This is a genomic window from Streptomyces sp. NPDC054757 (genome assembly GCF_053612185.1).
The window spans coordinates 169,969-274,975 of the sequence record NZ_JBSHBW010000007.1; the positions used below are offsets into that span (position 1 = coordinate 169,969).

A 105,007-nucleotide genomic window follows, 5' to 3' on the forward strand; every position below is an offset into this window, starting at 1 on the left:
GCGACTGCTTGGTCTCAAGCAGCTCGGTCAGCGTCTCGGTGATCGGGGTCCGCCGGTACTCGTACGAGAGCGGGACCGGGCGGGTCGCCGAGCGGACCACCGAGGTGGGCAGGCCGGTGCGCCGGGTCAGGTCCGCCTCGAACCGCGAGACGTCACCGAGGGTCGCGGACATCAGGACGAACTGCGCCTGCGGCAGTTCCAGGAGGGGGATCTGCCAGGCCCAGCCCCGGTCCGGTTCCGCGTAGAAGTGGAACTCGTCCATCACGACCTGGCCGATGTCGGCGTACTTGCCGTCGCGCAGCGCGATCGATGCCAGCACCTCGGCGGTGCAGCAGATCACCGGGGCGTCCGCGTTCACCGACGCGTCGCCGGTGAGCATCCCGACGTTCTCGGTGCCGAAGAGCTTGCACAGGTCGAAGAACTTCTCCGAGACCAGGGCCTTGATCGGCGCGGTGTAGAAAGTGACCTTGTCATGGGCCAGCGCGGCGAAGTGCGCACCCGCCGCGACCAGGCTCTTTCCCGACCCGGTGGGGGTCGAGAGGATCACGTTGGCCCCGGAGACCACCTCGATCAGCGCCTCCTCCTGAGCCGGATAGAGCGTGATGCCCTGACCCTCCGCCCACGACGAGAAAGCCTCGAAGAGAGCGTCGGGGTCGGCGGTCGCGGGGAGCTGATCGATAAGGGTCACGCCTCCATCTTGCCTGCCTTCTCGCCGCGAGGGGGAACCGGCTGTCCTCGCGAAGATCATGAGCGATACGCTTCCTTCTCGGACAGCGCTCAACTGGGCTTCAGCACAACGGAAAACGGGGCGGGACGAACCATGATGGGACCGGCGCACTCGCTGTCAGGGGCGGCTGCCTGGCTGGGGGTGGGGGCGGCGGCGACGGCGTACGGCCATCCGATGCCGTGGCCGGTCCTCGTGGTCGGAGCGCTGATCAGCGCCGGGGCGGCGCTGGCTCCCGACCTCGATCACAAGGCCGCGACGATATCCAACGCGTTCGGGCCGCTGTCCCTCGGGCTGTGCGCGCTGGTGGACGTGGTGGCGGGTGTCGTCTACAAGGTCACGAGGGGCAAGGGTGACCCCCGCAAGGGCGGCGGTCACCGCACCCTTACGCACACCGGGGTGTGGGCGGTCCTGCTCGGTGCCGGAGCCTCCGCCCTGGCGGTCTACGGCGGCCGCTGGGCGGTCCTCGGCATTCTCTTCGTCCATATGGTGCTCGCCATCGAGGGCCTGCTGTGGCGTGCCGCGCGCCCGGCCAGCAGCACGGTCCTGGTCTGGCTGCTGGCCGCTGCCAGCGCCTGGATCCTCGCCGGGATCCTGGACGAGCCGGGCAACGGTTCCGACTGGTTCTTCACCGATCCCGGCCAGCACTTCCTGTGGCTGGGCGAGCCCCAGCAGTACATGTGGCTGGGTCTGCCGATCGTCCTGGGCGCCCTGATCCACGACATCGGCGACGCCATCACGGTCTCGGGCTGCCCGATCTTCTGGCCGATACCGCTCGGCCGCAAGCACTGGCGCCATGTGGGACCGCCCAAGTTCATGCGGTTCCGGGCGGGCAGCTGGGTGGAGCTCAAGGTGCTGATGCCGGTCTTCATGCTGGCGGGCGGGGTGAGCTGCGCGTTCGCGCTCGGCGTCATCTGAGGCGGTACGCGGGCCGGGCCGTCCGCGGAGGTGCGGCGGCGGGCGGGTCCGGCAGCCCGGGGCCGAAGACCTGCGGGCCGGAGCCGCCCCCGGAGGCCCCGGCCCGCCGCGCTCATCCGTGCCAGGAGCGCCACAGCGCCGCGTACGCGCCGTCCGCCGCGACCAGCTCGTCGTGGCTGCCCAGCTCGCTGATGCGGCCCTCCTCGACCACCGCGATCACATCCGCGTCGTGCGCGGTGTGCAGCCGGTGCGCGATCGCCACCACCGTCCGCCCGTCCAGCACCCGGGCCAGCGAACGCTCCAGATGACGGGCCGCCCGAGGGTCGAGCAGTGAGGTCGCCTCGTCCAGGACCAGCGTGTGCGGATCGGCGAGCACCAGCCGGGCCAGCGCGATCTGCTGGGCCTGCGCCGGGGTGAGGGCCAGACCGCCCGAGCCGACCCCGGTGTCCAGCCCCGCCTCAAGCCCCGCGGCCCAGTCGTCCGCGTCGACCGCGCCGAGTGCCGCCCACAGCTCCGCGTCGTCGGCGCCCGCCCTGGCCAGCAGCAGATTGTCGCGCAGCGAGCCCACGAAGACATGGTGCTCCTGGTTGACCAGCGCGACGTGTTCCCGTACCCGCTCGGCGGGCATCCGGGACAGCTCGGCGCCGCCCAGCGTGACCTCACCGGTGCGCGGCGCGTAGATCCCCGCCAGCAGCCGGCCCAGCGTCGACTTCCCCGCGCCGGACGGCCCGACCAGCGCCATCCGGGTGCCGGGTGCCACATCGAGCGTCACCCGGTGCAGTACGTCGACGCCCTCCCGGTAGCCGAAGCGCACCGCGTCGGCGCGTACCGTACGCCCGTCCGGCCCGATCTCCTCGTCGCCGGCATCGGGCTCGATCTCGCGCACTCCGACGAGCCGGGCCAACGACACCTGGGCGACCTGGAGTTCGTCGTACCAGCGCAGGATCAGCCCGACCGGATCGACCATCATCTGGGCCAGCAGCGCCCCCGTGGTGAGCTGTCCGACGCTGAGCCAGCCCTGGAGCACGAAGAACCCGCCGAGCAGCAGCACCGCGCCGAGGATGGTCACATAGGTGACGTTGATGACCGGGAAGAGGACCGACCGCAGCCACAGTGTGTAGCGTTCCCAGGCGGTCCACTCCTTGATGCGCCGGTCCGAGAGCGACACCCGGCGGCCCCCCAGGCGGTGCGCCTCGATGGTCCGCCCGGCGTCGACGGTCTCCGCGAGCATCGCCGCGACCGCCGCGTATCCGGCGGCCTCCGAACGGTAGGCCGAAGGCGCCCGCTTGAAGTACCAGCGGCATCCGGTGACCAGCACGGGCAGTGCGACCAGGACCGAGAGCGCGAGCGGTGGCGCGGTCACGGTCAGCGCGCCGATCAGCAGCCCCGCCCACACCACGCCGATCGCCAGTTGCGGCACCGCCTCGCGCATGGCGTTCGCCAGCCGGTCGATGTCGGTGGTGATACGCGAGAGCAGATCGCCGGTACCGGCCCGCTCCAGAACGCCCGGCGGCAGCGCCACCGACCGCACCAGGTAGTCCTCGCGCAGATCGGCGAGCATCTCCTCGCCGAGCATCGCACCGCGTAGCTCCATCAGCCGTACGAAGTACGTCTGGACGGCCAGCGCGACCGCGAACACCACGGCCACACGCACCAGATGGAGGTCACGGCCGCCGCCCGAGAGGTCCTCGACGAGCCCGCCCAGGAGGTAGGGGCCGACCAGTGAGGCGATCACCGCGACGGCGTTGGCCGCGATGAGCAGGGTGAAAGCCCGCCTGTGACGGCCCATCAGTTCGCGGACGTATGTCCGTACCGTCGTGGGCGTACCCACCGGAAGTGTGGTCGCCGTCTCCGGCGCCGCCGGGTCGTACGCCGGGGGCGCGACGCCGATCATGCCGACTCCTCTCATGCCGACTCCTCGATGTCTGCGAAAGCCTGTGGGGCACCGGAGGTGTCCGGTGCCTTGTCCGCCGTTCCGGCGCGGGACGGCCGGTCAGCACCGTCCGCCTCGTCGCCGGGGCCGCGGGTGACGACCGCGCGGTACCGCGGGTCGCCGTGGAGCAGCTCACGGTGCGGGCCGGTGGCGGCGACCGCGCCCCCGTGTACGAAGACCACCCGGTCCGCGTGGTCGAGCAGCAGCGGGGACGAGGCGAACACCACCGTCGTACGCCCCGCGCGCAGCTCCTTCACCCCCTGGGCGACCCGCGCCTCGGTGTGCGAGTCGACGGCCGACGTCGGCTCGTCGAGCACCAGCACCTCCGGATCGGTCACCAGCGACCGCGCCAGCGCCAGCCGCTGCCGCTGTCCGCCGGAGAGCGACCGCCCGCGTTCGGTGATCCTCGTCCGCAGCGGATCGCCGCCCGGCTCGACAGCGGCCTGGGCCAGCGCCTGAAGCACATCCGCGCACTGCGCGGCCGTCAGCGCGTCCGCCGCCGCCACCCGGCCGGACGATGGCACGTCGAGCAGCTCGCTCAGGGTGCCGGACAGCAGCACCGGATCCTTGTCCTGGACCACGACGGCCGTACGTGAGGCGTCCAGCGGCAGATCGTCGAGCGCGACCCCGCCGAGCAGGACCGAGGGGAGCTTCCCCGCGTCCTCGCTGGTGGCGTGCCCGCCGAGCCGCTCGGCCAGGGCGCCCGCGGCGTCCGGGTCGCCGCACACCACAGCCGTCAACTGTCCGGCCGAGGCGAGGAGTCCGGTCACCGGATCGTAGAGATCACCGCCTGGCGCGGGTGCGCACCGCGCCGCGCCGTCGGCGGGGCGGTCGTCCGTCACACCGGACACGGTGCGCTCAAGCGCCAGTACGCGCGCCGCGCGTTTCGCCGACGGCCGGGAGAACGAGTAGGCCATGGCGATCTCCTGGAAGTTCCGCAGCGGGAAGAGCAGCAGGGTCACGGCGCTGTACACGGTGACGAGCTGACCGACCTCGATGCGTCCGTCGGCGGCCAGCCGGGCGCCGTAACAGACCACACCGATCAGCAGCAGTCCCGGCAGCAGCACCTGGATCCCGGAGATCAGCGACCACATGCGGGCGCTGCGTACGGCGGCCCTGCGCACCTCCTGCGAGGCGGCCCGGTAGCGGGTGAGGAAGAGCTCCTCGCCCCCGATGCCGCGCAGCACCCGCAGCCCGGCGACCGTGTCGGCCGCCAGCTCGGTCGCCCGGCCCGCCTTCTCCCGCTGCACATCGGCGCGCGCGGTGGCTCTGGACAGCAACGGCAGGACGGCCAGCGCCAGTACCGGCATGGCGAGTGCCACCACGATTCCCAGCGACGGCAGATAGACCACCAGAGCGGCACAGATGACGACCAGTACCGTCGCGGCGGCGAGGAAGCGCGAGAGCGCCTCGACGAACCAGCCGATCTTCTCCACGTCCCCGGTGGACACCGCGACGACCTCACCCGCCGCGACCCGCCGGGTCAGCGCCGAGCCCAGCTCGGAGGTCTTCCTCGCGAGCAGCTGCTGGACCCGGGCGGCCGCGGTGATCCAGTTGGTGACCGCGGTCCGGTGCTGCATCGTGTCGCCCACCGCGATCACCGCGCCGAGCAGCAGGATCAGCCCGCCGGAGAGGGCCAGCCGGCTGCCGGAACGGTCCACCACCGCCTGGACGGCGAAGCCGACCGCCAGCGGCAGTCCGGCGATCCCGCACTGGTGCAGCAGCCCCCAGGCGAGGGAGCGGCACTGGCCGCCGAGCTGGTTGCGCCCGAGCCAGTAGAGGAAACGGGGGCCTGACCGTACGTCGGGATCGCCTGGGTCCGGATAGGGAAGGTCGTGAATCTGCATGGGGTCCCAGAAGTCGAAGAGGGGCTCAAACCGTGCAAGGTTCGCGCTCCACCACGCTTCGGGGCAATCGATTTTCCGGCCCGGGGCCCCGGACGCGACGCGATCGTACCGGCCGCGCAGGGCCGCCCCGCCGGATCAGCCGCGCCGGGCGGTGCCGGGCTCCGGGCGCGTCGCCCGCTCCAGTTCGAGCAGCACGGAGTGGTAACTCCGCCCCGTCGCCCGGTCCATGCCGACCTCGCACATCCGGTTCGCCGAGAGGTACGCGTCGAACTCCCTGGCATTGACCTCGGCCGCCTCCGGCGCCGTCGCGGCCGCCGTGAGCTCCTTGTGCAGCATCCCGCGGTCCCCGGCGAAGGCGCAGCAGCCGAGGCTGTCCGGAACGACGACCTCATCGGCGCACGCCTCGGCGACCGCCCGCAACTGTGCCTCGTCGCCGAGGTGCTGCATCGAGCAGGTGGGGTGGAGCACCGCGGAACCCGCCCTGCGGAGCACGGTGAGACGGGGGAGCAGCTCGTCCGCCGCCCAGACGACGGAGTCGGTGATCGTCAGCGCGCTGTGCAGCTCACGGTTGTCGTCGGTGAGGTAGGGGACCACCTCGTGGGCGATGCCCAGGGTGCACGACGAAGCGTCCACGATCAGCGGGTACTTGCCGCCACCGGTCCAGCCCCAGGCGGCCTCCACGATGCGGTTGGCCATCACCGCGTTGCCCTCGTCGTACCCCTTGGAGTGCCAGATCGTCGCGCAGCAGGTCCCGGCGACGTCGTCCGGGATCCACACCGGCTGCCCGGCCCGCTCGGCGAGCGCCACCACGGCCTCGGGGAGCGACGGCCCCCGGAACCCGGCCGGTTCACCGAAGATCCGGTTGACGCAGGCCGGGTAGTAGACCGCGGCCGAGCCCCTGCGGGAGGTGCGCGGCAGCCTTCGGGCGGCCGCCCCGGGGATCTCCGGCAGCCACTCCGGGACCAGATCGGGACGTACCGCCTTGCGGGCGAGGCCGGTGACGGATTCGAGGAGCCGGTCGGAGATCCGGTCGGCCGCGCCGACCGCGAGCCGCGCCGCCGCCTCGACCGTCCGGAAGTTCTGTGCCGTCAGTGCGGCCACCCGCTCCTCGCGCGGGGTGTGCCGCCGGTGCCGGAAGTCCTTCATCATCGCCCCGGTGTCGATCCCCACCGGGCAGGCGAGCTTGCAGGTGGAGTCGCCCGCGCAGGTGTCCACCGCGTCATATCCGTACGCGTCGAGCAGGCTGTCCTCGACCGGGGCGCCGGGGGACTGGCGCATCATCTCGCGGCGCAGCACGATCCGCTGGCGCGGTGTCGTCGTCAGATCGTGGCTGGGGCAGGTGGGCTCGCAGAAGCCGCATTCGATACAGGGATCGGCGATCAGCTCCACCCTGGGGATGGTCTTGAGCCCGCGCAGATGGGCCTCCGGGTCACGGTCCAGTACGACGCGCGGGGCGAGCACCCCGTCGGGGTCGATGATCTGCTTGATCCGCCACATCAACTCCGTTGCCCGCGGGCCCCATTCGAGCTCCAGGAAGGGCGCGATGTTCCGCCCGGTGGCGTGCTCGGCCTTGAGCGAACCGTCGAAGCGCTCGACCGTCAGCCGGCAGAACTCGTCCATGAAGGCCGCGTAACGGGCGACGTCCCCGGGCAGCCCCGCGTCGAAGGCGAGCAGGAAGTGCAGATTGCCGTGGGCCGCGTGACCGGCCACGGCGGCGTCGAAACCGTGCCGGGTCTGGAGTGCGAGCAGCTCCGTGCAGGCGTCGGCGAGCTTCGACGGCGGTACGGCGAAGTCCTCGGTGATCAGTGTCGTACCGGACGGGCGGGCACCGCCGACCGCGGTGACGAACGCCTTGCGCGCCTTCCAGTACCCGGCGATGACCTCCGGGTCGCGGGTGAACGCGTTGGTCACGGACGCGACGGGCACCACCAGATCCAGCCCGGCGACGGCCTCGGCCGCCACCCGCTCGTACGCCTCCCTGCCCGCGTCGTCCGGCGCCCGGAACTCGACCAGCAGCGCCGTCGTCTCCTTGGGCAGCTCCGCCCAGTCGCCCGGGACCCCCGCCACACTGACCGAGGCGCGCAGCGTATTGCCGTCCATCAGCTCCACGGCCCGCGCCCCGGCCTCGTTGAAGACCGGCACCGCCGCGGCCGCCGCGCGCAGGCTCGGGAAGAAGAGCAGGGCCGTGGAGAGCTTCCGGTCCAGCGGCAGGGTGTCGAAGACGACCTCGGAGATGAAGCCGAAGGTGCCCTCGGAACCGACCATCAGCCCGCGCAGGATCTCGACGGGAGTGGCGCCGTCCAGGAAGGCGTCCAGACGGTAGCCGTTGGTGTTCTTGATCTCGTACTTGGCCCGGATCCGGGCGGTCAGCTCCGGGTCCGCCTCGATCTCGGCCTTCACCGCGAGGAGCCCCGCGCACAGCTCGGGCTCGGCGGCGGCGAGGGCGTCGTCGGCGGCCGGACCGGCCGTGTCGACCACGGTGCCGCCCGGCAGTACGAAGGTCAGTGAGGCGAGCGTGCGGTAGGAGTTGCGGGTGGTGCCCGCCGTCATCCCGGACGCGTTGTTGGCGACGACACCGCCGAGGGTGCAGGCGATGGCGCTGGCCGGGTCGGGGCCCAGGACGCGGCCGTGCCGGGCGAGCGTCGCGTTGGCGCGCACGATGGTGGTGCCCGGACCGATGCGGGCGCGTGCGCCGTCGTCCAGGACCTCGATGCCGGACCAGTGGCGGCGGACGTCGACCAGGATGTCCTCGCCCTGGGCCTGCCCGTTCAGCGAGGTGCCCGCCGCCCGGAAGACGACCTGACGGCCGTGGTCCCTCGCGTACGCGAGCACGGCGGACACATCACCGATGTCCTCGGCGACCACCACGACCTGGGGGACGAAGCGGTAGGGGCTGGCGTCGGACGCGTACCGCACGAGGTCGGAGACCTTCGACAGCACCTTCTCCTCGCCCAGCAGCGCGGTCAGCTCCCCGCGCAGCGGCTCGGGGGTCCCGGACGACCGGGCGTCCGGGACACGGTCGGGCGCCGGCGCCCGCTCCGTACGCGGACGGAGTGCACCGGGCTTCGGGTCGAGCAGCGGCATGGGGGGAGCCTCCTGGGCTGGGGCGCTGTACGGGTGGGGTGTACGGGGTTCGGGGGGTTGTACGGAGGGCGGTCGTTCGGAAGACCGGGTGTACGGGGATCGGGTGCACGGCGACGGCGGTGAACGGAGACGCGGTCCCCGGCGTGGCCCGGCGAGTGCGGGCTGCCGTCAGGGGCGGTTCCCGCCCGCCCCGTCCATCAGGGTGGCAAGCAGATCGCCGAGGGCCTCGCGCTCATCGGCGGCGAGGGGCGCGAGGATCTCCTCCGCGGCCCGGCGGCGGGCGTCGCGCAGCGCACGCAGGGTGGCCCGGCCGCTCTCGGTCAGCTCGATCCGTACCACCCGGCGGTTGCTCGGATCAGGCACCCTGCGGACGTCACCGCTCTCCTCCAGGGCGTCGACGAGGCTGGTCACGGCACGCGGCACCACTTCGAGCCGCTGGGCCAGGTCGGCCATGCGCGGCGGCTCGGCGCAGTGCGCGACCGTACGCAGCAGACGGGACTGCGCGGGGGTGACGCCGACCGGCCCCAGATGCTGCTTGTGGATCCGGTGGAGCCTGCGCGTCAGCCGCAGGAGCTGCTCGGCCAGCAGGCCGTCGGCGTCGGGGGCGCCCGGGGGTGAGGACATGGGCGAACAGTAACAGGACCATGTGCATTGTGAGTATAGGTAACAGTGCATTATGCTCGACGGGCCGCCCCGGTGCGTCCGGGGCTGTTCCGTTCTCACGCCATGCCATCCCCTCCCACGCCATCTCACGCCATGTGCGGTGACCGCGGCGGATCCGGCACCGCGGCGGCGCCGTCCCGCGCCGCCTGCCGGACCCCAGCCGGATTCTCTGCTGGAATCACCGCCGCACCACCCGGGCCCGCACCACCCCGGACCACTGCCGAGCCACCCGCCGAAGGAGCCCATGAAACCCGAACGCCCCGATGGGACGCCCCCGCCCCCAGCGGCCGGGCAGCCGCCCGCCGAAGTGCGGCGCATCGTCCGGCTCTTCCGCCCCTACCGCGTGCGCCTTGCGCTCGTGGGGCTGCTGGTCTGCGCCTCGTCGCTGGTCTCGGTCGCCTCGCCGTTCATGCTGCGCGCGATCCTCGACACCGCGATCCCGCAGGGCCGTACCGGCCTGCTGAGCCTGCTCGCCCTGGGCATGATCGCCACCGCGGTCGTGAACAGCGTCTTCGGAGTGCTCCAGACCCTGATCTCGACCACGGTCGGACAGCGCGTCATGCACGATCTGCGCACCGCCGTCTACGCCCAGCTCCAGCGGATGCCGCTCGCCTTCTTCACCCGGACACGCACCGGTGAGGTCCAGTCCCGCATCGCCAACGACATCGGCGGTATGCAGGCGACGGTCACCTCCACCGCGACCTCCCTGGTCTCCAACCTCACGGCCGTCATCGCCACCGTCGTCGCCATGGTCGCGCTCGACTGGCGGCTGACGGTCGTGTCGCTCCTGCTGCTCCCTGTCTTCGTCTGGATCAGCCGCCGGGTCGGCCGTGAGCGCAAGAGGATCACCACCGAGCGGCAGAAGCAGATGGCGGTGATGGCCGCCACCGTCACCGAGTCGCTCTCCGTCAGCGGCATCCTGCTCGGGCGCACCATGGGACGCTCCGACTCGCTCACCCGCGGATTCGCCACGGAGTCCGAACGGCTCGTCGACCTCGAAGTGCGCTCCAGCATGGCCGGGCGGTGGCGGATGTCGACCATCGGCATCGTGATGGCCGCCATGCCGGCCGTCATCTACTGGGCCGCGGGTCTCGCCCTCCACGAAGGCGGGCCGCAGGTCTCCATCGGTACGCTCGTCGCCTTCGTCTCGCTCCAGCAGGGCCTGTTCCGCCCTGCGGTCAGCCTGCTGTCGACCGGGGTGGACATGCAGACATCGATCGCCCTCTTCCAGCGGATCTTCGAGTATCTGGACCTGCCGGTGGACATCACGGAACCCGAGAGCCCGGTACGGCTGGACGCGGTCCGGGGCGAAGTCCGCTTCCGCCAGGTCGACTTCGGTTACGACGAGAAGAGCGGCCCCACCCTGGAGGCGATCGACATCGCGGTGCCCGCGGGCGGCAGCCTCGCCGTCGTCGGCCCCACCGGCTCGGGCAAGTCCACCCTCAGCTATCTGGTGCCCCGGCTCTACGACGTGACCGGCGGCCAGGTCACGCTCGACGGGGTCGACGTACGCGAACTTGACTTCGCCACGCTGGCGCGGGCGGTGGGCGTCGTCTCCCAGGAGACCTACCTCTTCCATGCGTCGGTCGCCGACAACCTGCGCTTCGCCAGACCCGACGCCACCGACGCCCAGCTGGAGGAGGCGGCCAGGGCCGCCCAGATCCATGAGCACATCGTCTCGCTGCCCGACGGATACGGGACGCTGGTCGGTGAACGCGGATACCGCTTCTCGGGAGGCGAGAAGCAGCGCCTGGCCCTGGCCCGTACGATCCTGCGGGACCCGCCGGTCCTGATCCTGGACGAGGCCACCAGCGCTCTGGACACCCGTACCGAACATGCCGTGCAGCAGGCCATCGACGGCCTGTCGGCGGGCCGTACCACCATCACCATCGCGCACCGGCTCTCCACGGTCAGGGACGCCGACCAGATCGTGGTGCTGGACAGGGGCCGGGTCGCCGAACGCGGTACGCACGACGAACTGCTCGCCCTGGACGGCCGGTACGCGGCGCTGGTCCGCAGGGACGGCGAACTGGCCCCGACCGTCTGACACCCCGCGGCGGGCACGTGGTGACACGACAGCGCCGCCGCTCCCGTGGGACGGGAAGCGACGGCGCCGGTCGGAACGGGGTGTCAGACGAGCCAACCCACGAAGTGGACGATGCCGACAAGCAGGTCGGTGAGGAAGTTCATGGTGGTGCGTTCTCCTTGTGCGTGTTCATCTTGTGCGTGGTTCATGGGACTGCGCAGTCGCGGTCTGCAGCCCGTCGCTTGCGCACAGTAAGCATGTCGCTCCGCACGGTGGCCGGGCAAGCCAATCCCGTACGATCACACGTTCCAGCGAACATCCGCGCCCCTGTTCGCGTGTTCGTCAACTTCGTGTGCCGTCAACCTGGCGCCGCGCTCCGTCAGGCGGCAGGCGCGCCGATGACGGGCAGGGGGGCTCCGGAGCCGTCGAGGAGCCGCCGGATGTCACGGACCGCCGAGCGCCCGGCGCGGTTGGCGCCGATGGTGGAGGCCGAAGGGCCGTAGCCGGTCAGATGGATCCGCTCGTCGCGGACCGCACGGGTGGAGTCGAGCCGTATGCCGCCGCCCGGCTCACGGAGCCTCAGCGGCGCCAGATGGTCGATGGCCGCACGGAACCCGGTGGCCCAGAGGATGCTGTCCGCGGCCACGGTGCGGCCGTCGTCCCAGGCGACCCCTTCCGGGGTGATCCGGTCGAACATGGGCAGCCGGTTCAGAACACCCCGGTCCCTTGCGGCCCGGACCGCGTCGTTCACCGGGAGGCCCGTCACCGATACGACACTCTGTGGAGGCAGTCCCCGCCGTACGCGCTCCTCGACCAGGGCGACGGCCCGCCGGCCCTGCTCCTCGTCGAACGGACCCTCCCTGAACACCGGCGGGCGCCGCGTCACCCAGGTCGTACCGGAGGCGACACCGGCGATCTCCATCAGATGCTGGGTGCCGGAGGCCCCGCCGCCGACGACCACCACGTGCTGCCCGGCGAACTCCTGGGGGCCGCGGTACCCCGAGGTGTGCAACTGCCTTCCGCGGAAGGTCTCCTGGCCCGGGTAGCGCGGCCAGAACGGCCGGTCCCAGGTGCCGGTGGCGCTGATCACCGCACGCGCGGTCCAGACACCCTCCGAAGTCTCGACGCGCAGCCGCCCGCCGTCGCCCTCGCGCACCGCGGTGACGTCGACGGGCCGGCGCACCCGGAGCCCGAAGGCCTCCTCGTACGCCGTGAAGTACTCGCCCACCACCTCGGACGACGGCCGGTCCCCGTCGGCGCCGGTCAGCTCCATACCGGGCAGCGCGTGCATCCCGTGGACCTTGCCGTAGGTGAGCGTGGGCCAGCGGAACTGCCAGGCACCACCCGCGTGCGGCGCATGGTCCAGTACGACGAAATCCCGGCCGGGAACCAGCCCGGCACGCCGCAGATGGTAGGCGCCGGACAGGCCCGCCTGCCCGGCGCCGATGACCACCACGTCCACCGCGCGCACATCAAAGTCGTTCACGTTTCATCCAACAGTGCGGGCCTACGGGATCTTCCCGCGCGGCCGGAGCGCCTTCCGGGCCGCGCACGGGGCCCGGAAGGCACTCCGGCCGCGCACGCGGGAGGATGGGAGCCATGTCAGACACCTTCACCACACGCACCGTCCACATCGGGACAGGCGGCCGTGAGACCGTCACCGACCTGACGGGGGAGTGCGAGGACTTCCTCCGCGAGGCGGCGGCGGGCCGCGACGGCCTGCTCAACGTCTTCGTGCCGCATGCGACGGCCGGTATCGCGATCATGGAGACCGGCGCGGGCAGCGACGACGACCTCATCTCGTCCCTGCACGAACTGCTGCCCGCCGACGACCGCTGGCAGCACCGGCACGGCAGCCCCGGCCACGGCAGGGACCACGTGGTACCGGCCCTGGTGCCACCGCACGCGACCCTTCCGGTGATCGGGGGGCGGCTGGAGCTGGGGACCTGGCAGTCGGTGTGCCTGGTGGACACCAACAGGGACAATCCCGACCGCCATGTGCGGCTGTCGTTCCTCGGGTAGCTCCGGGGGAGTCACGACCGTCGTGCTGTGCGAATTGCTCGCCTGCGCGACCTGTGATCCCTGACAGGGCAAGTCAGCTCGTGGTTGGGGCAGGGAGAGGTCAGTTGTGGACGGCAGCCGTCACGGCTGACGCAATGGCCGCGCGCGTGATTCCAGTGTTCGTGAGATTGGCGCTGCCCGAGCCTTGCGCGTGGGTGCTGGCCAGCAGGAAGCGCGTTTTCGGATAGCGCTTGGCATCGCGGGTGGCTGCCCCGTCGGGCGCGGTGCCCACGGTCACGACGACGGTGCACTGTCGGGAGACCAGGGAAGCGAGGTACGGGGCGGCATTGGCGGTGTTCTGAGGCCCCGTCACGGCGAGGTAGGACACTTTGGCCCTGGTTCGTGCGGATGCGTCCTGCATCCCTTTCCATACTGGGGTCACCGCGGAGTCGGCCAGGCCGTTGGCCGGGGTCAGTAGACATGCCTGCTGCTGGCTGTAGGCGCGGGCGCGGGTCGGCGGGTTCTTGTGTGCGCCGCCTCCACCCGTCAGCAGTGTCACCGCTGCGGCAGTAGCCGCGATCACCGCTGCACCGCTGGACAACAGCACGCGCTGCCGTGTCCCGAACATCGCCTCTGTCACGTTCACAAGCGCACTGTACGTGCCGTATCTCCCGTCCTCGCGGCCGGCCTTGGGTGTCCGGCACGAAGCGCATACCGGGCTTGTCCCCTCTGACCAGCGAATATCGTCGCGTGGCGCGGGTGTCACCGTGCCCGGCTCGTCCGGCATCAAGTAACTCACTGGAAAAAATCCGGACAAGTCTGAAAAGGATCATTGCGGCAAAGTGCTCAACTGCGGTCATGTATTGGTCATGTAAGGATCAAGAACCTCTATGGCGTCTGTTCTTTAGGTCTTCCATACACACAAGATCAGCACGCTTCCTTTTCCTTCTGTCCGCTGGAGTCTCCGCCGTGCGTGCCTGCCCCTACCGTCGTACCCGCCGCATGAGACGGCGGGTGGCGTTGCTCGTACTGACGGCGCTGGCCCTGATGCTGACAACCCAGCAGGCGGAAGCCGAGGACCTGGCGTTGGGGGCGTTCGCGCTGCCGAGCCTCACGTCGTTGTCGTCCTGGTTCAAGGACCCGAAGTGGGGCAAAATCCCGCACCAGCAGGGCGGTTCGGCCGCCCATCGCAGCCACCGTGCCTCCGCGGCCTCAACCCGGGCGGGCAAGGGTGCGGGGCATGCGCCGGGAAAGGGGCACGGTGAGCTCGACGCCTATCACCCCTATGCCAAGGCGGGCGGCAGCGGAAAGCGCGGCAGGTACAACAAGAGCCGCAGGACGCGGGGTTTCGACGCTCACACCAGCAAGCGCGACGCACGCAAGTCCTCCCGAACGGCCACCGCCTTCGACAACGCTGACGGCACCGTCAGCCGGAAGGTGTACCAGTCGCCGGTGAACTACCGTGACGACAAGGGCCAGTGGCAGCCCATCGACACCGGCGTTCAAGCAGGATCCGACCATCGGTGGCACGAGAAGAAGAACGCCCTGGCAGTCGACTTCGCGCCCAAGGCCGCCGACTCCGCACTCGCCTCCGTCGCAACAGACAACAGCCACTCCCTCAGCTACGGGCTGACGGGTGCTGCACCCGTCGCAGGAAAGGCCGATGGTTCCCGCGTCACCTACAAGGACGTTCTGCCCCACACCGATCTGGAAGTCGCCCCGATCGCCACCGGGCTCAAGGAGTCGGTCGTCCTGCACTCCGCGCAGGCCGGGAACCACTGGACGTTCCCCCTCAAGCTCAAGGGCCTGACCCCGAAGCAGGCCGACGACGGCTCTATCGACTTGCGGAACTCAGCAGGCAAGACGGTCGAGCGGATCCCTTCGGCGTATGCCTTCGACTCCGCGATCGATCCGCGCTCCGGTGACCCGGGCACCACTCACGCCGTCACCTACGAACTCGTCCGGGAGCAGGGCGATTACGCGCTCAAGGTGTCTCTCGACGATCACTGGCTCCACGACACACGCCGTGTCTTCCCCGTCACTGTCGATCCGACCGTGACCGACGGCTGGACCACCACCTACGCCGAGTCCGGCAACGCCGGCGACCACTCGTCCGAGCAGACCATCAAGGTCGGCTCCTACGACTCCGGCACGCACTCGGCCGTCAGCTACGTGAACCACTGGGACACCGCGTGGGACGCCAGCGGGGCCACCGTCACTTCCGCGACCCTGCATCTCTTCGACACCTGGGCTGCCACCTGCACGGCCGAGCGCTTCGACGTCGCCCTGGTGACGAGCGCCTGGACTCCGAGCGGTGTCACGGGTTACCCCGGTCCGACGCATGGCTCCTCCATCGGCAATGCCACCCCGAGTGTCCCCCACGCGTGCGCCAACTCCGCCGCGGACCGGTCCGTCGGTGACTGGGTGAGCGTGCCGCTGACGGCCTCCGCCATCCAGGGCTGGTTCAACGGCACCACCGCGGACCACGGGCTCGCTGTGTACGCGTCCACCGCGGACGCCCTGCACTGGAAGCAGTTCGGCTCCTTCAACGACCCGTCCCTCGGTCCGTACATCGTCGTCAACTACACGTCCAACACTCCGCCGCAGTTGTACGAGCAGTTCCCGAACAACAACGCCGTCGTGAACACCACCACCCCGGAGCTGACCGCGTGGGCCGGCGGTGCCAACTCCACCGACGGCAGCACGAACAAGTACGAGTTCCAGGTCTATGACAGCGCCAACAAGAAGGTCGCCGACTCCGGCCTGATCGCCACCGGCGACTGGACCGTACCGGCTGGCAAGCTCAAGTGGGGCCAGACCTCCTACTGGACCGTCCAGGCGTACGACGCCGGCCTGTACTCGACCGCGACCTACACCGCGATCTCCGTTCAGGTCCCGCAGCCTGTCATCACTTCCGGGCTTTCGCAGAACAGCAGTGACCACGGCTTCGACGCCTCCAGCAGCAACTACACGACCTCCGACACGGACGCGTCCATCTCCACCGTCGGCCCTTCGCTGGACGTCGAGCGCGACTACAACTCGCGTGACCCGCGCTGGACCGGAGGATTCGGAGCCGGCTGGTCGAGCATCTTCGACTCACGGGCCACCGAGCAGTACACCGGGTCGGGCGCCGTATCCAGCGTCTTCGTCACCTACCCGGACGGCTCGCAGGTCGGATACGGCAAGAACCCCGACGGTACGTTCTCCGCGGGCTCCGGACGCTTCGCCACCTTCAAGTCGGTCACCGGTGGCTATTCGCTGACCGACAAGGACGACACGACCTACGCCTTTACCCAGTCCCTGGGATCCGGAGGATACGGCCTCACCTCGGTGACCGATGCTGACGGCAGGACTGTCAGCCTCACCTGGGCGGGCGGGCACGTCACGCAGATGTCGTCCACGGTCTCCCACCGAGCGCTGCACCTGACGTGGTTCACCCCGACCGGTGCGAGCGCCGCGCACATCCAGACGGTGGTCACCGACCCGGTCACCGCCACCGACCCGGCAACCGCACAGACCTGGACCTACGGCTACACCGGAGACCAGCTGTCCACCGTCTGCTCACCGATATCCACGACTGCCTGCACCAAGTACGGATATCAATCGGGTTCGCAGTACCAGAACGCCTCCCTCGATCTCGACCCGCACGCCATGTGGCCGCTGTCGGAGGCTTCCGGCAGCACAGCCAAGGACGCGGTCCTGGCCAACGAAGGCACTGCCAACGCCACTTACCAGAACGTCACCCTGGGGCAGCCCGGTCCACTGACCGGAGGTACGGCCAAGGCCGCCGGGTTCAACGGCACATCGTCGGACGTCGTGCTTCCGAACGACCTCGGGAACGACACCGACTCCGGCGCCATATCCCTGTGGTTCAAGACGTCGGCCGGCCCCGGTGTTCTGTATTCGTACGCCTCCCAGCCCATCAGCTCCGGCGACGCGGCCGGGTTCTACACCCCGTCCATCTACGTGGGTAAAGACGGCAAGCTGAACGCCGAGTTCTGGTACAGCGGCGGCATCAACCCCATCGTCACCAGTGCGTCGGTCGCCGACGGGAAGTGGCACCATGTGGTGCTCTCGGCTGCGGGCAACTCCCAGAGTCTGTACCTGGACAGTGCGAAGGTCGGCTCACGCAGCGGCACCGTATCCATCCAGAGCGCGGTCGCCTTCGGCAAGAACCAGCCCTTCAACTACCTGGGCACCGGCTTTCTCGGCGGAAACTGGCCGGACGAGCCACATCAGAGCTCCACGTCCAAGGACGGGTACGCGACCTACTTCAACGGCTCCATCGCGGACGCCACCTGGTACGACCGGCCGCTGGTCGCCGCCGACGTCAGCTCGCTCTACAAGTACGGAACACACACGGCGAGCCTCCTGACCTCCGTCACCCGGCCCTCCGGCAAGACCTACCAGACGATGGCCTACGACCCGGTCACCACTGCGCTGACCCAGGAGACCGACGAGAACGGTGGCGTCTGGAAGCTCGGTGCTCCGACCGTCACCGGCTCCAGCCAGACCTACCGGGGCGCGATACTCGGCAGCGCACCCGCCACCTACTTCCGGCTCGGTGAAACGGCCGGCGCCACGACGGCACTCGACGAGACGCGCGGCGGCAACGGCACCTACAGCGGCGTGACACTGGGCGCCACCGGACCGTTCACCGACCAGAAGACAGCCTCCTTCAACGGCACCTCGTCCCGCGTGCAGATACCCGACACCGTCACCGGGGACAAGGAAGCGACCGCGGAGGTGTGGTTCTCCACGACCCACGGCGGCGGCATCCTGCTCAACGCCCAGTCCAGCCCGGTGGGCGGCACCGTCGCCTCCACCGCCCCGATCCTGTGGATCGGCTCGGACAACAAGCTGCACGGCGGCTTCTACACCACCGGCGGCTCCGTCCAGCTCTCGTCGGCCGGTACGGTCACCGATGGCAAATGGCACCACGCCCTGATCAGCGCCACCGGAACCGCCCAGACCCTCTACCTGGACGGAAACCAGTCCGCGACCAAGGCATCAACCGCCGCCCTGACGAACAGCGCGCGCAGCACGATCTATCTCGGCACGGGCACCACCGGAAGTGGCTGGACCGGTCTGACCGGCGGCACCACCGCCTACTTCAACGGTTCGCTCGCCGACGCGGCGCTCTACCGCACCGCACTCACCGCGCAGGACGCCGCCGCCCACGTCGAGGCGGCCAAGAACTCCACCGGGCTGCTGCCCGTGGAGACCGTGAAGGTGACGTCCCCGACTCCGGCCACCCTCACGTACACCTACGACGTCACCAACGGCAACCGGGCTCTGACCGAGACCGATGGTCTCGGCAACAGGACCAGTTTCGGGTACGACACCGGTGGATTCGAGCACACCGTCACCGACCCCAACGGGGCGATGACCATCACCGGGCACGACGTACGCGGCAACGTGGTCTCCTCGACCACCTGTCAGGACCAGGTGGCCCATCACTGCTCGACCGACTACTACAGCTATTACCCCGACGACACCACCGCGCAGCTCACCACCGCCGATCCGCGCAACGACCTGCTGCTGACGGAGCGGGACGGACGCTCCTCGTCCGGTACCGACGACACCTATCTGACCTCGTACACCTATGACACCGCAGGTGACCAGACCAAGATCACCGGCCCCGCGGTGGCCGGATTCCCCGACGGCCGCTCCACCAGCACGGTGTACTCCGACGGCACCAGCGCCTACCCCGCCGCTGACAGCGGAGCAGTGCCGAAGGGCCTTCCGGTGAAGACGGTCAGCCCCGGCGGCGCCGTCAACTCGGTGTCGTACTTCAAGAACGGCGACGTCGCCTCGACCACCGACGCCGTCGGCCTCGTGTCCACCTTCAGCTACGACGGACTCGGCCAGGTCCTTACCAAGAAAGTCGTCTCCGACACCTACCCGGCCGGACTCACCACCACCTTCACGTACGACGCGGCAGGTCAGGTCGTCGAGGAGGACGACCCGCAACTCACCGACCGCATCACCGGCGCCACTCACGCCGCCGTCTCCACCACGGTGTTCGACGCAGACGGCAACGTGACCTCGCAGACGGTCGCCGACGCGAAGGGCGGAGACAAGCCCCGTACCGAGACGCAGACATACGACGCCTACGACCACGTACAGACCGAGTCCGACGCGAACAATTCCGCAGGCGCGGCCAACGGCAACACGACGACGTACACCTACGACCTCTCCGGGAACAAGACCACGGAGGTCACCTCCTCGGGCACCGAGACCCGGTACACGTACAACGACAACGGTGACCTGCTCACCCAGGGCGTCATGTACACCGGCAGCCCGTTGAACCCGCAGACCCCCTCGCTGCTCATCGAGTCGTCGCGGGCCTACGACCCAGCCGGCCGCCTCGCGTCAGTGACCGACGCCATGGGCAACACCACGGCGTACACCTACACGGACGACGGACTCACCGCGACGGTGAAGCGCACCAGCGCAGACGGCAGCAGCAGCTCCGTCCTGGAGGCGGACACCTACGACGCCGCGGGCAACGTACTCACCAGCACCACCGACAACGGTGAGAACGTCACCAAATACACGGTCGACGCGGCGTCCCGCAACACCTCCACCACCACCGACCCGACCGGTGTGGACCGCGTCTCCACCGTCTCGTACACCCCCGACGACGAGGTCGCCAGCGAGAGCGATCACGACGCCTCCGGCTATGACGCCACCACGACCAGTACCTATGACGCCATGGGCAACACGCTCAGCGAGACGCTGTACGGCGACGCCTCGGGGCACCCCAGCGGCTGGTGGAAACTGAACCAGCCCTCGGGCACCAACGTCACCGACTCCTCCGGGACCGGGAACACAGCTGCAGCCTCCGGCGTGACGTGGTCGGATTCCGCCGCGCACTTCTCCGGCACCACAGGACAGCAGATCTCCACCAACGCGCCGGTGCTCGACACCACGGCCTCGTACACGGTCTCCGCCTGGGTGAACCTGGACTCGCTTCCCACGCACAACGCCGCGGTGGTCGCCCAGACGGGCAGCGCCAACAGCTCCTTCATGCTCATGTACAACACCTCCCACAACGGCACACCGCTCTGGGATATGGAGCAGACCACCAAGGACGCGACCGGCACCGCTTTCCCCGGGGCCTATGCGACGGCCGCACCGAAGGCCGGATCCTGGACCCATCTTGTCGGGGTCTTCGACGCCACGACCGGCGCCGAACAGATATACGTCGACGGGGCGTTGTCGGGAACCGGGACCAACGCCACACCGTGGAAAGCCACCGGCCCGCTGACCATCGGTCAGGACGAGTACGCGGGAGCCTCTGCCGACCCGCTGCCGGGCGGTGTATCGAACGTGCAGGTCTACCAGCGAGCTCTGTCCTCCTCCGATGTCTCCTCCCTGTACGGCAAGGGCCGCACGGGCGGCACCGTCGGCTCTTCCAACGAGCAGACCACGTCGTACACCTACGACAAGCGCGGACTCCGGTCCTCGATGACCGACCCCGAGCACAACACGACGAACTACTCGTACGACGAGGCCGGAAACCTCGCGGTCACCACCGCGCCGGCTGTCCAGGCCGAGGCCGATGGAACCAACCCGGTCACCATGCACCCGGTCACCTCCAGCGGCTTCAACACCTTCGGTGAGTCCGTCGAGGAGCAGGACCCCGACGGCAATGTGACAACGACGGCGTACGACGCCAATGGCAACAAGGTCTCCGAGACCCTGCCCCCGTACACACCGCCGGGCGCGAGCGAACCGGTGGCCGATACCTCGGCGTGGACCTACGACAGCGACGGCAACCAGCTCACGCAGAGCACGCCGGGCGGCAGGACCACGCGCTCCCTCTACGACCAGCTGGGCAACGTCGTCCAGGTCACCGACGCGGACGGAAAGAACACCCAGGCTTCGTACGACACCGCGGGCGACCAGCTGACGTCGACGGACCCGACAGGAGCGTCCACCCAGGCAACGTACGACTACCTGGGCCGGCCGCTCACCTCCACCACCCTGGAGCGTTACCCCTCCACACGGACGCTCACGACGACCAACTCCTACGCGGTGAGTACCGGCAACCCGTACGGGGCGCACCTCGCGTCGACCACGTCCCCAGGCGGCGTCACGACGTCATACGGCTACAACCGGGCCGGTGACGCCACCTCGATGACGGACGGCGCGGGCAACACGACCAAGTACACCTACGACTTCGACGACAACCCGCAGAAGGCGATCCTGGCCGACGGCACCTGGAGCGAGACCGACTACAACGCGTCCGGCCAGCCGACGTACGACAAGCAGTACGACGCGAACGACAAACTGCTCAGCCAGTCCTCGCAGGAGTACGACGGCGCCGGCAACGTCATCGCATCCACCGACCCCAACGGGCACACCAGCCGTTTCACCTACGACGGGGCCGGCACGGTCACCCAGGAGATCCAGCCGGTCGACGCCTCGACGTCGATCACGACCAGCTTCGGTTACGACGCGGCCGGCAACCGGACGCGCTTCACCGACGGACGCGGCAACTCCTGGCGGTACACCTACAACGGCCGCGGCCAGCAGGCGTCGATCGTCGAGCCCACCACGGCGCAGTACACCTCGGCGGCCGACTCGACCACGGCCTTCGCCTACGACGCCGACGGCCAGATGACCAAGGCCGTGCTGCCGGGCGGCACGTCGACGTCGATGACGTACGACGCCAACGGCGACCTCAAGACGATGTCCGGACAAGGCGCGGACGCCGCCACCGCGACCCGCAACTTCACCTACGACGGTATCGGCCGGGTGAAGAGCGCCGACACCGACGCCGCGGGTATCGCGGGCCAGGCCGACCACCAAGACGCCACCCACGAGGCATTCGGCTACGACGACCGCAGTGACCTGCTGTCGGCCTCGGGTTCCGCAGGTACATCGAGCTTCACCTACAACGACGACTCGTCCCCACTGACCAGGACGGACGCGGCGGGGACCACGAGGTACGGCTACGACACAGCCGGCCGGCTCAAAACCCTCGACGACCCGGCCACCGGCACCCAGCTCTCGTACACCTACGGGCAGCTCAACGAGGTCAGGCAGATCCAGTACGGCGCTACCGGCCAGGTCAGGACGCTGGGGTACAACTCCGCTCACGAGCTGACCGGTGACACACTGCGTCAGGGTGCCACGAACCTGTCGAACATCACCTATGGATACGACGACAACGGCAATCTGAAGTCGAAGAAGACGGAGGGTGTGACGGGCGCGTCCTCGAACACCTACACCTTCGACTGGGCGAACCGCCTGACCTCCTGGAACGACGGAACGAAGAACACCGCCTACAGCTACGACGCTTCAGGCAACCGGATCCGGGCCGGCGCGGACGTCTACACCTATGACGCCCGCGACCAACTGACCTCTGACGGCACCCACACCTACAGCTATTCGGCGCGCGGCACCATGACCTCGCAGTCATCGGTGGCCGACGGCACACAGAAGTTCACGACGGACGCCTTCGGCGGGCAGATCACCGCCGGTACACAGTCCTTCGGCCTCGATGCGATGGGCCGGGACATCACGGACCGGGAATCCGTGTCCGGCGACACCCGTACCTTCCGGTACTCCGGGGCGGACAACACGATCGCCTCGGACGACGACTCCACCTATACCTACGACCCCTCCGGCGGCCTGGTCGGAATCGGCTCGCAGACCGGCGGGTCGGGTGTGCTCGCGCTGACGGATCAGCACGAGGACGTAGTCGGGACGTTCACCTCGGGTGCGAGCGCCCTTGCGGGCTCGGCGAGTTACGACCCGCTGGGGAACACCCTCGGACTGTCCACCGTGGCAGGCCACCTGGGCTTCCAGTCAGGGTGGACACAGCCGGGCTCGACCCCTGATACGGATTCGGGTGATGTCGGAACAGCATCACGCTGGTACAACCCGGAAACCGGAACATTCCGCAACAAGGACACCATCGCACTGGATCCGGTTCCGAACTCAGTGTCCGCGAACCCCTTCGCCTACGTCGACGACAACCCCATGGCGGGCACGGACGAGTCGGGCAACTGCTCCTGGTACGACGTGGTCTGCGGCGCCAAGAAGGTAGTACACAAGGCCAAGCATGTTGTGAAAAAGGTGGCGCACAAGGTCTACCACGCGGTCAAGAAGGCCGTGAAGAAGGTCGTGCACGCTGCCAAACACGTGGCCCGCAAGATCGTGCACAAGGTCCGCGACGTCTACCACGCCACCGTGCGGGTCGTCCGTCGTGTCTACCACTACGCATCACGCAAGGTCAGACGGGTCTACCACGCAGCGGTGCATGTAGTGCATACCGCCTACCACAAGGCATCGAAGGTCGTGCACCGGGTGGTGCACGCGGCGAAGAAGGCCGTGCACACGGTCAAGAAGGCCGTCAAGAAGGCCGCACACGCCGTGAAGCAGGCGGCACGCACCGCCTACCACGCCACGGTCACGGCAGCGAAGACAGCGGCCACCTTCGTCAAGCACCACGCGGCTGCGATCACGTCATTCGTCGTGTCGACAGCGGTGTTCGCGGGCTGCGAGGCCGTGACAGCGGGCGTCGGTACGATCGGCTGCGCGGCAGCCGCAGGCGCGGCGGGAGCATTGGTCACGCAGGGCTTCGCCTGTGCCCAGAAGGGCGGCGACGCGTGCAGCGTCGGAGCCTTCGCCGGCTCGGCGGCCGAGGGCGGCATCGAGGGCGCACTGGGCGGCGCGCTGGGCAAGATCGGCGGCTCGCTGCTGGCGAAGGCTGCGCCGAAGGCGATGAAGGTCGTCGGCGGGTTGTTCGGGAAGGGCGCATCGGAGGCCGAGGAGACCGCGGCCGCGGACGCGACATCAGAGGCCACGGCACGAGGGGAGCAGGAAGCGGCAGGATCGCGGACCGAGGGGTGCGGAACGGTCCACAGCTTCACAGGCGGGACGCACGTCCTGATGGCCAACGGGACATCGAAGGCCATCGCCCAGGTCAAGGTCGGTGACACGATCGCCAACTCGGTGCCGGGTACGTCGGGCACCGAGGCGCACAAGGTCACAGCGGTGATCGTGACCCACACAGACCACGACTTCGTGGACGTGACGGTCAAGGCGGCCGGAGCTGCCGCGGCGAAGGACACGCCGGCATCCGCATCGACACCGGCATCGGGCAAGGACTCGGTGGCTAAGAGCGTCGCGAGGAAGGCGGTTCGTAAGGCCGCCTTCGGCCTGGCGGCGTCAGCCGCGGTACTGGGCGCCCTGTCGGCGCACCACGCGACAGAGCCCGCCTCGACTACGGCCACGGTCGCGGCTGTCGGTCAGGTGCAGTCGGCTCAGACATCCGCGTCGACCGCGGTCGACGAAGCGGTGGCGGACGGCGAACACCTCACCACCACCTTCCACCACCCCTTCTACGACAAGACCCGTGCCGCGTTCGTTGACGCCGAGGACCTCAACCAGGGGGACGTCCTTCAGTCCCCGACCGGCACGGCAAAGGTCACCGGCGTCCGCCTTTACCACGCCAACACCACTACCTACGACCTCACTATCGGCAGCCTGCATACGTACTATGTGCTGGCGGGGGCTACACCGGTCCTCGTCCACAATTGCGGCGGGAGTAAGCTCAAAGACGGTGAGCAACATGTCTACCGCGCCGTGAAGGATGACGAGTTGAAGCAACTCATGGACACTCGACGTTTCCAGAATCCGCGCGGAATCGAGTCGAAGTACTTCTCTTCAACGCCAGAGGGTGCAGCTCTCTACGCTAAATCCGCCCATGCGACGTTCCCTGATGAGGGCGCTTACACGTTGGTGCGTGGCGTAATCAGAACTGAACATATTCCTGCGGAGAGCAGGATTGAGCATCTTGCGGACGGGGGTGGCGGAATCGACGCCTTCGCGCTCTGGGAGGATTCAATGAGTACGATCGGTCGAGTCCGGATCCTTCCTTCCATGCCGATCCCGTAGGTGAGTAGATGAAGATCTACGTGACATCCCTCCAGCAGCCGACCCTGGACCTCTGGTCGAGGTTGCTGCCTGCAACGACGGCGATCGAGTTCGCCAACCAAAGTAGCCGCTCACTTCGGGCTGACGTGCTTGTGATGTCTGGAGTTTGGGCATTCGATCGCTATGGCGGTAGGCCGAACAGGGAGGCGGCACAGGCTTTGCCCAATTCGAAAGGCGACGGCTTGCCGGAGTGGATTGTCGTGCCGCCGTTTCGTCCGATCGTTGAACGAGATGGGGAATTCTCCATCAGGGAAGACTTCGAGCAAATAAGTCCCGCCTACTACGCCGTGCTTCAGTCCCTCAGGGCAGTTAGGGATGAATTTGGAGACTCGGCAAGCGTGGTGCTGGATCTACCAATGCTCGGGATGGATGATCCGCACGACGAGTCGACCCCGGCGTCGGTGGCTAGGGCCATCGAGGTATTTTTGAATGAATGAGCAGAAGTCCCACCGGAGGGTCATTTCGGTGGGACTTCTCGCGTGTTGACGGCAACGCTGACGGCAACGTCATCGGACGACGGCTCCTGCAAGTGGGTCGTCGGGGTCGTCGTCGGTCGGGCCAAGGGCGTTGCCCAGTGTGTCGATGGCTTGGCGTTGGAGGCGGAGCCTTACGTGGGCGTAGACGGTGGCGGTGACGCCTATGTGGGCGTGCCCGAGGAGTTCCTTGATGGCGACGAGTTCGACGCCCCGCTCCAGGAGCAGGGTCGGCGGTCGAGTGTCGGAGGTCGTGGAAGCGGATCGTCCGGAGTCCTGTCCTGTGAAGGAGGCGGCGGAAACGGCGGGTGAGGTTGGCGGGGTCGAGGGGGTTACCGGTGGGGTTGGTGAAGACGAGGCCGTTGTCCGTCCAACTCGTTCCGGCAGCTTCTTGTTCTCTTTGCTGTCGTTCCCTGTGGTTCTTGGGGGAGTTGACGCACTCGGTGGGGAGGGTAATGCGGCGTTCGGAGGCGCGGGTCTTGGTGTGAAGGATGGTCAGGCCGCCGGTAGGGGTGCGCTGGAGGGAGCGGTGGATGCTGGCGGTGCCACTGTCGAGGTCGAGGTCTTCCCAGTGCAGGCCGAGGAGTTCGCCCTTGCGGAGTCCAGTGCGCAGGACGAGTTCGTATAGCGCGTGGAGCCGGTCGTCGATGGCTGCGTGGAGGAACTGCGGGGCCTCGCTCGTTGTGAAGGGCTTGAAGCGCCGAGTGCGGGGAGCGGGGGTCTTGATGTTCCGGGCGACGTTGCGGGGCAGGTCGTCCTCGCGGACGGCGTGCTCCAGGGCGGACTTGAGGACCGAGTGTACGTGGGTCGCGGTCAGTGGGGAGAGCCGCTTGTCGCAGCACTCGCCGATGGCGCAGCACTGTCGCCGGGCAGTGTCCCTTCCCTGGTCGCAGCACTGGCAGGCGACGCGGAGGCGGTCGAGGAAGGTGCGGACGTCGCGGGCTGTGAGCCGGGCGAGCTTCTTGGCGCCGAGGCCGGGGATGAGGTGGAGGCGGACGCAGGCGGCGTAGCGGGTGTGGGTGTTCTCCCGTACCTGGTGGACGGCGACGCCGTTGAGCCAGTACGTCAGGTACGCACTGACGGTGCTGTCGGCCGGGCAGGCCGAGGTTGCTGGTGGCGATCTTCTCGGTGAGCTTGGCTAGGGCTTTCTTGCGAGTGGTGCCGTAGACGCGGATGCGCTTGCGGGTGTTGCCGGGGGCGAGGACGTAACCGGCGGCTTCCCAACGGTGGTCCTTGCGCTGGTAGACGGTTCCGTCGCCGTTGGCGCGGGAGCGGGTGTGGATGAAGTCGGTGAGGGCGTGGGTGGGGATGCGGCGGGCGCGGCCGAGGGTGATGGAGGCGAGTTGGCCGGTGCGGAGGAGGTCGTAGACGGCGGAGCGGCCGAGTTAGAGGCGGGCCATCACCTGGGGCACCGTCAGCAGATCTAGCGCCGGTGCCGCCTCTGCGTGGAGAACGGTGGACGGGAGCGAGGCCATCAGGTCCCTTCGGCCATGAACTGCCGTTCCAGTTCCTTGCGATGCCAGACGTCGGCCGCGAGGAGGGCTGCGCCGGGGCTGTAGCCCGAGCCGAGGTAGTCCCAGTGGCCGACGACGAGGGTGCTCGTCGGGTCGTGCTCAGGTAGGTTGGCGTGGGCGTGGGCCTGTTCGGTGCGCCAGGCGCGGCGGGCGTCGCGCAGCGCGCCGAGGGTGGTGGAGTAGGCGCGGGATCTGGTGGAGAAGTGGCCTCGGAAGCCGAGCATGTGGGCCCACTTCCAGAGCTTGAGATGGGCGAACTCCGGCAGGCGGCCGAGCTCCCAGCAGGTGCGGATCATCTGCCGGACGTGTCGGGCGACGGCGAGGCGGGGCAGCGGCTGGGCCTGTCCGGTGCCGTCGCAGGCTGTGCAGGGGAGCGGGGTGCCGTGGGGCAGGAGGGTGGCGCCGCGTCCCTGGCAGGGGCGGCAGAACAGGGCGCGGTCGAGGGTGCCGGAGGCTTCGGCGGACTTGGTGGCGTACTTGGCCACGTAGGCAGCAACCGCCTGATCGGTCAGTTCGGCGTCGGTGCCGAAGGCGGCGATCTCGCGTACGTCGAACTGCTGGCCCCAGCCGACTCGCTGCCGCCTCGCCCTCATGCACTACAAGCCGCTCGCCGACACCCCCGGCATCGAAGTCCACACCCACAGCACCACGCTCTACAACTCCCTCTACCGCGCCGACGACCAGCAACTCGTCAACGCCCACGTCTGGGGCGTCAACGCCTACGCAGCCCCCGTGTGGCATCTTCGCCGACACGAGACAGGCGGCATGTTCGACACCTACGCCGACAGCTTCTACGCCGTGTGGGCGACGGCAACCCCCGTAAGAGAGGAAGGCTGACCGTGGCCCGCACCGAGTACTACAACGACCCGAATGCGCCCAAGCCGAACAGCATGGTCGTCGCCGCGTCCGCCGTCGTCACCGACGACCACGGGCGCATCCTCCTCCAGCGCAGTCGCGACAACGACCTATGGGCCCTGCCCGGAGGCGGCATGGACCTCACCGACTCCCTGCCAGGCACGGCCGTCCGCGAGGTCAAAGAGGAGACCGGCCTCGACGTGGAGATCACCGGCCTGGTCGGCACCTACACCGACCCGAAATACATCATCGCCTACGCCGACGCCGAGGTCCGGCGACAGTTCAACGTCTGCTTCACCGCCCGCATCAGCGGCGGCCGGCTGGAGATCTCCGACGAGTCCACCGAGCTCCGGTTCGTGCCGCCGGAAGAGATCGAGCAGTTGCCGATGCACCACACCCAACGACTCAGGCTCCAGCACTTCCTGGAACAGCGCGAGAAGCCGTACCTGGGCTGAACCGTCTGACGGCAGTAGCGACGGCAACAACCCCGCACAACCACGGACGCCCACGCACTTCACCGGACCAGCAAACCGCACTTGAGCTGCGAAAAAGCAGGTCGAAGGCTTCGCGTAGCACACGTACTACGTGCTGGCGGGGGCTACGCCGGTTCTCGTCCATAACTGCAATGGAACAATCGACCCCAAGCTGGTGAGATTCTCGCAGGATACGGTTAGTCCGCGCTTCAGCAACGGCGAGACTATTAAGCAAACTGCGGCCGGTTTGCGTTCAGGCTATGTAAAGCCGGAGGATTTGCCGACTATGCGCCTCCACTATAAGAACGGGAACCTCCATACACTTGACAATCGGCGTTTGGTTGCCTTCCAAAAGGCTGGAATTCGGATGCCCTTCAGGATGGCCACCCCAGAAGAAGTTGCAGCTTAATCCTGGAAGTTCACGACAAAAAACGAAGGGAGGTCGATTGTGATCAATCACTTCGACCCAGTGGAGTGGGCCTCATGAGCTGGCCCGATGCACAGCTGAACGAGATCAAGTCGAAGGATGATCTTGCCGGGTACTTGCAGAATTTGGCAAGGGCCATCGGCGACGGGCGCATCGCATTGGAGAATCCTTTGACCACGGATTTCGTAGATGCTTCTGCCCGCTGGACAAGTGCGATGGACGGGTTCTTTAAGAATGTCATCGGAGAACCAGTTCCCGAGTCGCCGAGCTGGGCAATGATCGCAGCAATATTTCGGGCTGCCGTAACTTACGAGTAACGGTTGCAAAGAAACGCCTTCGAGAATTCTGTCCACGAAACGGATTACAAAATCTTCTCCGCTGAGCCCAGGGGCCCACCGGAATGTGCTTCCGGCGGGGCCCCTGGGGTGTCTGGCGGCAGTAGTTGACGGCAATGTCAGCGGACGGGTGCTGCAGGACGTGGTGGTTCGTGGCCGTCGTCGGGCCGGATGGTGGGTGGGGTCGTGGAGGGCGCGGCCGAGGGAGTCGAGAGCGTCTCGCTGGAGGCGGACGTGGCGAAGGCCAGCCTTGCGGAGAAGCACGGTGAAGGTGCGGGTGAGGTTGGTTGGTCGACCGGTGTGCCCCGCGCAGTGGCGAAAGACACGTGGTTCAAGGAATATCCATAGCGTTAGCCCTCTTCACCAGGACACCGACAAAGCCCACACGGAGCCCAGGGGGACTGCCATCACCGGCGATCTGAGCGAAGGGCTTCGAACAGCTGGCCCTTTCCCTCCGCGCCTTTCAGCCCTTGCTCGAATCCTTCAAGCCAGACCGTTTCATGCGGCCCACCACGTCGCTCCTATCTGGTGATACTACGCAGCGAATCCGATTGATCACTTAATCTGTGGGGGACTCGTGAATCGTAACGATCTGATGACTGCCCTTTTGGACACCCGGCGGGCGCTGGAGGAGCAAGTCACCACGCTTGGGGAGCGTGTTGAGACCTCGCGCCGTGAGATCACCGAGACGGTGACCACTCAGGTCAACGAGCTCCATGTTGATAACCGCGAGACACGCAGCCGCGTCAACAGCGCCTCTACGTCGCTCTCAGAGATCAACAAGTCGCTCCCCGGGCTGCGCCAGGACGTTGCCGACCTGGCGCGCGTCGTCCACGAACTACGGGCAGCGGTAGGGGAGCTCTTCGCCCGCCTGCCCGAGTCTCCGACCGCCGTCGCATATCCAGACCGAGAGCAGGCGCTGTCACCGGAGCGGCCGGAGCCTGTCCAGTCTGAACAGGGCGGGTTCGCCGACACTGGCTCCCCGTAGCAGGAGCCGGACGCCTCCGCCCCTACGGACGAAGACTCCGAGACCAGCGGTGCGGTTACGTCTGAACCTGGCCGGCCCGAGGACGGCGCCGAACCCGAGTTCGCTGCTCACCGGCGGGCCGCCACCGAGGCAGCCGCCAACGCACCAAGCTCGGAGGAAGAGCCCGGGAAGGGCGGCCTCACCGCGTCGCAAAGTCGCCTTGCCGACCATGACATCGTGCTCGCCAGGGCAGCGACCGTAGGCACGGTGCACTTGGTCTGCCACCGCGACATGTGGGACTTCATCCAGGAACACGCCGCGAACATCCCTCACTTCCGTGCCCCAGCCGCGCCCTCCGAGGAGGGACACGACCGACGGCGGATCACTCTGTCCGGCCGTTCCATCATCGGCGTGCTGATCGCCATGAGTAGCACTCGGACCAAGAGCGCGGAATACGGGAAGGACGACGGCACCTGGGCGCTGTCCGGCGCCGTGTATGAGCGGCTGGCGCATGACCTCACCACCACCAGCCGGACCGGCGCCGAACCCCTGACCGTGATTTTCGACGACGGCATCAGCGACGTCGCCGACGCTCAGTGACCTGACCGCGCCTCCGCCAGCGCCTTCTGGACTGCTGAACGCGGTCTGACCCTGCGGGAGTCTCGAAACGTTCCGCCCCTCGACAACCGCAATGCCGTGGGGCGGAACGGCCTGGGCGTGGGGACCACGCTGGCAGCTGTCGGCTCCAACCACAGCAGAGTCTGTGGGTCCGCGAGAGAGCGACGCCCGGCTGAAAGAGCTACGGGACGCATTCCACGTCAAAGGCTGGAAGCCGAGCAGGACGCGGTTCGCTCAGCCGAGGTCCGGTTCGTCGACTCGGCCGCCGCGTACCTCGCCAGGCCCTGCTCCGCTTTCCGCGGCGGAGGAGGTCTCAGCTCCAGCTGGCCGTCTGTTGGCACTCAGCACGGAGGCGGGGTCCGAGAGTAGCGGCGACGAGTTCGATTTCGAAGTGATCAGTGTTCTCCAGGTAATGGGCGTACTGCTGGGGACCGCCAGCGTACGGGCTTGCCCCGCCCTCATCCGCTGACCTCGCCGTCAACTACTGCCGTCACCCCACGCAGAAGTCCTGCAAGAACATATCTGGCGGGAATTCCTTTTCGGTGCGTTACGCGCTGGCGTCCATGTGGGAACTTCCCGGCTTTGCAGGACCTCCACCGTGGGGTGTAGAGCCGAGCGGGAAGCCGTCGTCATCTTGGGCGGCGAGGGCCCAGACGAGGAGGAATGGGTTCGCTACGACCTGACCGACGTGCACACGGGCACGGTAAGCGGCGAGATTGCCGTCGACGTGACCAACCCCTAAGAACTGGTTCCCTGGGCGACGGCTCCTGGCTCACCGACGTTCCCGACGGCATCCCCTTCCGCCGGACACGCTCAATCGAGTGTCTGGAAGCGGCGTCGTGATGTCAGTGAGTCGGACCGGCCATGGCCAACTTCCGCATGCCTCGTTCGTGCTCCAGCTGCCGTCGTCTTCCCGGGAGGATGGCCACGGCAGCAGGCTACTGCCCGCCGCAATCCGGGTAGCCGGGCGTTGCCTTAGCGGAGGTTGGTGGACGCCAACGGGACACCAGCGACCGTCACGTGCGGCTGAGCTTCCCCGGTCAGTGAGCCGCTCCGGTGGCCCCCCCCCGCGACGCCCACGCCGACGGGGTCGGCCCTCATGCCGGGCCGCCCCTGTCTGACCTGCGTGTTTGCCGAGGGCGCGAGGGGGAGCCGCGGCGCTCCTCACCGCGACCGGTGTGTCAGTTCTGGCGCCGTACGTACAGACGGTTGCCCTTCGGGCCGGTCCACTCCAGGCGTACGACGCCGGCCACCGCGGCATCGCCCGTGCGGGACGGGTCGGACCAGTAACCGGAGGCCGGATTGCGGAAGAAGGTCGCCCACAGGTCTCCGTCGCGGTCCGTGAAGAAGTTGTTGTGCCCGGCGCCCACGCCCGCGGTCCAGCGCTCGGAGTACGGTCCTTCGAAACGGTCGGCGACGGCGACGACCGCGTCGTACTGGTACTGCGTGCGGCCGGTGCCCGGCACGTCATAGGCGTAGCGGGGGCTGCCGTAGGCGTCGATCGAGGTGCGGTCCCACGCGGACTGCACCAGGTAGTACTTGCGGCCGTGCTTGAAGACGTAGGCGCCTTCGAGGTACGGCTCCGGTGTGTACGGCTTCTGCTGGAAGGCCGGGAGGTTCGTCGTCGGGACGATGTCCTCCATGTCGTCGCGGAACTTGGCGTAGAGGTTGTTGTGCAGCACCAGCCACGCGTCGGCCCCTTCCGAGAAGAGGCTGCCGTCGATGTGGAAGTACGCACCGGGTTTGATGAACGAGGGCCCGCCGATGAACGAATCGCCGAAGGGCTTTTTGAGGTTGCCTTCGGCGAGGCGGTACGGGCCCGCGACCCCGCCGTCGCTCACCAGCAGGAAGGAGCCGACCTTCTGGGAGTGGTCGCCCATGCACGCGACGAGGTACCACTTGCCGCGGAAGTAGTGCAGTTCGGGCGCCCACGCCTCGCCCCGCTTGCCGAACTGGTCGTCGTACCAGTACTCCTGCCACGGGGCGACGACCGTGCGGCCGGGACGGTTCTCGTCGACGAACTCGGGCGACCACACCTTGCCGCGCTCGGCGCCGGGGCGGAAACCGGTGGTGTCGGCCAGCCGCCAGGGGCCGTGCAGGGACCGTGCTGTCCACACGAAGATGCCGTCGTTCCAGGGGCCGGCCACCGGGAGGCCGGGCACGCGGGTGGTGCCGGTGGCGACGTAGAGCGGGCGGCCGTCGACGACGAAGCAGTTGACGTAGGTGTCGCGCATCCAGACGCGCCCCAACTCATGGTCTCTGGGGCGGAGTTCCAGGGGGAGGACGAAGGAGTTGTCCTCGCGCGGCCACAAGTCGTGGCCGGGGTCGGCGAGTCCGTACGAATCCGGCTCGGGGCGGTTCGACGGGTAGTGGCTCTTCGGGTGCGACGGTGTGTGCGCGGGCAGCGCCTCGGCGGTGGCCGTAGGCAGCGCGGCCACCCCCAGGGATCCGGCCACGCCGGTCAGTATCGACCGGCGGCCGATGTGTATTGCGTTCTCGGGTCTCTCCATCGGGCTGTCCCCTTCGTCTTCTTCATCTTCGTCGTCAAGGCTTGTGGCGGTCTGTCGGCATGCGGTTCATGGCTGTCCGGCCCCGGAGTGAGCTTCGGGGCCGTCGGATTCGAAGGCGGACAGTGTGGTGTCGTAGTCCGTCTCGACGTCGTACATCGGCGTCATCCAGTGGTAGAAATTGTCGCCACGTTCGCGGAGCAGGTCGTACAGCCGCCGGGTCAGTGCCGTGCGTACGCCGAGCAGTTCCGGCTCGTCGTAGCGGTTGTGCAGCTCGTCGGGATCGGCATCGAGGTCGTACAGCTCGTTGCAGGACTCCGGGTTGATCACCAGCTTGTGGGTTCTGGTGCGCAACATCCGCTGCGGGTACGGGAAGTGGTGACCGTGGAACTCGGCGAGGTGGTGCTCGTCCCACTGCGGGTGCTCACCCCGTACGAGGGGCAGCAGGCTGCGGCTGTCCACGGCCGGCCCGGTCGCGCTGCCCGCCAGGTCGAGGATGGTGGCGGTGCAGTCGGTGAGGGAGACGAACTCCTCGCGCACCTGGCCCCGCGGGGCACCCGGTACCTTCAGCAGACCGGGGATGCGGTAGATGTCCTCGTACATGGCAGGCCCCTTGTCGTGCAGCCGGTGGGCTCCGGTGAACTCGCCGTGGTCGGCGGTGAAGAAGACCGCCGTCTGGTCGTCGAGGCCCAGTTCACGCATGGCGTCGAGAATGCGGCCGATCTGCTCGTCGACGAGCGTGACGTAACCCCAGTAGACGGCGATCAGCTTCCGTGACTCCTCCAGCGCCATGGTGTCGAAGGCCCACAGCTTGCTGTAGTTCCGCTGGACGGCCGGTTTCGCCGCGAAGGTCTCGCCCATGGAGGCGGGCAGTTCGACCAGCCCGGGGTCGTACATGTCGTAGTACGCGTCCGGGAGGATGTACGGCAGATGGGGGCCGAAGAAGTGGGTGGCCAGGAAGAACGGTGCCCCGTCACCGTGGTCCTCCTGCGCGGCGAAGCGCTGGAGCATCTCGATGGCGCGCGTGGCGAGGTAGTACTCGAAGGTGGCTTCCACCGGCTGGTGGAGGCGGGCGGCCAGGAGGTTTCCCGGGCTGCCGTTGGGTGTGGTGCCCCGCACCGGATCCGTGATGCGGTACGGGGGCAGGCCGTTCTCCGCCAGATACGCGAGGTAGTCGGGGTGGTCCACGGGGTTGTGCCAGCCGGCCAGGTCGGGGCCCTCGAAGCCGTAGTCGGCTGCGGTGCGCCGTACGCCGCCGTGCCATTTGCCGAGCAGCCCCAGGTTGTAGCCCTCGGAGCGCAGTTGCTCGGAGAAGGTGAACTGGCCCTCGGAGAGATCCTCCAGATAGCCGACGTTACGTTCGTAGTTGGCCAGTAGTTTGTGCCGGAACGGAGCCGCCCCGGTGAGCAGGCTAGCGCGCGCCGGGGTGCAGATCGCGGTCGGGGTGTAGAACCTGTCGAACCGCGTTCCCTCGTCCGCGAGCCGGTCGAGGTTCGGGGTGTGCGTATGCGGATTGCCGTATGCGCCCAGGGTGTCCACCCGGTGCTGGTCGGTCATCAGGAAGAGCATGTTGCGGCGCACGGAGGGCCTTTCGGGTCGGTCCGGCTCGCACGCCGGCCCGGGACGGGCGGACGCATCGGACGTCGGCATTGCGGGCACGCCGCCCTGACGCCTCGACAGATGCCGCTTCGGGATGGCCGACGCGGCTTCCGGTGCGTGTGCGACTGCGTGCTCGACGGTGCCGTGCGACGCATGTTCCGGCCCGGCGGGGATTTAAGTCAAGAGGGTGAACGCAAATCGCGTGGGGGACCCCGCTGTGGACCGCGCGCACCGTTACGCGTTGCTGAAAAGGCCGCCGGGCTGGGTGCCGGGCGTGTCCGCACCATACATGTGGGCAGGTCAGGGTGGAGCCGTTGCGGCGGCTGTTGACACAGAGCGTTCATATGAACAATTTGTTTCGAGTTATTGACGAAAATACCCGGCACTCACATGCTGTCCTGCATGCACGAACAAGACGGTCCGCTGACGCGCCTCCGCCGCAGCCATGAGCAAGCGGTTCTCGGGCTGCTCCGCAGGCACGGCCCGCTGAGCCGGGCCGAGTTGGGCGATCGCAGCGGGTTGTCCCGCACCACGCTTCACGACATCCTCGCCGGACTGGTGGGTCATGGCTCCGTGGTCACCGGCACACCGCACGTCGAGGTCCGCAAGCGCGGCCGGCCGGTCGAGAAGCTCAGCCTCAATCCGGCAGCGGGCGAGGCGGTCGGCATCGACTTCGCACGCCGTTCCGTGCACGTCGCGGCCGTCAACTTCGCACACGAGGTGGTCGGTTCGTCGAGCGAGGCGCATGCCGCGGACCTGTCCTGGCCCGATCGGGTCGCTATCGCCGGACGTCTTCTCACCACGTCTGCGACCGTCCAGCTCGACGCACTCAGTGCGATCGGCGTCGGTGTGGTCGGACCGATCACCGACCCCGGCAGCGGAAACGCACGTGCGCAGGGCATCGATGGCCTGCCGGACCTGCTGCGCGAGCAGTTCGGTGTGCCGGTCCTCCTGGACAACAACACCCGGCTCGCGGCGCTCGCCGAGGCGGTGTGGGGTGCGGCGGCGGACAGCAACGACGTGCTCTACCTGCGGTTGTCACACGGCGTCGGCGGCGGGCTGGTGGTGGGCGGAGCGCTGCACCGCGGCCGTAACGGTCTGTCCGGTGAGTTCGGGCACATCACCGTGGACACGGCCGGCAGACCATGCGGCTGCGGCGGGACCGGATGTCTGGAGACCCGTGCCTCGCTCGACGCGGTTCTGCACCGCTACCGCGAAGCCGGCGGCCGGGCCGACGACATCACCGAGTTCCTCGACGCCGCCGCTGCCGGCGAACCGTCCGCCCTGGAGGTGCTGGAACGCGTCGGCAGCGAGGTCGGCGGGGTGCTGGCCGCGGTCTGCCATGCGGTCGGGCCGGGCATCGTCGTCGTCGGCGGCGAACTGGCGGAGGCCGGAACCGCGCTGTTGGAGCCGGTCGAACGAGCCCTGCGGCAGCAGCTGATGCCGATGGCCCGCCCTCATGTGGACGTACGGCGCGCGACGTTCGGCGACGCGGGCAGCGCGCTGGGCGGTATCGCCCTCGTTCTTCATGAATCCCCCCTGCTCACCCACTACCCGCAGCCCGTCCCCGAGGAGAACGCGTGAAGCCACCAGCGAGGAACCCATGGCTGTGATCGCTCCCGCCGAGAAATCCGCCGCCGAAGGGCGGCAGCAGCAACCGCGCCGTTCCCGGCACCGACCCCTGCTCCTCAACGCCGTCGCGGTGGTGGCAGGCATCGCCGTCTGGGCAGCCGTGGCCGCTCTGGGGCTGGTCGAGAACCTGCCCGCGCCGCTGGGGGTGGCGGAGAAGGCCGGCACCATGATCTCCGACGGCACCCTCGCGTCCGATACGTTCGCCAGCCTGCGCCGGGTCCTCCTCGGCTATGCCCTCGGCGTGGCGGTGGCCATCCCGGTCGGCTTCCTCATGGGCTGGTACCCCGTCGCACGTGCCCTGATCGAGCCGTACATCCAGTTCTTCCGTACCATCCCGCCACTCGCGCTCATTCCGCTGGCGGTCGTGCTGCTGGGGATCGGCGAGGTGCCGAAGATCGCCGTGATCTTCCTGGCCTCCTTCATGTCCTGCGTCCTCTCCTCGTTCCAGGGCGTCATCGACGTCGACCGCACACTCATCAACGCGGCCCGGGTGCTCGGCGCGTCGGACCGCACCATCTTCGCCAAGGTGGTCGTCCCGGCGTCCACTCCGTTCATCCTGGTGGGCATGCGGATCGGCCTCGGCGCGTCCTGGGCCACCGTGGTCGCCGCCGAACTCATCGGCGCGCAGGAGGGGTTGGGATACCGGATGCAGAAGGCGTCCACCTGGTTCGACATGGACGCGGTCTTCGTGTCCCTCATCACGATCGGCGTACTCGGGCTCGTCATGGACCGGCTGCTGCTGCTGGCCGAGCGACGTCTCACCGGCTGGCAGGAGCGACGATGAACAGCAAGATCACCCTCCGTGACGTGGTGAAGACCTTCCCGTTGAAGGGCGCGTCCTTCAGCGCGCTCGACGGAGTGAGCCTGGACATCGCGGACCAGGAGTTCGTCACGGTCGTGGGGCCGTCCGGCTGCGGCAAGTCCACCCTGATGAGCATGGTCGCAGGGCTGCAGGAGCCCGACTCGGGCACTGTCCTGGTCGACGGGGCGCCGGTGTCAGGACCCGGCCCCGACCGGGGAGTCATCTTCCAGCAGTACGCACTCTTCCCCTGGCTGACCGTACGGCAGAACGTGGAGTTCGGGCTCAGGATCGCCTCGGTGCCCGCCGCCGAACGGCACCGGCGCGCCGAGCAGGCCATCAGCCTCGTCGGTCTCAACGAGTTCGCCGAGGCCCTGCCCAAGACGCTCTCCGGCGGAATGAAACAGCGCTGCGCCATCGCCCGTGCCTATGCGGTCGACCCCCAAGTGCTGCTGATGGACGAGCCTTTCGGGGCGCTCGATGCCCTGACCCGGGTGCAGCTGCAGGACCAGCTGCTGCGGACCTGGAGCCAGGAGAAGCGCACCGTGCTGTTCATCACCCACGACGTGGACGAAGCCGTCTATCTGGCCGGCCGGGTCGTCGTCATGGCCGCCAGGCCCGGCCGTATCCATCGTGTGATCGACGTGGATCTGCCCTATCCCCGTACCGAGGAGATCCGGCTCTCGCCCGAGTTCCTGCACATCCGCAACAAAGTGTGGACTGCCGTGTACCACCAGGAAGCCCCGGCCCGGGCGGCCTGATCCGTCGTCGCAGGGCCCGCACCCGGGGCCTCCGTACCAGGAACTTCGCAGAATCGACCGGCGCACCGCCCCGAGAGGAAATTTCCGCATGCCCAGAAAGCCGATCAGGCACGCCGTCACGGCGCTGCCCCTCGCGTTCATGCTCTCGCTGTCCCTCGGCGCCTGCTCCGACAGCGCATCCGAGAACAACAGCACGGTTCGGTTCGGCTACATCGGCGACTACAACGGGGCCAGTCTGCTGGCGATCGCCGACAAGCAGGGGCTGTGGAAGAAGGCGGGCCTGACCCCACACGTGAAGTCGTTCAACAACGGTCCCGTGCAGGTCCAGGCGCTCAGCGCCGGTGACCTCGACTACGGATACATCGGCCCCGGTGCGATGTGGCTGCCGGCCTCCGGCAAGGCCAAGGTCATCGCCATCGACACCCTCACCTACGCCGACCGGGTCATCGGCCGGCCCGGCATGAACTCCATGAAGGACCTCAAGGGCAAACGGGTCGGCGTACCCGAGGGCACCTCCGGTGACATGGTCCTCAACATCGCCCTGGCGAAGGCCGGGATGAGCGTGAAGGACATCGACAAGGTCAACATGGACCCGTCCACCATCGTCTCCGCCTTCTCCTCGGGGAAGATCGACGGCGCCGGCTTCTTCTACCCCGCCATCGACACCATCAGGAAGAAAGTCCCGGGCCTTACGGAGATAGCCAGTACCAAGGAGACCGGGGGCGCCTTCCCCACCGCGTTCGTCGCCGGCACCAAGGTGCCCAAGGCGAAGAACAGCAAGGTGATCAAGGTGCTGCAGCAGGCCAACGACTGGCGCAAGCAGCACCCGGAGGAGTCCATCGCACTCACCGCCAAGATGCTCCAGGTCACCGAAGCCCAGGCCAAGTCCGACGCCTCTCATGTGGAGACCCTCTCCACCGCGGACCTGGCCGCGAAGACCAAGAGCGGTGAGGTGAACCAGTGGCTGAAGAAGCTGGGCGAGTTCTTCGTCCGGAACAAGCAGCTGGATGACAACCCGGATCCCAGCGACTACTACGAGGGCGATCTCTACGAGCAGAGCGCCGGCAAGTAGTCCTCGGCCTCCGTCGAGGTCGCCCCGGCTCATGTGGTGCGGGTGCGGCTGTGGGGCCGGTGCGTGTGCGCACCGGCCCCACAGCCGGAGTGTGCCGGTCAGCCCCTGGAGCGGCTCCGGCCGGGCGGGATCAGACCAGGTCGAAGCGGTCCAGGTCCATGACCTTGGCCCAGGCCGCGACGAAGTCCGTCACGAACTTCTGCTTCGCGTCGTCGCTCGCGTAGACCTCGGCGAGGGCACGGAGTTCGGAGTTGGAGCCGAAGACCAGGTCGGCGCGGGTGCCGGTCCACTTGACCTGGCCGGACGCGTCGCGGGCCTCGAACTCGTCCTGCGCCGACGTCGTCGACTTCCAGGTGAGGTCCATGTCGAGCAGGTTCACGAAGAAGTCGTTGGTCAGCGTGCCGGGACGGTCGGTGAGGACGCCGTGTTCCGAGCCGCCGGTGTTGGCGCCCAGCACCCGCAGACCGCCGACCAGGACCGTGGTCTCCGGGGCGCTCAGCGTCAGCAGGTTGGCCCGGTCGAGGAGTAGATACTCGGCGGGCAGGCGGCTGCTCTTGCCGGCGTAGTTGCGGAAGCCGTCGTACGCGGGTTCCAGCGCGGCGAAGGACTCGACGTCCGTCTGGTCCTGCGTGGCGTCGACCCGGCCCGGGGTGAACGGCACCTGTACCTCGACGCCGGCGTCCGCGGCCGCCCGCTCGACGGCCGCGTTGCCCGCGAGCACGATCAGGTCGGCCAGTGAAACCTGCTTGCCGCCCTTGGCGTTGAAGGATTCCTGCACACCTTCCAGCGCGCGCAGGACCTGGGCCAGCTCGTCCGGGTCGTTCGCCTCCCAGCCGCGCTGCGGCTCCAGACGGATCCGGGCGCCGTTGGCACCGCCACGCTTGTCGCTGCCGCGGAAGGACGCGGCCGAGGCCCAGGCGGCCGAGACCAGCTGTGCCACCGTCAGGTCCGTGGCGTGTACCTGCTCCTTGAGCGCGGTGATCTCCGCGGCGTCCAGCGGCTCACCGGTGCGCGCGGGCAGCGGGTCCTGCCACAGCAGCACCTCGGAGGGGACCTCCGGGCCCAGGTAGCGCTGGATCGGGCCCATGTCACGGTGCGTCAGCTTGTACCAGGCACGCGCGAAGGCGTCCGCGAACTCGTCCGGGTTCGCCTGGAAGCGGCGCGAGATCTGCTCGTAGGCCGGGTCGAAGCGCAGCGACAGGTCGGTGGTGAGCATCTGCGGCTTGTGCTTCTTCGACGCGTCGTGCGCGTCCGGGACGGTCGCCTCCGCGTCCTTGGCGACCCACTGGTGGGCGCCGGCCGGGGACTTGGTCAGCTCGTACTCGTAGGCGAAGAGGTTGTGGAAGAACTCGTTGCCCCACTTGGTCGGGGTGCTGGTCCAGGTCACCTCAAGACCGCTGGTGATGGCGTCCCCGCCCTTGCCCGTCCCGTACGAGTTGCGCCAGCCCAGGCCCTGCTCCTCCAGCGGGGCGCCCTCGGGGTCCGCGCCGACGCTCTCGGCCGGGCCCGCGCCGTGCGTCTTGCCGAAGGTGTGACCACCGGCTATGAGCGCGACGGTCTCCTCGTCGTTCATCGCCATCCGGCGGAAGGTCTCGCGGATGTCGCGGGCTGCCGCGACCGGGTCCGGATTGCCGTTGGGGCCCTCGGGGTTGACGTAGATCAGGCCCATCTGGACCGCGCCGAGCGGATTCTCCAGCTCACGGTCGCCGGTATAGCGCTCGTCGTCGAGCCAGGTGGTCTCCGGGCCCCAGTAGACGTCCTCCTCCGACTCCCAGACGTCCTCGCGGCCACCGGCGAAGCCGAAGGTCTTGAGGCCCATGGTCTCCAGCGCGACGTTGCCGGTGAGGATCAGCAGGTCGGCCCAGGAGAGCGCCTGGCCGTACTTCTTCTTGACCGGCCACAGCAGACGGCGGGCCTTGTCCAGGTTGCCGTTGTCCGGCCAGCTGTTCAACGGGGCGAAGCGCTGCTGACCGGCGCCCGCGCCACCGCGGCCGTCACTGATGCGGTACGTGCCGGCGCTGTGCCAGGCCATCCGGATCATCAGGGGCCCGTAGTTGCCGAAGTCGGCCGGCCACCAGTCCTGCGACGTGGTGAGGACCGCGGCGATGTCCTGCTTCACCGTGGGCAGGTCGAGCGCCTGGAACGCGGCCGCGTAGTCGAAGTCCGCACCGAGCGGGTTCGCCACGGCGGGGTTCTTGGCGAGGATCTTCAGGTTGAGGCGGTCCGGCCACCACTGGCGGTTCCCGCCGCCCTGGGTGGGGTGCGCCGCGCGGCCGTGGGCCACGGGGCAGCCGCTCGCTTGTGCCTCGGGCACCTCGGGTATGGCCGTTTCGGGCGAATCCGGGGTGACGGGGTCGAAGACATGCGACTCGTGGTTCTCGGTCATGGCAATCCTTCCGGACCCGGCGGGTCGTGGGGCGCTGAACGGGGGAGGAGGATTCGGGCCGTGCAGAAGGGGCACGCTGTGGTGCAGGGCCTCGCGCGGGCCGACCGGGCGCCTCACGGACCACCGGACCGGACGGTCCCGGGCGGTGCGACGAGGACGATGCTGGGCCGGCGGGTGGCACTGCGCGGTCGACCGGCGGTGTCCCGTCATGTGTCTCTGCTGCCGTACCGGAGTCTTCCTGTCTCTTGGATGTCGCCGGGATCGATCCTACGATGGACTTCGTCCAAGTCAAGAAGTGCGCTAAAACCATAAAAAGACCGGGGTGCGGCGTCGTCGGATCCTTCGCGGGGCCGCGTGTCCCCCGTGGAGCGGAGCGGGTGAAACGAGATGAGCGACCTCCTTCAACGCCTGCGCGGCCGTGACTGGCGGTTGACCTCGCAGCGGCGTGTCGTCGCGGAGGTCCTCGACGGCGACCATGTGCACCTGACGGCGGACGAGGTGCATCTGCGGGCCGCCGCGCGACTGCCCGAGATCTCCCGGGCGACCGTCTACAACACGCTGGGGGAACTCGTCGCGCTCGGCGAGGTGCTTGAGGTCTCCACGGTGGGCCGGGCCAAGCGGTACGACCCGAACGCGCGCCGCCCTCATCAGCATCTGGTGTGCTCCGGCTGCGGCACGGTCCGCGACGTCCACCCGGCCGGCGACGCCCTCGGCGACCTGCCCGATGCCGAGCGGTTCGGGTTCGCCGTCGGCTCGGTGGAGATCACCTACCGCGGTCTGTGCCCGGCCTGCGTCTGACCGCGGCGGGTCCACGCCCCTTCCGGCTGAATCCGGCCGGCAGGTCCCGGCAGAGACTGAACCCGGCAGAAAGTGAACCTGACAGAAACTGAACCCGACAGAAACTGAATCCGGCCGACTGAACCCGGCGGAATCCGGTTGCCCTCAAGTCCTTCTGTCCCAAGGGAGGCAGGCGGCCCCGAACAGGCAAGATCCCGGGCGTCATATGCGGCTGGGCTGTCCCGGACGGTCACCCGCATTGCTTCCCCGTACCTTCCTGCGGCTAGTTTGTGTGCAGGACAGGTACGCGGAACCGGGTGGCCGGTGTGCACGGGAGACGGGAGGTCGGGAAGAGTGTCGCTGCGCGAAGGTGATCCGGCCGAGATCGGCGGTTATCCGCTTGAGGCCCGACTCGGCTCGGGTGGCATGGGCACGGTCTTTCTGGCCCGTACGAGCTCCGGGCGTCCTGTCGCGATCAAGCTGATCCACCAGCAGTTCGCGGGGGACGACGAGTTCCGTATCCGCTTCCGGCAGGAGGTCGCGGCGGCGAGGCGGGTGAGCGGCGCGTTCACCGCCGCCGTGGTCGACGCCGCGCCCGAGGCCCCGCAGCCGTGGATGGCGACGACGTATATCGAGGGGCAGACGCTCGCCCAGCGCATCGCGACGGACGGCCCGCTGAACGGGGCTGAACTGCGGAGGCTCGCCATCGGGCTGGCCGAGGCGCTGCGCGACATCCACCGGGTGGGCGTCGTCCACCGTGACCTGAAGCCCTCGAACGTCGTGCTCTCGCCCGAGGGTCCCCGCGTCATCGACTTCGGCATCTCGCGCGCCATCGACCAGCAGACGCTGACGATGACGGGGCGGGTCATCGGGACGCCGCCTTTCATGTCGCCGGAGCAGTTGCAGGCGCCGCGTGGTGTGGGCCCGGGGTCGGATGTCTTCTCGCTGGGGACGCTGCTGGTGTACTCCGCGACGGGTCATGGGCCCTTCGACGCGGACAGCCCGTACATGACCGCGTACCAGGTGGTGCACGACGAGCCCTCGCTGGGCGCCGTGCCGGTGGCTCTGCGCGAGGTCGTCGAGCCGTGTCTGGACAAGGAGCCCGAGGGGCGCCCGTCGGCTGAAGAACTCCTCGTACTGCTGCGGGACCTGCCGGCCGACCTCGGCGGGACCGACGCGGACGCCGACGCCGTCGGCGCGGGCCGTACCCGCGACATGATCACCCTGCATCACCAGGCCACGCCCGCCACCCCGGCTCCCGGCACCGGGGCGCCTGCCGCCACGGCTCCTGGCACCGGAGCGGCTGCCGCCCCGGGCACCGACTCGGCCGGACCCGTCACGGCGACCACCGGTACGGCGACCACCGACGCGGCGACCAGTCACACAGCGACCACCGGCACCGCCGCAGGCCACCGTATGCGCCGCCGATGGCGTCCCGTGCTCGCGACCGCGGTCGCGGTGGCGGCGATCGGCGGGGGAGCCGCCGCGCTGAACGCGGGCGGCATCGGGGGGAACAACGACGGCGACAAGGGCAAGCACCTCGTGGCGCCGGCTGCCGCGCTTCCGGACGGTTTCAGGTCGTGGCGCACGACCGTGCAGGGCGGCCGCAAGGACATCCCGGACGAACTTCGCTGTGTCGCGCACGGCGACGCGCTGTTCTGCGGGGGAGGCGGCGTGGTCGCGACGCGGATCAGGGCATCGGACGGGTCGCGGGTGTGGACAGCGAAGAGTCCGGGCGTCCCGGTCCAGGGCATGCATCTGGTGGGCGCCACCGACGACACGGTGCTCGGTTACCGCTTCGCCCCCGAGGGCACACCGCAGAACTCCACCAGTGAGGTCGTGGCCCTCGACGCGCGCAGCGGCCGGGAGTTGTGGTCCACGCCGTCCGGCGCCCAGTCGCAGGCTGTCACCGGGCGGAGTCAGGACGCTCTGGTGGTCGGCTCAACCGTCGTGACGGTCGACGCCTCCGACTCCCGCTTCGAGACCCGGGACGCGCACAGCGGCAAGGTCGCCCGGACAACACCGTTCCCGGCGGGCAAGCAGTGCGCTCCGGTCGCGGTGGGCGCGCAGCTCTTCGCGATGTGTGCGCCGGTCGGGGAGATCAACGACCTGAAGGTGCGCCACTCCGCCCTGTACCCCGTCGACCGGGCATCGGGGGCGCTGGGCAGGCCCATCGCGGTCAGGGGCCCCGCCGTGCCGGTGGGCGTCGCCGACGGCAGGCTCGTCCTCCTCCAGGAGCACATGGAGGGCGCGGCGCTGGCCGGTTACGACGGGGTGGCGCGGGTCGACCCGGCCTCGCGGAAGGTCACGTACTCCCGGCTGGCCAGGACGTACGAGGGGACTCCCGGTATGGCGGACGGCACCGTCTGTGTGAGCGGGCAGACCGGTCTCGTCTCGGCGTTCGACCCCGCGACCGGCCGGAAGAAGTGGTCACGGCAGACGGCTGTGGAGGGTGCGTCGGGTCCGGTGGCCGGAGGCGGCGCGCTGTACTTCAGCTCGGCCACCGGCCGGGTGGTCGCCCTCTCGCCCCAGGACGGGAAGCCGCTCTGGTCGACGGACCCGCGGGCCGACGGTTCGACGGGGGAGCAGGGCGCGAGCCCGCGTGTGACCGTGGCGGGGCGTGCGGTGGTCGTCGCCGCCGCCCGGAACACGCTCTTCGCCTTCGACGCGCGGAAGCCGCCCAGGTCCGGCTGACCGGGGCGGCACCGGCCGCTGACAGCCCCTCGGGTGCGGATGCCTCAGTGTCCGTCCGCTCGATCCGGCGGCGCTTCAGAAGGGTTCGCCGGGGCAGGGGGCCGCGACCGCACGGATCCCGACCAGCGTTTCAGGGCCGGCGAGTCCGCCGATGCCGGGCTGGGCTCGGCTGCCGGTCTGCGGCTGCACTTCAGGCGAGGCTCACCACCCCCACCACCCCCGGTGCACCTTCATGCGCTGGCCTCCGTGGCGCGGGCCGCCTCCGAACAGAGATGAATAGGGTGGAGCCCATGTCCACCACAACGCCCAGTCAGCCGCCCGCCGTTGACCCCGCAGAGCTGCTCGCGGACCCGCACGCGGTGTACGCACGGCTCCGCGAGGCCGGACCCGTCCACCGCGTCGCCGGAACGGACGGGCTTCCGGCCTGGCTGGTCACGCGCTACGACGACGTACGCCAGGCCCTCGCCGACCCCCGGCTCTCCCTCGACAAGCGCCATGCCAAGCCCGGCGGCTACCGCGGGCTCTCGCTGCCGCCGGCGCTGGACGCGAACCTGCTCAACATGGACCCGCCGGACCACACCCGCATCCGGCGCCTGGTGTCCCGGTCGTTCACCCCGCGCCACATCGCCCGCCTGCGCGAACCCATCAGGGAGACCGCTCACTCGCTGCTCGACGCCATCGAACCCCACGGTCGCGCCGACCTGATCGCCTCCTACGCCGCACCAATGCCGATCACCGTGATCTGTGATCTGCTCGGCGTGGCCCCACACGACCGCCGGGACTTCCGGTCATGGACCGACGCCCTCATCGCTCCGGACCCGGCGGAACCGGGCAAGGCGAAGGAGGCCGTCCGCAGCATGCTGGCCTTCTTCACCCAGCTGATCGCCGACAAGCACGCCACGCCTGCCGACGACCTGCTCTCCGCCCTGATCGCCGTACGCGACGACACGGACCGGCTGAGCGAGGACGAGCTCATGTCCCTGTCCTTCCTGATCCTTTTCGCCGGGTACGAGAACACCGTCCACCTGATCGGAAACTCCACCCTGGCCCTGCTCGGCAACCCCGGCCAACTGGACGCGCTCCGTGCCGATCCCGGCCTGCTGGGCGGTGCGGTCGAGGAGCTGGCCCGCTACGACGGTCCCGTGCCCCTGGCCATCCGGCGCTTCCCCACCGAGGACATCACCATCGGCGGGGTCGGTGTCCCGGCCGGTGAGACCGTCCTGCTGTCCCTGGCCGCCGCGCACAGGGACCCGCGCCGCTTCACCGATCCCGACCGGCTCGACATCGGCCGTGACACCACCGGGCATCTCGCCCTCGGTCACGGCATCCACTACTGCATCGGCGCACCGCTGGCCCGGATGGAGACCGAGATCGCTCTCTCCGTACTCCTCGACCGTTTCCCCGCGCTGGCCCTGGACGTCGCCCCGGACGAACTGCGGTGGCGACCGTCGATGCGCGCCCGCGGGCTACTGGCCCTGCCGGTGCGCTACTGACCACGAGGCAGCCCTCCGCCACCACGGGCGGGCCGCTGCGCCCGGTCGGCGAGACCGAACTGCCGGCCGCCGCGCCGACCGGATGCGCGCCGACGCCCGTGCGGCCCTGGCCTGGCTGACCGCCGAAGCGCTGTTCGGCCGGGGCCGCGCCTGTGTGCGAGCGGCAGCACCGGTGCCTCGCAAGGGGTAGCGAGCGCGAACCCACCCGGCCCGGCGGCTCACCGGGCCCTTGCGGACCGGGCCGGTCGGTACGGCCCACCCCTCTTGACGCTGCATCAACTCCCTTCTACGGTGACGCACCATCGGCATTACATCGATGCAAAGCGCCAACCCAGGGGCATGAAGAGCGGTGCCGCCGACGTCCGTACGCAGTTCCGCGCACCACCCCTTCGCATTCCGCCCCTCGTAGTCCCCCCACAGTGCGAAAGCGGTCCGCCGAGAAGGAGCCCCTCATGCGCACGCAACACCACAGAACCGCAAGCCCCTTGCGCCTCCTGCGTCTGCTCGGGGTGCTGACGGCGTTCGGCCTGATCCTGGCCTGCACGGGCGCTGTACGGCCCGCCACCGCCGCGGCGGCCCCGCAGCACACGTCCGCAGCCGCCCCGCGGACCACCACGGCGCCGGCCCCGATGGCCACCGCCACGGGTACGTTCCGCAATCCGCTCAACACCGGCCCGGACCCGTTCATGACGTACTGGAACGGGAACTACTACCTGACCACCACGCAGGGCAACAGCATCCGCATGTGGCGCTCGCCGTCCCTCAGCACCCTGCTCACCGCCGACCCCGTCACCGTCTGGACCGACAGCGACAGCTCACGGAACCAGGGCATCTTCGCCCCCGAGTTCTACCGCTTCGGCAACCGCTGGTACCTCTACTACACCGCTGACGACGGCGTCGACGACCACCACCGGATCTACGTCGCGGAGTCCGACGCCGACGACCCGGCGGGCTCCTACCACTTCAAGGCGGAACTGGCGCCGCCCAACCACGCGTCCGACTTCGCCATCGACCCCGGCATCCTCCAGCACAACGGCCGCCTCTACCTGGCCTACAGCGGTATCAACCAGTACCAGCACAACGGGCTGAACCTCGCGCCCCTGTCGAATCCGTACACCGTCTCGGGCGACGCGGTCGCCATCGACGGGGCCGGCGGCTGCCCCGAGGTCCGTGAGGGGCCGGAGTTCCTCTACCGCAACGGACGCACCTGGATGACCTACTCCACCTGCGACACCGGGAAGCCGGACTACCAGATCTGGATGATGTCCCTGCCCTCCGACGCCGACCCGCTGGTGCCAGGCAACTGGACGCAGCATCAGGGCCCGGTCTTCTCCCGCGCGGACGACCACGGGGTCTTCGGCCCCGGCCACCACACGTTCTTCCGGTCGCCGGACGGCACCGAGGACTGGATGGCGTACCACGCCAAGACCACATCGGCCAACACCTACAGCGACCGCACCACCCGCGCGCAGCGCATCGGCTGGAACGCCGACGGGAGCCCCGACCTCGGCCGCCCGCTCGCGACGGGCGCCACCCAGGACCTCCCCTCGGGTGACCCCGGCCCCGGCGCCTACTGGATCAACGACGACGGCCGCTCCAACGGCGACGGGACCGTCGCCTACACCGGTTCCTGGAACTCCGGTACGGGCTGCGCCGCCCAGTGCTTCTGGGGCGACGACCACTGGAGCGACGGCGCGGGAAACACCGCCACGTACACCTTCACCGGCACCCGGATCGCCCTGCTCTCCGTCCGTGACACCGGCAACGGCTACGCGAGCCTGAGTATCGACGGCGGCGCCGCGAAGCGGCTGGACTACTACGGCGCGATCCGCACCGGCGAGACGCTCCAGTTCATCAGCCCGAAGCTGCCCTACGGGAAGCACACGCTCCGGGTGCAGGTGACCGGGGAGCATGACGGGCAGTCCCAGGCGTCCTACGTGAGTGTGGACCGGGCGGAGGTCTATGTGAACTGACGCCCGCGGGGAACGGAAGGAGGGGTACGGGAACATCCGGTTCCCGTACCCCTCCGGTGCGAGCCCGGTGCGAGCCGATCAGCGGCCCGCCGCACCGGGGCTCAGCTCAGTGCAGGGTGAACTTCTGTGCCGCCGCGCCGTTGCAGTCCCAGATCCGCAGATGGGTGCCGTTGGCGGTCGCGCCGTTGGGGGAGTCGAGACAGCGGCCCGACTGGGGGTTGAACAGCGAGCCGTCGGAGCGCTGCTGCCAGACCTGCCCGCCGACCCCGTTGCAGTCCCACAGTTCGACCCCGGTGCCGTTGGCCGTGCCGTTGCCGTCGATGTCCAGGCATCTGCCGATCGTGCTCAGGGAGCCGTTGGTGTGGTGATGCCAGTACTGGTCCTCGGCGTAGGACTGGCAGTTCCACAGCTGGACGGCGGCGCCGTTGGTGCCGGTGTCGTCCGCCGCGACATCGACACACTGGCCGCCAGGACCGGTGATGGTGCCCTGGGGTCCGTTGGGTACGTCCGTCTCGCCCGAGTAGCCGGCCGAGACGACATTGGCCTGTACGGCGTTCTCGGCCGCGTCGGTCGGGTAGCCCGCGACCATCACCCCTTCGAAGAAGGTGCCCATGTTCCAGTTGCTGTTGTCCCCGCCCGTGCCGAGGATGATCCCGCCCTCCTGGTGCATCGGTGCGTAACCGCCGCGGGTCGGCAGGGCGCCGTCCCACCAGGTGGAGAGGGACCCGGACTGTGCGTTGGCGCCCTTGAGCGCGTACGTCGTCTGCCCGTTGTTCTTGAGCATGGCCGTCACATACGGGCTCTTGTTCCCGGCGTTCCTGGTGTTGGAGCCGTTGTCGCCCTGGAACATGCCGTTCTCCATGTCCGCCTCGACCCAGGGGCCCGAGCCGGTGCACGGCTGGAAGTAGCACGTGGTGGCGATGGACACCGCGTCCATATGGCCGTTGCCGGTGTCGGCCGGGGTGCTCTCGGCGTTGCCGTAGTCGAAGCAGCAGGCGGAGCCCACATGGGTGCCGCTGGCCACCATGTAGGCGCCTTCGGCCCGGCCGTTGACGGCGGTGCCGGATGCCGCCCCGTCGGAGCGGTATCCGACGCCGGGTGAGATCCAGATGCCGTACACCTTGTGGCCGCCGGCCGTGACCGCGATCTCGCTGGCGTCGGCCCCGCGGTCGGCGCCCATGCCGGAGGTGCCGGCCGGGCCCGGGACGAGGTCGTTGTGGCGCGAGGTCTGGTCGTAGACCTTGGTGATGCGGCAGGTGGTGTCCTGGCAGAACGTGTCCTGCTGGGCGGCGTTGGCGTAGCCGCCCTGACTGAGCAGGCCGATGTCCGACCGGGCGCCGTCCGAGGCCCGGGTGACCTGGTAGAGGGGCCCGTTGTACGAGGACAGCAGGGCGCGTGTGGTGCTGTGCGCCGCGACGCACGGGGTACCGGCGGCGCCGTAGGTGTCGCAGGGCAGCGAACCGGCCGCCTGTGACGCCGATGGCAGTCCGATCAGGGCGCCGAGGACGAGCCCGAGAGCTGCCACGGCGGACAGCAGAAGTCTGCGGAGACGCGGAGCCGGGGCCCCCGCGGGGCGGTGGGAACCGGGTTCCGCTGCGGCGTATCTCTTTTCGCGCATGGTGTGCTCCCAGTGGTTGTGGTGGGGATCGGAGCTCAACCTGCCGATGCGGCACAGGAGTTCATGCCGCTCGACGCCTTCGCCGGGAAGCTACGCGCACGCACCGTCGACGTCAATATTTGTTGCTTTGGCTTTTTTTCCATCCTTGTAACGGGTCAGAATCTGTTGACTTTCGTGTGGGAGAGGCGGAGGGGAGTCAGGTTCGCCGCCGTGGCTACCGTTGCCCCAGCACCCCGCAGAACCGACCTCTGGAGACCCCCGTGCCCGTACCCCTCGGCGACGACGTGGTGGCGCTGCTGCGCCGCCCCAGCACCTGCTACATCGCCACGACGATGCCCGACGGCTCACCCCAGCTCACGCAGACCTGGGTCGACACCGACGGCGAGTACGTTTTGATCAACAGCGTCGAGACGCATCAGAAGACCCGGAACATCGCGCGCGACCCACGGGTGGCCGTCGCGGTCGCCGACCCCGCGGAGCCCGCCTCCTACGTCCAGATCCGCGGCCGTGTGGTGCGGGTGACCACCGAGGGGGCGGTCGACCACATCGAGGCGCTCGCGCAGAAGTATCTCGGCGGCCCCTACCCGTGGTTCGGCGGCCGCGACCAGGTGCGGGTGATCTATGTGATCGAGCCCGAGCGGGTCAGCAGCCCCCGCGGCTGACGGGCCACGGGGGCTGCTGACCCGTGGTGGACGCCCCACGTGCTGACGCCCGGCGCTGACGGCCTGCGGCTGACGGCCCCGGGCGGTGCGACGCGCGCACCGCGGGCCGTCCCGGACGCCGCGGGCGACCGCGAGTACGTTCATGGCGAATGTTCGCCCACCCCCGAGCGAGGTGCGTCCATGCCGCCGGTCTTCGTCTCCACCCTGCTGAGGTGGCTGCTGAGGGCGCAGCAGCGCCGGCTCCACGTACGGGCGTCGCTGTGGGCCGCGTTGATCACGGCGGTTGTGCTGCTCTGCGGGGCGTGGCTGGTCGTGCGGGCCGAGGCGTCGGCGCCCCGTGCGACCATCACCTCGTTCCCGCTCGCGGTCTGGTGGTCCATCGAGACGGCGACCACCGTCGGGTACGGGGACATGTATCCGGTGACGGCGTGGGGGCGTGTCATCGCCTGCGTGGTGATGTTCGCCGGGATCGCCCTGTTCGGCATCGTGACAGCGGCCCTCGCGACCTGGTTCGTCAGCGGCGCCGCCCGCAGCCTGCGTCAGCTCGGCGGAACCCTCAAGCACGCCGAGCACGTGGGCCGGGAGGACGCCTCCGCCGAGGTTAGGGCTCTGCACGAGCGGTTCGACCGGCTGGAACAACTCCTGGGGGAAGGCGGCGGACCGGCCGCACGGCGCTGAGGCCCGGCGGGCTCGGCGGACACGTTGACGCGGATGACACCCGCGCTCCGCCGGCCGCCCGGCCGGTCGCTCTGCCCGACGGCCCGCCTGGGCGCCTCCGCGCCGGGCCGCTCAGGCCGAGAAGATCCGCGCGATGAAGAAGGCGGAGAAGAGCAGCGCCCCCAGCAGGATGAGCCCGGCCCACAGGCGCGGGTGCTCCCACATACCGCCGTCGGGACGCTCTTCGTGGGCTTCGGCGATGCAGCCTTCGGCAGGTGGGGTCTCCTCGGGCGGGACCTTGCCGTGAGGAGTCCGGCCGGGAGGAGTAATGACGTCAGCCATACCTCCATGGTGGGCCCGTACCGCGCTCTTTGCATCTCCCGGCGGATGCGCCGCCAGATGCTCACCGCAGACGGCGCTTTGACAGCTCCGCGGTCCCCATGGTCATCTAATTGCCTCTCCTATGCACTTGCGATTCATATGCAAGAGGGCGGGATGGATTTCTATGAAGAGGTGAGTCACAGCGTGCCCGTCGACAGCACCCGCCGTGGGTTTCTCGGACTGGCCGGAGCCGCGGGTGCGGTACTGCTCAGTTCCTGCGGGCCTTCCGGGGGTTCGGATTCCGCCCCGCCGAGCAGGGGCGGCACTCTGCGGGCCGTGTTTCCCGGGGCAGGGGCCAAGGAGACGATGGACCCCCACGCGCAACGCCAGTTCGTGGACATAGCCCGGCACAAAGCGGTCTTCGACAAGCTGGTGGATCTCGACGCGACGCTGCGTCCCGTGCCCCGGCTCGCCCGCAGCTGGGAGACGAACGCCGATGGCACGGTCTGGCGCTTCACCCTGCGGCAGGCCACCTTCCACGACGGCCACACACTCGACCCCGACGACGTGCTCTTCAGCCTCTCCCGCATCCTCGACCCCGGCGCAGCCGACCATCTGGCGAAGGGCTCGCTCTCGGTCATCGACCTGAAGCGGTGCCGGGCGGTCGGCAAGCACACGGTGGAGATCACGCTCAAGCGGCCGAACGCGGAACTCCCCTCGCTCCTCGCGATGACCGGGACCGCCGTCGTACGGAACGGCTACCGCGACCCGTCCCGGCCGGTCGGCACCGGCCCCTTCCGCTACCGCTCCTTCACCGCCGGCCGCTCCTTCGCCGCCCGCCGGTTCGACGACCACTGGGCCGGCCCCGCGCACGTGGACGAGGTGCACATCCTCTCCGCGGCCACCGAGGCACGGGCCAACGCCGTGCAGGCTGGCGAGGTGGAGTACGCACATGAGATGACACCCACCTTCGCCCGGCTGGTCAGGGCCAATTCCCGGGTGCGGATCGTCTCGGCTCCGCGCAGCGGCGCCGTCGGATTCGTGCTGAAGACCGACCGGCCGCCCTTCGACGACCCCGAAGCGGCGATGGCGGTGAAACTGCTCACCGACCGGAAGCGCCTGGTTGACGTGGTCCTCGGCGGACGCGGCGACATCGGCAACGACATGTACGGCAAGGGGTACGAGTACTACCCCGATGGCGTACCGCAGCGCGAGCGTGACGTCGCGGAGGCCCGCCGGCTGCTGCGCCGCTCCGGGGCGCTCAACAAACGCATCGCGTTCTACACCTCGACAGCCGCCGACGGGTTCATCGACGCGGCGCACCTCTTCGCCGAACAGGCCGGGGAGGCCGGTCTGCGGATCGACGTCACCACCGGACCTCCCGAGAGCTACTTCACCGACCTGCTCGGCACCGGCATGGCCGGAAGCCATCGCTGCGGGGCGATGCCCATTCCCACGTACATCAGCGAGCGGCTGCTCGACGGCGCACCGCAGAACACCACGGCCTGGCATCACAAGGACTTCGACCAGGACTTCGCGCGGGCCCAGGCCACCACCGACGAGAAGAAGCGGACCGCGCGGTACGGCGCCGCGCTGCGCACGGTGCGGGACAAGGGCGGCCTGGTGCTGTGGGGGCACTCCGACTGGCTCAACGCCGTCTCCACCCGTCTGCACGGTGTGAAGGCCATGCCGCCCAACACGGTCGACTGGGCGCGGTTCGACAACGTGTGGCTGGCCTGAACGTGCTGCGCTACACCCTGCGGCGGGTATCGCTCGCCGTCGTCCAGCTGGGGCTGCTGGCCGTCCTCGTCTTCCTGCTGACCTCGCTGCTTCCCGGCGACGCGGCGGAAGTCGAGTTCAACGAGCAGGCCGGTCTGGATCAAGTGGCCCATCTGCGTGAGCAGTTGGGGCTCGACCGGCCGCTGCTCGACCGGTTCGCCGACTGGGCCGGGTCGCTGCTCTCCGGGGACCCGGGCACCTCCCTGGTCAGCCGGGGCCCGGTGGCCGACATCATCACGGGCTCCCTCGGTGCCACCGCGGTACTCGCCGCCGTCACGGTCGCCGTCCTCGTACCGCTCGCCATGCTCCTCGGCCTGGTGATGGGGCTCCGGGAGGGCGGCCGGCTGGACCAGGCGCTCTCGGCCGTCATGGTCGCCCTCAACTCCGTACCGGACTTCGTACTGGCCCTCTGTCTGGTCGCGGTGTTCTCCCTCCGGCTGGGCTTGCTGCCCTCCACCTGGGTGGATGTCGGCGCCGGTGATCTGCTGACCCGGCCGGCCCTGCTCGTCCTGCCCGTCGCCGTGCTCCTCGCCAGGACCGTCTGTCTGCTGTCCCGGCAGATACGTGCGGGCACCATAGCGGCGCTGCGCGCCGACTACACGGCCCAGGCGCGGCGGCTGGGCGTGCCGCGGGTGCGGCTGGTCCTGCGGCATGTACTGCCCAACGCCGCGGTGCCCGGAGTCCAGGAACTGGCGCGGACCGGCGACCAGTTGCTGGGCGGTGTCCTCATCGTCGAGGCCGTCTTCGCGATCCCCGGCTCGGCGACCGCCCTGATCGACGCGGTGCAGAGCCGGGACGTGCCGACGGTGCAGGCGCTGACGCTGCTGCTGGCGGCCGTGGCCATGGCGCTCAACATCGCGGCCGACCTGGTCTCCCACCGGCTGGCTCCGCGTACGGAGGTGCTCAGGTGAGCCCGGCGACGCGTCCCGGCGGCTCCCTGCCGATCGCGGGCGCCGCTCTGCTCCTGGCGATCCCCGTGCTGGTCGCGGTGGTGGGGCCGCTGCTGGCCCCGGTGGTCACCCCGGCCGCGGGAGGAGCACCGTACGCGGCGGGGGGCGGGCATCCGCTGGGCACCGACGGGATGGGGCGCGACGTACTCGGACTGCTGCTGCGCGGCGGCCCCAGCGCGCTCGGTGTGGCCTGCCTCGCGGTCGGGCTCGCCTACGCCGTGGGCGGGACGCTGGGTCTCGCCGCGGCGGCCACCCGGCACCGATGGCTCGACGAACTCCTGCTGAGGCCGGTGGAGTTGCTGCTGCCGGTGCCTTCCCTGCTGATCATCAGCGTCATCGGTGTGGGCTGGCGCGGCCAGGCCACGGCCATCGCCCTGGCGGTGGCCGCGATCAACGTACCCGCGGTGGCCCGGCTGGTGCGGGCGGCGGGGCTCGACGCGGCCAGCAGCCCCGTGGCCGAAGCGCTGCGGATGCAGGGCGAGTCCAGGCCCCGGATCCTGTTCGGCCACATCGGACGGGCGGTCCTGCCGGTGGCGGCCGCCGATATCGGTACCCGGGTCACCACGGCGGTGTTCACCGTCGCCGCCGCGAACTTCCTCGGGCTCGGTATGGAACCCACTTCGCCCGACTGGGCCGTCACGATCGCCGGGAGCAGGGAGGCCCTGCTGCTGCAGCCCTGGGCGGTGTGCGCACCCGCGGCCATGCTCGTCATGTTCACGGTCGGGCTCAATCTGCTGGCCGACCGACTGCTCCGCCGGTCCGCCGCCCCGGGCCGGGGGAGGGCCGGCGGCCCCACGGCCCGGGCGCGGACCGACGCTTCCGGGAGCCCTGTACGCCGGGAACGCACCGACGGCCCCGAGGAGGCCGCACTCTGATGGCTGTGATCGAGGTACGCGGCCTGACCGCGTGGGCCGGTACGTCAGCGCTGCTGCGGGGGGTGGATCTGGACGTACCGGCGGGGGGCGTGACCGCCCTCGTCGGACCGTCCGGGAGCGGCAAGACCACGGCGGCTCTCGCCCTGCTCGGCGACGCGGCGCCCGGCGTGCGGCTGAGCGGGCAGGTACGGGTGGCGGGGACCACCGTGGTGGACGGGGACGGAGTCACCCGTGAGGCAGCCGCTCTGCGGGGCGGGACGGTCGCCTATATGCCGCAGCACCCGGGCAGCGCGCTCAACCCGGCCCGCCGTACCGGCGCCGTACTGACCGAACTGGCCCGGCTGCACCGCTCGTCCGCACCGGGCGCCCCGGCCGGCCGGGGCGCCCGGGAGCGGGCGGCTGCGGCTCTGCGCGCCGCGCAGCTGCCGCCGGAGACGGCGCTGCGGCGCTTCCCCCACCAGTTCTCGGGCGGCCAGCGGCAGCGTGTCGCCCTGGCCCAGGTCCTGGCCTGCGGCCCCAGGGCGCTGGTCCTGGACGAGCCAGGTACCGGCCTGGACACCGTGACGCGGATGGGCCTGGCCCGTGAACTCGCCGCACTCGCCCAGGCGGGCATGGCGATCCTGCTGCTGAGCCACGACCACGACATGGTGCGCGCACTGGCCGACCGGGTGGTCCTGCTGGAGGACGGCCGGGTCACCGGTGAGGGCAGCCCGGAGGGACTGCTGCCCGCCCGGACCGGATCCGCCGTACCTGACGCGGGGGAGGGGCCGCAGGACGATCCGGTCGTCGCCCCGGTCATCGCCGTACGGGATCTGACCGCCTGGCTGCGTCCCGGTGGCCGCGACGTGGTGCTGCACGGTCTCTCCCTGTCGCTGCCGCGGGGCGGCTGTGTCGCGGTGGCCGGGCCTTCGGGGAGCGGGAAGACCACGCTGGCCCGCTGTGTCGCCGGGCTCCATGAGCGGCACGGCGGCCGGATCCTCCTGGAGGGCACGGAACTTCCGGTGCTCCGTCGGCGCACCCGGCCGCAGAAGAGACGGGTGCAGTACGTGTGGCAGGAGGTCCGGGGTTCGTTCGACGAACGCCGCACCGTGCTGGAACAGGTGGCGCGTACCGCGGTCAGACTCCGGGACCGCTCCGCGGAACTGGCCGAGGAGGAGGCCGCGGGGCTGCTGTCCCGGCTGGGGGTCGACGGGAGCACGGCCCGGCGGCTGCCGGAGTCGCTGTCGGGGGGAGAGCTCCAGCGCGCCGCGTTCGCCCGCGCGGTGCTGGCGGGCCCCGATGTCCTGGTGTGCGACGAGATCACGACGGCCCTCGACGACGTGGCCACCGGTCTCGTGCTGGCCGAGGTGGCCCGTCTGCGGCAGGAGGAGGGCACGGCCGTCCTGTGGATCGGTCACGATCTCGGCCTGCTGCGCACGGTGGCCGACCGGGTCCTCGTCCTCGACAACGGCCGGACCGCCGAAGAAGGCACCCCCGCAGAGGTCCTGGACGCGCCGGCATCGGAGACCGCACGGCTGCTGGTCAGGGCCGAGCGGCTGGGCGCCGGAGACCCCGCTTCCGTACCGGACACCCCGTGACGGAGGCGCGCAGGCACGCAAACGTGTGCACGCGGCCGGCCGGGTCCCGCTCCTGCCACCGCCGCACGTGCGTACAAACGAAGGAGAGAAGCAGCTCATGACGGAGACGACCGCCGGGACGGACTGGCAGGCGTGGCAGGACAGTTGGGACCGCCAGCAGGAGTGGTACATGCCGGACCGCGAGGAGCGGTTCCGGGTGATGCTCGACATGGTCGAGGCTCTGGTGGGCCCCGAGCCCGTGGTGCTCGACCTGGCCTGTGGAACGGGAAGCATCACCGACCGGGTGCTGAAGCGCTTCCCCGGGGCGCGCAGCACCGGCGTCGATCTCGACCCGGTGCTGATGACCATCGCCCGCGGCCACTTCGCCGGGGACGGGCGGGTGGGATTCGTGACGGCCGACCTCACGGACCCCGGGTGGACGGACGCGCTGCCCCATCGCTCCTACGATGCCGTGCTGACCGCGACCGCGCTGCACTGGCTGGACACCGATCCGCTGCGGGCGCTGTACGGACATGTGGCCGGTCTGCTGCGGGAGGGCGGTGTGTTCCTGAACGCCGATCACATGGTGGACGAGTCGGCGCCGCGCATCAACGCCGCGGCGCACGCCTTCCACACCGCGCGCAAGGAACGGGAGCGGTCGGGCGGAGCGCTCGACTGGGCCGCCTGGTGGAGCGAGGCGGCGGAGGACCCCGGGCTCGGCGAGGCCGCGCGGCGCCGCTTCGAACGCTTCGGTGACCCCCGGAACCCGGTCGCCGCGAAGACACCCACCGACCGGCCGACCACCGCGCGCTGGCACGCCGAGACCCTGCGCGAACAGGGCTTCGCCGAGGCACGGCAGGCGTGGTGCTCGCCCAGCGACGCCCTGATGGTGGGGCTGCGCTGACCCGGCGCTGACCGCTTACGGCGGGCGCCCCCGGTGTGCCCACGTACAGAGGCGGGCGCCCCCGACCTGCCTTTACGTACGGGGGCGCGCGCTCCGGCGCGGGGGAGCGGGGTCACGGCGTCGGGCCGATGGGCGGGGTGCCGTCCGCCGTGCCGATCCGGTGCCCGGTGGCGGCCAGCCCTTCCGTGACCGCCTCGGTGAAGGCCGCCACCGCCTCGTTGTGCCGCTGCGCGACCCACACCACCGAGGTCAGCCAGGCCAGCGCCCGGCTGGTGACCGGCCGCCAGATCAGGCCGTCGGGCAGCTGTGTGGCCGGGCTCTCGTTCAGATGGATACCGCGTCCTGCCAGCACCAGCCCGTGGACGAACCCCGGGTTGCGCGCATGCCGGATCGCACCGGGCAGAAACCCCTCGTCCCGGCAGACGGCGAGCATGTGGTCGTAGAGACCGGGCGCCATCTCCCGCGGAAAGATGATCAGCGGGGACCCGTCGAGGTCCCTGAGCCGTACCGGCACTCCGGGCCCGGCCGCGGCCGGATGTGCGGCCGGCAACACCACGCCCAGCTCGCGCCGGGCCACCGGACCCGATTCGAGCCCCACCGTGTCGGCAGGGTGCCGGACCACCGCCACGTCCAGCCGGTCCGACCTCAGCCGTGAGAGCTGTTCGTCGGTGGTCAGCTCGTGCAGGTCGAGCAGGACGTCGGGCACGCGCTCGGAGAAGGCGGCCGTCAGGGTCGGCAGCGCCACCGGATGGGTGTCGGGCGGGAACCCGGCCCGCAGTACCCCCGCCTCGCCCGGCCTGATCCGGCGCATGGCCTCGCGTGCGGTGGCCACCCCGGAGAGCACCGGCCGTACGTGCTCCAGGAGGAGGGCACCCGCCTCGGTGAGCCGCACACGGGGCCGGGACCTGTCGAACAGCTGGACCCCCAGCTCGCGTTCCAGGTCGCGGATGCGCTGGGAGAGCGGCGGCTGGGCCATGTGCAGGCGGCTCGCGGCCCTGCCGAAGTGCAGTTCCTCGGCCAGCACGGCGAAATAGTGCAGATGGCGTAGCTCCATGGCAGGACCATATCGCTGCGATATCGACGGAAGTCGTTATTGGTCTTGGCCCCCGGAAGCCTCCGGCTGCTTGCATGACTGCCACGGACGCCCCGGATCACGGGGCGTGCCGAACGGAACACTCCCTGGTCGTACGGCCCCTCGACGGGCTGTGCCGCCGCGCGCCGGGGAGAGCGACGGCGCACCACGCCTCCGCACGCCGGGGCGCGCGCCGCACGAAGAAAGGGACTCTCATGACGCAGACCGGTACCGACCACCACGGCGACCAGCACGGCGTTCTCGTCACCCGGCACCCGCTCACCGGTGACGGCCAGGACGGCGCCTACGTCGGTGAGGTGGCCCTCGACCGGCCCGCCAAGCTCAACGCCTGGACCGCCGGGGTGCGCGCGGCTCTGGTGGCCGCGCTCGGCGACTTCGGCGCCGACCGGGACTGCCGCGCCGTCGTGCTCACCGGCTCCGGGAGCGCCTTCTGCGCCGGACAGGACCTCAGCGAGACCGCGGCCATCACCCCCGGGGACCACGCGGCCGCCGAGGAGTGGATCGACGACTTCGGACGGCTCTACCGGGCCGTGCGCAATCTCGACAAGCCGACCGTCGCCGCCGTCAACGGAGTGGCCGCGGGCTCCGGCTTCCAGTACGCCCTGCTCGCCGATCTGCGGATCGGGCACGGCGGCATCAGGATGGGCCAGCCCGAGGTGCTCTCCGGCATCCCCAGCATCACCGGCATCTGGGCCATGTGGGACATCCTCGGCCGGGCGAAGACCACGGAGTTCGCCCTCACCGGCCGGCTGGTCGACGGCGTCGAGGCGCACCGGCTCGGCCTGCTCACCCGGCTGGTGGAGGTCGGCGACGCCGACGCCGCCGCCGCGAGCGAGGCCGTGAAGACGGAGGCCCGCGCCGAGGCGGCCCGCCTCGCCGAACTGCCGCCGGGCGCGGTGGCCCTCACCAAGGGCCGGATCCGGGAGCTCGACGAAGCCGCCCTCGACGAGTCGATCAGCGCCGCCAAGAAGGTGCACGTCGCGGCCTACGCGACGGGGGAGCCGCAGCGCGAGATGGCCGCCTTCCTGGCAGGCAGGCGCCGCTGACACCCGCACCGTACGGGGACCCGCTCCGTACGGGGACCAGCTTGGTACCGGGACCCGCTCCGTACCGAGGAACCTTCCGTACCCGGGACCCACCCCGCACCCCTGTCCCGACGCGTACCGGCGAACCTCCCCGTACCCAGGCCCCACCCCGTACCCCCGTCCCGTCCCGTACCGAAGAGAGGAACGACCCCGCATGACCACCCATGTCACGCCGCCGCCCGGTGCGCTCGCCGAGGGCGACCGTGTGTACCGCGGTCTGCTCGACGCCCACCGGTGGGACGTCCCCGCCCGCTACAACATGGCCGCCGATGTCGCCGACCGTCACCCCGGCGACCGGCTCGCCCTCATCTACGAGGACCACACCGGCCGCCGCGACGAGGTGACCTGGAAGCAGGTCCAGGACCGCTCCCGCCAGGTGGCCGCCCATCTGCACCGCATCGGGGTCCGCAAGGGCGACCGGGTGGCGGTTCTGCTGCCGCAGCGCCCCGACACACCCGCCACCTACCTCGGGGTGCTGCGTACGGGGGCGGTGCTGGTCACCATGTCCCTGCTGTGGGCCGACGACCCCATCCGCTACCGGCTGGCCGACTCCGGCACCGAGGTCCTGATCACCGAGGCGGACGCCGTCGGCCGGGCCGGGGACTTCGCCGGCACCCTGGTCGACATCGACGATCCCGCGATCGGCGCGCTCCCCCCGGAGTTCGAGACTGCGGACACGGCGGCCGACGACCCCGCGCTGATCTTCTACACGTCCGGCACGACCGGCGCCGCCAAGGGGATCGTGCACGCCCACCGGACCCTGCTCGGCCACAACGAGTTCCACTTCTGCCACGGTCTGACCATCGGCGACGTGTTCTACGGAGCGGGGGACTGGGCCTGGTCCATGGCCAAGCTGATGGGACCGCTGCGGGCGGGCGCCGTCCACTACGTGCACCGCCCCGCGGCGGGCTTCGACGCGGCCGCGCTACTCTCCGGCATGTCCCGCAACAAGGTCACCACCGCACTCGTGAACCCCACACTCCTGCGCAAGATGATGCAGGACGTCCCCGACGCGGGCCGGCGCCACCCGCAGGCGCTGCGGGTGGTGTGCAGCTCCAACGAGCCCCTCACGTCCGACCTCATCGACTGGTTCGAGGACCAGTTCGGAGTGACGCTCCTCGACTACTACGGTTCCACCGAGTCGTATCCGCTGCTCGGCAACTTCCCCGGTGTCCCCGTCAAGCCCGGCTCCATGGGGCGCCCGCTGCCCGGTTGGCAGGTCGCGCTGCTGGATCCGGACGGCAACGAGGTCCCGCTCGGCGAGACCGGTGAGATAGCCCTGCGGGCCCGCTCCAACCCGCAGTACCCGCTCGGCTACTGGAACCGGCCGGAGGCGAGCGCCACCGCCTTCGGCGGCGAGTGGTACCGCACCAAGGACCAGGCGCACCAGGACGAGGACGGCTACTTCTGGTTCCTGGGCCGCACCGACGACGTCATCAAGACCTCCGGCTACCGGGTGGGCCCCTACGAGGTCGAGGCCGCCCTCCGGAACCACCCCGCCGTGTCCGACGCCGGTGTGGCGGGCGTCCCCGACCCGGTGCGCGGCCAGGCGGTGAAGGCGTGGATCGAACTGGCCGACGGCCACGCGGCGAGCCCCGGCCTGGCGCGGGAGATCACGGAGCATGTCCGCGACAGCTATTCACGGTTCGCCTACCCCCGCCGGATCGAGTTCGTCGACCGTCTGCCGCGTTCGGCGACGGGGAAGGTCCAACGGGCCCGTCTGCGGGACCTGGACAGTGATTCCGGCCGCCGGGCCGACACAGCGGCGTCCGCCGGGTGACCCGACCCGAGAAGAAGGAGGATGGCGCCATGACGATGCATCAGGCACCGGCACCGGGTACGGCCGCCGAGTGCGGTCCGCCCGGCGGGACGCAGGGGCCGGCCGCGCGGGCGACGCGGCGCAGGGTGACCGCCGCCACGGCCATCGGCAACTTCGTCGAGTGGTTCGACTCCGGCGCCTACGCCGTCATGTCGGCGACCATCGCCGGTCTGTTCTTCCCGCAGTACGACAAGTCGGCCGCGCTGATGGCCACCTGGGCGATCTTCGCGGCCGGGTTCATCGCCCGGCCGCTGGGCGCCGCCTTCTTCGGGCGCTACGGAGACCGGATCGGCCGCAACCGGATGCTCGCCCTGAGCGTGCTCTGCATGAGCGGTTCGACCTTCCTCATCGGCCTGCTGCCCGGTTACCGGTCCGTGGGGATCCTGGCCCCGCTGCTCCTGCTGCTCTTCCGCGCGGTGCAGGGGTTCTCGACCGGCGGTGAGTACACCGGCGCCTCCTCCTTCATCATGGAGTACGCGCCGGACGGCCGCCGGGCCCGGTACGCGAGTGCCGTACCGCTGACCGTCGGCGTCGCATCGGTGGCCGGCTCCCTGGCCGGGCTGCTGATCATCGACTCGCTCAGCGAGAGCGCCCTGGACAGCTGGGGCTGGCGGCTGCCCTTCCTGCTCGCCGGACCGCTCGGACTGATCGGGCTGTATCTGCGCAGCCGGCTGGAGGACACCCCGGTCTTCCGGTCGATGGAGCGGAACGACACGGTCCGTAAGGCGCCCCTCCGTGATGCGCTGCGGATCTGCCGCCGGCAGGTGCTGACGCTCTTCGGCTACAGCATCACCAACGCGGTCGGCTACTACCTGATGAGCAGCTACCTCATCTCGTACATGTCCGAGGAGGTCGGCTACAGCAAGTCGGACGCGATGCTCACCAGTGTCATAGCCATGCTCGCCTACTGCCTGGCCTGTCCGCTGACAGCCGCCGCCAGCGACCGCTGGGGGCGCAAACCGATGCTGCTCGTGGCGTGTCTGGGGTTCGTCGTCACCACGCTTCCGGCCTTCTGGCTGATCGGCACCGGCCTGCCGGGTGCCGTCGTGGGGGCGTCCGTACTCGCCGTGCTGGTGGCGGTCATCGGCACGTCGAACGTCCCGGCCATGGTCGAGATGTTCCCCGGCCAGCTGCGCTCCAGCGGCTCGGCCATGGGGTACACGGCGGCGTACGTCCTGTTCGGCGGCACCGCCCCGTTCGCCGCCACCTGGCTGGTCTCCCTGCTGGGTACACCGCTCGCGCCGGGCTACTACCTGATGGTGCTGGCGGCGGTCTCGGCCCTGGTGGTCGTCTTCGCCCTGCGGGAGACGGTCCACCTCCCGCTGAACCGTACGACCGTACGGGAGAGCTGACCGCGGGGACCGGCCGCCCGCGGCCGTCCCCCTGGCAGCGTCCACCCGTACCGGCCGGGCGCACGCCGGTGTGCCGGCCGCGGTGCGCGACCGTATTCCCGGCTTCGCCGCGTGACCGTGCTCCTGGCCTCGCCGCGCGACCGTGCCGCGGTCAGGCGTGCGACCGGACGTCCGCCACGACGTCCTTGTCCAGCGAGGCGCGGACCAGCGCCGCCGCCAGCACCGCAGGGCCGCGGCGATCCTCCGGCCCCGCCTGCTCCGCCAGCTCCGCCAGTTTCGCCGGTGACGACGGCAGACCCAGCTGCTCCGCGCCCTGCAGTGCCTTCTTGTCCAGGTAGGGCGCCGTCTCCGGCCACAGCTCCTGCGCCTCGCGCAGGAAGATGTCGGCGCCTGCCGGGCCGATGCCGGGGGTCCGGCGCAGGCCGTCGCGCAGCGCGCCGAGATCGCCGTCGGCCGACTTGCGCAGCCGCCGCAGGTCGCCGCCGTACGTGTCGAGCAGCAGCTCCGCCCCTTCGCCGAGCTGGGTGGCGGTCCTCTCGTCGTAGCGGCGGTAGCCGCCCTCACCGAGGGCGTCGACGCGCTGCTGCCAGGTCGCTTCGAGCATATGGCGCGGTGTGCGCATGCCGTCCGCGAAGAGCGCCCGCGCGGCCGCCACGGCGACGGACGCCCTGATCCGTGCGCTCAGGAGGTTGCTGAGCACCAGCAGCTGATACAGGGGCTGCGGGGTGTCCCGCAGCCGGATGCCCGCCTCGTCGGCGAACGTCCTGCCGTGCTCCGCGAGCAGGGCCTCCATCGTCTTGCGGTTGTTCACAACCGACCTCTCCTCCTGCGACCGGCACCGTACGGGACGGATCACCCCTCCGGTGCCGCGGCTCGTGTGCTCATGTGCGGGGCCTGCCCGGGGCGGCGGCGTTCACACAGCGCGGCGACCGAGTCCGGGCGGGCACACCACGCACGACTATGGCCACGGGGGCCGGGCGCCGCCACCGCTGGCGCTCCGGCACTTCGCCCGAATGCCGCGTCCGGTGACGCCGCCCGACGGGCGGCGCTCCGATTGCCGCGGGGTGCCCGCCGACGGAGTGTGTGAGGTGCGCCGGGGCAGGCGCAGAGGGTATGCGGCCGCGCACGGCAGCCGACCGCTGAGACCGATCCCCTGAGCCAACGCGTCGGGGCCGCAGAGAGCAGGACGTCATATGGAGCGCGCAGCACTCTTCGATGTGGACGGCACCCTCGTCGACACCAACCACCTGCATGTGGTGACGTGGTGGGAGGCGCTGCGCCAGGCCGGTCACACCGTCCCGATGCCCGCCATCCACCGGGCGGTCGGGCTCGGCTCCGGTGACCTGCTGGAGCACCTGCTCGGCAAGGGCCGGGACCGGGACCAGGACGCCCGCATCAGCGCGGCCCACACCTCGCTGCTCGGCACCTACTTCGAGCGGCTGCCCGCGTTCCGCTCGGCGGGCGAACTGCTGCGCACTCTGGCCGGACAGGGCTGGCACATCGTGCTGGCCACCTCGGCGAGCGGTCCCGAACTGGATGCCCTGCGGCGCGCCATCGACGCCGACGACGCCCTCTCGGACACAGCAAGCTCCGACGACGTGTCCGAGGGGAAACCGGCCCCCGAGCCGGTCCGGCACGCGCTGGAACTCGCCGGAGTCCCCGCTTCCCGGGCGGTGTTCGTCGGGGACACGGTCTGGGACATGGAGGCCGCGTCGCGGGCCGGGGTTCCGGCCGTCGCGCTGCTGTGCGGCGGTATCCCGCAGGCCGACCTGGAGCGGGCCGGGGCGGCACATGTCTACCGGGACCCCGCCGATCTGCTCTCCCGGCTCGACCAGAGCCCGTTCGGCGCCGCCGCCGGCCGCATGCCGTGACCCGGACGCCGGTCAGCGCAGCCTGTCCAGCCTCCGCCGCGCCGCCACGACGGAGCGCCCGCGGCCAAGACCCGTCCAGGGCTTGGACCGGGCGAGGTCCACGACGGCGTCCACATCGCGCAACGACCAGCTCCGGGAGGTCAGTCCGGGGTCATCGAGGCGGTCCCAGGGCAGCGGTACGGCGACCGGCCCGCCCGGCAGGGCCCGTACCGACCACGGGGCGACCGCGGTCTGGGCGTAGGCGTTGCGCTGGACATCCAGGTAGAGGCGGCCGCCACGCGCGTCCTTGCGTACGGCGGTGGTGAGCCGGCCGGGGTCGCGGGCCGCGAGGATGTCGGCCAGCTCCCTGGCGAAGGCACGGCAGCCGTCGAAGTCCGTGCGCCCGTCGAGCGGGACCGTCACATGCAGCCCTCTGGAGCCGGTGGTCATGAGCATGGAGGGAAGCTCCACCTCGTCCAGCAGCTCCTTCGCCAGGCGAGCGGCGTGGCGCACCGCCTCGAAGTCGTTTCCCGGCGGGTCCAGGTCGAGGACCAGCCGGTCCGGCCGGTCCGGATGCGCGGTGGTCGACAGCCAGCGGTGGAAGGTCACACAGGCCTGGTCGGCGAGGAAGACCAGGGTCGCTGCGTCGTCGCAGACGGTGTGCCGGACGGTGCCGCCCTCCTTGGCGACCTCGGCGGTGTGCAGCCAGTCCGGATAGTGGTCCGGTGTGTCCTTCTGCATGAAGTGCGGCTGCTCGGCGATCCCCTCGGGGTGGCGTTCCAGCATCAGCGGCCGCCTCTTGAGCTCGGGCACCATGTACCGGGCGATCCGCCGGTAGTACTCGGCGAGGTCCGCCTTGGTCAGACCGCCGTCCTCGGGGAAGAGCACCTTGTCCGGCCGGTGCACCGCGACCGTGCGCCGGCCGGCGCGGACCCGGTATGTGTCGTCGTCCATGGCTGTTCCCCTACCCCTTCTGCGGTCGTTCCCGTACGACATCCGTAGCGGCCTTGTCCTGCCGGAGCCCCAGGAAGCGCGGGTGGCGGAGCATTCCGTCACGGGTCCACTCGGTGAAGCCGACCTCCGCCACGAGGACGGGCTCGACCCAGTGGGCGCCGCGTTCCCGTACGGCCGGGCGGAACGGCGATGTGCGGGTCTCCAGCGCATCGAGCCGGGTACGGAGCTGTGTCAGGGCCCTGTGGTCGAACCCGGTTCCCACCTTGCCCGCGTAGATGAGGCTGCCGTCGTCGTAGTGGCCGAGGAGCAGAGCGCCGAACCCGTCGCGTGCCCCGGCGGGCTCCGTGAAGCCGCCGATCACCAGTTCCTGGCCGTGGGCGCACTTGAGCTTCAGCCAGTCGGGGGAGCGCCGGCGCTGGTAGCGGCTGTCGGCGCGCTTGGCGATGAGCCCCTCCCAGCCCCGGCCGCAGGCCTCGTCGAGCCGCTGCTGTCCGCCCTCGTTGCGGTGCGGGGTGAAGCGCAGGGGCGGCCGGAAGCCGAACGCGCGTCGCAGCAGGGACTTCCGGGTGCGCAGGGGGAGCCGGGTCAGATCGATCCCGTCCAGCCGGAGCAGGTCGAAGACGTAGTAGGTCACGGCGACCCCGCTGGCCCGTGCCCGGCGCGGATCGGTGAGCTGCATACGCTGCTGGAGGCGGGCGAAGTCGGTACGGCCGTGGGCGAATGCGACGATCTCGCCGTCGACGGTGAAACCGTCGGCCGACTGCCCGGCGAGCGCCTCGGTGATCTCCGGAAACCCCGACTGCATCGTACGGCCGGTACGGGAGAGCAGACGTACCCGGTCCTCGTCGCGGGTGGCCAGGGCCCGCATCCCGTCGAGCTTGCGCTCGAAGAGCCAGCCCGGGCCGAAGTCGCGGCGGTCGGTCAGGACGGCGCGCATCGGATCGGCCGCCGACTCAGGGGCGGCCGGCGCGACGGCCAGCAGCCGCTGCTGGTCATCGGGGAGGGCCCTGAGCAGGTCATTCATCCGTGGCCCCGAGGTCCTCCACGGCCGTCTCCGGCTCCTCGTCGGCGACCTGCCCCAGGGTGCGCCCGCTGAGCGCGGAACGGGCCCGCTGCGGGTCGGGGGCGGGTCTGCCGTCGGCACGGGCGTCCTTCTTCTTGACCAGCAGCCAGGACTCACGTTCCGCGGAGTCACCGCCTCCGCGGAAGCGGGTGAGCGCGTAGGCGCCGTGCAGTTTGGACCCGTCGAGGCGGAAGGTCGCGTGACCGTGTTCCAGCGCCTCGGCGAACGTACGGCCCTTGTCCCCGGTGCTGCCCGCCAGCGGTTCGTAGGTGCCCTCGTCCCAGACGATGACCGTTCCCGCCCCGTACTCGCCGTGGGCGATCACGCCCTCGAAGGTGCGGTACTCCATGGGATGGTCCTCGGTGGGCACCGCGAGTCGCTTGTCGTGCACATCCGCTGACGGACCCTTCGGCACGGACCAGGACTTGAGGACTCCGTCGACCTCCAGACGGAAGTCGAAGTGCATTGACGAGGCGTCGTGGATCTGGACCACGAAGACGGGCTTCTCGCCGGCCTCCGTGCCCTGGCCGCGCGGCTCACGGGTACGGTCGAAGTGACGTTTGCCCCGGTATGTGGACAGTTTGCCGTTGCCGTTGCCGTTGCCGTTGCCGTTGCCGTTGCCGTTGTCGCTCACGCCTGCTGCCTCCTGCGGGACGGCTGCCAGCTCCTCCTTCACTGTGCGGCCTGGGTCCACCGTCCGCACGCGCGCCCGCTGTCCGCGCGTCGGCGGGAGCCGGTCAGGCCCCGCCGTCGGGAGGGCCGCCGCCGGGGAGCCGGGCGAGGACGTTGAGGGTGGCGCCCAGTCCGTGCGGGGCCCGGTGGTCCGGGCGGCCCGATGTCAGTACGGGGCACAGGTCCGTGCGCAGGATGCGGCGGTGCTGCCGTTGCAGCGCGGCGACGAGGGCACGGTCCTCGCTGTGGGCGAGCGGGGGGAAGCCGCCCGCAGCGCGGTAGGCACCCGCGGTGACACCGAGGTTGGCGCCATGGACGTGCGGATGGGTCCAGCGGACGGAGCCCGCGGGCCGGCCGGCGAAGTACCGCGCGTCGTGTTCCGCCGCCACGGCCGGATGCAGCAGGGGGTGGGCCGTCAGCCGCACGGTGCCCACCAGGCACTCCCACCCCTGCCCGGCGTGGTGCAGCTGATGGGCCAGCCACCCCTCGGGTACGACGGTATCGGCGTCGGTGGTGGCGATCCACAGGCCCCGTTCGTACGGTTCCAGCAGGCGGAGAGCCTCCGCGGCGGCCGCCGCGCGCGCCACTCCGACGTTCCGCCGGTCCAGCTCCACCACCCGCGCGCCCAGACTCCGTGCGACAGCGGCCGTACCGTCCGTACAGGCATCGGCCGCGACCACGGTCACCAGCGGGACACCGGACACCGAGGGGTGAGCTGCGGCTGCCCTCAGGCTCCGCAGGGTCGCGGGCAGGGTGGCGGCTTCGTTGTGGGCCGGGACGATGACGGCGCAGGCGGCGGGACGGGCGTTCACACGAGTCCCTCGGCGGCAGCGGGGCCGGGGGCCGTCCGCCCGTCCGGGTGCTGTCGGACCAGGACGTGGAGCGTGAAGTCCGGGTCACGTACATCGAGGAGCGTGGTGAGACCGGGTACGGATGTGAGCAGCGGCGCGAGTTCCGTGCCGGTGAGCCGGTGTTCGGCCACCGGATGGTTCCAGTGCACGGTGACGAGCGTTCCGCCCGGTTCGAGACCGGCGACGGTACGGGTCAGGACGTCCCGCAGCGTCCGGTCGTCGAAGTAGTAGAGGAGTTCGGACAGCACGATCAGATCGAAGGTGTCCTGCGGCCACTCGTCGGGAATGGTCAGCTCTCCGACGTCCACATGCGGCTGGTCGCGGGTGGCCTCGGCGGCGGCCCTCACGGCGGCCGGGACCCGGTCGGTGGCCAGTAGCCGGTCGCAGCGCCCGGCGAGATGCGTGGTGAGAGCCCCCACGGAGCACCCGGGTTCGAAGGCGCTGCGGTAGCGGCGGCGCGGGAGCGAGGCGACGGTGAGGGCGTACTTGCGCTGCTCGTACCACCGCTCGGTGAGGCTCCAGGGGTCGTGGGCCCCCGCGTACATACGGTCGAAATAGGCGGCCGGCGTACTCATCGGAAGACCACCTCGAACGGCCGCAGATGATGGGCGAGTTCCTCGGGCGGAAGGATGGCCGCATCCCCCTCGCCCGTGGTCAGCGGCATGATCTGACTGGTGAACCGCTGAATCGCGCGCTGTTTGCGGGTGGCGGCGGAGGGCTGCAGCACGAGGCGTGCGGCGTCCTGCCAGGGGACGCGCGCGTCGCCGGGGCGGGCCCAGTGCCACATCCAGACCGGATAGAGCCACAGCGGCACACCGACCGCCCGGCAGGCGGTCACGGCCGCCCGGCCCGCTGCCTCGTGGTCGCTGTGGAGGTCGCCCGTCCACGGCGCCGCACACAGCGTGGCGCCGGTTTCGCGCAGAGCCCCGGCGATGGCGGACGCGACATCGTCCTCGTACTGGTGGACGCGGGTGTCGGGCACCTGGAGGCGCCGTGGCCGCAGATCAGGCAGCCCCAGGTCCGCCAGCGCCTGTTCGAGTTCGGTCTCCCTCATCGCGCCGAGCTGGGAGGGGGAGACCAGGGAGCTGCGCGGGTGGGAGCCCTCGCCGTCGGTGACCGATACGAGGTGGACGTCGCCGCCATCGGCCGCGAGGCCGGCCATCGCACCGCCGAAACCCAGCACCTCGTCGTCGGGGTGTGCGGCGACGACCAGGACGGGCCCGTGGGGCGGTACGGCGGCGGGGAGCCGGAGCAGGCCGTCCCACTCGGCCCACCGGGCCTCGGGGGTGCCGGGGGCGTCGATGGCGTCGGCAGCGGTCCGCCGTGCGGCATTCACTGCTCCCCCTCGCCCGGAACCAGCAGGCTCCCCAGTGCGGCGAGGTCGCGTTCCGCGTGGTGCTGGCGGATGTAGACGGTGAGGTCGGCGACCGCCCTGGCGTGCCGTGTGTCGTGACAGAGAGGGGCCGCGCCGGTCGCGCGCCCTGCGTGGTGCAGGACCTCGGAGCAGACCTTCTCCACGAACGCGCGCACCCGCAGACCCCGGATCCGCGCACCTCCGCAGATGTCCGACGGATCCGCGTCGATGTCCGCCGCGGCCCGCTCCACCACCGTCTCCGCCGCGCTGATCAGCATGTCGACGGAGCCGATGTGCGCCGCGGCGTGAGCATCCGGAGGGCGCCGGGCCGCCGACTCCACCAGGGTGTCGGCCACGGCGCGTGCTCCGCCCAGCCAGCACGCCGCGACTCCGATACCGCCGTGCTCGAAACCCGGCCTGTTGAGGTAGGCGTCCACCCCTCCGACAGCGACGGCCGGCACGTTCGAGAAGGAGACGTCCGGGGAGTCACTGGCGTCCATCCCGACGGCCTGCCAGGTCCCCGCCACCGGGCTCACGCCCCCGTCGGTCACCTGGACGGAGAAGAGCCTGCGCCCCTCCGGGGTGTCCGCCGTGACCAGGGCGTGTGTACAGGTGTGCGCACCCGAGCAGTAGGGCTTGACGCCGTCGAGGCGCCATCGGTTGCCGTCCGGGGTGGCAGTGAGGCCGGGACCGGGCGGCTGGGCCGCCCACACACCCCAGCGCTCCCCGTCGTCGGGGCGCGTTCCCTCGATCTCGTACCGGATGGCGACCGCGTCCACATGGCCCTCGGCCAGCCGGGCCAGCGTCAGATCCTCGCGCCCGAGCTCTGCCAGGGCCCGGAAGCGGTCGGCGGTGCGGCCGCCCCCGGGCAGCGGAAGCCCCAGGGCGCCCTTCTCGACCAGAGCCGTCAGACGTGCGGCGACCGCGTCGCGGCGGTCGCCCGGGCCCGGCGGCCGGGCCACGGGGGAGCTGTCAGCGGTCATCGTGTCTCTCCTCTGCGGGATGTGCGGTGGCCGCCTTGCGCCTGTCAGTGGCGACCGTGGGCGCTGTCCGCGGCTCCACCGAAGAGGCGCGCGACAGCCTTGAAAGGCAGGGCCACGACGGTGGCGATCGCTCCGCCGATGGACCTCAGTACATCTGCGATGGCAGTGAGCATGGGGGAACCTCTCTTTTCGCTGGGCTTAGAGGTGGTACTTAGTGTGAATTTCACCGAATTTCGGTCAAACGGCTCGTACCCCCAGGGTGAGCGGGGAAACGGAATGCGGCCGAACGCCGGAGTCGCAGGCACCGGCGGCCGTCCCAGGGGAGGGGCGGATCAGCGATGCGGGTTTCCCTGCTCCGGGTCGTCGTCGATCGTCTGCCATGTCTCGCCCCGCTGGTGCGCGTCGCGTGCCCGTCCCTCCGTACGGGCATGGGCTTCGGCCGATGTCGTCGCCCGTGCGGTCCGGCGGCTCCCGATGACGACCGCGGCGATCAGGATCACGACGACGAGCACCCCGACCGCGATCAGCCCGAGTGAGGAGGAGGGGGTGAGTGCAAGGGACGTGGAAGGGTTCATGCTCTTCGGCTGCCCCCGGTGAGCGGGATCAGACGGATGCGGCCAATAGCCGCCCGCGTTTCTGTCCGTCAGCCACCGCTGTGACCTGCACTCGCACCGGATCCAATCCCCGGATCTTCTCTTGTGCGGACAGCGGAAAAAGGGCGCCTCAGGGGAGAGGCATACGTTCCGTACTCACGGGCACGCGCTCTACAACCGCACATGCGGTTCACCGGACTTCCAATCGGAGCCCGCAAAATCCTTTGGCGCGCGACAGGCGGGATGATGGCAACGACTGACAGCAAGGACAGCCAGGACAGTAAAAGCGGCGAGCGACTCGATGTTCCTACGGCAATGCGGCGCGCTGCCGGTCAGCTCGCTGAATTGCTGCAGTGCGAACCGAGTTCGGTATCCGCGCTGAAGGCGTCCGACGACGGCTGGTCCGCGGACGTCGAGGTGGTGGAGCTGGAGAAAATTCCTGACACCGCCAGTGTCATGGCCACCTACCGGGTTCAGCTCGACTTGCAGGGGAACCTCGTCGGCTACGAGCGAATTCGCCGTTACGCAAAGGGGCAGATCGACCGCTGAGAGCAGGCCGGTCAGCAGGCCGCTGAAAAGCGGAACTTCCTCGGAAGGGAGATTCACCATGAGTGTTGTTCAGCAGTCAAGCGCAAGCACACGGTCGTCGAGCGGGGGCGGCTCGGGAAATCTGTACGACGTCCTGGAACTGATTCTGGACCGGGGCCTTGTCATCGACGCCTTCGTCCGGGTCTCGCTCGTCGGAATCGAGATACTCAAGATCGACGTACGGGTGGTCGTCGCGAGTGTCGACACCTATCTGCGGTTCGCCGAGGCGTGCAACAGGCTGGATCTCGAATCCGGCCGCAAGGCGCCCAGCCAGCTCACCGATCTCGTCGGTGACATGACCGAGAAGGGCGCCAAGGGAAAGTCCAAGGGTGCTCTGTCCGGAGCCGTGGAGGCGTTCAGCGAGTCCCTTCAGGGCGGCCACGACGATGCGGAGGAGAAGCAGGAGCGCCCGGCGCGCAAGTCCGCTTCCAGTAGCCGGCGCAGCTCAAGCCGGCGGGAGGAGTAGCCCGTGTCCACGTACATCTACGCCATCACCAGTGCCGCGCATCCCCTGCGCCTCGACAACCTGGCCGGTGTCGGCGAGCCGCCATCGGAGCTGCGCGTCGTCGGGACGGAGGGCCTGAGCGCCGTCGTCAGTGACGCACCGGCGGAGCTGCGGGCCAAGCGGCGGGACCTGGTCGCGCACCAGGCGGTGCTGGAGAGTCTGCTGACCGATGGTGCCGCGCTGCCGATGCGGTTCGGTCTGGTCGGCCCCGACGACGACCAGGTGATCGCCGCGCTGGAACAGCAGCACGACGGCTACAGCGCGCGGCTCAAGGAACTCGACGGGTGCCTTGAGTACAACCTGAAGGTCGCCCGGGACGAGGAGGATCTGCTGCGGGAGATCGTCGAGGAGTCCCCCGAGGTACGCGCGCTGCGCGAACGCACCCGCCAGAACCCCGGTGCCCACGACGACATGGTCGCTCTCGGGGAGACGATCTCCCATGAGGTCCAGGCCCGCGAGGCCCGGGGCCGGGACGACATCGTGGCCAGGCTCGGACCGGCCGCGGTACGCGTCGCGAACGGCGAGCCGACCAAGACGCACTTCCTGAACGCGTCCTTCCTGGTCAAGCGTGATCAGGCGGCCTCCTTCACCCAGGCCGTACACGAGGAGGCCGAACGCTGGGGCGACGGCTTCACCCACGCCCTGAACGGGCCGCTGCCGCCCTACAGCTTCGTCTGAGCCTGCGAACCTAACCCGGTTGAGCGGAGGACCCGGCATGGGCCTCATCACGAACATTCTCACTCTGCCGCTGGCACCGCTGCGCGGAACCGCGTGGGTCGTCGACCAGGTGCTGGTGACGGCGGAGCGGGAGTACTACGACCCGGAGCCCGTGCGCGCCGAACTGGCCGCGCTCGAAAGGGAGTTGCTGAGCGGGCGTATCGAAGAGGACGAGTTCGACCGTCGCGAGGACGAGCTTCTGGACCGGCTGGAGTGGCTCGAAGCCAACCAGCGGCGCCTGCGGGCCCATTCCTGACAACAGGGAGAACGAGGTACACGAGAGATGACAGGCAACGGCAAGATAGGTGTCGCCCTGGTGGGTGGATACCTGCTGGGACGTACCAAGAAAGCCAAGTTGGCGATCGGCCTGGGCATGTTCCTGGCCGGTAAGAAGATGAGTCTGGACCCGGCGCAGCTGGGCAAGATGCTGGCCAACTCCCCGGTGCTCGGCAGCCTCAACAGCCAGGTCCGCAAGGAGCTGGTCGAGGCGACCAAATCGGCGGCCACGTCCGCGCTGACGAAGCGGGCGACCGGCCTCGCCGACTCGCTGCACGAACGCACCCTGGGGCTCGGCGAGTCGTCCGGGGGCGCGAGCGACGACGAGGACTCCGAGTCCGCCGAGGAGTCCCCCGACGAGTCATCGGGGGAGCGCGGTCAGGAGGACGCAGCCGATGACGACCGGGACAAGCCCGCGCCCCGGAAGCGGGCCGCGAAGTCCACGTCGGGCAAGACCTCTTCGGCCAGGACATCATCGGCCGCACGCGGCAAGGCTTCGCAGGGCACGCGCAAGGCGTCGTCCTCCGCCGGCCGGGCCGCGTCCGGCAGCCGCAAGGCGGCGTCACAGACGCGCACCAGGAGCGGGGGTGGCCGTAGTGAGTGACTCCGCTCTCAGCAAGCTGAAGGACGAGGTGGCGCGCAATCCGGCCACCGACCGGCTCAAGGACGAACTGCAGAACTATCTGCACGCGCGGGCCGAACACGCGGTCACCCAGCTCGGACACAAACTGGGCGAGGGCGTCAGCAAGCTCGGTGAACCCGGCGAGGGCGGCCTGGCGGGCAGCCTGGCCAAGGGCGGACAGGCCCTCAAGGAGGGCAAGTCACCTGCGCAGGCCGCACTGTCCGCAGGCACCGCCCACCTCAAGGACACGGTCAAGGAGAAGGTCAAGGGCCTGTTCGGCAAGGGCCGCAAGAGCGGTGGGGGCAAGTCCAAGAGCGTGACGATCGTCGAGGACATCGACGTGGGCGTGCCCGTGCGCGAGGCGTACGACCAGTGGACACAGTTCCAGGAATTCAGCACGTTCGCCAAGGGCGTCGTCAGCGTCGAGAAGGCCGACGACACCAGCAGCAACTGGAAGGTGAAGGTCGCCAAGTCCACACGGAGCTGGAAGGCGAACGTCACCGAACAGGTGCCGGACGAGCGGATCACCTGGACCACGGAGGGCGCGAAGGGCACCGTCAAGGGCGTCGTGACCTTCCACCCGCTCACGGAAGACCTCACCCGTGTGCTGCTGGTCCTCGAATACTTCCCCAAGGGGCTGTTCGAGAAGACCGGCAACATCTGGCGCGCGCAGGGCCGGCGGGCCCGCCTGGACCTGAAGCTCTACCGCAAGTTCATCATGATGCGCGGTGAGGCGACCGACGGGTGGCGCGGCGAGATCCGGGACGGCGAGGTTGTCGTGGAGCACGACGACGCCGTGGAGCGGGAGCAGGCGGACTCCGAGAAGGAGGCGCAGGGCGACGCCGGCCCCGGCGACGACGAAGCCGAGGACGGCGGCGAGCGCGATGCCCTCGACGAGGAGAACTCCGAGGACCACTACGCCGACGACGAGTACGCCGATGACGAGGAACTCCCCGATGAGGGTGAGGAGCCCGGCGCGGAGTACGCGGACGAGGACGAAGACCTCGATGGCGTCGACGAGGACGGCGAGGTCCCCGAAGACGCCGAGGACGACGAGGCCCCCGAAGGCGAGCTGGACGCGGAGGACGGACCGGAAGCGGAGCCCGACGCGGCCGCAGAAGACGGCGAGGAAGCCGAGGAAGCTGAAGACGGCGAGGAAGCCGAAGACGGCGAGGAAGCCGAAGACGGCGAGGAAGCCGAAGACGGCGAGGACGACGAGGACCAGCCGGTCCGCCGCTCCCGGCGCCGCCGTACCGCATCGGCCCGTTCCTGACCCGGACCGACATCACAGACAGGGCTGAATAAAGGTGTCCGATTCACTGGCCGGCCGTATGGGGTCCTCCTCCGGGATGTCCCCGTACGGCCAGCAGGGTTCCTCTGCCAATCTGGCCGACATTCTCGAACGTGTCCTGGACAAGGGCATCGTCATCGCGGGCGATATCCAGATCAATCTGCTGGACATCGAGCTGCTGACGATCAAACTCAGGCTCCTGGTCGCCTCGGTGGACAAGGCCAAGGAGATGGGGATCGACTGGTGGGAGCACGACCCGTCCCTGTCGTCCCGGGCGCGCCCGTCCCAGCGGACGGAGACTGTGTCCGCGTCGGCGGCGCCCGACCCGCTCGCCCAGGAGAACGCCCGCCTCAAGGCCGAACTCGCCGAGCTGAGGCAGGCCGCGGGTCTTCCCGCGGGCCCGGAGCAGGAGACGGCGAGCAGCCGGAACGCGGAAAGCACGGACAGCGCCGAGAGTACGGCCGCCGGTACGGCCAGGGAGGACGAGCGGTGAGCACCGGAATCTCCTATGTCTACGCCGTGAGCCGGGCAGGCACCCTCAGCGGTGTGACGTCGGGCGGGGCAGCCGGCCTGGACGGGGGCGCGCTGCGGACGGTGGAGTCCGGCGGCCTCGCGGCCCTGGTCTCGTCCGTGCCCGATGAGGCTTTCGGCTCGGAGGGCATGAAGGCGCAGATGGAGGACCTGAAGCGGCTGGAGCAGATCGCCCGCGGCCACCACGCGGTGGTGGAAGCGGCCTACGGAGCCACCACCGTCCTTCCGCTGCGCCTCGCGACGGTCTACCTCAGCGACACCCGCGTGGCCGCCATGCTCGACGAACGGCGCTCGGAATTCGCTGAGTTGCTCTCCTGGCTCGAAGGCCATGTCGAACTGGGCGTCAAGGTGTACGCGGACCCGCATGGCCCGGCGGACGAACGGCCCCCGGCGGACGAACTGGCCGCCACGGACCATGTCTCCGCCGCTCCGGCCAGTCCTGGACGGGCGTATCTGCAGCAGCGCAGGACCCAGCGCCGCCAGCAGCAGAACGCCTACCGGGCTGCCGGGGAGCTGGCTGCGGGGGTCCCCGACCGGGTGGCCGCCGTGGCACGCGCCAGGGTCGTCCACCGGCCGCAGCAGGGCGAACTCGCCTCGTCCCAGGGTGAGAACGTCGCCAACGACGCGTATCTGGTCCCGGCGGCCCGTGCCGAGGAGTTCCGCCGCACGCTGGACACCCTGGCCGACGGGGTGCCGGGTGTACGTATCGAGATCACCGGGCCATGGGCGCCGTACTCCTTCGCCACACCACCGGTCGCGACGCAGGGCGGTGCGGCGTGACCGTGAGCGGCGGGCCGGACAGCGCCGGTACGGACATCGAGTCCCTGGCGGGGCGGCAGGTCGCGCTCATCGACCTGCTGGACCGCCTGCTCAACGGCGGAGCCGTCCTCACCGGCGATCTGGTCCTCTCCATCGCGGACGTGGATCTGGTGCACATCAATCTGCGCGCGGTCATCCGCTCGATCACTTCCGACGAACCGGCACCGTGGTGAGGAGCTTCATGACGGCCGACCATTCCCAAGGGCCCTCGGAGAAGGGCCAGTTCGGTGAAATCGCCCAGGCGGCCGCGCGTGCCTTCGATCTGCTTCCGGCAGGTCCGGATGAGGCCCGCGCGCACCCGAGTGGTGCACAGCGTCTCCAAACGGATCCGGAGACCGTGGAGCGTGATCTCATCAAATTGGTTCTCACCATTGTGGAGTTGCTGCGCCAGCTGATGGAACGCACCGCGCTGCACCGGGTGGACCAGAACGACCTCACTGAGGATCAGGAAGAACGCATAGGTCTTACCCTGATGATTCTGCAGGACCGGATGTCCGAACTCTGCGACCGTTACGGCCTCACCATGGACGATCTCAATCTGGATCTCGGCCCGTTGGGGTCTTTGCTTCCCCATTCCGGTGCCTGATCTCAGCAATCACGTTTCACCGTGCGGAAGTTGGCAACACGATCGATATGAGTGAAGACAACGAGAACACGGCTAAGCAGAGCAGCGGTACGACGGGGAAGAAGGCCCGGACGGCCGGCAGCCGAGCGGCCAGGAGCACGGCCACCAGGTCGAAGACGGAGTCCGTGTCCCGGACCGCGAAGAAGACCACAGGGGCAGGTGCGGAAGCCGCGCGCAGGACCACCGCTTCGGTGGGTGAGACGGCCACGCAGGCGTTGTCGAGTGGCCAGAAGGCGATGGCCTCCACCGCGGCCAAGGTCTCGACCGCCGCGACCGTCATCAAGAACCGCAAGGCCGTCGCCGCCGGAGCGGCCGCCGGGACCGCCGGCCTCGTCGGGGCCGCTTTCGTACTGGGCCGCCACACGGCGAAGCCGCCGGCGGGTCTGGTCTCCCGGCTGACGCAGGGACGCATCTGACGATGCCCACTTCCGCCCGGCCCGGGAAGGGCGAGTGCCGGTCACCGGCGCTCGCCCTTCCCGGGCCGGAAGCGCGAGAGGGCCCGGACGCCGCCGCGGGGTGACGGTCGGCGGCCGGGCGGAGAGCGGCTTCAGCTGCCGAGGCCGCCGCTGCCGAAGCTGCTGCCGTCACCGGTGTCCTTCGGCGGCTTCTGCACGGGGCTGCGATGCGTACTCGAACCCTTGATCTCGTGCGGCAGAAGACGCGAACCGTCGTGCGGCATTTCCTCCGGCTCCCGGTATTCCCGCATTTCGTGGACCGGGCCTTCCTCAGGAAGATGAGGCTGCTCCTCCGGCTCCGGTGGCGGGAGTTCCCTGGCGCGGATCCTGCGCCCCCAGGCGAAAGCGGCGAGGAGTACGCCCACCACAATGATTCCGGCCAGAAGCATGAACAGAGCCGTGTTGGACGAGACAGCGAGCTGATATGTCGAGGCTTCCATTCGACTCCCGTACCCGCGCGGCAGGCTTCCATACCGTTTCGACGGTGAGTCATACGGCCTTGAGCGTAAGGAAACCACCCCCGGACGCGGCGAAGAGTTTATCGCTCCGGCCGAACGGGAATCCGTTTCCTCTTCAGGGTGGGCCGCCGGTGAGGTATCCCGGCGCTGAGCGTGACATACGCGTACGCCTCGGTCCCGGCACCGCGGACGGCTGCCAGGCCATTCCCGGGCGGGTCGGTAAGCACCCTTTTCCGCGTGTGATCCAGCGGCGTGCGGCGGCGCATCTTATGGTGCTTCAATGCGACTTGTGCCCTGGTGGGCTCTGCTTTCCTCCGGGTGTGCTCCCGTGCTGTTACTCGGGGGCTGGAATGTCGCGGAGAGGATGCAGGGGCCCGGTTACAACCCCACGACCCGCACCATCAGTGTCCTCGCCGCGTACGGCATGCCCGGGTACGGAGTGATGACCGGCATGCTGCTCGTACTCGGGGCGTGTTACGTCGTCACCGCGATCGGGCTGCGCACCGCCACGCTCCTCGGCCGGGCGGCCCTCGCCGGGGGCGGGATCTCCGCGATGCTGCTCACGCTGGTGCCCGCGCCCCCCACCGGGGGCTCGTTCGGCCACGGGGCCGTGGTCACGGTGGGGTTCGGGCTGCTGGCCGTCTGGCCGGTACTGGCCGTCGACCGCGGTGCGCGCGCTCCGTGGCTGTTCCGGGCCGGGGTGGTCCATGACGGGGGCGTGTCGTGGGGCCTGCGTCCGAACGCGGCGATCGCGGCGAGCGCCGCGATGGGCGCCTGCGCGGTCTGGTTCCTCGTCGGACTCCAGCTCCATGGGCTGCCGGGGATCGCCGAGCGTGTCCTCACCTTCGCCCAGGCGCTGTGGCCTTTCCTCGTCGTGGTCTCCTGCTGGCCCCAGCAGGTCGCTACGGAGGAACCGTAGCCCGCTCCGGAACGGCCGGGGCGCCGACCGCTCGCGGAGCTTCTCGCGGACCCGGCAGGAGGCCGGGCGGACGGTCCCGCGGTCAGGCGAGGAGCCGGTTGGGATGGGAGGCGCGGCGCGCGGCGGCCAGCAGGGACAGGATCTGCGGTCCGGCCTGGTCGAGCCGGGTCACGGTCTTCGCGAACGGCAGGCGCACATCCCGGTGGGTGCCCGGGTACTCCAGGCGGAGCGTCACGCCGTAGCGGTCCATCGCCAGCGGCAGGACGCGCACCATGCCCTTGGCGGGCTGCGGTTGGGCGAGACGCAGGAGAAGGGGGAGCAGTTCGCGGTGCCCGTCCACGAGGTGGGTCAGCATCGTGGCCTCGCTGGTGGCGATCGGGTCCGGGGCCGTCGCCTGCAGCTCGGCGTGGGTGACGAAGGCCCGGCCGGAGACGTCGTCGAGGACCGCCTGCCCGAACTCCATGCAGGTGCTTGCCGTGGCCTCGGTGCTGTACTCGGCCAGCAGCAGCCCGGTCACCGTGACCCGGGCCCGCATCCGGTCGCGTACCGGAGTGGGTGCGATGTCGGTCAGCTCCAGCCGGACCGGGATACGTGCGCCCGGCTGCGCCGGCCCGGCCTCGTCGAGCGGTGCGTGCAGGTGGATGTGGCCCATGGCGCCCGTTCCGTCGAGGCGGTGCACCTCGACGGGCTCGTGCCCATCGCTCACCACCGTCATCGAGTGGGCTGCGGTCAGGATCGACAGCACGCGTTCGGCGGGTGTCGGCTGCGTGGCGCGGGAGTTGAAAGGACGCATCCAAGTTCTCCAGAGGAGCAGGCGGGCAGAGCTCGTAGTGCTACTTAGGTATGCCTAACCTAACCTATGGCTCCGGGTTCGGACAGCGGGGCGTCGCAAGGGGCCGGAAAACGACTGCGGTTCACCCGGACCGCTGGGCGGGTCGGGCCCGGTCACCCCGCCCAGCGGCCGGACAGGAACGTCAGCGCGACGGCGGTCGTGGCGGGCGCGGCCAGGCTGAGGAACAGGGTCTTGAGCGCCGGCCTGCGCAGGCTCCACCCCGCCAGGCCGATCCACAGCGGCCACCACAGCAGGGTGGAGCGGGGTATGGACATGTACCAGTACGAGGTGCCCAGGGCCCACAGGGTGAGGCCGATGTACACGGCCTCCGCCCAGCGGCGCTGCCGGGCCAGCACGACGAGCAGGACGACTCCGGCGACCATGGCCAGGAGTTCGGCCTGGAACATGACGGCGTAACCGGTGGTCTGGGCCTGGGTGAAGGCGTTGTGCCAGGTGTGCGACCAGGCATCCCAGGGGGAGTGGAACGTACGGTTCCAGCCCTGCTCCTCAGCGTGCTTCCAGGCCATCCAGTCACCGGTGTGGGCACGCAGGAAGCCGCTGTAGAGGGCCACGGGCACGGCGGGCAGGACCAGCCAGGGGAACTGGCGCCAGTCGCGGCCGGTCCGCGCGGTGAGGAGGAAGTGCAGCGCGATGGCGGCGGCGAGGAAGAGGCCGTTCACCCGGACCGTGGCCGCCAGCGCCGTCAGGGTCGTCGCGAGCGGCCAGTGGCGGCGCTGGGCGGCGAGCCAGGCGGGCAGGGCGAAGGCGAGGAAGAGCGCCTCCGTGTAGCCGGCGGCCAGAAAGATCGCGCATGGGGAGAGCAGCAGGAACATCACGGAGCGCCGCCCGGCCTCGTGGTCGGGCAGGTGCAGCCGGGCGATCCGGGAGAGCGCGAGAACGGCAACGGCCCCGGCGACGAAGGAGATGAGCAGTCCGGCCGCGGTCCAGTCGGTGACGACGGTGTGGACAGCCCGCAGTACGAGCGGAAAGCCGGGCAGGAACGCTTCTCTGTGGTCCAGGGTGGTGTGCAGGAGGCTGCCCTGGCCCGGGAAGTATCCGTCCCGGGCTATATGCAGGTAGAAGTGCCAGTCCCACTGCTGGAAGGGGGCCAGGAGGGGGCCCGCGTCACGGGAGTCGGGGTCGGCGGGGAACAGCCACCGGACGCAGTAGGCGGTGGTCCAGACGCCCAGCCGGGTCGCCAGATACAGCCACAGCACCTGGCGGTCGGCAGGTCCCACCCGCAGCAGCAGCGAGCGCACGGCGGCCGCCCCCGCACGGGGGCCGGACCCGCGCTGGTGCCGTCGGTCTCCCTCCGCCCCGATCCCGTTCCACCGGCCGGTGCCGGCCCGGTCCGTGGCTGCTGGGTCCGTCGCTGCCGGGCCGGTGCCCGCCCGGCCTCTGTCCGGTCCGTCTCTGTTCCGCCGGTCCGCGCCCGCCCGGCTTCCGTACCTCCGTTTTCCGGACGGCTCGGTCCTGTTCGCACCGGTCCCGCTGCCCGCGGTGGGTGACCGCTGTTCCGGCACGCCCGGCGACCGGCTGGATTCGGGGGTGTTCTCACGCAGCCCGGACGGCAAGAACGGCATGGGGGACTCTCTCCTAGTAGGCGGGGGCGTACCGGGACGACCGGTGACACCCGCGGTTCCTGCGTCTTTCGCTCTCTCGCTCTATTGGAATACGCGGGGGACCGGGTGTCCGGCTGACATGAGCCCCGGGAGAAGAGCGTGACGATCGTCACGGAACCGGAGGGCGTGATTGAGCGTCAGACCCGCGCCCCGGCAGCCTTCGACGGCCCGGCGGAGCGCCCGCTTCACAGGCCAATCCACCACCGCTTCGGCGTCGAATCTCCGGCGTCAGTCAGCAGACGCCGGAGGAACACCGATGAGTACGCCGCACCCCGCTGAGCCCCACGACTTCGAGAACGGCCCGGCCGGCCGGGCGCACCCGGCCCCTTCGGCGCGTCCGGCCGACGATCCGTCCCCTCCGTACGAGGGTTCATACCGGCACGAGGGTTCGTACGAGAGCCGGTGCGAGGGCCTGTACGAGGATCCCGTCCATCCGCCCGAGGCCGCCGAGCGGGCACGGGCGCGCCACATCGCGCGGGCTTCCTGCGCCGCTTCACGCGCCGCCGCCTACGGGGGAGTCCAGGCCCGGGACGGCGCCGGGCGCACGGCCGCGGATGCCGCGGGGGAGACCGCGGGGAGCACCACAGCGGGCCGGGCGGCGCTGCTCGCCCTGGACACGGCGCAGTTGGCACTCGGCACCGCCGTCAACAACACATCGGACCGACGTGACGTGTTCGCGGCGACCGCCAGGGGCGCGGCCCTGGCGGCCCAGGACGCGGTGGACTGCGATCCCGGCGGGCTGCACCTGGTCGCGAACATCCTGGCGGACGGATACGAGGCGCTGGCCGGCGAGGCGCTCAGCAGCCGCCCCGCACCGCCCCCGACCCCCGAAGAGGAGGCCGCCATCCACCGCGGGGAGGGTGAGCCGTACGACGACGTCTATGTGCACCCGGAGGACTCGGCCGCGTACACGGAGCGGACCAGGGTCCGTCAGCCGAAGGACGGGCGCTCCTACCGCCCCCGGCCCTTTCTGCTCTCCGAGGACGCCAGACGCGTGTCTCCGACGGGGGAGCTCTTCGCTCCCGGCGTCGGCAGGCACTGGCGGATCGCGTGGCGGCCCCTGTTCCCCTGAGCGCGGACCGGGCAGGGCATCCGCCCCGGCCGGGCGGCCTGTCGGGAGCGGCAGAGGTGCGGCGCCCGCGTCACGCCCGTACACCCGGAGCCCCGGGTCAGGCCGTCGCGTACTGGTGGGCGCGCCCGCCGCGCCACTTCACCCACGCCTCGTCGTCGAGCAGGGTGTCCGCGTCGAGCAGACCGGCCCGCCGCAGGAACTCGACGACATCCGCGTCGGCGTGGGCCAGACCTGCGATCTCTCCCTGGATCGTCACCCGTCGTCCTCCGCTCGGGGAGGGCGGATGCACCACTATCGGTGTGCTGTCCATGACCTCAGGGTGCGTCCGGCCGCCTTTTCCGGCACTCCGGGAGGACGGCGGAGTCCGAAGGCCCCGGCGCCGCGGCCGGACCCGGGGAGCGCCGGTCCGGCGTGCGTACGGCGGGACGGCCGTCCCTTTCGGGGGGTGCGGTCCGGCGGTCGCCGGGCCCGGCGGTCTTGGTCCATCGGGGTGACCGGGCAGGGGCACGGTGGCGCGGCCCGGTCCCCGTACCGTCCGGGCTGCCTAGCGTGAGACGCCCCTCTCGCGCGACTGCCTGGAGTACGTCATGACGATGCCCGCCCTCACCGACCTGACCGGTTCGTATGTGCTCGACCCGGCGCACACCCGTATCGGCTTCGTGGCCAGGCACGCGATGATCACCAAGGTCCGCGGCTCGTTCGCCGAGTTCGAGGGCACGCTCCAGTTGGACGGCGCGGACCCGGCTCAGTCACGGGTCGCGGTCACCATCAAGACCGACAGCATCGACACGGGCAACGAGCAGCGCGACGGGCATCTGCGGACCAACGATTTCCTCGATGCCCCGAACTACCCGCAGATCACCTTCACCTCGACCGGGATCGAGCAGCTGGACGACAGCCACTTCCGGCTGAGCGGCGATCTGACGATCAAGGACACCAGCAAGCCGATCAGCATCGATTTCGAACTCACCGGTTCCGCTCAGGACCCCTTCGGGAACCAGCGGGTGGGCTTCGAGGGCGAGGTCGCCATCAGCCGCAAGGAGTACGGCATGACGTGGAACGCCACCCTCGAAGGAGGAGGCGTCCTCGTCGGCGACAGGGTGGTGCTGGAATTCGACGTCTCGGCGATCAAGCAGAGCTGAGCGGCGGCCGGGCGGCCGACGCGGGACCCGGCCGAAGCGCGGGCACGGACCGGGTGAGGTAGGCAGAGGCCATGAGTTCGCTGCGCTTCCTCCATGCGCTCCAGGAGCCGCGTCGGCATCCGAAGGCGCTCATGCTCATGCCGTTCCTGCTGATCGCCGCTGTCACGGTGGTGGATCTCTTCACCCCGCCGGCTGTGCATCTCGGGCCCTTCCTGGTGGCGGCGCCGGCCGTGACGGCGTCGTTCGCCGGGCCCCGCAGTACCGCGCTCGTCGGCGCGGTCGCCGTCGCGGCCGACGCGTTCGTGGCGGGCTCGCGGACCAGCGTCACCGATCTCAACCACACCTATCAGCTCGCCGCGCTCTTCCTGATCTCCGTCTTCGTCACCTTCTTCGCGTATCTGAGGGTGCGCCACGAACGTGAGATGACCCATCTGCGCTGGGTGGCCCGCGCGGTGCAGCGCGTGGTCATGAGGCCGCTCCCGGAACGCATCGGAGCGCTGCGGATCGCCTCGGTCTATCTGGCCGCCGAGGCGGAGGCCCAGCTCGGCGGCGACCTGTACGCGGTGACGCGCACGCCGACCGGGACGCGCGTCATCATCGGTGATGTGCGCGGCAAGGGCCTCGATGCCATGGGTGAGGCGGCCGGCGTCCTCGGGGCCTTCCGGGCGCTGGCCCACCGCGATCCGGAACTCTCGGAAGCTGTCGGCCAGTTGGAGGCCAGTGTCACATCCGACCGGAGTGACACGGCAGGGGCGCAGGGGGCGCGCGAGGACAGCGGAGAGTCATTCGTCACCGCGGCCGTGCTCGACATTTCCGACACCGGCCCGGAGCTTCAGCTCGTCAGCCGCGGCCACCCGCCGCCTTTGGTGGTGAGCGCGGGCCGGGTCCAGTCGCTCGACGTACGGGAGCCGGGGCCGCCGCTGGGCCTCGGGCATCTGCTCAGCGGCGTGTTCGGTGCGGAGACCTTCACCTTCGGTGTCGGCGACGTCCTGCTTCTGTACACCGACGGCGTCATCGAGGCCCGGAACGCGGCGGGCCGTTTCTATCCGCTGACCGACCGGATCGCGTCCTGGGGCGCCGACGGCCCGGCCAAGCTGCTCGACCGGCTCTGCGCGGATCTGCTCCGCCACGCCGGCGGCAGCCTCGGCGACGACGCGGCGATGGTGGCCATCGAAAGGCTCCCGGCCGACGGGTGAGCGGCCCGGCCCGTGGCCGTCTCTCCGTCCCACGGTCGCCTCGCCTCCCGCAGTTTGGTCCAGACCTATTGACCGGAGGTCTGGACCACTTTACGTTGACAGGTACTCGACAGCAGCTGTGCAGGTACGGGTGGCAGGTACGTGACACTCATGCCCCGCCCGAGCGCCGGGCCAGGAAGGGACACGACATGATCGGTCGGACGGTACGTCTTCTGGGGGTCGGGCTCGCGACGGCCGCCGTCGTGCAGATGCTGGTCGCCGCAGCGCCCGCCGCCCCGCGGGCCGTTGACACCTGCGCGGTCAAGCCCAAGCCCGCGGGCAAGGTGCTCCAGGGGTACTGGGAGAACTGGGACGGGGCCGCCAACGGTGTGCACCCGCCGCTCGGCTGGATCCCTCTCACCGATTCCCGTATCACCGCCCACGGTTACAACGTGGTCAACGCGGCCTTCCCGGTCATCCGCTCGGACGGCACCGCTCTGTGGGAGGACGGGATGGACTCGACGGTGAAGGTCCCGACCCCGGCCGAGATGTGCCAGGCCAAGGCGTCGGGCCTCACGACGCTGATGTCCATCGGCGGCGCGACCGCGGGCATCGATCTCAGCTCCACCGCGGTCGCCGACCGGTTCGTCGACACCGTGGTGCCCCTCCTGAAGAAGTACAACTTCGACGGCATCGACATCGACATCGAGACCGGACTCACCGGCAGCGGCAACATCAACCAGCTCTCGGCCTCGCAGTCCAACCTCATCCGCATCATCGACGGCGTACTCGCCCGGATGCCGGCGGGCTTCGGGCTGACGATGGCCCCCGAGACCGCCTACGTCACCGGAGGCAGCGTCACCTACGGCTCGATCTGGGGCGCGTATCTGCCGATCGTGAAGAAGTACGCGGACAACGGCCGGCTCTGGTGGCTGAACATGCAGTACTACAACGGCAGCATGTACGGCTGCTCCGGCGACTCGTACGCGGCGGGGACGGTCCAGGGCTTCACCGCGCAGACGGACTGCCTCAACAAGGGGCTCGTCGTCCAGGGCACCACGGTCAAGGTCCCCTACGACAAGCAGGTGCCGGGGCTGCCCGCCCAGCCCGGCGCGGGCGGCGGGTATCTGTCGACCGGGCAGGTCGGCCAGGCGTGGAACACCTACGCCAACGGCCTCAAGGGGCTCATGACCTGGTCGCTCAACTGGGACGGCTCCAAGAACTGGACGTTCGGTGACAACGTCAAGTCCCTGCAGGGGCGCTGACGGCGCACGACCCTGTGCGGCCACGCGGTCAGCAGGTCCCGGCCCTTCGGGGCCGGGACCTCTTTCCGTTCCCTTCCCCCGTCAGGTCAGCCGGGGGTGGACCAGCCCATACGCCAGTAGCCCGCGAAGGAGACATCCCGCTTCGGTACGCCGCGGTCGTTGACCAGATGCCGCCGTACGCCGGTGGCCAGCCGGGATTCGCCGGCCACCCACGCGTACAGGGGGACGCTGGGCAGCTGGGCGGTGAGGACCGCTTCCAGGGCACGGCTGCCGGGCCGTATCGCGTCGTCGTCGCGGCTGAGCCAGTGGACACGTACTCCGGGCGGCGTCCGGAGGGGCCGGATGTCGGCCGCGGACGCCACTTCGAGGTAGACCTCGGTGGGCGGCGGATGCGGGTCGCCGTCCAGGATCGACAGGACGGCGGGCAGGGCGGTCTCGTCTCCGACCAGCAGTTGCGCCCGTGCGTGCTCGGGCCGTCGGTAGGTGGTGCCGAGGTCGAAGATCCCGGCCGGGTCGCCCGGCCGGGCCCGGCGGACCCAGGAGCTCATGGGCGAGTCGCCGTGCAGGGCGAATTCGATGTCGATCTCCTGTTCCGCCGGCCGCACGCGCCGGACGGTCAGGTTGCGCACCCAGGGGCGGACCGTCTTGGACATCAGCATCACCTGGGCCATCCACGCTTCGTTCGAGGCCGTGGGCATGCGCAGCGCGGTCTGTCCGATACGGGGAAAGAAGAGGCGGACGGCCTGGTCGCCGCCGACAGCGACCAGCTCCCGTACGCTCGGCCCGCCGAGGGTGACGGTGGCGAAGCCCGGGGTGAGCAGCTCGCGGCGGCGTACCTCCAGCGTGATCATCGTGCGCTCCGCAGGGGGACGCACGCGGGGACTCATGAACCGCTCCTCGTCGCGAGGAGCATCTTGTTTGCGCAGCTCATGGCAGTATTATGAGCAAAAGCTCACTTCCTTCGGTACTCGCTTTCCGTGCCCCGGAAGGAACGCCGGACGACGTCCGCCCACCGTCGCCTCGCCCCACGTCGCAGCCCCGGCCGGTGCGCGCCGGGCTGACCCGCGAGCGGATCCTCACCGCGGCTGCTCACGTATGCGCCAGGTACGGGGATGCCGCGGGCTGCATGCGGAATCTCGACGTGGCTCCGGCGGGCCCCCTTGGGCGGGGCCCCGGCGGGCCGGGCATGACGGCCCGCCGGGGCCGGGAGGCGGCGTTCGCCGGTTCAGTGGCGGGCCGGAGCCGATATGCCGGTCCCGCCCGGGAGGTCGGCGCCGAACTGTGCGATGACCGCGTCCAGGTCGAGCGGCGCGAAGGCCACGGGTTCCACCTCGTCGATCCTCTCGGCGGGTACCAGCCAGCACACTTCGAACTCCAGGCCGTCCGGGTCGCCGGCGTACAGCGACTTGGTGGTGCCGTGGTCCAACTCGTAGGCCAGCGCGCCTGTCCGGACCAGCTTGTCGCGGATGTGGCGGAACTCGGTCAGGGTGTCCACCTCCCACGCCAGGTGCGCGAGCCCGGGGCGTCGGTCCGGGCTCTGCGGGGAAGCCGGGCCCTCGATCTGGAGGAAGGCCAGATCGTGGTCGTTGGTCGACCCCTCGGCCTGCAGGAACGCGCCCTCGGGCACCTTGTCGCCGTCGGCGTGGACGCGGAATACGGTGCGGAACCTCAGTAGATCGGTGTAGAAGGCGACGCTGCGTTCGACGTCGCGGACGTAGAGGACGGCGTGGTTGAGACGCTGGACCGGCATGTCACTCCTTCGCATACTTACGATTGGTGCGTAGCCCCACCGTAGAGATGCAACGGGGGCCTCACAAAAGGAACATGGGTGTGCGCAAAGCACACCACTGGCGAAAAAATCCGCACCGACCCGACGTGCGAGACCGCCCGTGTCAGGTCCCTGTGCGTCTTCACTAACCCGCGATGCGCCGTGCGCACCGAGGCCCCCGAGTCCGACCGGTTGCACGCTCCGGCCCGGTGCTGCACCCCGGCGGGCCCTGGAACCCCGGAGGTTGGCCACATCGAGCAAGATCTACACTGCCCCCGGCGGCTGGACTCTCGCTTCCGGCGATGGATCGCGGGGTGAGCGCTCGGAGCACACGCGCCAGCCCCGAGGACGGCGCGCGAATTCTGACAAAGGTGGACTGATGGTGGCAGTACCTTTCGATGCGGCGCTGCTGGACGGATACCGTGCCGTGCAGGAGGCCGGTTCGGGCCCGATGAGCCTGGAGCGGCTGCCGGAGGTCCGGGCCGAAGACGCCGCAGAGGTGCCGACGCTCGACGAGCTGCGGCGGGGCGGGCGGTTCGAGGTGACTTCGCGCTCGGTTCCGGGGACGTCCGGAACTTCAGAGGCCGAGCTGCTGATCTGCACGCCTGCCGCTGTTTCGGGCCCGGCCGTGTCGCGCCCGGCCATCTACTTCGTACACGGCGGCGGCTACTTCAGCGGCGATCCGCGGCACCTGTTCTTCCTCGAACCGCTGTTGGACGAAGCCGAGCGCCTCGGGGCGTCGCTGATCTCGGCAGGGTACCGGCTCGCGCCGGAGCATCCGCATCCCGCACCGCTCGACGATGTCTACGCCGGGCTGCTGTGGACGGCTGAGCACGCGGCCGAACTCGGCTTGGACGCGGACCGGATCGTCGTCGCGGGGACGAGTGCCGGCGGTGGCCTGGCCGCCGCGCTGAGTCTGTCGGTGCGCGACAAGGGCGGTCCGCGGCTGGCCGGGCAGTTGCTGATGTGCCCGATGCTCGACGACCGCAACGACAGTGCTTCGGCCCTTCAGATGGACGGTGCCGATGTCTGGGACCGCGGCTGGAACGGCTTCGGGTGGAAGGCCCTGCTCGGTTCCGAGTGCGGGGGCCCGGACGTGTCGCCCTACGCCGCGCCCGCCCGCGCCACGGATCTGTCCGGACTGCCGCCCGCCTTCATCGATGTCGGCTCCGCGGAGACACTGCGCGACGAGGCCGTCGCCTACGCCGACCGGATCTGGCGGGCCGGCGGCGCTGCCGAGCTGCATGTGTGGTCCGGCGGCTACCACACGTTCGACCTGGTGGCCCCGGACGCGGTGATCAGCCGGGCGGCGTGGCGGGCCCGTCGTTCCTGGCTGGAGCGGGTGCTGGCGGCGGACTGACATCCCGCTCGGGTCTTGAGCGAAGGCCGGCCCTCGCTCCGCTGTACCCGCATCCGACGCGGCCCCGGCGCTACAGCCCCGCCGCCCCGGCGTGTGCTGAGAACGGCCCACGCTGTCGTGCGCTTTGATCTGTGCAGAAAGCGGCGCGCTGTGCGGCGCGTGCCGGCCGGCCACAGATCGTCAACGGAGCGTTCGGTATGACGGAGAGAGAGTCCCGCACCCCCCACTGGCTGTTCGGCGATCAGCTCGGCCCCCATTTCCTCGATCCCGCACGGGGCGGCCCGCACCGGGACGCCCCGCTGCTGATGATCGAGGCCCGCAGTGTCCTGCGGCGGCGGCGGTTCCACCGTGCCAAGGCCCATCTGGTGCTCTCGGCGATGCGCCACCGGGCCGCCGAGCTGGGCGACCGGGTGCGGTACATCAAGGCGGACACCTACCGCGAGGGCCTGCGCGAGACCGTCGGAGACGGGCCGGTGACCGTGCACCACCCCACCTCCCACGCGGCTCACGACTTCGTACGGGCGCTGCCCTCCGTACGCGTACTGCCCCCGCGCGGCTTCCTCGTGACGCACGACGAGTTCCGGGAGTGGGCGGACGGCCGTTCCACGAAACGCCTCCGCCAGGAGGACTTCTACCGATGGGTCCGGCAGCGGCACGACCTGCTCATGGAGGGGGACCGGCCGGCCGGGGGCCGCTGGAACCTGGACCACGACAACCGGCAGCCGCCGCCACGCGGCGCCACCGGCCTGGGAGTTCCGGCGCCCTACCGGCCCCGGGAGAGCGACATCGACGCCGAGGTGCGGTCCGACCTCGACCGCTGGTCGCGCGACGGGGACATCGAGTTCGTGGGCGAGGACGCGCCCCGCAGGTTCCCGGCCACCCGCCGGGAGGCGCTCGCCGCCCTGCGCCGCTTCACCGGGCACCGGCTCGCCACGTTCGGCGCGTACGAGGATGCCATGCTCGCCGGGGACACGACGATGAGCCACAGCCTGCTCTCCTCGTCGCTCAACCTCGGCCTGCTCGACCCCGCCGAATGCGTCGAACGGGCCGAGGCGCGGTGGCGGTCGGGCGATGTGCCGCTCAACAGCGCCGAGGGATTCGTACGGCAGATCGCCGGATGGCGCGAGTTCGTCTGGCACGTCTACTGGTACTTCGGCGCGCGGTACCGCGAGAGCAACTCCCTGCGCCACCACGCGCCGCTGCCCGACTGGTTCACGGAGCTCTCCTCCGAAGCGACCGGGGCGAACTGCCTCAGCCACGTCCTGGACCAGGTCCGTACGACGGGCTGGACGCACCACATCCCGCGCCTGATGGTCCTGGGCAGTTTCGCCCTCCAGCGCGGATGGGAGCCCAGGGCCGTCACCGACTGGTTCCACCGCAGCTTCGTCGACGGCTACGACTGGGTCATGGTCCCGAACGTGGTGGGCATGTCGCAGTACGCGGACGGGGGCCGGATGACCACCAAGCCGTACACGTCCGGAGGCGCCTACATCGACCGTATGAGCGACCTCTGCGGTCCCTGCCGGTACAGGCCGTCCGTCCGGGTCGGCGAGGACGCCTGCCCCTTCACGGCCGGGTACTGGAATCTTCTGCACCGCCACCGCGACCGGTTCGAACACAATGCGCGCATGAGCCGGGCGGTGCGTGGGCTGGACCGCCTCTCCGATCTGGAGGAGCTGCTGGAGCAGGAGCGGTCTGACCATGCCCGGTAGACGGCATTTTTCGCCGTTGTCCAGGGTGACGTGCTGCACGGGGAAGCCCCGGCCGTAGGGAGCTTGCGTTCTAGTGGTCGTCGCAACACCCCAGCTCAGGGGATGCGATGGACTTCGAGATCCGGAAGGTCCGAAAGGCTCACGGGCCGATGAAGTTGCGGCGGGAGCGGGAGGAATACTTCCGGCTCGTGCGACAGGGCTATAGCAACAAAGAGGCGTCCCGGCTGGTGGGCGTCAACGAACGGACCGGCCGCGAGTGGCGCAACGGCCGGAGCGATCCGGACAGGTTTCGGGCGCCTGCCCAGCAAGGGCAGGCGCCCGTCGCCATGTCGTCGGGCCGGTATTTGCGCGATGACGAGCGCCTTCACATCGCCGACCGGCTGCGGGAGAAGGCCACGATCCGTGCGATCGCCGCCGAGCTGGGACGCAGCCCGTCCACCGTCAGTCGGGAGATCCGCCGCAACAGCACCACGGATCCCCGTGGTCAGCGGCACTACCGTCCCCACGCGGCCCAGGCCCGTGCCGACGTCCGTCGGCGCCGCCCCAAGGTGGGCAAGATCGCGCAGAACGCCGAGCTGCGGGACTTCATCCAGCATCGCCTGACCCTGCGGTGGAGCCCGGAGCAGATCTGCAACGCTCTGCGTGCACAGTTCCCCGACCGGCCGGAGATGCACGTGGTTCACGAGACGGTCTACCAGGCCCTCTACGTCCAGGGCCGCGGCGAACTACGCCGCGAGGTGGCCCGGGCCCTGCGCTCGGGGCGAGCACGTCGTAGGCCCCAGCGGCAGGCGGCCAGTCGGCAGCCGCGCTTCAGCCACCCGATGGTCATGATCAGCGAACGGCCGGCCGAGGCGGAGGACCGGGCGGTGTCCGGCCACTGGGAAGGCGACCTCATCATCGGGAAGGACAACGGCTCCGCCATCGGTACTCTCGTCGAACGCGCCACCCGCTACGTGATGCTGGTACACCTGCCCGACGGCCGCACCGCCGAGGACATGCGCGACGCGCTCGTGAAGACCGTGCAGAGTCTGCCCTCGCATCTGACGCGCTCGCTGACCTGGGACCAAGGCTCAGAAATGGCAGCCCACCACGCCTTCAGCCTTGCCACCAACGTCCCGGTCTGCTTCTGCGACCCGGCCAGCCCCTGGCAGCGCGGATCGAACGAGAACACCAACGGCCTGCTGCGGCAGTACTTCCCCAAGGGCACCGGCCTGTCCGTCCACAACCACGAACACCTGGCCGCCGTCGCCGCCGAACTCAACGGACGCCCACGCAAAACGCTCGGCTGGGAAACCCCAGCCGAGCGTCTGCATAAACTACTCGCCGCCTAACACAACCGACCACGTGTTGCGACGATCCCTAGAATCCGCCGATTCCCAGCTCCAGCGCACGGTGCACCGTCCTGATCGACTCCGCGTCGTCCGTGCCGGACCCGGTGTAACCATGGGACATCCCCATCGCTCCCAGGCCGATCCGGGAAACCTCCAGGTCACGCAGTTTGATGTAACGCATGTCGTCCTCTTCGCATCGTGGTGTCGCCCCGCGCCTCTACTCCCGCCCGGTCCGGCAGGCCGTGCCTGCGCGGGCCCGTGGGTTGCCGGGTGCCGGCGGCGTCCTGCCCCTTCAGCTTCGCGCCGATGGCGCGGCTGTGGCAGGGCGGGCTCTTCGGGGGTAACGACAGGGCCCCCCTCGGCCCTGCGGACCAGGTCAGGCGCGAGTGAGACTGGAGACATGGCAACGAGGAGCGCGCACAGTGAAGGCGCCGAGCTGGGCCGCTACCTGCGCGCCCGCCGCACCCAGACCAGTCCAGGACACGTCGGCCTCACCGTCGGCGCCGGGGTCCGGCGCACCCCCGGGCTACGCCGTGAGGAGCTGGCCACGCTGGCCGGCATCAGCATCGACTACTACGTACGCCTGGAGCGTGGCAAGGAGACCCGCCCCAGCCCCGCCGTCCTTGATGCCCTCGCCCGGGCCCTGCACATGGACGAGCAGGAACACCAGCACCTGCGCGAGCTGGCCGCCCGTGCCGCGCGCTACATCCCCGAGCCACCGCCCGCGCCCAGCCGCACCGTGCGCCCCCACCTCAAGCTGCTGCTCGATTCCCTGCGCCCGAACCCGGCCTACGTCATCAGCCGCAGCATGGACATGCTCGCCTGGAACCCCGGCGGTCTGGCCCTGTACGCAGGACTGGACGACTGGCCCGTCAAACACCGCAACCTCGCCCGCTACCTGTTCCTGCACCCCGCGGCCCGTGATCTGTTCGGTGACTGGGACCGGCAGATCACCGCATGCGTCGCCCGCCTGCGCGCCATGGCCGGCGCCGCACCCGACGCACCGGACCTCACCAACCTCGTCGGCGAACTGCTCCTGAAGAGCCCCGACTTCGCCGGCCTGTGGGAGCGTTACGAGGTAACCGGGCGCAAGCCCGCCCACAAGACGTTCCAGCACCCGCAGGTCGGCACGGTCACCCTCACCTCGCAGTCCCTGCAGGTGGAAGGCACTCCCGGCCAGCGCATCGGCGTCTACACCGCCGAACCCGGCACCCCCGACCACGACGCCCTGCTCCTGCTGGACATGTCCGCGCCGCAGCCGCCGGAACGCCGCGCGCCGGACTCGGACTCGGACACCACCGGTCGGCAGCTCCGCCGGGACTGACGGGACGCGAGGCTCATTCCGCGGGTTCTGTGGTGGTGCGGTGCAGGCCGTCAGGGTGTCCCGGTCCAGCGAGAGGCAGCTGAAGGGCCTGCTGTGAGGGGGGAAGAATTCTTCCCAGGATGCTTCTTTCCCAGGACACATCCTCCTCCGCACATGCGCCCGCAGTGGTGCAAGCCTGGAATTGCACCGGACTGCACGCGGGAAGGAAAGACAATTCCGTGAACGAGTGCACGTTCGATAAGGCTGAGCGTTGGACTACGGGTCCGGGGCGGCGCGAGACTAGTTCATGGGCCCTGCACGGTGTCGGTGCGAAGGGAACGGCCATGGCCTCCAGTCGGTCGGGGACGAAGACCCGGGTCGAGCGGGTCCGGGAGGGCGCGCAGCCGCTGACCGGCGCCGCCTCGCTGGATCCGCTGCTGGACCGGATCGGTGACGCCCGCTATGTGCTGCTGGGGGAGGCATCCCACGGCAGCACCGACTACTACCGCTGGAGAGCGGCGCTGACGCGTCGGCTGATCGAGGAGAAGGACTTCTCCTTCGTCGCGGTCGAGGGCGACTGGCCCGACTGCCAGGCCGTCCACTCCTCGGTCACGGCGCAGCCGGACGCCCCCGACGACCCGCTCGACGTACTGCTGGAGTTCGGCCGCTGGCCCACCTGGATGTGGGCCAACACCAATGTGCTCCGCTTCGCCCGCTGGCTGCGGGAGTACAACCTCGTTCTGCCGCCCGGCCGTTCACGTGTGGGCTTCTTCGGCCTGGACGTCTACTCCCTGTGGGAGTCGATGGACGCGGTGATCGGATACCTCGACGAACACGCCCCGGACGAGCTGGCGGGCGCGCTGGACGCCTTCCGCTGTTTCGAGCCGTACGGCGGGGACCCGCACTCCTACGCACGCGCCACCCGCTTCGTACCGTCGGGCTGCGAGCGTGAGGTACGCGACCTGCTGGTGCGGCTGCGGCGGGTCACGGCCGGCGCCGAGGCGGCGGGCGGCGGCCTCGCGCAGCTCACCGCACGGCAGAACGCGGAGGTGCTGGCGGGCGCCGAACGGTACTACCGGGCTGTGGCGGGCGGCGGCCCGGAGTCCTGGAACATCCGCGACCACCACATGGCCGGCACTCTGGACCGGCTCATGGAACACCACGGCCCCGACGCGAAGGCCGTGGTGTGGGCGCACAACACCCATGTCGGAGACGCGCGGGCCACCGACATGGCGGGGGCCGGACTGGTCAGCCTCGGCCAGCTCGTCCGGGAGGGCCATGCCGCGGAAGGCGTCGTGCTGGTCGGTTTCGGCTCGTACGACGGGACCGTGGTCGCCGCCGGGCGCTGGGGCGACGACCCGGGCATCCTGCGGGTGCCCCCGGCGCAGCCGGGCAGCGTGGAGGAACTGCTGCACCGCGCGCTCCCCGGCGGCGCGGGGCTCTTCGTGTTCCCGGAAGGTGTCCGCAGTGGAGTGCCGGCCGGTGGCGGCCCCGAGTGGTTCGAGGAGCAGCGGGACCACCGCGCCATCGGAGTGGTCTACCGGCCGGAGGCCGAGAAGCGGGGGAACTACGTCCCCACCGTGCCGGGCGAGCGCTACGACGCCTTCGTCCACCTGGACCGCAGCCAGGCCCTCACCCCGCTCCACGGGGAACTGCCGGGCACCGGCGAGGAGGAGACGTGGCCCACCGGGATGTGACATCGCCGCCGTACGGGCCGTTCCGTACGGCCCGTACGCCGGGAACGGAGTTGTCGGAGAGGAAGGGATCATGCGTTTCCACGACCGGAGCCAAGCCGGGCGGGAGCTCGCCGCCCCGCTCCGCGCAGCAGCGGCCGCCGGCGGTCTGCCCCGGCCCCTGGTGCTGGCGCTTCCACGGGGCGGAGTGCCCGTCGCCGCGGAGATCGCACGGGCCCTGGATGCGCCGCTGGATGTGCTCATCGTCCGGAAGATCGGCCTGCCGGGGCAGCCGGAGAGAGGGGTGGGTGCGATCACCGACGACGATCCGCCGGTGTTCGACAGCGGGGCCCTGCGGTGGCTCGGCCTGAGCGAGGACCGGCTCGCCTCCGAGGTCGCCCGCGAACGCACCGAACTCCACCGCAGGGAGGACCTCTACCGGCAGGGCCGGCCGCCCCCCGCACTTGAGGGGCGGTCCGTGATCGTCGTGGACGACGGCCTCGCCACCGGCGTCACCGCCCGCGCCGCGGTGCGCCATCTGCGCGGCCGCGCACCCGCCCGGCTGCTGCTGGCGGTCCCCGTGGGCGCGGCCGACAGCACCGCGGCCCTGCGCCAGGAGGCCGACGAGGTCATCTGCCTGCACCAGCCCGGAGTCTTCCAGGCGGTCGGAGAGTGGTACGACGTATTCGACCAGGTCCCCGACGGCGAAGTGACCGAGATCATGCGGGACTTCACCGTTCCGTCCTGAGCGAAGCAGGCCGGAGAACGGCCGGCGGGCCCCACTGCCGCCCGCTGCTGTCCCTCGCGCCGTCGCAGCCGGGAGGTCGCCGAGGCAGTCGCCCGGAGAGGTCGGCGCTACAGCCCGGCCGTTGGGCCGGATGGCCGCTTCCCGGCGGGCGACAGCGCGCGCCCGGACCCGGCCGGTGTTCGAATGACGGGGAGCAGCGCCCGATCCGATCCGCGCGGCACCGTCGAAGCCCGCGTGGCGATGAGGAGGTCCCCGGTGAGCAAGAATCCGCCCCCGCCCCAGTACACGGTCCCCGGCATGTCCAGCGCCGACGGCAGCGAGGTCATCAAGCTGCTGCGCGCACGTCTGCACGCACTCAACGATCTCGCTCTCACGCTGAAGCATATTCACTGGAATGTGGTCGGCCCGCACTTCATCGCGGTGCACGAGATGCTCGACCCGCAGGTCGAAGCCGTACGGGACATGACCGACAAGGTCGCCGAGCGCATCTCCACCCTCGGCGGGTCGCCGCCCGGGACGCCGGGTGTCCTGGTCGCCGAACGGTCCTGGGACGACTACAGCGTCGGCCGGGCCGAAGCCATCGAACACCTCGGCGCCCTGGATCTCGTCTACACCAAGCTCATCGAGGACCACCGCGCCGCCGTACGGGCCACCGAAGAGCCCGACCCGGTGACCCAGGACCTGCTCATCGAGAACCTGCGGAGCCTCGAACTGTTCCAGTGGTTCGTCCGCGCCCATCTGGAAAGCGCGGGCGGCAGGCTCAGCACCGCCGGTGCCGGCTCCGAACGGGAGGCCGCCTCGCGGGCGGGCGAGCAGGCTCGCAAGCAGCCCTGACCCCGTACGACAGAAAGGCCGTGCAGGCCGCAGGACGGATGTCGGCGGCCCTGGAGACCACCGAAAGAGCCCGTGGGCACCTCTACGGCTTCCATCAGCTGACCGGCCACGCCGACCTGGGTCTCGACGACGTCGTCGGACTTCTGCGCGACGCCGGCCATCCGGATCTCGCCGACGAGATCAGCAGGGAACTGATCGGACGCAATGTGCTCCCCGGCCGGTGGACCTTCCAGATTGTCGAGGAGTACGACGACGGCTACTACCGCACCTTCCAGCGCCTGGAGGAGAAGGTCAGGGACCGGCTCGCCGGCGGCCGGCGCCATCTGTACGAAGCAGAGATGAAGGAGGACCGCCGCACCCCCGGCCATCCGGCGCACCGCGCGGAACCGGACGGGGCGGCGGACGGCCCCCGGGACTGACAGCGCACGGGCCGGTCCCGGCGGGGGCGGCGGCGCCCAGTGCCGGGCGCCTCCCTCGGACCGAACGGGCCGAATGGACTGAACAGACCGAATGGACTGAACAGACCGAATGGACTGAACAGACCGCACGGACCGACCCGCGACCGTACCCGGAGGCCCCCTCCCGGAGGCCCCCTCCCGGAGGACCCGCCCCAGGAAGCCAGAAGACCCGCCCCAGAAAGGGTGTGCAGGACGGATGCAGCCGAGCAGCGGACCGACCGGGCCGCGAAACCCGTCAGGAAAGGCGCCGTCAGAAAAGGCGCCGTCAGGAAAGGGAGCGTCGGGCAAGCCGCCGACGCGGTCGACGGTGACCCTGCGGATCAACGGGGCGGCCCACACCCTGGACCTGGACCACCGCACTACGCTCCTGGACGCCCTCCGCCAGGAGATCGGGCTCACGGGTGCGAAGAAGGGCTGCGACCACGGGCAGTGCGGCGCGTGCACGGTGCTGGCCGACGGATCCCGCGTCAACAGCTGTCTCCTGCTGGCCGTCGCCCAGCAGGACGTCGGCATCACCACCATCGAGGGGCTCGGCGGCGCCGGAACCCCCCACCCCGTGCAGGAGGCCTTCCTGGACCGGGACGGGTTCCAGTGCGGCTACTGCACCCCGGGCCAGATCTGTTCGGCGGTCGGCGTGCTGGCCGAAGCCGCCGCGGGGCACCCCTCCCACGCCACGGCCGCGGAGGCTCTCGCGGACGAAGGCCCCGCCGAGCTCACCCCGGCCGAGATCCGGGAACGCATGAGCGGCAACCTCTGCCGGTGCGGTGCCTATCCCCGTATCGTCGAAGCCATCGAGGACGTGGTCGTGTGAAGCCGTTCGGCTATGTGAAGGCCCGTACCACCGATGACGCCCTCCACAGCTTCCTCTCGCTGCCCGACGCCCGGTTCATCGGTGGCGGCACCAACCTCGTCGACCTCATGAAACTCGGTGTGGAGACCCCCGCCCACCTCATCGACGTCAGCGGACTGCCCCTCGGCACGGTCGAAGAACTGCCCGGCGGCGGGCTCCGCGTCGGGGCGACCGTACGCAACAGCGATCTCGCCGCCCACCCTGCCGTACGCCGTAACTGGCCGGTGCTCTCGCAGGCGCTGCTGTCGGGCGCCTCGGGCCAGCTCCGCAACGCGGCCACCACCGCAGGGAATCTGCTCCAGCGGACCCGCTGTCCGTACTTCCAGGAGACCGGGCAGCCTTGCAACAAGCGGGAACCGGGGTCCGGTTGCGCCGCCGTCGAAGGGGTCAACCGCGACCACGCCGTCCTCGGCCACTCCGCCCACTGTGTGGCGACGCACCCCTCCGACATGGCGGTGGCCCTGGCGGTCCTCGACGCAGGGATCGAACTCGTCGGCCCCAGCGGCGAACGGACCGTGCCCGTGGCCGACTTCCACCGGCTCCCCGGCGACCGCCCGGAGCAGGACACCGTCATCCGGCCGGGGGAGCTGATCACCTCGGTCGTGATCCCCGGCGCGTCCGGCGGGATGCCCTCCGCGTACCGCAAGGCGCGCGACCGCGCCTCCTACGCCTTCGCCCTGGTCTCCGTCGCCGCCGTTCTGGCAGTCGGCGACGACGGCCTGATCCGGTATGCCCGCCTCGGGTTCGGAGGAGTCGCGCACAAACCCTGGCGCGCCACGACCGCCGAGGCCGTCCTCACCGGAGCGCCGGCCGATGAGAGCACCCTTCTGCGGGCGGCCGACGCCGAACTGGCCCAGGCCGTCCCCCTGTCCGGCAACGCGTTCAAGGTAAGGCTCGCCCGCAATCTGGCCGTCGACACCCTGGCCCGTCTCGCGGACCGCGGCTGAGGAGGAGAGCACCCCGTGAACCAGCACACGTCCACGACCGGCGCCCCCGTGCACCGCCGGGAAGGCCGGGCGAAAGTCACCGGCGCCGCTCCCTACGCCGCCGAGCACTCCCCGCCCGGCCGCGTCCACGCCTGGCCGGTCCCCGCCAGGATCGCCTCCGGCCGGGTCAGCGCCGTGCACACCGGGGACGCGCTGGCACTCCCCGGCACCATCGCCGTACTCACCGCGGACAACGCGCCCCGGCTGGCAGCCACCGACGACCCCACCCTGGACCTCCTCCAGAACGACCGGGTGCCGCACTACGGGTGGTACGTCGCCCTCGCCGTGGCCGAGACCCTGGAAGGGGCGCGTGCCGCAGCACAGGCCGTACGGGTGGAGTACGAGAGCGACCCCCACGATGTGGTGCTGGCGGCCGGCGACCCCGCGATCTACGCGCCGGAGGAAGCCAACGGCGGCTTCCCCGCCGACCGTGAACGCGGCGACTTCGCCGCCGAGTACGCACGGGCGCCCGTCCGGGTCGATGTCTCGTACACCGTCCCCCCGCTCCACAACCACCCGATGGAGCCCCATGCCAGCACCGCGGAGTGGACCGGCGGACATCTGACCGTGCATGACTCCAGCCAGGGCGCGACGGCGGTCCGCCAGGCCCTCGCCACGCTGTTCGCCACCCCGGAGAGCGACATCACCGTCAACTCCCCGCACGTCGGGGGCGGGTTCGGCTCCAAGGGCACCCCGCGCCCCCAGGTGGTGCTGGCCGTCATGGCGGCCAGGCACACCGGGCGCCCCGTGACGCTCTCGCTGCCGCGCCGGCAGATGCCCGCGGTGGTCGGCCACCGTGCCCCCACGCTGCACCGCGTCCGGCTGGGCGCGGAAGACGGCGGCGTGATCACATCGCTGGCCCACGAGGTGATCACCCACACCTCGCGGATCAAGGAGTTCGTGGAGCAGGCCGCCGTCCCCGCGCGGATCATGTACCGCTCACCGCACAGCCTGACGACCCATCGCGTCGCCGCCCTCGACGTCCCCAGCCCCTCCTGGATGCGGGCACCCGGCGAGGCGCCGGGTATGTACGCGCTGGAATCGGCGATGGACGAACTGGCCCTCGCGGCGGGTCTGGACCCGGTGGAGCTGCGGCTGCGGAACGAACCGGACACCGAGCCGGACAGCGGCCTGCCGTTCAGCAGCCGTCACCTCACCGACTGCCTGAAGGAGGGGGCCCGGCGGTTCGGCTGGAGCGGCCGGGACCCCCGCCCCGGTGTCCGGCGGGAAGGCGGGCTCCTGATCGGGACCGGTGTCGCCGCCGCGACCTACCCGGTCCTCGTCTCCCCGTCCGAGGCGACGGCGCACGCGGCGCCGGATGGCACCTTCCTGGTACGGATCAACGCCACCGACATCGGCACGGGAGCCCGCACGGTCCTGGCCCAGATCGCCGCCGGTGTGCTGGGCGTACCGCTGGAACGCGTGGCGGTCGACATCGGCAGCAGCGATCTGCCCAGCGCGTCGCTCGCGGGCGGTTCATCGGGCACCGCGTCCTGGGGCTGGGCGGTCCACCAGGCCTGCACCTCACTCGGGAAGCTGCTCGGTGAACACCCGGGAGCGCTGCCGCCCGACGGCCTGCACGCCGCGGCCGACACCAGCGGGCAGGCCGGGGAGCCGGTGCCCTACGCGCGCCACGCCTTCGGCGCCCACTTCGCCGAGGTGGAGGCGGACCCGGTGTCGGGCGAGGTACGTGTCCGACGGCTGCTGGGGGTGTTCGCGGCCGGACACATCCTCAACTCCCGTACGGCGAGAGCGCAGTTCATCGGCGGCATGGTGATGGGCATCGGGATGGCCCTCACGGAGGGCAGCACCGTCGACCCCGCGTCCGGCGCTTTCGTGGAGAGCGACCTCGCCTCGTACCACGTCCCGGTCTGCGCGGACGTCCGCTCCGTCGAGGCGCACTGGATCGACGAGGAGGACGAGCACCTCAACCCGATGGGCAGCAAGGGAATCGGCGAGATCGGCATCGTCGGTACGGCGGCCGCGGTCGGCAACGCCCTCCATCACGCCATCGGCGTCCGGCTGCGCTCCCTTCCGCTCACCCCGGACAAGGTGCTGGAGGCGATGGACCGCGCACGGTCCTGACGGACTCCGTACCGGGCAGGACAGGAGAGGGCGGGACGGGGGCAGGACAGGACAGGGCAGGACAGGGCAGGACAGGCGGGGTTCGCCGCCGGGGCGGCTCCCATGATCAAATCAGCTTCCCCTGCTCCCACCGCGAAAGCCCCGACGTGCCCTCTCCGTACCACCCCTCGCTGCTCCGCCGCGCCGCCCGTGTCCTCGCCCCGGCGCTGCTCCTCCTCGTGGCCGGCTGTTCCTCCGGTGGCCCCGGCGACGGTGCCACCCCCACCACTGCGGCCTCCACCCGGGACAGCGGCGTTCACAAGCCCCCGGCCCGAGCCTCCTTCGACTATCAGCTGGGCGGCCCGTACCGGCCGCCCGCCGGGGTGCGGGTGGTCTCCCGCGACCGCACGGCCGACCCCGCACCCGGCCTGTACAACATCTGTTACGTCAACGCCTTCCAGTCGCAGCCCGGCAGCGCCATCGGCTGGTGGCAGAAGCACCACCCCGACCTGCTGCTGCGCGACCGGCACGGCAAGCCGGTCGTCGACGAGGACTGGCAGGAGCCCCTCCTCGACATCTCGGGGGCGGCTGAGCGCAAGGCGCTCGCGGACATCGTCGGCCGCTGGATCGACGGCTGCGCCGACGCCGGTTTCGACGCGGTGGAGCCCGACAACCTCGACTCCTACGAGCGCTCGCACGGTCTGCTGACCGAGGACGACGCGGCGTCCTTCGCCCGGCTGCTGGCCGCCCACGCGCACCGGCGGGGTCTCGCCATCGCCCAGAAGAACACCACCGACCTGCTCGGCGAGCGCCACCGTATCGGCTTCGACTTCGCCGTGGTCGAGGAGTGTGGGAGCTTCCAGGAGTGCACCGAGTTCGCCACCGCCTACCAGGGCCGGGCCTTCGACATCGAGTACGGCACCAAGGCCTTCGACCACGCCTGCCGCGCCTGGGGAACGAAACTCTCCATCACCCTGCGTGACCGTGAGGTGACCCCGGCCGGTGAGCAGGGCCATGTGTACCGGCGGTGCGGCTCCTCCCGCTGACGGGCGCCTCCGGGCGGACCGGCGTACGGCCCCGGCGGCCCTGGCGTACGTGCCCCGCCCGCCCGGGGCCCCGGCCGCCGGGGGTGGGGCCCTGTCGAGAGGGGGGCGCTCAGGAGATATCTTGATGTCGAGCAATGTTGCAGACGTGGAGCGGAGCACCCGGTGACTGACTCGACCATCATCTATACACAGACCGACGAGGCCCCGGCCCTGGCGACGTATTCGTTCCTGCCGGTGATCCAGGCGTACGCCTCGACGGCCGGTGTGGCCGTGGAGAGCCGTGACATCTCTCTCGCGGGGCGGATCATCGCCAGTTTCCCCGACCGTCTTGACGAGAGCCTGCGAGTCGAGGACGCACTCGCCGAACTCGGTGAACTGGCCAAGACGCCCGGCGCGAACATCATCAAGCTGCCGAACATCTCGGCGTCCATCCCGCAGCTGAAGGCCGCCATCGCGGAGCTGCAGAAGCTGGGCTACGCGCTTCCGGACTACCCGGACGACCCGCAGACCGACGAGGACAAGGACGTCCGCGCCCGGTACGACAAGGTCAAGGGCAGCGCCGTCAACCCGGTGCTGCGTGAGGGCAACTCGGACCGCCGCGCCCCGGCGTCCGTGAAGAACTACGCCAAGGCCCACCCGCACCGGATGGGTGCCTGGTCGTCCGATTCGAAGACGAACGTCGCCCACATGGACGGCGACGACTTCCGCTCCACCGAGAAGTCGGTCGTCATCGACGAGCCCGGCTCGCTCCGGATCGAGCTCGCGGGGGACGACGGCACCACCACCGTCCTGCGCGAGTCGGTCCCCGTCCTGGCCGGCGAGGTCGTCGACGCCTCGGTGATGCGCGTGGCCGCGCTCCGTGAGTTCTTCACGGCGCAGATCGCCCGCGCCAAGGCCGAGGATGTGCTCTTCTCCGTGCACCTCAAGGCCACCATGATGAAGGTCTCCGACCCGATCATCTTCGGCCATGTGGTCCGCGCCTTCTTCCCGAAGACGTTCGCCGAGCACGGTGCGACGCTCGCCGCCGCCGGGCTGACCCCGAACGACGGCCTCGGCGGCATCCTCAAGGGCCTGGAGTCGCTGCCCGACGGCGCCAAGATCAAGGAGTCCTTCGAGGCCGAGCTGGCCGAAGGCCCCTCGCTGGCGATGGTCGACTCCGACCGCGGCATCACCAACCTGCACGTACCGAGCGATGTCATCGTCGACGCCTCCATGCCCGCCATGATCCGCACCTCCGGCCACATGTGGGGCCCGGACGGCGGCGAGGCCGACACCCTGGCGACCATCCCGGACAGCAGCTACGCCGGGATCTACCAGGTCGTCATCGACGACTGCCGCGCCAACGGCGCCTACGACCCGTCGACGATGGGCTCCGTGCCCAACGTCGGTCTGATGGCGCAGAAGGCCGAGGAGTACGGCAGCCACGACAAGACCTTCGAGATCCCCGTCACCGGCACGGTGCGGGTCCTCGACGGCCAGGGCGACGCCGTCCTGGAGCACGCCGTCAGCGCCGGTGACATCTGGCGCATGTGCCAGACCAAGGACCTGCCGATCCAGGACTGGGTGAAGCTCGCCGTCACCCGGGCCCGCGCGACCGGCACCCCGGCCGTGTTCTGGCTCGACGAGGGCCGCGCGCACGACGCCGCCCTGATCGCCAAGGTCAAGGCGTACCTCCCGGAGCACGACACCGACGGTCTGCAGATCGAGATCATGACCCCGGCGGACGCCATCGCGTTCTCGCTGGAGCGCATCCGCCGTGGCGAGGACACCATCTCCGTCACCGGCAACGTGCTGCGCGACTACCTGACCGACCTGTTCCCCATCCTCGAACTGGGCACCAGCGCGAAGATGCTCTCCGTCGTCCCGCTCATGAACGGCGGCGGCCTCTTCGAGACGGGCGCAGGCGGTTCCGCCCCGAAGCACGTCCAGCAGCTCGTCAAGGAGAACTACCTGCGCTGGGACAGCCTGGGCGAGTTCCTGGCGCTGGCGGTCAGCTTCGAGCACCTCGCGCAGACCACGGGCAACGCGCGCGCCCAGGTCCTCGCCGACACACTGGACCGTGCGACCGGCACGTTCCTCAACGAGGACAAGTCGCCGAGCCGCAAGCTCGGCGGTATCGACAACCGCGGCAGCCACTTCTACCTGGCGCTCTACTGGGCCCGAGAGCTGGCCGCGCAGACCGACGACGCCCAGCTCGCCGAGGCGTTCGCGGCGCTCGCCAAGACGCTCGGTGAGCAGGAGGAGACCATCGTCGGCGAACTGATCGCCGTCCAGGGCTCCCCGGCCGACATCGGCAGCTACTACCAGCCCGACCCGGCGAAGGCCGCGGCCGTCATGCGCCCGTCGGCGACCTTCAACCAGGCGATCGCGACGCTCGGCTGAGGTCCGGCGGACCGTCCGCCCAGCGGCGGCAGGTCCGCCGTCCGCACCCCTGGCCGCCCCGGCCGGCATCACGCCGGCCGG

The 105,007-nt window shown here is 70.2% G+C and carries 86 protein-coding genes and 5 pseudogenes (1 of these 91 cut by a window edge); 58 read left to right on the forward strand and 33 right to left on the reverse strand.

The features are described 5' to 3' along the window. Positions 1 to 748: the 5' portion of a DEAD/DEAH box helicase gene (locus ACWGKJ_RS12520; protein WP_385019140.1), read on the reverse strand. It extends 1,835 nt beyond the left edge of the window; the window shows 748 of its 2,583 coding nt (coding positions 1–748); the start codon lies at positions 746 to 748; its stop codon lies off the left edge, out of view. 72 nt (positions 749 to 820) lie between these two features. Here ACWGKJ_RS12520 and ACWGKJ_RS12525 point away from each other — a divergent pair, with 72 nt between their 5' ends. Continuing rightward, positions 821 to 1,642 carry a metal-dependent hydrolase gene (locus tag ACWGKJ_RS12525; protein WP_385019138.1) on the forward strand — a complete coding sequence of 274 codons (822 nt, stop codon included), beginning with the start codon at positions 821 to 823 and terminating at the stop codon, positions 1,640 to 1,642. Positions 1,643 to 1,754: 112 nt separating this feature from the next. Here ACWGKJ_RS12525 and ACWGKJ_RS12530 read toward each other — a convergent pair whose 3' ends face one another. From ACWGKJ_RS12530 to ACWGKJ_RS12545, 4 genes are all read right to left on the reverse strand, one after another. Continuing rightward, entirely contained in the window at positions 1,755 to 3,536 is a 1,782-nt protein-coding gene (locus ACWGKJ_RS12530) for an ABC transporter ATP-binding protein (RefSeq protein ID WP_385019266.1), read from the reverse strand. An 11-nt stretch (positions 3,537 to 3,547) separates the two neighbouring features. Next, positions 3,548 to 5,422: an ABC transporter transmembrane domain-containing protein gene (locus ACWGKJ_RS12535; protein ID WP_385019136.1), complete on the reverse strand. Its 1,875-nt coding sequence runs from the start codon at positions 5,420 to 5,422 to the stop codon at positions 3,548 to 3,550. A gap of 135 nt (positions 5,423 to 5,557) precedes the next feature. Further along, positions 5,558 to 8,506, reverse strand: a complete 2,949-nt coding sequence (locus ACWGKJ_RS12540; RefSeq protein ID WP_453315723.1) for an FAD-binding and (Fe-S)-binding domain-containing protein — start codon at positions 8,504 to 8,506, stop codon at positions 5,558 to 5,560. Positions 8,507 to 8,674: 168 nt separating this feature from the next. Further along, positions 8,675 to 9,130 (reverse strand): MarR family winged helix-turn-helix transcriptional regulator, encoded by a 456-nt coding sequence (locus ACWGKJ_RS12545; protein WP_385019132.1) that lies wholly within the window; start codon positions 9,128 to 9,130, stop codon positions 8,675 to 8,677. Positions 9,131 to 9,413: 283 nt separating this feature from the next. Between ACWGKJ_RS12545 and ACWGKJ_RS12550 the strand changes: the two genes are divergently transcribed. After that, complete coding sequence (locus tag ACWGKJ_RS12550) at positions 9,414 to 11,216, forward strand: ABC transporter ATP-binding protein (protein ID WP_385019130.1); 1,803 nt, start codon at positions 9,414 to 9,416, stop codon at positions 11,214 to 11,216. Between the two features lie 358 nt (positions 11,217 to 11,574). Here the strand turns inward: ACWGKJ_RS12550 and ACWGKJ_RS12555 are convergent, their stop codons facing one another. Further along, positions 11,575 to 12,666, reverse strand: coding sequence for an NAD(P)-binding domain-containing protein (locus ACWGKJ_RS12555; RefSeq protein ID WP_385019264.1), 1,092 nt, complete (start codon positions 12,664 to 12,666; stop codon positions 11,575 to 11,577). A 128-nt stretch (positions 12,667 to 12,794) separates the two neighbouring features. Between ACWGKJ_RS12555 and ACWGKJ_RS12560 the strand changes: the two genes are divergently transcribed. Then, entirely contained in the window at positions 12,795 to 13,217 is a 423-nt protein-coding gene (locus ACWGKJ_RS12560) for a secondary thiamine-phosphate synthase enzyme YjbQ (RefSeq protein WP_385019128.1), read from the forward strand. A 100-nt stretch (positions 13,218 to 13,317) separates the two neighbouring features. Here the strand turns inward: ACWGKJ_RS12560 and ACWGKJ_RS12565 are convergent, their stop codons facing one another. Beyond that, a complete protein-coding gene (locus ACWGKJ_RS12565) occupies positions 13,318 to 13,842 on the reverse strand; it encodes a type 1 periplasmic-binding domain-containing protein (protein WP_385019126.1) in 525 nt (174 codons plus the stop codon). Positions 13,843 to 14,198: 356 nt separating this feature from the next. On the opposite strand from ACWGKJ_RS12565, the gene ACWGKJ_RS12570 reads away from it, so the two are divergent. Together ACWGKJ_RS12570 and ACWGKJ_RS12575 are read left to right on the forward strand one after the other, a co-directional pair. Further along, positions 14,199 to 25,112, forward strand: coding sequence for a LamG-like jellyroll fold domain-containing protein (locus tag ACWGKJ_RS12570; RefSeq protein WP_385019124.1), 10,914 nt, complete (start codon positions 14,199 to 14,201; stop codon positions 25,110 to 25,112). 8 nt (positions 25,113 to 25,120) lie between these two features. Beyond that, positions 25,121 to 25,588, forward strand: coding sequence for a hypothetical protein (locus tag ACWGKJ_RS12575; RefSeq protein WP_385019122.1), 468 nt, complete (start codon positions 25,121 to 25,123; stop codon positions 25,586 to 25,588). 69 nt (positions 25,589 to 25,657) lie between these two features. On the opposite strand, the pseudogene ACWGKJ_RS12580 reads toward ACWGKJ_RS12575, so the two are convergent. The 3 pseudogenes from ACWGKJ_RS12580 to ACWGKJ_RS12590 all read right to left on the reverse strand — a co-directional run. Next, positions 25,658 to 26,907: pseudogene (locus ACWGKJ_RS12580) on the reverse strand (tyrosine-type recombinase/integrase). Further along, positions 26,896 to 27,099: pseudogene (locus ACWGKJ_RS12585) on the reverse strand (helix-turn-helix domain-containing protein); the annotation flags it as partial. The pseudogenes ACWGKJ_RS12585 and ACWGKJ_RS12580, both read right to left, overlap by 12 nt. Continuing rightward, positions 27,099 to 27,704 (reverse strand): annotated as a pseudogene (locus ACWGKJ_RS12590) (replication initiator); the annotation flags it as partial. The pseudogenes ACWGKJ_RS12585 and ACWGKJ_RS12590, both read right to left, overlap by 1 nt. Positions 27,705 to 27,708: 4 nt before the next feature. On the opposite strand from ACWGKJ_RS12590, the pseudogene ACWGKJ_RS12595 reads away from it, so the two are divergent. The 5 genes and pseudogenes from ACWGKJ_RS12595 to ACWGKJ_RS12615 form a co-directional block, all read left to right on the forward strand. Further along, a pseudogene (locus ACWGKJ_RS12595) lies at positions 27,709 to 27,975 on the forward strand (XRE family transcriptional regulator); the annotation flags it as partial. A 2-nt stretch (positions 27,976 to 27,977) separates the two neighbouring features. Then, positions 27,978 to 28,448: an NUDIX hydrolase gene (locus ACWGKJ_RS12600; RefSeq protein ID WP_385019120.1), complete on the forward strand. Its 471-nt coding sequence runs from the start codon at positions 27,978 to 27,980 to the stop codon at positions 28,446 to 28,448. 501 nt (positions 28,449 to 28,949) lie between these two features. Then, a complete protein-coding gene (locus ACWGKJ_RS12605; RefSeq protein WP_385019118.1) occupies positions 28,950 to 29,210 on the forward strand; it encodes a DUF7660 family protein in 261 nt (86 codons plus the stop codon). Positions 29,211 to 29,805: 595 nt separating this feature from the next. After that, on the forward strand, positions 29,806 to 30,216 hold the full coding sequence (locus ACWGKJ_RS12610; protein ID WP_385019116.1) for a hypothetical protein: 411 nt from the start codon (positions 29,806 to 29,808) through the stop codon (positions 30,214 to 30,216). A gap of 216 nt (positions 30,217 to 30,432) precedes the next feature. Beyond that, positions 30,433 to 30,795 (forward strand): hypothetical protein, encoded by a 363-nt coding sequence (locus ACWGKJ_RS12615; protein WP_385019114.1) that lies wholly within the window; start codon positions 30,433 to 30,435, stop codon positions 30,793 to 30,795. A gap of 1,199 nt (positions 30,796 to 31,994) precedes the next feature. Here ACWGKJ_RS12615 and ACWGKJ_RS12620 read toward each other — a convergent pair. Then, positions 31,995 to 33,323: a family 43 glycosylhydrolase gene (locus ACWGKJ_RS12620; RefSeq protein ID WP_385019112.1), complete on the reverse strand. Its 1,329-nt coding sequence runs from the start codon at positions 33,321 to 33,323 to the stop codon at positions 31,995 to 31,997. A gap of 66 nt (positions 33,324 to 33,389) precedes the next feature. Beyond that, complete coding sequence (locus ACWGKJ_RS12625; protein ID WP_385019110.1) at positions 33,390 to 34,877, reverse strand: sulfatase-like hydrolase/transferase; 1,488 nt, start codon at positions 34,875 to 34,877, stop codon at positions 33,390 to 33,392. Positions 34,878 to 35,309: 432 nt separating this feature from the next. On the opposite strand from ACWGKJ_RS12625, the gene ACWGKJ_RS12630 reads away from it, so the two are divergent. The 4 genes from ACWGKJ_RS12630 (at position 35,310) to ACWGKJ_RS12645 (ending at position 39,183) form a co-directional block, all read left to right on the forward strand. Continuing rightward, positions 35,310 to 36,503: an ROK family transcriptional regulator gene (locus ACWGKJ_RS12630; protein ID WP_385019108.1), complete on the forward strand. Its 1,194-nt coding sequence runs from the start codon at positions 35,310 to 35,312 to the stop codon at positions 36,501 to 36,503. Positions 36,504 to 36,522: 19 nt separating this feature from the next. Continuing rightward, positions 36,523 to 37,335 (forward strand): ABC transporter permease, encoded by an 813-nt coding sequence (locus tag ACWGKJ_RS12635; protein WP_385019106.1) that lies wholly within the window; start codon positions 36,523 to 36,525, stop codon positions 37,333 to 37,335. Continuing rightward, entirely contained in the window at positions 37,332 to 38,111 is a 780-nt protein-coding gene (locus ACWGKJ_RS12640; RefSeq protein WP_385019104.1) for an ABC transporter ATP-binding protein, read from the forward strand. The genes ACWGKJ_RS12635 and ACWGKJ_RS12640 overlap by 4 nt, the downstream gene beginning before the upstream one ends. A gap of 88 nt (positions 38,112 to 38,199) precedes the next feature. Beyond that, on the forward strand, positions 38,200 to 39,183 hold the full coding sequence (locus ACWGKJ_RS12645; RefSeq protein ID WP_385019102.1) for an aliphatic sulfonate ABC transporter substrate-binding protein: 984 nt from the start codon (positions 38,200 to 38,202) through the stop codon (positions 39,181 to 39,183). Positions 39,184 to 39,313: 130 nt separating this feature from the next. Here the strand turns inward: ACWGKJ_RS12645 and katG are convergent, their stop codons facing one another. Further along, positions 39,314 to 41,569, reverse strand: a complete 2,256-nt coding sequence (gene katG, locus ACWGKJ_RS12650; protein ID WP_385033995.1) for a catalase/peroxidase HPI — start codon at positions 41,567 to 41,569, stop codon at positions 39,314 to 39,316. Positions 41,570 to 41,956: 387 nt separating this feature from the next. Between katG and ACWGKJ_RS12655 the strand changes: the two genes are divergently transcribed. From ACWGKJ_RS12655 to ACWGKJ_RS12670, 4 genes are all read left to right on the forward strand, one after another. Continuing rightward, complete coding sequence (locus ACWGKJ_RS12655) at positions 41,957 to 42,367, forward strand: Fur family transcriptional regulator (RefSeq protein ID WP_385033998.1); 411 nt, start codon at positions 41,957 to 41,959, stop codon at positions 42,365 to 42,367. A gap of 333 nt (positions 42,368 to 42,700) precedes the next feature. Beyond that, positions 42,701 to 45,040 carry a protein kinase domain-containing protein gene (locus ACWGKJ_RS12660; protein WP_453315724.1) on the forward strand — a complete coding sequence of 780 codons (2,340 nt, stop codon included), beginning with the start codon at positions 42,701 to 42,703 and terminating at the stop codon, positions 45,038 to 45,040. 290 nt (positions 45,041 to 45,330) lie between these two features. Continuing rightward, the gene (locus ACWGKJ_RS12665; protein WP_385033825.1) at positions 45,331 to 46,533 is read left to right on the forward strand and encodes a cytochrome P450 family protein; all 1,203 of its coding nucleotides are present in this window, start codon (positions 45,331 to 45,333) and stop codon (positions 46,531 to 46,533) included. Positions 46,534 to 46,985: 452 nt separating this feature from the next. Next, a complete protein-coding gene (locus ACWGKJ_RS12670; protein WP_385033827.1) occupies positions 46,986 to 48,506 on the forward strand; it encodes a glycoside hydrolase family 43 protein in 1,521 nt (506 codons plus the stop codon). Between the two features lie 106 nt (positions 48,507 to 48,612). Here the strand turns inward: ACWGKJ_RS12670 and ACWGKJ_RS12675 are convergent, their stop codons facing one another. Continuing rightward, positions 48,613 to 50,031: an arabinofuranosidase catalytic domain-containing protein gene (locus tag ACWGKJ_RS12675; RefSeq protein ID WP_385033829.1), complete on the reverse strand. Its 1,419-nt coding sequence runs from the start codon at positions 50,029 to 50,031 to the stop codon at positions 48,613 to 48,615. Positions 50,032 to 50,384: 353 nt separating this feature from the next. Here ACWGKJ_RS12675 and ACWGKJ_RS12680 point away from each other — a divergent pair, with 353 nt between their 5' ends. Together ACWGKJ_RS12680 and ACWGKJ_RS12685 are read left to right on the forward strand one after the other, a co-directional pair. After that, entirely contained in the window at positions 50,385 to 50,786 is a 402-nt protein-coding gene (locus ACWGKJ_RS12680) for a PPOX class F420-dependent oxidoreductase (RefSeq protein WP_385033832.1), read from the forward strand. 180 nt (positions 50,787 to 50,966) lie between these two features. Then, positions 50,967 to 51,464 carry a potassium channel family protein gene (locus tag ACWGKJ_RS12685; protein ID WP_453315725.1) on the forward strand — a complete coding sequence of 166 codons (498 nt, stop codon included), beginning with the start codon at positions 50,967 to 50,969 and terminating at the stop codon, positions 51,462 to 51,464. Positions 51,465 to 51,575: 111 nt separating this feature from the next. On the opposite strand, the gene ACWGKJ_RS12690 is transcribed toward ACWGKJ_RS12685, so the two are convergent. Beyond that, positions 51,576 to 51,785, reverse strand: a complete 210-nt coding sequence (locus tag ACWGKJ_RS12690; protein WP_385031271.1) for a DUF6480 family protein — start codon at positions 51,783 to 51,785, stop codon at positions 51,576 to 51,578. A gap of 345 nt (positions 51,786 to 52,130) precedes the next feature. Here ACWGKJ_RS12690 and ACWGKJ_RS12695 point away from each other — a divergent pair, with 345 nt between their 5' ends. The 5 genes from ACWGKJ_RS12695 (at position 52,131) to ACWGKJ_RS12715 (ending at position 57,828) form a co-directional block, all read left to right on the forward strand. Next, complete coding sequence (locus ACWGKJ_RS12695; RefSeq protein WP_385031268.1) at positions 52,131 to 53,504, forward strand: ABC transporter substrate-binding protein; 1,374 nt, start codon at positions 52,131 to 52,133, stop codon at positions 53,502 to 53,504. Continuing rightward, a complete protein-coding gene (locus ACWGKJ_RS12700) occupies positions 53,492 to 54,454 on the forward strand; it encodes an ABC transporter permease (protein WP_385031265.1) in 963 nt (320 codons plus the stop codon). The genes ACWGKJ_RS12695 and ACWGKJ_RS12700 overlap by 13 nt, the downstream gene beginning before the upstream one ends. Beyond that, positions 54,451 to 55,368, forward strand: coding sequence for an ABC transporter permease (locus tag ACWGKJ_RS12705; RefSeq protein ID WP_385031262.1), 918 nt, complete (start codon positions 54,451 to 54,453; stop codon positions 55,366 to 55,368). Before ACWGKJ_RS12700 ends, ACWGKJ_RS12705 begins: the two co-directional genes overlap by 4 nt. Then, entirely contained in the window at positions 55,368 to 56,945 is a 1,578-nt protein-coding gene (locus ACWGKJ_RS12710) for an ABC transporter ATP-binding protein (protein WP_385031259.1), read from the forward strand. Before ACWGKJ_RS12705 ends, ACWGKJ_RS12710 begins: the two co-directional genes overlap by 1 nt. Positions 56,946 to 57,042: 97 nt before the next feature. After that, positions 57,043 to 57,828: a class I SAM-dependent methyltransferase gene (locus ACWGKJ_RS12715; RefSeq protein WP_385031256.1), complete on the forward strand. Its 786-nt coding sequence runs from the start codon at positions 57,043 to 57,045 to the stop codon at positions 57,826 to 57,828. Positions 57,829 to 57,940: 112 nt separating this feature from the next. Here the strand turns inward: ACWGKJ_RS12715 and ACWGKJ_RS12720 are convergent, their stop codons facing one another. Next, complete coding sequence (locus tag ACWGKJ_RS12720; RefSeq protein WP_385031253.1) at positions 57,941 to 58,882, reverse strand: LysR family transcriptional regulator; 942 nt, start codon at positions 58,880 to 58,882, stop codon at positions 57,941 to 57,943. A gap of 233 nt (positions 58,883 to 59,115) precedes the next feature. Between ACWGKJ_RS12720 and ACWGKJ_RS12725 the strand changes: the two genes are divergently transcribed. From ACWGKJ_RS12725 to ACWGKJ_RS12735, 3 genes are all read left to right on the forward strand, one after another. Then, entirely contained in the window at positions 59,116 to 59,967 is an 852-nt protein-coding gene (locus tag ACWGKJ_RS12725; protein ID WP_385031250.1) for an enoyl-CoA hydratase/isomerase family protein, read from the forward strand. Between the two features lie 193 nt (positions 59,968 to 60,160). After that, on the forward strand, positions 60,161 to 61,786 hold the full coding sequence (locus ACWGKJ_RS12730; protein WP_385031247.1) for an acyl-CoA synthetase: 1,626 nt from the start codon (positions 60,161 to 60,163) through the stop codon (positions 61,784 to 61,786). A 29-nt stretch (positions 61,787 to 61,815) separates the two neighbouring features. Continuing rightward, the gene (locus ACWGKJ_RS12735) at positions 61,816 to 63,177 is read left to right on the forward strand and encodes an MFS transporter (protein ID WP_385031244.1); all 1,362 of its coding nucleotides are present in this window, start codon (positions 61,816 to 61,818) and stop codon (positions 63,175 to 63,177) included. A 151-nt stretch (positions 63,178 to 63,328) separates the two neighbouring features. Here ACWGKJ_RS12735 and ACWGKJ_RS12740 read toward each other — a convergent pair whose 3' ends face one another. Further along, positions 63,329 to 63,970 (reverse strand): HhH-GDP family DNA glycosylase, encoded by a 642-nt coding sequence (locus tag ACWGKJ_RS12740; protein ID WP_385031283.1) that lies wholly within the window; start codon positions 63,968 to 63,970, stop codon positions 63,329 to 63,331. 400 nt (positions 63,971 to 64,370) lie between these two features. Between ACWGKJ_RS12740 and ACWGKJ_RS12745 the strand changes: the two genes are divergently transcribed. Beyond that, positions 64,371 to 65,048, forward strand: coding sequence for an HAD family hydrolase (locus ACWGKJ_RS12745; protein ID WP_385031241.1), 678 nt, complete (start codon positions 64,371 to 64,373; stop codon positions 65,046 to 65,048). 12 nt (positions 65,049 to 65,060) lie between these two features. Here ACWGKJ_RS12745 and ligD (ACWGKJ_RS12750) read toward each other — a convergent pair whose 3' ends face one another. The 9 genes from ligD (ACWGKJ_RS12750) to ACWGKJ_RS12790 all read right to left on the reverse strand — a co-directional run bounded on the left by ligD (ACWGKJ_RS12750) (position 65,061) and on the right by ACWGKJ_RS12790 (position 71,479). Continuing rightward, on the reverse strand, positions 65,061 to 65,981 hold the full coding sequence (ligD, locus tag ACWGKJ_RS12750; protein ID WP_385031238.1) for a non-homologous end-joining DNA ligase: 921 nt from the start codon (positions 65,979 to 65,981) through the stop codon (positions 65,061 to 65,063). A 10-nt stretch (positions 65,982 to 65,991) separates the two neighbouring features. Further along, the gene (gene ligD / locus ACWGKJ_RS12755) at positions 65,992 to 67,005 is read right to left on the reverse strand and encodes a non-homologous end-joining DNA ligase (RefSeq protein WP_385031235.1); all 1,014 of its coding nucleotides are present in this window, start codon (positions 67,003 to 67,005) and stop codon (positions 65,992 to 65,994) included. After that, positions 66,998 to 67,678: a DNA polymerase ligase N-terminal domain-containing protein gene (locus tag ACWGKJ_RS12760; protein WP_385031232.1), complete on the reverse strand. Its 681-nt coding sequence runs from the start codon at positions 67,676 to 67,678 to the stop codon at positions 66,998 to 67,000. Before ACWGKJ_RS12760 ends, ligD (ACWGKJ_RS12755) begins: the two co-directional genes overlap by 8 nt. A gap of 103 nt (positions 67,679 to 67,781) precedes the next feature. Beyond that, positions 67,782 to 68,528, reverse strand: a complete 747-nt coding sequence (locus ACWGKJ_RS12765) for a glycosyltransferase (RefSeq protein ID WP_385031229.1) — start codon at positions 68,526 to 68,528, stop codon at positions 67,782 to 67,784. Next, positions 68,525 to 69,142 (reverse strand): SAM-dependent methyltransferase, encoded by a 618-nt coding sequence (locus ACWGKJ_RS12770; RefSeq protein ID WP_385031226.1) that lies wholly within the window; start codon positions 69,140 to 69,142, stop codon positions 68,525 to 68,527. Before ACWGKJ_RS12770 ends, ACWGKJ_RS12765 begins: the two co-directional genes overlap by 4 nt. Further along, positions 69,139 to 69,903, reverse strand: coding sequence for a PIG-L deacetylase family protein (locus tag ACWGKJ_RS12775; RefSeq protein WP_385031223.1), 765 nt, complete (start codon positions 69,901 to 69,903; stop codon positions 69,139 to 69,141). Before ACWGKJ_RS12775 ends, ACWGKJ_RS12770 begins: the two co-directional genes overlap by 4 nt. Next, positions 69,900 to 70,904, reverse strand: a complete 1,005-nt coding sequence (locus ACWGKJ_RS12780; RefSeq protein ID WP_385031220.1) for an acyl-CoA dehydrogenase family protein — start codon at positions 70,902 to 70,904, stop codon at positions 69,900 to 69,902. The genes ACWGKJ_RS12775 and ACWGKJ_RS12780 overlap by 4 nt, the downstream gene beginning before the upstream one ends. 44 nt (positions 70,905 to 70,948) lie before the next feature. After that, positions 70,949 to 71,077 carry an LPFR motif small protein gene (locus ACWGKJ_RS12785; RefSeq protein ID WP_385031217.1) on the reverse strand — a complete coding sequence of 43 codons (129 nt, stop codon included), beginning with the start codon at positions 71,075 to 71,077 and terminating at the stop codon, positions 70,949 to 70,951. Positions 71,078 to 71,236: 159 nt separating this feature from the next. Further along, on the reverse strand, positions 71,237 to 71,479 hold the full coding sequence (locus tag ACWGKJ_RS12790; protein WP_385031214.1) for a hypothetical protein: 243 nt from the start codon (positions 71,477 to 71,479) through the stop codon (positions 71,237 to 71,239). Between the two features lie 264 nt (positions 71,480 to 71,743). Between ACWGKJ_RS12790 and ACWGKJ_RS12795 the strand changes: the two genes are divergently transcribed. The 11 genes from ACWGKJ_RS12795 to ACWGKJ_RS12845 are packed head-to-tail and all read left to right on the forward strand — an operon-like array spanning position 71,744 to position 77,887. Continuing rightward, entirely contained in the window at positions 71,744 to 72,046 is a 303-nt protein-coding gene (locus tag ACWGKJ_RS12795) for a gas vesicle protein GvpO (protein WP_385031211.1), read from the forward strand. A 58-nt stretch (positions 72,047 to 72,104) separates the two neighbouring features. Beyond that, positions 72,105 to 72,551: a gas vesicle structural protein GvpA gene (locus tag ACWGKJ_RS12800; protein ID WP_385031208.1), complete on the forward strand. Its 447-nt coding sequence runs from the start codon at positions 72,105 to 72,107 to the stop codon at positions 72,549 to 72,551. Positions 72,552 to 72,554: 3 nt separating this feature from the next. Further along, complete coding sequence (locus tag ACWGKJ_RS12805) at positions 72,555 to 73,268, forward strand: GvpL/GvpF family gas vesicle protein (protein WP_385031205.1); 714 nt, start codon at positions 72,555 to 72,557, stop codon at positions 73,266 to 73,268. 37 nt (positions 73,269 to 73,305) lie between these two features. After that, entirely contained in the window at positions 73,306 to 73,563 is a 258-nt protein-coding gene (locus tag ACWGKJ_RS12810) for a gas vesicle protein GvpG (RefSeq protein ID WP_385031203.1), read from the forward strand. A 27-nt stretch (positions 73,564 to 73,590) separates the two neighbouring features. Further along, complete coding sequence (locus ACWGKJ_RS12815) at positions 73,591 to 74,187, forward strand: hypothetical protein (protein WP_385031200.1); 597 nt, start codon at positions 73,591 to 73,593, stop codon at positions 74,185 to 74,187. Further along, positions 74,180 to 75,478, forward strand: a complete 1,299-nt coding sequence (locus ACWGKJ_RS12820) for an SRPBCC family protein (protein ID WP_385031280.1) — start codon at positions 74,180 to 74,182, stop codon at positions 75,476 to 75,478. The genes ACWGKJ_RS12815 and ACWGKJ_RS12820 overlap by 8 nt, the downstream gene beginning before the upstream one ends. Positions 75,479 to 75,512: 34 nt before the next feature. Beyond that, entirely contained in the window at positions 75,513 to 75,989 is a 477-nt protein-coding gene (locus ACWGKJ_RS12825; RefSeq protein ID WP_385031197.1) for a gas vesicle protein, read from the forward strand. Further along, a complete protein-coding gene (locus ACWGKJ_RS12830; protein WP_385031194.1) occupies positions 75,986 to 76,807 on the forward strand; it encodes a GvpL/GvpF family gas vesicle protein in 822 nt (273 codons plus the stop codon). The genes ACWGKJ_RS12825 and ACWGKJ_RS12830 overlap by 4 nt, the downstream gene beginning before the upstream one ends. 2 nt (positions 76,808 to 76,809) lie before the next feature. Beyond that, a complete protein-coding gene (locus tag ACWGKJ_RS12835) occupies positions 76,810 to 77,019 on the forward strand; it encodes a gas vesicle protein (protein ID WP_385031277.1) in 210 nt (69 codons plus the stop codon). An 8-nt stretch (positions 77,020 to 77,027) separates the two neighbouring features. Then, on the forward strand, positions 77,028 to 77,432 hold the full coding sequence (locus ACWGKJ_RS12840) for a gas vesicle protein K (protein WP_385031191.1): 405 nt from the start codon (positions 77,028 to 77,030) through the stop codon (positions 77,430 to 77,432). A gap of 47 nt (positions 77,433 to 77,479) precedes the next feature. Next, complete coding sequence (locus ACWGKJ_RS12845) at positions 77,480 to 77,887, forward strand: hypothetical protein (protein ID WP_385031188.1); 408 nt, start codon at positions 77,480 to 77,482, stop codon at positions 77,885 to 77,887. A gap of 131 nt (positions 77,888 to 78,018) precedes the next feature. Here the strand turns inward: ACWGKJ_RS12845 and ACWGKJ_RS12850 are convergent, their stop codons facing one another. Further along, positions 78,019 to 78,366, reverse strand: coding sequence for a DUF6479 family protein (locus ACWGKJ_RS12850; RefSeq protein ID WP_385031286.1), 348 nt, complete (start codon positions 78,364 to 78,366; stop codon positions 78,019 to 78,021). Positions 78,367 to 78,664: 298 nt separating this feature from the next. Between ACWGKJ_RS12850 and ACWGKJ_RS12855 the strand changes: the two genes are divergently transcribed. Next, positions 78,665 to 79,303 (forward strand): DUF998 domain-containing protein, encoded by a 639-nt coding sequence (locus ACWGKJ_RS12855; protein WP_385031289.1) that lies wholly within the window; start codon positions 78,665 to 78,667, stop codon positions 79,301 to 79,303. Positions 79,304 to 79,385: 82 nt separating this feature from the next. On the opposite strand, the gene ACWGKJ_RS12860 is transcribed toward ACWGKJ_RS12855, so the two are convergent. Together ACWGKJ_RS12860 and ACWGKJ_RS12865 are read right to left on the reverse strand one after the other, a co-directional pair. Next, positions 79,386 to 80,096, reverse strand: a complete 711-nt coding sequence (locus ACWGKJ_RS12860) for a DUF2470 domain-containing protein (protein ID WP_385031292.1) — start codon at positions 80,094 to 80,096, stop codon at positions 79,386 to 79,388. A gap of 152 nt (positions 80,097 to 80,248) precedes the next feature. After that, positions 80,249 to 81,394, reverse strand: a complete 1,146-nt coding sequence (locus ACWGKJ_RS12865) for a mannosyltransferase family protein (protein ID WP_385031295.1) — start codon at positions 81,392 to 81,394, stop codon at positions 80,249 to 80,251. Positions 81,395 to 82,013: 619 nt separating this feature from the next. Between ACWGKJ_RS12865 and ACWGKJ_RS12870 the strand changes: the two genes are divergently transcribed. Then, positions 82,014 to 82,829 carry a hypothetical protein gene (locus ACWGKJ_RS12870; RefSeq protein WP_385031298.1) on the forward strand — a complete coding sequence of 272 codons (816 nt, stop codon included), beginning with the start codon at positions 82,014 to 82,016 and terminating at the stop codon, positions 82,827 to 82,829. 97 nt (positions 82,830 to 82,926) lie between these two features. On the opposite strand, the gene ACWGKJ_RS12875 is transcribed toward ACWGKJ_RS12870, so the two are convergent. After that, positions 82,927 to 83,139 (reverse strand): hypothetical protein, encoded by a 213-nt coding sequence (locus tag ACWGKJ_RS12875; protein ID WP_385031301.1) that lies wholly within the window; start codon positions 83,137 to 83,139, stop codon positions 82,927 to 82,929. 277 nt (positions 83,140 to 83,416) lie between these two features. Between ACWGKJ_RS12875 and ACWGKJ_RS12880 the strand changes: the two genes are divergently transcribed. The 3 genes from ACWGKJ_RS12880 to ACWGKJ_RS12890 all read left to right on the forward strand — a co-directional run bounded on the left by ACWGKJ_RS12880 (position 83,417) and on the right by ACWGKJ_RS12890 (position 86,411). Continuing rightward, positions 83,417 to 83,971, forward strand: coding sequence for a YceI family protein (locus ACWGKJ_RS12880; protein WP_385031304.1), 555 nt, complete (start codon positions 83,417 to 83,419; stop codon positions 83,969 to 83,971). Between the two features lie 71 nt (positions 83,972 to 84,042). After that, a complete protein-coding gene (locus ACWGKJ_RS12885; protein WP_385031307.1) occupies positions 84,043 to 85,167 on the forward strand; it encodes a PP2C family protein-serine/threonine phosphatase in 1,125 nt (374 codons plus the stop codon). Between the two features lie 188 nt (positions 85,168 to 85,355). After that, positions 85,356 to 86,411, forward strand: a complete 1,056-nt coding sequence (locus ACWGKJ_RS12890) for a chitinase (RefSeq protein WP_385031310.1) — start codon at positions 85,356 to 85,358, stop codon at positions 86,409 to 86,411. Between the two features lie 86 nt (positions 86,412 to 86,497). Here the strand turns inward: ACWGKJ_RS12890 and ACWGKJ_RS12895 are convergent, their stop codons facing one another. Then, positions 86,498 to 87,298: a siderophore-interacting protein gene (locus tag ACWGKJ_RS12895; RefSeq protein WP_385031313.1), complete on the reverse strand. Its 801-nt coding sequence runs from the start codon at positions 87,296 to 87,298 to the stop codon at positions 86,498 to 86,500. A 338-nt stretch (positions 87,299 to 87,636) separates the two neighbouring features. Continuing rightward, positions 87,637 to 88,161, reverse strand: a complete 525-nt coding sequence (locus ACWGKJ_RS12900; RefSeq protein WP_385031316.1) for a VOC family protein — start codon at positions 88,159 to 88,161, stop codon at positions 87,637 to 87,639. Positions 88,162 to 88,558: 397 nt separating this feature from the next. Here ACWGKJ_RS12900 and ACWGKJ_RS12905 point away from each other — a divergent pair, with 397 nt between their 5' ends. From ACWGKJ_RS12905 to ACWGKJ_RS12915, 3 genes are all read left to right on the forward strand, one after another. Then, positions 88,559 to 89,539 (forward strand): alpha/beta hydrolase, encoded by a 981-nt coding sequence (locus ACWGKJ_RS12905; RefSeq protein ID WP_385031319.1) that lies wholly within the window; start codon positions 88,559 to 88,561, stop codon positions 89,537 to 89,539. A gap of 197 nt (positions 89,540 to 89,736) precedes the next feature. Next, positions 89,737 to 91,251 carry a cryptochrome/photolyase family protein gene (locus tag ACWGKJ_RS12910; RefSeq protein ID WP_385031322.1) on the forward strand — a complete coding sequence of 505 codons (1,515 nt, stop codon included), beginning with the start codon at positions 89,737 to 89,739 and terminating at the stop codon, positions 91,249 to 91,251. Positions 91,252 to 91,358: 107 nt separating this feature from the next. Further along, positions 91,359 to 92,582: an IS30 family transposase gene (locus tag ACWGKJ_RS12915; RefSeq protein ID WP_453315726.1), complete on the forward strand. Its 1,224-nt coding sequence runs from the start codon at positions 91,359 to 91,361 to the stop codon at positions 92,580 to 92,582. A 40-nt stretch (positions 92,583 to 92,622) separates the two neighbouring features. Here ACWGKJ_RS12915 and ACWGKJ_RS12920 read toward each other — a convergent pair. Continuing rightward, positions 92,623 to 92,763 (reverse strand): annotated as a pseudogene (locus ACWGKJ_RS12920) (aldo/keto reductase); the annotation flags it as partial. Between the two features lie 219 nt (positions 92,764 to 92,982). Here ACWGKJ_RS12920 and ACWGKJ_RS12925 point away from each other — a divergent pair. The 10 genes from ACWGKJ_RS12925 to ACWGKJ_RS12970 all read left to right on the forward strand — a co-directional run bounded on the left by ACWGKJ_RS12925 (position 92,983) and on the right by ACWGKJ_RS12970 (position 104,926). Beyond that, positions 92,983 to 93,906, forward strand: coding sequence for a helix-turn-helix transcriptional regulator (locus ACWGKJ_RS12925; protein WP_385031325.1), 924 nt, complete (start codon positions 92,983 to 92,985; stop codon positions 93,904 to 93,906). Between the two features lie 323 nt (positions 93,907 to 94,229). Beyond that, positions 94,230 to 95,582 (forward strand): erythromycin esterase family protein, encoded by a 1,353-nt coding sequence (locus tag ACWGKJ_RS12930; protein WP_385031328.1) that lies wholly within the window; start codon positions 94,230 to 94,232, stop codon positions 95,580 to 95,582. A gap of 70 nt (positions 95,583 to 95,652) precedes the next feature. Next, complete coding sequence (locus ACWGKJ_RS12935; protein ID WP_385031331.1) at positions 95,653 to 96,306, forward strand: phosphoribosyltransferase; 654 nt, start codon at positions 95,653 to 95,655, stop codon at positions 96,304 to 96,306. Positions 96,307 to 96,546: 240 nt separating this feature from the next. Then, entirely contained in the window at positions 96,547 to 97,140 is a 594-nt protein-coding gene (locus ACWGKJ_RS12940; RefSeq protein WP_385031352.1) for a Dps family protein, read from the forward strand. A 38-nt stretch (positions 97,141 to 97,178) separates the two neighbouring features. Further along, a complete protein-coding gene (locus ACWGKJ_RS12945) occupies positions 97,179 to 97,559 on the forward strand; it encodes a hypothetical protein (protein WP_385031355.1) in 381 nt (126 codons plus the stop codon). Positions 97,560 to 97,794: 235 nt separating this feature from the next. Next, on the forward strand, positions 97,795 to 98,409 hold the full coding sequence (locus ACWGKJ_RS12950; protein WP_385031334.1) for a 2Fe-2S iron-sulfur cluster-binding protein: 615 nt from the start codon (positions 97,795 to 97,797) through the stop codon (positions 98,407 to 98,409). Continuing rightward, complete coding sequence (locus ACWGKJ_RS12955) at positions 98,406 to 99,395, forward strand: FAD binding domain-containing protein (protein ID WP_385031337.1); 990 nt, start codon at positions 98,406 to 98,408, stop codon at positions 99,393 to 99,395. The genes ACWGKJ_RS12950 and ACWGKJ_RS12955 overlap by 4 nt, the downstream gene beginning before the upstream one ends. Before the next feature lie 15 nt (positions 99,396 to 99,410). Continuing rightward, a complete protein-coding gene (locus ACWGKJ_RS12960) occupies positions 99,411 to 101,519 on the forward strand; it encodes a xanthine dehydrogenase family protein molybdopterin-binding subunit (protein WP_385031340.1) in 2,109 nt (702 codons plus the stop codon). A 146-nt stretch (positions 101,520 to 101,665) separates the two neighbouring features. Continuing rightward, on the forward strand, positions 101,666 to 102,544 hold the full coding sequence (locus ACWGKJ_RS12965) for an endo alpha-1,4 polygalactosaminidase (RefSeq protein ID WP_385031343.1): 879 nt from the start codon (positions 101,666 to 101,668) through the stop codon (positions 102,542 to 102,544). 162 nt (positions 102,545 to 102,706) lie between these two features. Next, positions 102,707 to 104,926, forward strand: a complete 2,220-nt coding sequence (locus ACWGKJ_RS12970; RefSeq protein WP_385031346.1) for an NADP-dependent isocitrate dehydrogenase — start codon at positions 102,707 to 102,709, stop codon at positions 104,924 to 104,926. Positions 104,927 to 105,007 lie beyond the last annotated feature (81 nt).

Excerpts from the sequence above, each read along its gene's own strand:
- ACWGKJ_RS12695 (WP_385031268.1), top strand. The coding sequence starts at position 52,131 with ATGGACCCCCACGCGCAACGCCAGTTCGTGGACATAGCCCGGCACAAA.
- ACWGKJ_RS12540 (WP_453315723.1), bottom strand. The coding sequence starts at position 8,506 with ATGCCGCTGCTCGACCCGAAGCCCGGTGCACTCCGTCCGCGTACGGAG.
- ACWGKJ_RS12665 (WP_385033825.1), top strand. The coding sequence starts at position 45,331 with ATGTCCACCACAACGCCCAGTCAGCCGCCCGCCGTTGACCCCGCAGAG.
- ACWGKJ_RS12645 (WP_385019102.1), top strand. The coding sequence starts at position 38,200 with ATGCCCAGAAAGCCGATCAGGCACGCCGTCACGGCGCTGCCCCTCGCG.
- ACWGKJ_RS12870 (WP_385031298.1), top strand. The coding sequence starts at position 82,014 with ATGAGTACGCCGCACCCCGCTGAGCCCCACGACTTCGAGAACGGCCCG.
- ACWGKJ_RS12710 (WP_385031259.1), top strand. The coding sequence starts at position 55,368 with ATGGCTGTGATCGAGGTACGCGGCCTGACCGCGTGGGCCGGTACGTCA.
- ACWGKJ_RS12795 (WP_385031211.1), top strand. The coding sequence starts at position 71,744 with ATGGCAACGACTGACAGCAAGGACAGCCAGGACAGTAAAAGCGGCGAG.
- ACWGKJ_RS12545 (WP_385019132.1), bottom strand. The coding sequence starts at position 9,130 with ATGTCCTCACCCCCGGGCGCCCCCGACGCCGACGGCCTGCTGGCCGAG.
- ACWGKJ_RS12605 (WP_385019118.1), top strand. The coding sequence starts at position 28,950 with ATGAGCTGGCCCGATGCACAGCTGAACGAGATCAAGTCGAAGGATGAT.
- ACWGKJ_RS12905 (WP_385031319.1), top strand. The coding sequence starts at position 88,559 with ATGGTGGCAGTACCTTTCGATGCGGCGCTGCTGGACGGATACCGTGCC.
- ACWGKJ_RS12740 (WP_385031283.1), bottom strand. The coding sequence starts at position 63,970 with ATGGAGGCCCTGCTCGCGGAGCACGGCAGGACGTTCGCCGACGAGGCG.
- ACWGKJ_RS12560 (WP_385019128.1), top strand. The coding sequence starts at position 12,795 with ATGTCAGACACCTTCACCACACGCACCGTCCACATCGGGACAGGCGGC.
- ACWGKJ_RS12790 (WP_385031214.1), bottom strand. The coding sequence starts at position 71,479 with ATGAACCCTTCCACGTCCCTTGCACTCACCCCCTCCTCCTCACTCGGG.
- ACWGKJ_RS12550 (WP_385019130.1), top strand. The coding sequence starts at position 9,414 with ATGAAACCCGAACGCCCCGATGGGACGCCCCCGCCCCCAGCGGCCGGG.
- ACWGKJ_RS12625 (WP_385019110.1), bottom strand. The coding sequence starts at position 34,877 with ATGACCGACCAGCACCGGGTGGACACCCTGGGCGCATACGGCAATCCG.
- katG (WP_385033995.1), bottom strand. The coding sequence starts at position 41,569 with ATGACCGAGAACCACGAGTCGCATGTCTTCGACCCCGTCACCCCGGAT.
- ACWGKJ_RS12670 (WP_385033827.1), top strand. The coding sequence starts at position 46,986 with ATGCGCACGCAACACCACAGAACCGCAAGCCCCTTGCGCCTCCTGCGT.
- ACWGKJ_RS12895 (WP_385031313.1), bottom strand. The coding sequence starts at position 87,298 with ATGAGTCCCCGCGTGCGTCCCCCTGCGGAGCGCACGATGATCACGCTG.
- ACWGKJ_RS12800 (WP_385031208.1), top strand. The coding sequence starts at position 72,105 with ATGAGTGTTGTTCAGCAGTCAAGCGCAAGCACACGGTCGTCGAGCGGG.
- ACWGKJ_RS12535 (WP_385019136.1), bottom strand. The coding sequence starts at position 5,422 with ATGCAGATTCACGACCTTCCCTATCCGGACCCAGGCGATCCCGACGTA.
- ACWGKJ_RS12855 (WP_385031289.1), top strand. The coding sequence starts at position 78,665 with ATGCGACTTGTGCCCTGGTGGGCTCTGCTTTCCTCCGGGTGTGCTCCC.
- ACWGKJ_RS12875 (WP_385031301.1), bottom strand. The coding sequence starts at position 83,139 with ATGGACAGCACACCGATAGTGGTGCATCCGCCCTCCCCGAGCGGAGGA.
- ACWGKJ_RS12735 (WP_385031244.1), top strand. The coding sequence starts at position 61,816 with ATGACGATGCATCAGGCACCGGCACCGGGTACGGCCGCCGAGTGCGGT.
- ACWGKJ_RS12655 (WP_385033998.1), top strand. The coding sequence starts at position 41,957 with ATGAGCGACCTCCTTCAACGCCTGCGCGGCCGTGACTGGCGGTTGACC.
- ACWGKJ_RS12620 (WP_385019112.1), bottom strand. The coding sequence starts at position 33,323 with ATGGAGAGACCCGAGAACGCAATACACATCGGCCGCCGGTCGATACTG.
- ACWGKJ_RS12810 (WP_385031203.1), top strand. The coding sequence starts at position 73,306 with ATGGGCCTCATCACGAACATTCTCACTCTGCCGCTGGCACCGCTGCGC.
- ACWGKJ_RS12850 (WP_385031286.1), bottom strand. The coding sequence starts at position 78,366 with ATGGAAGCCTCGACATATCAGCTCGCTGTCTCGTCCAACACGGCTCTG.
- ACWGKJ_RS12715 (WP_385031256.1), top strand. The coding sequence starts at position 57,043 with ATGACGGAGACGACCGCCGGGACGGACTGGCAGGCGTGGCAGGACAGT.
- ACWGKJ_RS12630 (WP_385019108.1), top strand. The coding sequence starts at position 35,310 with ATGCTGTCCTGCATGCACGAACAAGACGGTCCGCTGACGCGCCTCCGC.
- ACWGKJ_RS12780 (WP_385031220.1), bottom strand. The coding sequence starts at position 70,904 with ATGACCGCTGACAGCTCCCCCGTGGCCCGGCCGCCGGGCCCGGGCGAC.
- ligD (WP_385031238.1), bottom strand. The coding sequence starts at position 65,981 with ATGGACGACGACACATACCGGGTCCGCGCCGGCCGGCGCACGGTCGCG.
- ACWGKJ_RS12885 (WP_385031307.1), top strand. The coding sequence starts at position 84,043 with ATGAGTTCGCTGCGCTTCCTCCATGCGCTCCAGGAGCCGCGTCGGCAT.
- ACWGKJ_RS12950 (WP_385031334.1), top strand. The coding sequence starts at position 97,795 with ATGCAGCCGAGCAGCGGACCGACCGGGCCGCGAAACCCGTCAGGAAAG.
- ACWGKJ_RS12860 (WP_385031292.1), bottom strand. The coding sequence starts at position 80,096 with ATGCGTCCTTTCAACTCCCGCGCCACGCAGCCGACACCCGCCGAACGC.
- ACWGKJ_RS12785 (WP_385031217.1), bottom strand. The coding sequence starts at position 71,077 with ATGCTCACTGCCATCGCAGATGTACTGAGGTCCATCGGCGGAGCGATC.
- ligD (WP_385031235.1), bottom strand. The coding sequence starts at position 67,005 with ATGAATGACCTGCTCAGGGCCCTCCCCGATGACCAGCAGCGGCTGCTG.
- ACWGKJ_RS12940 (WP_385031352.1), top strand. The coding sequence starts at position 96,547 with ATGAGGAGGTCCCCGGTGAGCAAGAATCCGCCCCCGCCCCAGTACACG.
- ACWGKJ_RS12685 (WP_453315725.1), top strand. The coding sequence starts at position 50,967 with ATGCCGCCGGTCTTCGTCTCCACCCTGCTGAGGTGGCTGCTGAGGGCG.
- ACWGKJ_RS12945 (WP_385031355.1), top strand. The coding sequence starts at position 97,179 with ATGTCGGCGGCCCTGGAGACCACCGAAAGAGCCCGTGGGCACCTCTAC.
- ACWGKJ_RS12880 (WP_385031304.1), top strand. The coding sequence starts at position 83,417 with ATGACGATGCCCGCCCTCACCGACCTGACCGGTTCGTATGTGCTCGAC.
- ACWGKJ_RS12690 (WP_385031271.1), bottom strand. The coding sequence starts at position 51,785 with ATGGCTGACGTCATTACTCCTCCCGGCCGGACTCCTCACGGCAAGGTC.
- ACWGKJ_RS12840 (WP_385031191.1), top strand. The coding sequence starts at position 77,028 with ATGACGGCCGACCATTCCCAAGGGCCCTCGGAGAAGGGCCAGTTCGGT.
- ACWGKJ_RS12725 (WP_385031250.1), top strand. The coding sequence starts at position 59,116 with ATGACGCAGACCGGTACCGACCACCACGGCGACCAGCACGGCGTTCTC.
- ACWGKJ_RS12635 (WP_385019106.1), top strand. The coding sequence starts at position 36,523 with ATGGCTGTGATCGCTCCCGCCGAGAAATCCGCCGCCGAAGGGCGGCAG.
- ACWGKJ_RS12530 (WP_385019266.1), bottom strand. The coding sequence starts at position 3,536 with ATGATCGGCGTCGCGCCCCCGGCGTACGACCCGGCGGCGCCGGAGACG.
- ACWGKJ_RS12570 (WP_385019124.1), top strand. The coding sequence starts at position 14,199 with ATGAGACGGCGGGTGGCGTTGCTCGTACTGACGGCGCTGGCCCTGATG.
- ACWGKJ_RS12745 (WP_385031241.1), top strand. The coding sequence starts at position 64,371 with ATGGAGCGCGCAGCACTCTTCGATGTGGACGGCACCCTCGTCGACACC.
- ACWGKJ_RS12930 (WP_385031328.1), top strand. The coding sequence starts at position 94,230 with ATGGCCTCCAGTCGGTCGGGGACGAAGACCCGGGTCGAGCGGGTCCGG.
- ACWGKJ_RS12640 (WP_385019104.1), top strand. The coding sequence starts at position 37,332 with ATGAACAGCAAGATCACCCTCCGTGACGTGGTGAAGACCTTCCCGTTG.
- ACWGKJ_RS12890 (WP_385031310.1), top strand. The coding sequence starts at position 85,356 with ATGATCGGTCGGACGGTACGTCTTCTGGGGGTCGGGCTCGCGACGGCC.
- ACWGKJ_RS12935 (WP_385031331.1), top strand. The coding sequence starts at position 95,653 with ATGCGTTTCCACGACCGGAGCCAAGCCGGGCGGGAGCTCGCCGCCCCG.
- ACWGKJ_RS12845 (WP_385031188.1), top strand. The coding sequence starts at position 77,480 with ATGAGTGAAGACAACGAGAACACGGCTAAGCAGAGCAGCGGTACGACG.
- ACWGKJ_RS12910 (WP_385031322.1), top strand. The coding sequence starts at position 89,737 with ATGACGGAGAGAGAGTCCCGCACCCCCCACTGGCTGTTCGGCGATCAG.
- ACWGKJ_RS12925 (WP_385031325.1), top strand. The coding sequence starts at position 92,983 with ATGGCAACGAGGAGCGCGCACAGTGAAGGCGCCGAGCTGGGCCGCTAC.
- ACWGKJ_RS12720 (WP_385031253.1), bottom strand. The coding sequence starts at position 58,882 with ATGGAGCTACGCCATCTGCACTATTTCGCCGTGCTGGCCGAGGAACTG.
- ACWGKJ_RS12815 (WP_385031200.1), top strand. The coding sequence starts at position 73,591 with ATGACAGGCAACGGCAAGATAGGTGTCGCCCTGGTGGGTGGATACCTG.
- ACWGKJ_RS12900 (WP_385031316.1), bottom strand. The coding sequence starts at position 88,161 with ATGCCGGTCCAGCGTCTCAACCACGCCGTCCTCTACGTCCGCGACGTC.
- ACWGKJ_RS12915 (WP_453315726.1), top strand. The coding sequence starts at position 91,359 with ATGGACTTCGAGATCCGGAAGGTCCGAAAGGCTCACGGGCCGATGAAG.
- ACWGKJ_RS12575 (WP_385019122.1), top strand. The coding sequence starts at position 25,121 with ATGAAGATCTACGTGACATCCCTCCAGCAGCCGACCCTGGACCTCTGG.
- ACWGKJ_RS12730 (WP_385031247.1), top strand. The coding sequence starts at position 60,161 with ATGACCACCCATGTCACGCCGCCGCCCGGTGCGCTCGCCGAGGGCGAC.
- ACWGKJ_RS12525 (WP_385019138.1), top strand. The coding sequence starts at position 821 with ATGATGGGACCGGCGCACTCGCTGTCAGGGGCGGCTGCCTGGCTGGGG.
- ACWGKJ_RS12770 (WP_385031226.1), bottom strand. The coding sequence starts at position 69,142 with ATGAGTACGCCGGCCGCCTATTTCGACCGTATGTACGCGGGGGCCCAC.